A 113878-nucleotide genomic window follows, 5' to 3' on the forward strand; every position below is an offset into this window, starting at 1 on the left:
GAAGTGAGCGCCTCCCATGAGTACGACTTCCTTGATCCCCTTAGTAATATCGGGTGCCTGAATCAACGCCAGGGCCAGGTTGGTCTGTGGCCCGAGCATGGCAATGGTCACGCTGCCAGGCTTGGCCGCCCGCAATGTATCGATCAAGTAGTTAACCGCATTTTCAGGCTCAAGCCCTTTCGCAGGCTCATGCACAGGTACACCTGTCACACCTTCCTGACCGTGAATGTTCTCGGCGTAGATAGGAGAGCGTACCAACGGCTTGGGCGCCCCGGCATAGACCGGAACGTCTTCACGCCCTGCCCACTCCCGCGCCAGCCGAGCATTGCGCGAGGTCTTGTCCAACCGCACATTACCCGCCACGGTGGTAATCGCCCGCACATTCAATTGCTCTGGCGAAGCCAGCGCCATCAGTAGCGCGACAACATCATCCGCACCGGGGTCCGTGTCGATAATCAAATCAATTTTGTCTGCAGCCTGAACACTTGAAATCGTGATAGCGGACAAAAGCAGGACACTCCTGATCAATGGTTTAAAAAACCGGTTAAAACGCAACATAAACAACTCCCTGTATTTTTATCTAAAAGGTTACACCCGAGACCAGGGCAATGTTGCAGTAGGGGCGACACTCCCCGGTACGAACAATCACTCTTGCTTGTTGGCACAGCTCTTTGAAGGCGCTGTGGGTGAGCAAGAGCCTCGAACCCAACTCATCGTTACTGGCATGTTGTTCAATGCATGTCAGTGCCGGGCAAGGCGCTAGCAGCAGTTCATGGGCCAGCACATGGCTTTGCACCTGCATCTCGCTGAGCAACGCACGCAAAGTACTGGCGACATCAGGAACGCCTTGGGTCAGAGCCAGATCAATCAGTTCAACCCCCTTGGGCACTGGCAAACCAGCATCCGCGATCACCACTATGTCGCCATGCCCCAACGAAGCGACAAGCCGCGACAGGGCGATATTAAGCAAAGGTGTTTTTTTCATGACTTGGCAAAACCCTGGACATCACGCAACAGTGGAATGGAAGGCTGGGCACCTGCACGGGTGACCGACAGCGCCGCCGCAACCTGGGCAAAGCGGATTGCATCGTCTTCATCCATGCCAGCCGCCAGCCCGGCCGAGAAGCCTCCCACAAAGGTGTCTCCCGCCGCAGTGGCATCCACAGCTTCAACCTTGGGCGCAGCAAAGTGCGCAACACGCTGCGCGCTGACAAACAGAGCGCCCAGCGCGCCCAGTGTCACAATCACCTTGCCCGCCCCGAACCCGACGAGCCGACGAGCCGCCAGCTCTGCCGACTCAAGCGAGTCAACCGTCACCCCGCTGAGTGCCCACGCCTCGCTCTCATTCGGAATCAAATAATCAATGGTGGCGTACCAGTGCCCTGGCAGCGGGCCACTCACAGGCGCGGGGTTGAGAATCACAACTTTACCCAGCTCACGCCCGCGAGCGAGCACACAACCTACAGTTTCCATCGGCACTTCAAGCTGGCAAACAAGCACTTGCGCGCCTTGCAAAACCTGATCAAAGGTCTTGATGTCCTGCGGTTCAAGGCAGCCATTGGCACCCGCAACGACCACGATGGTGTTCTGGCTCTTGGCATCGACCGTAATCAGCGCCACACCACTTGCACTACCGGACACGGTACGCACCGCCTGACAATCGATCTGATCAGCCAGCAGCCCTTCGCGCAGTTGCGTGCCATAAGCGTCACTGCCGACACACCCGAGCATGGCTACCCGGGCGCCCAGGCGCGATGCCGCTACTGCCTGATTGGCCCCCTTGCCTCCGTGCACCGTGGCAAAGGACTGCCCAAACACGGTTTCTCCCGGATGCGGCAGTCTCTCGGTTCGCGTGACCAGGTCCATGTTCAGACTGCCAATCACCACTACATTTGCTTGCATCTATCGACACTCATCCATTGATTTTTTGGGGGTACTTAAGCGGCGTCTCAACATAAGCTCTGGTGGATTCGCGCAGCACAATCCCAGGGCTGACGATTTTCTGCTCGACAGCCCGCTCGGGCGATGCAATACGGCGCAACAATAACTGTGCGGCCATTTCGCCCAATTGCAGAATCGACTGCCCGACAGTGGTCAGCGATGGATAGACATAACGGCTCATCTGCACATCATCAAAACCGATAACCGACAATTGCTCCGGCACCCGGATATTGCGCTCGGCAGCGGCCCGCAATACGCCGATGCCCATCATGTCGTTGCAGGCAAAAATGGCCGAGGGCGGGTTGCTCTCCAGCAGACCGACAGCGGCCTGATAGCCACCAACACTGCTGAAATCACTTTCGACCATCCAGTGCTCAGGGGCCGAAATACCCGCCTCTGCCAAGGCCCGCAGATACCCGGCAGTACGCTGCTGCGCAACACGGGTAATAGCCGGCCCACCAATACAGGCGATGGCACGATGGCCCAGGTCGAGCAAATGACGCGTGGCCAGATAAGCGCCCAACTCGTGATCGATTCGCACCAAATCAGCATCAACACCTTCAAGGCTGCGGTCGACGATCACCATCGGCGTTCGAACCCCGACCAGCCCGCTCGCCATCCCCAGGTCGCCCCCTGCGGAAGCAACAACCAGCCCGTCGACCCGTTTTTCCAGCAGCACTCGCAGGTAGTTGCGCTGCTTGTCAGGATCGTCGTCGCAGTTGCACAGGATCACGCAGTAATTGTTGCGTTCGCAGTAGTCCTCGATGCCTCGGGCCAACTCGGCAAAGTATGGGTTCAGACTATTGGCCACCAACAGACCGATAGTCGCTGTCGTTTTTGCTTTAAGGGAGCGCGCTACAGCGCTGGGTACATACTGGAGATGCGCAATGGCTTCCTCAACTTTCAAGCGGACCGGCTCGCTGACGGGACGGGTTTTGTTCAAAACATGAGAAACCGTCGTATACGAAATGCCTGCCATTGCCGCGACATCTTTAATAGTTGCCATCGCTTAATTCCGTCGCTGTGCACGTTGACTGCGGTAAGTGTCCAATACCACTGCTATCACAATGACAGCACCGGTAATAATACGCTTGGTAGGCTCGGTTGCGCCGATTTGAGCCAACCCGGCAGCCAATACCGAAATAATCAGCACCCCGAAAAAGGTACTGATCACCGAACCGCGCCCACCCATCAGACTCGTGCCGCCAATCACCACGGCTGCAATAACCTGCAACTCAAGACCCGAACCGGCATTAGGGTCCGCAGCTTCCAGACGAGATATCTGGAACAACGCAGCCACCCCGGCCAGCAAGCCCATCATGCTGAAAACCAAAACCTTGTAGGGCTTTGGATTAATACCGGCCAAGCGTACGGCTTCCTCGTTGGTACCAATCCCGATCAGATAACGGCCAAACACCGTGCGTGTCAGTACGGCCTGAGCCACCACAATAATCAGCAATGCGATGATAAAAGAAGGTGAAATACCGAAGGCAATCGGGTTCGAAAGCCAGGCGAAAGCGTCGCCGATATAGGCCGTACGCGAACCGGTCATTTGGTAGGCCGCACCCCGGGCCATTTCCAGAACACCCAGCGACACAATAAACGAGGGGATTTTCCAGGCCACCGTGATCGAGCCTGTAATTGTCCCGGCGAGAGCTGCACAGCCCATGCCCAACAGCGCTGCGGGCAAAACGCTCCAACCCCATCCCAGGATCGCCACGCTGACCGCAGATGCCGCCAGGGCCAGCACCGAGCCAACCGACAGATCGATACCACCGATAATCAGTACAAAGGTCATGCCGACAGACAGCACCATTAAATCCGGGATCTGATTGGCTAGGGTGCTTAACGTGTCATAAGAGAAAAAATGGTCACTCAGGCTGGAGAACAGGACAATCATGGCCAGCAAAGCGCCCGCCAACCCCAGATAGGTGCCCATTCCGTAATAGTTGTGTGCATTTTTTCGCGGCACGAGGGTGGCTTTCATGAGGCTTCCTTTGGCGCGGCTTCTGCGAGCAACGCATCTCGTTTTTGATAACCGGCAAAAGCGGCTGCCAGTAATTGTTCCTGGCTCCAGCTGTCACGTTCAAAGGTATCGATCAGACGCCCCGCAGACAGCACGCCGATCCGGTCACAGATCAACATCAACTCGCGAAGATCACTCGACACCACAACCAGCGCCTTGCCCTGGCGCGTCAACTCGCCCAGCAGCCGGTAAATATCGAACTTGGCGCCAATGTCGATACCGCGAGTGGGTTCATCGAACAGCAGGACCGTACAGTCGCGCTCCAGCCAGCGACCGATCACCACCTTCTGCTGGTTGCCGCCGGAGAGTTGCGATACCACTTGCTCGGGGCCGGTGCTGCGGATGCCCATTGCGTCTATTTGGCGCTGAGCCAGTGCGGCTTCCTGCTGGCCATTGACCACACCCGTTCGGGAGATCCGGTGCATATTGCCCAGGCCGATATTGGCACTGATCGACTGGGTCAACAGTAACCCCTCGCCCTTGCGGTCCTCGGTAATCAGGGCGATACCCTGCCTCACCGCATCTGCGGGCGAACGGATACTGACCACCTGCACCGGAGAGCCCACTGCAACCGTGCCGCTATCGGCTAAGTCAGCGCCATAAATCAACCGCAAAAGCTCAGTGCGCCCTGCCCCAATCAACCCTGAAATGCCAAATATTTCGCCCTTTCTGACCTCAAAAGAGACATCTTGCACCTTGTCCGAACGACTGATCGCACAGACCTTGAGCGCAGTATCCCCTAAGGTGCGCTCGCCCAAATCCAGCTGATCACCCAACTCACGCCCGACCATCAGATTGACCAACTGCTCGCTGCTGTAATCGGCAATGGGCTCGACACACACCAGGCAACCGTCACGCAGCACGGCAATCCGCTGCGCCACCCGGGCCAGCTCTTCAAGGCGATGAGAGATATAAACAATCGCCACGCCCCGTGCCTGCAACCGCTCGATTTGCACAAAGAGCATTTCGACTTCACGTGCGGTGAGCATCGCCGTGGGCTCATCAAGGATCAGCACATGGCAGTCGCCAATCAGGTTGCGAGCGATCTCGACCATTTGCTGATGACCAATACCCAGTTCCCCGACCAGGGTGTCGGGGTCTATCGCCTCCAGCCCAACCTGGGCCATGGCCTCAATGGCTGCTTTGCGCAATTGCTTACGGCTGATCCAACCCATGCGGCTGGGCAGATTATCCAGAAACAGGTTTTCAGCCACCGTCAGCGTGGGCAACAGGTTCAGTTCCTGCATGACCATGCGCACACCCTGCATCTCGGCTTGTGAGCGACTGCCGGGGGTGTAGGCCTGACCATTGAACTGCATATGGCCAAGAGTCGGAACTTCCAGGCCACCAATGATCTTCGACAGAGTGCTTTTACCCGCGCCATTCTCGCCGGTCAGAGCCAGCACTTCGCCGCGATACAGCGACAGATCAATGCCTGCCAGTACCGGCTGCTGAGTATAAGTTTTACCAATCCCGCTGACCGTGAGGACCACGCTGGCATCAGGAGCAGACATAACATTTCTCCGGGCACCCGCCCAACCGGGCAGGTGCCTGCGACAGCGAATTCGATTACTTGTTGATGACCAGTTCGACAGGGGTATCGATGACGCCATCCTTGAGGTTCTCGACCGGCTCTTTCTTGACCAGCTTGAGCGCGGTTTCAATACCAAAAACTGCCTGCTGGGCTGCTGCCTGATCAGCCGTGGCCAATACTCGGCCATCCTTGAGCATCGGCTTGATCGCATCGATATTGTCGTAGCCTACAACCTGCACCTTACCGACCTTGCCAGCAGCACGAATGGCCGACACCGCACCCAGTGCCATGCTGTCATTGCCCGCCAGGATGGCCTTGAGGTTCGGGTACTCGCTGAGCATGCCCGCCGCGACCTTGTTGCCGCCGTCAATTTCCCAATTGCCCGACTGCACCGGCACAATTTTCATCCCGGCTGCGGTCATCGCATCCTTGAAACCTGCAGTGCGCATCTGGGCATTGGTGGTAGTCGATACGCCCTCGATGATCCCCACTTCGTCGCCCGCCTGCAGCTTGGTCGCCAGGTACTCCCCGACTTCACGAGCGCCCAGCCGGTTGTTGGGCCCTACAAACGGCACTTCGATGCCTTTGCTTTTCAGCACTTCGGGATCCAGCTGGTTGTCGATATTGACTACCACGATGCCACGGTCCTTGGCTTTTTTGATGGCCGAAACCAGAGCTTTTGAGTCCGCGGGAGCAATCACCAGTGCATCGACCTTGGCGATGATCATCTGATTGATGATGTCGATCTGGCCTGCAGTATCGGTTTCATTTTTGATCCCGTTGGAGACCAGGTCGAAACTGGCCGAATGCGCTTTCTGATAGTCCTCACCGCCCTTCTGCATGGTGACAAAGAACTCGTTTGCCAACGATTTCATCACCAGGCCAACTTTGGGTTTTTGAGGCGTATCCGCATAAGCAACAGGGAGGGTAAGGGATGCCGCAGCCAGCATGGCGACAGCAAGGAGGCGTCCAGCAAATGGCAGCTTCATGGAAGTAACTCCGATCTTATGATTATTGTGAGCAACGTCCCGCTCGCGCTCCGCCTGACTGCCAAAAGCCGTGTCACTGGCAATAGGTCATGGGTGAGAACCTGCAGATGCAGGTTCAAAAAAAGCGGCGCAAACGTTTGCTTGAACCTTACTATGGAAAGCTGGTTGTTATTTGTCAACGTGAAAAAAACCTGCCCCTCACCGACCAGCAGTCGACTCTCCGAACACAAAATCGACTTTTGTTCGGAAAACCGTCTTATTTAATTACAAAATAAATTACCAACAAATTAAATGCTTATAAATCAATTAGTTAGCATCAAAACACAACACTCCTCGCTCTGGCACAAATAATGCCTTTCTAACACCGCTCGTGGCCTAAGGATGGCGCGCGCCGTGCTCGGTGTGTACATCGGCACACTCACTAATAAGAGAAAAAACAATGAAAAATGCTGTGTTGAAAACGATTGTTCCGGGCGCACTGGCCCTTCTGCTGGCACTGCCGACTGTTCAGGCACAAGAAGCTGTCGCCAAACCTAATGTCATCATTCTGGCTACAGGCGGCACCATTGCCGGTGCGGGCGCAAGCTCTGCAAACAGCGCCACTTACACCGCAGCCAAAGTCGGCATCGACAAGCTGATCGCCGGTGTTCCCGAGCTGAGCCAACTGGCAAACGTACGTGGCGAACAAGTGATGCAAATTGCATCCGAGAGCATCACTAACGAAAACTTGCTGCAATTGGGCCGCCGCGTCGCCGAACTGGCTGACAGCAAGGATGTCGACGGTATCGTTATCACCCACGGCACCGACACTCTGGAAGAGACCGCTTACTTCCTGACGCTGGTCGAAAAAACCGACAAACCGATTGTTGTTGTTGGCTCCATGCGCCCAGGCACCGCGATGTCGGCTGACGGCATGCTCAACCTGTACAACGCTGTTGCCGTTGCCGGCAGCAAAGAAGCTCGCGGCAAAGGCGTGCTGGTCACCATGAACGACGAGATCCAGTCCGGCCGTGATGTCAGCAAAATGATCAACATCAAGACCGAAGCATTCAAAAGCCCATGGGGCCCACTGGGCATGGTCGTTGAAGGCAAATCCTACTGGTTCCGCTTGCCGGCCAAGCGTCACACCATGGATTCCGAATTCGACATTAAAGACATCAAGAGCCTGCCAAACGTAGGCATCGCCTACTCCTATGGCAACGTCGACGACACCGCCTACAAAGCGTTGGCACAATCCGGCGCCAAAGCCATCATCCACGCTGGCACAGGCAACGGTTCAGTAGCTTCGAGTGTGGTTCCAACCTTACAAGCCCTGCGTAAGGATGGCGTGCAAATCATTCGCTCTTCCCACGTAAACAACGGCGGTTTCGTACTGCGTAACGCAGAGCAGCCTGACGACAAAAACGATTGGGTTGTAGCCCACGACCTGAACCCTCAGAAAGCTCGCATCCTGGCCATGGTCGCACTGACCAAAACCCAAGACAGCAAAGAGCTGCAGCGGATGTTCTGGGAGTACTAAGTCGCACGCTTAAGCGCTAGCGATTTGAACGTGAAAAGGCCGCCTCCCCTGTGGGAGGCGGCCTTTTTTTGGCGCTGATTAACAGTCGAAGATGCTCGCCAATACACCAAACAGTTGCCAAATCTGGCACAGTTAAATACTGTATGCGCATACAGCACACCAAGGATCGCATCATGGCTAAAAAAGCGGCTAAAGAGCCGACCCCTCCGAGCCCCTACGAAATTTTCGGCACGCGCATACAAAAAATCATCAGTTCGCCAAAAGCTCAAAAAGACAAAATGGCGGTACTTGAGCGACTCGAAGGCGACAACCCTGAGTTCTGGGAGCGCCTGCTGGAAGAAATTTCCGAAAACGACAACGTCACCGTTGCCCATCGCGATGATGGCGGGGTCAATATTTTCTGGACCGTGCTTGAGGAAGATTGAGTAAATGAAGGTTCGTTTACTGGCACTGGTCAGTCTCTTCACCGTTCTAAGCGTTCAGGCCGAAGCCCCGCAGACCTTCAGCGCAGCCAAGAAAGTCGCCTGGAAACTCTACGCACCACAGTCCACCGAGTTTTATTGCGGTTGCAAATACACCGGCAACCGCGTCGACCTCAAAGCCTGTGGTTACATCCCGCGCAAGAATGCCAACCGGGCAGCGCGCATAGAATGGGAACACATCGTTCCGGCCTGGCAGATCGGCCATCAGCGCCAATGCTGGCAAAGTGGTGGGCGAAAAAACTGCACACGTAACGATCCCGTGTACAAGGTCGCAGAAGCTGACCTGCACAACCTGGTGCCCAGCATTGGTGAGGTAAATGGGGACAGAAACAACTTCAGTTTTGGCTGGCTACCCGAGCAAAAGGGCCAATATGGCTCGTGCCTGACACAGGTCGATTTCAAGGCTAAAAAGGTCATGCCCCGACCTTCCATCCGCGGCATGATCGCGCGCACCTACTTCTACATGAGCAAGCAATACAATTTACGTCTATCAAAACAGGACCAACAGCTGTACGAGGCCTGGAACAAAACCTACCCCGTCCAGGCCTGGGAACGTCAACGCAACCAGGCGGTCGCGTGCGTGATGGGCCGTGGCAACGAGTTCGTTGGCCCGGTCAACCTCAAAGCCTGCGGCTGACGACATCGCGTCTTTCTCGCCCTGTCACCCGCCGGGGCCCCGCCACAGCTCAGGGGGCCTGCCGAGGTCGATGCCTTAATTCGACAGATTGAGAACCGGCCACCATCCTGCCCGCAACACGACCAAAGACTGTACCCAAAGAGGTGCAAAAACAGCATGAAAAGCTGGAAAATGCCCAAAGTGCTGTTTTAACCTTACGACTTGGCTCCCAACAAGCGACACCAGCGCCCGATATCTCCTACAGGACATCGGGCCACTTGCGTGTATGCAGGGCTGCGTTTCTCCTGACTTGTGACGATACTCTTGAAACTCATCATTATTGCTGTCTACGTTTTGTCCATCGCATATGTCCACCTGCGGGGCAAAGTACGCCATAAGCTGGGGCGCCAGCTGAGCGATCACTCGACCTTCCTGGCACCGATCAATTGTTTTCTGTACCTGTTCTCCAAAGTCCCCAGCCAGCCTTACTTCAAGCCTGCGGACTTTCCCGAACTGCAGCCCTTGCAGGACCATTGGCAGGAAATCCGCGAAGAAGCGCGAAGCCTGATGCAGGCGGGTGAAATCAAACGTTCTGAACAACCGAATGATGTTGGGTTCAATTCGTTCTTCAAGAGCGGCTGGAAGCGCTTTTATCTGAAGTGGTATGGCGACAATCACCCGTCAGCGGTCGAACTGTGCCCGCGAACCATCGAGCTGCTCAACAGCATCGGCACGATCAAGGCCGCCATGTTTGCCGAGTTGCCGCCCGGTTCGAAGCTGGTGCGCCATCGCGATCCTTATGCGGGCTCGCTGCGCTTTCATTTGGGCCTGGACACGCCAAATGATCCGGGCTGCCATATCAACGTCGACGGGCAGAGCTACGCGTGGCGTGACGGCGAAGCCGTGATGTTTGATGAAACTTTTATCCATTACGCCGAAAACGCCACGGACAAAAACCGCATCATCCTGTTCTGCGATGTAGAACGGCCGATGCAATATCGCTGGGCCAGCGCCTTCAACCGGTGGTTCAGCCGCACGGTCATGGCCTCTGCCAGTTCACCAAACGATGACAACGACAAAACCGGGGGCTTGAACCGCGCATTTACCCGGTTGTACAAGATTCGCCTGCGCGGCAAAGAACTGAAAAAGCGCAACCGCACCCGTTATTACCTGGAAAAGTGGTTAGTGTTCGGCGCGTTGCTGGGCGTGTTTTTATTGATTTAGACCTGTAGCCGCTGTCGAGGCACGAGGCTGCGATGGGCTGCGCAGCGGCCCCGAAAATTTGAAGGACCTACGGCCCGTATCTCAGCCTCGTGCCTCGACAGCGGCTACAGGAATCAGCGCACCACCAGTGGCGGCAAGGTTCCGAGCAATGAAACCGCAGCCACGGCCGCCAGCCCGAAGAGCCACTCAAGTTCCACGCTGCTGCGCAAAATGGCCAAGTGCCCCGCGCGACTCATCAGCAGATTGAACAGCGCCAGCAATAGCATCACGCCCACCAGCGTCACTTTGATCAACAGGATCAGTGCGAAGCCTTCAAACAATGGCGTAGGCCAGAGTGCCCCGGTCAACACTCGTGTATTGATCAGCCCGGTAAGAATGATCCCGGCAACCAACACAAACCCCAGATTGCTGAAGCGCTGCAAAACCGCGCTCACGGCTTGCCCGGCAGGACGTACAAGGATCAGCAACAACCCCATCAGGCCTCCGACCCAGGTCCCGACACACACCAAATGCACCAGTTGGTTGAGCATCAGCAGTTGCCCGCGCCAGCCATCCAGCATCGCGCCGTGCCCCACCGGCGCCAAAGTGGCCAGCAATAGAAAGCTCAGCGTCCACACGAGGTAAAAACGGCCCGGGCGATACAAGGCAATCAGTAGCAACACGCAAAACAGCAGATGAAAGGCCCATACCTGACCGAAAAAAGTGCTGCCCAGCACCAGCCACAGCGTGGCGGGCTCCAGTGTTTCGGGCCAGCTACCGGCCATGGAATGGGTGGTCAACAATAACCAGGCCACACCGCTGAGCAGTCCCAGCCATGCCAGGCCGCGTTTGACCTTGCGCAGTTGCCGATCAATGTCGATGGCTGGGTAGGCGCCGAGCAGCAAGGGCCTGAATGCACAGGCCCCGAACATCAGCAGCAGCACGCAAAAGTGTACAAACCGGCAGATGACCATTGCGCTGACAATCAACTCAGTTGCTCACCGTAAAACTGTAATCGCCGGTGCTCTTGTGGGTATCAACAGACACTGCGTTCCACTTCACGTTATAGGTGCCCGCTGGCAACGGCTGGGCTGGAGTTACAATCAGGATTTTCTTGTTTGCGGGCTCGGTCTTGATGCTGCTCACTGCAACCGGTGCCTGGTCATGCGTAAGGACGACCTTGGTGAACGCCTGTTCTACGCCCTCGGTAAAAACCAGACGCAGTTCTTTGACATTACTGACGGTGCTGTCAGCGGCAGGTGTCGACTGTTCCAGATGGGCATGGGCAAATGCCGCGCTGGCACCGGCCATCAGTGTCAGCAACGCAGCGGTATTGAGGATTTTTTTCAAGAAAGCAGCAGACATTGCAAAGTACCTGGAGAGTGAAATACGCGGTCATAATACTAGGGTCTGTTGACGTTTGGTTGTGGCCGCGCCTGGCAAAATTTGACCCAGCGACGCGGTTCACAACGAAACGTCAGACCCTGGCCTAAACTGACTTTAAGGCACGCAGTAACCCCGAAACCAGACACTACGCCTCCCCCGCAAGGATCTCAGCATGCCCATTCGTCTCAGCCTTATTTGTCATGCCCGCACTGAAGCCCAGCGTCTGGGACGCTTTGCGCTGGATGAACCGGCTGAGCCCAAGGGGTTGCTGCTGGCGGCTGAAATGAGTGTGGCCCTGAAAAAACCAGTACGCATCCTCTGCGCCCCCGAAACCCGAGCCTTGCAAACCGCCCAGGCACTGGGCGGCGAAATTGAAATCGTGCCCGCGCTGGGGGATTACGATATAGGCGACTGGCAGGGCCTGCGTCTGTCAGACCTGCAACAGAGCATGCCCCAAGCACTGACGAGCTGGATCAACAACCCATACTCAGCGCCCCATGGCGGCGAATCCGTGCAAGACCTCTGCCTGCGGGTCAGCGCCTGGCTCGACGAATTTCGTGAAGAGGGCCATTTTGCCGTGGTGACTCATCCCTTTGTCATCCGCGCCGCCATTTTGCATGCGCTGGCAGCCAGCACCGCCTCCTTCAACCTGATCGACGTGGAACCGCTGTCGGTGGTTGACCTGCGCTTCAATGAACGTTGGCGGTTGCGGGTTTAGATTACTCTTCCAGCGTTAGCCCCCCGGGCGGCAGGGGCAACGCCGTTTTGTAGCGCACCTGTTTGAGCGCGAAGCTGGAGCGGATATTGGCCACGCCGGGCACCTTGGTCAAAAAGTCCATCATGAAGCGCTCCAGCGCCTGAATACTGGGCACCAAAACCCGGATCAGATAATCCGGGTCGCCGGCCATCAAATAGCACTCCATGACTTCATGGCGATCGGAAATCGCCGCTTCAAAATGCTGCAGAGCTTCTTCGACCTGTTTCTCCAGGCTGACATGGATAAACACATTGACGTGCAGGCCCAGCATATCGGCATCAAGCAGGGTCACCTGCTCACGGATCAGGCCACGTTCTTCCATCGCCTTGACCCGGTTGAAACACGGCGTCGGCGACAGGTTTACCGAACGCGCAAGGTCCGCATTAGTGATGCGTGCATTCTGCTGAAGACTGTTGAGAATCCCGATATCCGTTCGATCTAGCTTGCGCATGAGATAAAAACACCTGTTTTTTATGTTTATAAAGAATTCTTATCCTTAAATGCTTCAAAGCACAACCAACTACAGAGAAATATTCTTCACCGTCAGGAATATGATTGTTGTAGGACAAGATCTGAATCTCTTATCAGACAGATCTTCGACGTAAAACCTAGCTCCCGCGCCTAATAAACACGACAAGATCGAGCGTAGAGAAAGCCATGAATGAATATGCACCGCTGCGCCTGCACGTTCCCGAACCGTCTGGCCGCCCAGGCTGCAAGACCGACTTCAGTTACCTTCGCCTGACCGACGCCGGTCTGGTGCGCAAACCCCCTATCGACGTAGAGCCTGCCGACACGGCCGACCTGGCCAAAGGCCTGATCCGCGTGCTCGATGATCAGGGCCAGGCCCTTGGCCCCTGGGCCGAAGGCGTATCGACCGAGGTGTTGCGTGCTGGCATGCGCGCCATGCTCAAGACCCGTATTTTCGACACGCGCATGGTGGTCGCCCAGCGCCAGAAAAAAATGTCGTTCTACATGCAAAGCCTTGGCGAAGAAGCCATCGGCAGCGCCCAGGCCCTGGCCTTGAACATCGACGACATGTGCTTTCCGACCTATCGCCAGCAAAGCATTCTGATGGCCCGCGATGTGCCTCTGGTCGATCTGATCTGCCAATTGCTGTCCAACGAACGCGACCCGCTCAAGGGCCGGCAATTGCCGATCATGTATTCGGTACGTGACTACGGTTTTTTCAGTATTTCCGGCAACCTCGCAACCCAATTCGTACAGGCAGTCGGCTGGGGCATGGCCTCAGCGATCAAGGGCGACACTAAAATCGCCTCGGCCTGGATCGGTGACGGCGCCACCGCCGAGTCCGACTTCCACACCGCCCTCACCTTCGCTCACGTCTATCGCGCCCCGGTGATCCTCAACGTGGTCAACAACCAATGGGCGATTTCAACGTTCCAGGCCATTGCTGGCGGCGAATCCACCACCTTCGCCGGGCGCGGCGTAGGCTGCGGCATCGCTTCACTGCGAGTTGACGGTAACGATTTTATCGCGGTGTACGCCGCCTCCGCCTGGGCCGCCGAACGCGCCCGTCGCAACCTGGGACCGACCCTGATCGAGTGGGTCACCTATCGCGCAGGCCCGCACTCCACTTCGGACGATCCATCCAAGTACCGTCCTGCAGATGACTGGAGCCACTTCCCGCTGGGCGATCCGATTATTCGCCTCAAACAGCACCTGATTGCCACCGGCAACTGGTCAGAAGAAGAACACGTTGCCGTCAGCGCCGAACTCGAAGCCGAAATCATTGGCGCGCAAAAGGAAGCCGAGCGTTTCGGCACCCTGGCCGGCGGGCAAATACCCAGCGCCGCGACGATGTTTGAGGACGTGTACAAGGAAATGCCCGAGCATTTGCGTCGGCAACGTCAGGAATTGGGGTTATAACCAGATGAACGACAACAATAAAATTCAGATGGAGAACGCCGTGAGTACCAGCACCATGACGATGATCCAGGCCCTGCGCTCGGCCATGGATGTCATGCTTGAGCGCGACGATAACGTAGTGGTGTTTGGCCAGGACGTGGGCTACTTCGGCGGCGTATTTCGCTGCACCGAAGGCCTGCAGGCCAAGTACGGCAGCTCGCGGGTGTTCGACGCGCCGATCTCGGAAAGCGGCATCGTTGGCGCTGCCGTGGGCATGGGCGCTTATGGCCTGCGCCCGGTCGCCGAAATCCAGTTTGCCGACTACTTCTACCCGGCTTCCGACCAGATCGTGTCTGAAGCTGCGCGCCTGCGCTATCGTTCGGCCGGTGAGTTTATCGCCCCGATGACCATCCGCATGCCTTGCGGCGGCGGGATCTACGGCGGCCAGACGCACAGCCAGAGCCCGGAGGCCATGTTCACCCAGGTCTGCGGCCTGCGCACCGTGATGCCATCCAACCCCTACGACGCCAAAGGCCTGCTGATTGCCGCCATCGAAAACGATGACCCGGTGATCTTCCTCGAGCCAAAACGCCTGTACAACGGCCCGTTCGACGGCCACCACGACCGCCCGGTTACCCCGTGGTCGAAACACCCGGCCAGCGCCGTACCCGACGGTTATTACACCGTACCGCTGGACTGCGCCGCCATCGTGCGCCCCGGCACTGAAGTCACCATCCTGACCTACGGCACCACGGTGTATGTCGCGCAAGTTGCCGCCGAAGAAACCGGTATCGACGCCGAAGTCATCGACCTGCGCAGCCTGTGGCCGCTGGATCTGGATGCCATCGTCACCTCTGTCAAGAAGACCCGCCGTTGCGTTGTCGTGCACGAAGCCACCCGCACCTGCGGTTTTGGCGCCGAGCTGATCGCACTGGTTCAAGAGCACTGCTTCCACTACCTGGAAGCGCCAATCGAGCGCGTAACCGGCTGGGATACACCGTATCCGCATGCTCAGGAGTGGGCCTACTTCCCTGGCCCGGCGCGAGTGGGTGCAGCTTTACAACGGGTTATGGAGGTCTGAATGGGTACGCACGTTATCAAGATGCCGGACATTGGCGAAGGCATTGCTCAAGTTGAACTGGTGGAATGGTTTGTCAAAGTCGGCGACATGGTCAGTGAAGACCAGGTAGTGGCCGATGTGATGACCGACAAGGCTACCGTAGACATTCCCTCCCCCGTCGCTGGCAGAGTCCTGGCCCTGGGCGGCCAGCCCGGCGAAGTGATGGCAGTGGGCAGCGAGCTGATCCGCATCGAAGTCGAAGGCGCGGGCAACCTGCGTGAAAGCGCCCAGCCTGCCGCTGCACCAGCACCGGTGGCCGCCGCCCCTAACATTGCGCCACAGGCCCGCGTCGAAGTCGCCGTAGTTGCGTCGCCCGCGATTAAAGCCGCAGCGGTGCTACGGGCTGCGCCTGTCGCCCGCGAAGCCAATGAACGCCCACTGGCCTCCCCGGCCGTGCGTAAGCGCGCTTGGGATGCCGGGATCGAGCTACGCTTTGTAGTCGGTAGCGGCCCTGCTGGCCGTGTGCTGCATGACGACCTGGATGCTTACCTGGCACAAGACACCAGCACCAGCGTCGCGCCTGCCAGCGGTTACGCCAAACGCAATGATGAACAGCAAATCCCGGTAATCGGCCTGCGCCGCAAAATCGCCCAGCGCATGCAGGACGCCAAACGCCGCGCGGCGCACTTCAGTTATGTCGAAGAAGTAGACGTCACCGCACTCGAAGAACTGCGTGCCCAGCTCAATCAGAAGTGGGGCGAAAGCCGCGGCAAGCTGACCTTGTTGCCGTTTCTGGTACGGGCGATGGTCGTAGCCTTGCGCGATTTCCCGCAGATCAACGTACGCTACGACGACGAAGCCCAGATCATCACTCGCTTTGGCGCGGCGCATATTGGCGTTGCGGCACAAAGCGACGCAGGCCTGATGGTGCCGGTGGTTCGCCATGCCGAAACCCTGAACCTGTGGGGCGCCGCCGATGAAATTGCCCGGCTGGCCAATGCCGTACGCACCGGCAAAGCCACCCGCGAAGAACTCTCCGGTTCGACCATTACCCTGACCAGCCTTGGCGCGTTGGGCGGCATTGTCAGCACGCCGGTGGTCAACCTGCCCGAGGTGGCGATCATTGGCGTGAACCGTATCGTCGAACGACCAGTAGTGGTCAAAGGCCAGATCGTGATCCGCAAAATGATGAACCTCTCCAGCTCCTTCGATCATCGCGTGGTCGATGGCATGGACGCGGCACAATTTATCCAGGCCATGCGTGGCTTGCTCGAACAACCTGCCACCCTGTTTCTGGAGTGAACATGCAGCCAACACAACACACCACGCTGCTGATTATCGGTGGCGGCCCTGGCGGCTATGTCGCGGCGATCCGCGCTGGCCAGCTGGGTATCCCGACGGTCCTGATCGAAGGCCAGTCGCTGGGCGGCACCTGCCTGAACATCGGCTGCATCCCGTCCAAGGCACTGATTCACGTTGCCGAGCAGTTTCATACCACCCAGCGCTACAGCACCAACAGTTCGCCACTGGGGATCAAGACCCAGGCGCCGACTCTCGATATCGGCCAGAGCGTGCAATGGAAAAACGGCATCGTTGACCGCCTGACGACCGGCGTTGGCGCGCTGCTGAAAAAGAACGGGGTCAAGGTCATTCATGGCTGGGCCAGGATCCTAGATGGCAAGGCGGTTGAAGTCGACGGGCAACGCATCGAATGCGAACACCTGCTGCTGGCCACCGGCTCACAAACCATTGATCTGCCGATCTTGCCGATTGGCGGAGCAATTATTTCGTCTACCGAAGCCCTGCAGCCAACAGCCATTCCCAAGCGCCTGACCGTGGTCGGCGCCGGGTATATCGGTCTGGAACTGGGTATTGCCTACCGCAAGCTCGGTGCCGAAGTCACAGTGGTAGAAGCCCGTGATCGAATCCTGCCGACTTACGACAAGGATCTGACGCTGCCGGTGGCCGAGTCCCTCAAGGCGCTGGGCATTACCCTGTATCTGGAACACAGCGTCGAAGGATTCCAGGCCAGCACCAAAACCCTGTCCATGCGCGACCGCATGGGCCAGAGCCAGACATTGGAAACCGACCAGGTGCTGGTTGCTGTCGGGCGCCGTCCGCGCACTCAAGGCTACAACCTTGAATCCCTGGCGCTGGCCATGAATGGCCCGGCAATTCGCGTGGACAACCGTTGCCACACCAGCATGCGCAACGTGTGGGCGATTGGCGACCTGACCGGCGAGCCGATGCTGGCTCATCGGGCCATGGCCCAGGGCGAGATGGTCGCCGAAATCATTGCCGGAAAGCAGCGCGAGTTCAGCCCTACGGCCATTGCTGCGGTGTGCTTTACCGACCCGGAGATCGTCGTGGTCGGCAAAACTCCGGCTGAGGCTGAAGCGGCGGGCCTGGACTGTATCAGTGCCAGCTTTCCGTTCTCCGCCAATGGCCGGGCCATGACCCTGGAATCCAAAACCGGGTTTGTGCGGGTTGTGGCACGCCGTGATAACCACCTGATTGTTGGCTGGCAAGCCGTGGGCGCGGGGGTTTCCGAGTTGTCGACAGCCTTTGGCCAGTCAATGGAAATGGGCGCTTGCCTGGAAGACATCGCTGGCACCATTCACGCTCACCCGACCTTGGGTGAAGCTGTGCAAGAAGCCGCGCTGCGTGCTTTGGGGCATGCGTTGCATCTGTAACTAAATAGGTAAGAACCCCCGTAGCAGCTGCCGAAGGAACGAGGCTGCGTTCGGCGGCGCAGCCGTCGTAAAACCTGAAGTCGCGGCCTATCAGTAAAATCGCGGACTCAGGTTTTACGATTGCTTCGCAATCGAACGCAGCCTCGTTCCTTCGGCAGCTGCTACGGGGGGTTCTTATAAGGTGGCGATCCAACGCTGGGCGTAATGGCCCAAGACCAGTAGAATCGCGCTCTTTTTTCCAGGGCGCTCGCCATGACCTCTCTCAAAACCCCACATGAAGCCGAGTCCCGAACCAGCGAGCTGGTCTTCGGTCTTGAAGACCGTCCCAAGCCGTGGATCGGCTTTCTCGCAGCGCTGCAACATCTGTTGGCCATCATCGTACCCATCGTCACCCCCGGCCTGTTGATCTGCCAGGCGCTGGGCGTCTCCAGCCGCGATACCAACCTGATCGTCTCCATGTCGCTGGTCATCTCCGGCATCGCCACCTTCGTCCAGTGCAAGCGCTTCGGGCCTTTCGGCGCCGGGTTGCTGATCGTGCAAGGCACCAGCTTCAACTTTGTCGGCCCGCTGATTGCGGGTGGCGCGCTGATGGTCAAGCAAGGCACGCCGGTCGAAGGCGTGATGGCTGCGATCTTTGGGGTAGTGATTGCCGGTTCGTTTGTGGAAATGGGCATCTCGCGGGTTTTACCCTTTGTAAAACGCATGATCACCCCGCTGGTCACCGGCATCGTGGTGCTGATGATTGGCCTGACGCTGATCAAAGTCGGCCTGATCAGCATGGGCGGCGGCTTCACTGCGATGGGTAACGGTACGTTTGCCAATGGCGAAAACCTGCTGCTGTCGGGTGTGGTACTGGCGATCATCGTCATCCTGAACCGCATCCCGCTGGTATGGATGCGCAGTTGCGCCATCGTTATCGCACTGGCCGTGGGCTATGCACTGGCTGGCTACCTGGGTCGCCTGGACTTCACCGGCATGCATGAAGCCGAACTGTTCCAGGTGCCGATGCCTTTGCACTTCGGTCTAGGCTTCTCCTGGGCGCTGTTTATTCCAATGCTGGTGATTTACCTCGTCACCTCGCTGGAAGCCATTGGCGACGTGACCGCCACCAGCAAGGTATCGCGCCAACCGGTCGAAGGCCCGGTCTGGATGCAGCGCATCAAGGGCGGCGTGCTGGTCAACGGCGCCAACTCGTTTCTGGCGGGTATTTTCAATACCTTCCCCAGCTCGATCTTCGCCCAGAACAATGGCGTGATTCAGCTCACCGGCATTGCCAGCCGCCACATTGGCGTATGGATTGCCGGCATGCTGATTCTGCTGGGCCTGTTCCCAAGCGTGGCCGGTGCCATTCAGGCCGTGCCAGAGCCGGTGCTTGGCGGTGCAGCAATGGTGATGTTCGGCGCCGTAGCCGCCTCGGGGATCAACATTCTGGCCAGCATCAACCTGGACCGCCGCGCTCTGCTGATCATTGCCGTCTCCCTGGCACTGGGCCTGGGTGTGTCGCAGGTGCCTGAGTTCCTTGCGCATATGCCTGCAGCTCTGCGCAACGTGCTGGAGTCGGGCGTGGCCACTGGCGGTATCTGCGCCTTGCTGCTGAACTGGTTCCTGCCAGAAGCAGAGAAAAACCCCGCGCTGTAAACGACTACGCACAACAGGATCGCCTTGGGCGATCCTGCTTGGCTTTAGAGCTTCGTCTTACAGATAATGACCAGTTAGCGCCTCAATTCTTTCCCTATTTCTCCGTTTGTCTTACTCTTTTCAACACCATTAATGCTTGGCTTTGGCGACGTGAATGAGTACATACGGTGAGCGGCTGAAACACGAGCGTCTACGCCTGAAACTGACACAGGCACAACTGGCCGTTGCGGGTGGCGTTGGGCGCCATGCGCAAAGCGGCTATGAGCGCGACATCACCCTGCCCCGCGCCGATTACCTGTCGGCCATCACGCAGTCAGGCATTGATGTGCTGTTTATCATCACCGGCCGCCACTCCCTGAATATCAACACCCCTGCGTTCTTACCTGGAGATCGTTGTGACCGAACCCGGAACCAATCATCAAAAAGCCCTTGATCGATTTCTCGCTGATCACCCTGAGCTGGTCGAAGAACTTGATACGTTAAATCCATTGGCTGCCCGCGCGGTGGGCCAGTCGATGAAGGAGTATCGCCAGGAGCGCTTGAACGAAGCCTTTGAAGCCGAGGCCGAACGCCTGGGATTTTTTGCTTGGGAACTGACGCTTAAGTTGACCAGCGCCAGCGCGCAGGAATTTGAGGCCCAACGCCTTGAGGTCCACCGCGAGGTGGCGCAAATGGCCGGTATGGACTGGGCTGAATACTGCGAATTGCATGGTCTTGAAGGCGCAGCCTGACTGAGCACTTGTAGATACTCTGTTCCAGAGCCTGCTCGCGAATGATCTCTGTAGCCGCTGCCGAAGGCGGCGATAAGGTCCGCAGGACCTTCGATTCGGGTCAAAGGGATCGCTACACAACCCATCGCAGCCTGCGGCAGCGGCTACGAAGAAACGGTTCTACCCGGATACCAGATATTCGAACACACCTTCTCCAGCAACGCCTTGTTGTGGCTGAACACAATCAACCCCAACTCTCGGTGCTTGGCTTCTTCCAGCAACACTTGCCAGACCTGCGCCTGAATATGTGCATCCAGTTGCGCCGTCACTTCATCGGCAATCAGGTAACGGGTGCGTGGGTCCAATGCTCTGAGCAAGGCGATACGTGCCAGCTCCCCGCCCGACAATTCGTCCGGACGGCGTGCCAACCAGCCAGGGTTTACCGCCAGACGCTTCAGCCAATCGGCATCCGGCGACCAGGCATCGCGCAGGCTTTCACCCGTGGTGCGGTAAGGGTTGAACGTTTGCTCGGGATGCTGCGGTACTAGTTGGACCGGGCAATAGCCCTTTTTCGACAGTGGTTTGCCGCCCACACGGACACTGCCCGAGGTTGCCGACTGCCATTGCGCCAGCACTCGGCCGAGGGTAGTTTTGCCGTAGCCGCTAGGTGCAGAGATGCCTTGACGCTCCCCCGGTCTGACCTCGAATGACACCGCATCCCAAAGCCGGTGGCCATCCTGAACAATACTTAATTGCTGGACCTCAAGCATATTCCGGCACCCTGCGCGCAAAGAACTGCTGCTCGGGCAACGCCGCCCACAGCGACTGCAGCCAAGGGCTGCCGCCGTTTTCGCGCAACTCTTGCGCACTCAGGGTTTCGTGCAATTGGCCCTGATGCAACACCGCGATCCTATCGGCAAAGCGCGCCGCCAGCGCCAGATCATGGGTGACCCACAAAATCCCGCGCCCCTGCAGGCAAAAGCTCTTGAGGTGAGTCAGCAACTGACAGGCATGGTCGTCATCCAGCCACGAGGTGATCTCGTCAGCCAGGATATAGCGCGCATGGGTCAGGGCCGCACTACTGGCCAGAACGCGCTTGGCCATCCCGCCCGAGAGTGTGCGCGGAAATTCATTGATCAATTCCGGCTGCAAGCGGTAGCGGCGAAGTTGCTCAGCCACATCGTCCAGCCCCAGCTTGACCCCGCTCAATTGGGCTGCCCGCATCAATTGCGGTCCGAGCTTGATCAGCGGGTTCAGGGCGCTGACACCCTGGGGCACGTAACACACGGTTTTACCGCGCTGATCGACCTTGCTGGCATCCCCCAGTACCTGCCCGTCGAGCATAATGTCACCCCGGCAGCGCATGTTTTCAGGCAACAAGCCCAAGGTGCTTTGCAGCAGCAGGCTTTTACCTTCACCGCTGGAGCCCACCAGCGCCACCAGTTCGCCGGGGTGAACCTCAAGGCAAATATTGCTCAGCAGAGGATGCCAGGTCTTGTGCCCCAGCCAATGGTAGTGAGCAACGTCGATCGCAAACTGGTCGAATTTCAGCATCAGGTAATCCTTATCCAGAGCTGCTGCAATGCCCGTGCAAATTGGTCAAAAACCAGTACCAGGCCCACCAGGATCAAACCCGGGAAAAATGCCAGCCACCAGGCGCCGCTGCTCAAATACCTTAGCGCATCGGCCAGCAACAGGCCCAATGACGGGTCATGTGGCGCCAGGCCAAAACCCAGAAAACTCAACGCCGCCGAATGCAAGACCGCGTGGGGGAACATCAACAAGGTGCCGATGATCCACTGCGGCAACAGCAACGGCAACAAGTGATGGCGCCAGCGATAAAAGCTGCTGTTGCCCAGACGGTGCGAGAGCATCACGAAGTCAGTCTCGCGTATCCGCAGGATCTCGCCACGCAGGATCAAAGCCAGTCGCGGCCAATGGGTCAGCGCTACTGCCAGGATCACCCCCTGTTTGCCGCCGCCCAGGGTGAAACAAATCAATACCAGCAACAACAAATGCGGTAGCGCCAACATGCTGTCGATCAGCCCGCGAATCAGGTAGTCGAGGGTTTTGTTCACTGTGCACAAACTGGCGGCCAGCATCGCCAAAAAGCCGCTGCTGAAGGCGGCGGTCAGGCCGATCTGCAGGCTGGTGGTCATCCCCTGAAAACACCGCAACCACAGGTCACGGCCGAGGCTGTCAGTACCAAACCAGTACTCGGCCGATGGCGGCAGGCGCCGGGCCAGCAAGTCCATGGAAACATCGATATTGATGATCGAAATGCCGTAGACGATCAATCCCAGCAACATCAGCAGCGAAAGACAAAGCCTGAGCAAGGCGCGATTCGGGTCGTAAGTCATATCTGGCGCGCCGCCCCACGGTTGAGGCGCAATACCAGCGCGTTGGCGATGCTGTTGCCGGTAAACACCAGCACGGCACAAAACATCACAATCCCCATCAGCAACGGAATATCACCGCGCAAACCGGCATCAATTGTGGCCTGCCCGAGGCCCGGATAGGCGAAGACTTTTTCGGCCAGTAACGAGCCGCCAATCAACTCCCCCACCGAGGCAAATTGCAGGCACAGGGCGGGGGTCACCGCGTGACGCAGAATGTGGAAATTGATCAGTGGCCAACCTTTATCGCCCTGGGCATGGGCATAGCGAATAAATTCGCTGTTCATGACCTCAGCGACCCGCGAGCGGGTATGCAGGGCGATATTGCCCACGCCCAACACCCCAAGTGCCAGCATGGGCAAAATCAAATGCCTGAGCCTGTCACCCCAGGTTGCGGTTTCAGCATTGCTGCCGGGGGTCCAGGCGCAGCAGATCGGCGCCCAATTCAGGGTCACGGCAAACAGTGACAGCAACAGCAAGCCAATCCAGAAGGTTGGCATCGACGCGAGCACATAGGACAAGGTTGAGATCAGCCGGTCCGGCCAGCGATTCAAGTAACGCCCCGCTGTCAGGCCCATCGCCAGGCCAACGATGCCGGAAAACAGCCACGCCGAAAACAGCAGCGCAAAAGAGGTAGCAAAGCGCTCGCCAATCACTTGCGAGACCGGTGCGTTATAAAGCATCGAGTAACCGAAATCGCCTTGCAGCATTTGCCCGAACCAGCGCAAAAAACGTTCCCACAATGGCAGGTCGAGCCCCCAGCGCGCAGCAATCAACGGATATTGCTCGGGGGGCACGTGCAGCAAGTCGTTGCCGATATAGGCACGAATCGGGTCCACCGGCGAAAAACTCAGCAAGGCAAAGGTGCCCGCTGCCGTTACCAGCAGCAGGCCCAGTAAACGCACAACAAACAACGAGAGACCGCGTATCACTTGCAGGTCCACTTCCAGCCGTCAACGCTATTGAGCAACGACCAGGAACCGTGAATTTCCGGGGCGCCCTTGCCCAGGTCGATGCATTCATCTGTCAGGTAGGTGTGCTGTACGTTGAGCAACCAGGCCCAGGCTGCATCGCCTTTTACGCCCACGCCGGTTTTGCCGTCCCACTCCACTTTCTGCCAAAACGGCACAGCCTGCTGCCAGGTCGGCGCATCCAGCGCTTGCTGCAGATGCTGGTCAACCAATGGATTTTTGTAATAGCCGGGGTTGTAGTACTCAACGCCTGCCGCCTTGCTGCTGTAGTGATGGTAAAGCTCCATCGGGTCAAGGCTGCCCCAGCCAAACAGGGTCGGGTTGGCGTGCATGTTGCGTTCAACGGTTTCCCAGCTGCCGGATTTCAAGTCCACGTCAATGCCGACAGGTTTGAGCATCGAACGCACGGCCTGGGCCAGATCACGACGCGTGGCATCACCACTGGCGTACCACAGGGTGACTTTGGCTGGCAGGCCGTTTTTCTCGCGGATACCGCTGGCGGTTTCTACCCAACCGGCCTCATCCAGAATCTGTTTGGCCCGGGCGATATCGCCATCCTTGAAGGCCGCATCCGGGTTATCCCACGGCAAGCCCTGGACGCCGGTATACGCCGGGATAGCGTGACCTTCGAGAATCTGGTCGGCAAGCAACTGACGATTGATGGCGTAGTTGATGGCTTTGCGGATGGCGACATCGGCCGTCACATCATTACCTATGGGATAGCCCTGAGCGTCTTTCTTGCCTGAAGCGATGGTTGGCATCACGATGCCACGGTTTTCCACGCTAGGACGAACCCACAACTTCATGCCCGCCGCCGGCGTTACGGCCAGCGAAGGCGCAATACGCACAATGCCCAACTGCTTGCTTTGCGCGGCAGCAAATGCACTGTCCTCATCGAGGAAGACAAACACCAACTTGTTGAAATCGTTTTTCTGCCCCGCGTAGTACGGGTTGGCCTCAACAATCAACTGCTGGCCCGGCTGATAACTGACCAGTCGATAAGGCCCTGCGCCAATCGGTTTTTGCGCGTAGGTTTTGGCGTCGTATTTATCCGCAGAGACGATACCCAGCGAGCCGAGCACATTGACGAAGGTGCTTTGCGGGGCCTTTAGCTCAATACGCACAGTAAGCGGATCAACCGCTTCGGCCTTGAGAAAGTTGCCCATGTCGACCTTGCCACCGCTGGCCGCCGCATTGTTGTAGGTGTACGCCACATCCTTGGCCGTTAACGGCAAGCCATCGGAAAACTTCAAGTCGGGTTTGAGCTTCAGAGTCCAGGTCTTGCCGTCGTCACTGGTCTTATAGTCGCTGAGCAGAAAGCTGCTCCAGGACAAATCTTCATTCTGTTTGAGCAATGGGCTGTGCAACAGCAGGTAACTGCCATGACTCCAACCCAACATCGGGTCAAAACCTTCAGTGGGCTCATCGCCAATGGCCAGTTGCAGGGTGCGGTCCTGCGATGAATAAGCAGGCGCTGCCAGTACACTGAGCAAAGCAGCCGCCACCAGGGTGTTGCGCATCCATGCAGGCTTTGACATCCATCCTCCTGATAATAAATAGCCTCGCCCAAACCGGGTAGCAAGCGGCTATACGCACGTGATCGCGCCCATCAGTAATAGCAGTCTGATTTTAAATAGCCAGTTATCCATCTGATTTTTTAGGCTTTTTCCCATCTCTCTGCATAACCTTGTAACAATTGCTGCAAGTCAGGTTCGATGATTGTGGCTGTGCTATACCAATGGGTAAGTTTTTTCAGTCACGGCAAACAGACTCAACTGACAGAGGTTCGCATGTTCAAAGGATTAGCCAGTCACCTCAAAGACAAGAACGTCCATTCATTCACCGCCTTGCCGTCCAACAATATTGAACTGTTCGACTGCTATACCGGATTGATCCTGGGCCATCTGTACCGCAACTTCCCTTTGCCGATCACCCTCACTGCCGAGCATTTTATCGACTACAAAACCCTTGGCGACAGCAACCGCGAAGCCTTGGAGAAAGAAGAAAACCTGTTTCTGGCCACCGTCAAATGGCTGGCCGACATCGGCTATATCCACTTCGACGGCATGTCAGGCGTTGCGTTCTACGAAGTAGTACTGACCAACAGCGGGCTACTGATTTTGCGCGCCTACCCTGAAGGCACAGATACCGCCCCCACCCTCGGCGAAAAGCTGGCTCAGTGCATCAAGGACGAAAACACAGCGGACCTCAGAGCACTGGTGACCCAGGCCCTGAGTTTGGGAGTGCGGATGATCAGTCCGATGAGTCGCTCGGGGATTTAAGCCAAATTTAACAAACCGCTTGGCCACTCCTCAAAAAGTGGCCAACGATTTGTAAAATTCCTACTCAATGCTATGCAATTCAAACACTCAATCAGCAAAATCACGCCCCCGTTAATCCTAACTTGATTTCGGGAACCCCCTCAGCCAGTTTCGAATATTTGTAATCCCTGACGTACCACCAGCACTCCACCTTCTTTGCCCATTCAGAAATCATTTTTCCTGAAGCTCCACTGTGCAGAGCGGCATTAACTTCCTTAGATGTTTGTGCAATTTGAACAGCAAATTTTGCAGAGATACCTTGTTGTTGCCAAACCATATCAAGATCGAATGCGTCACCAGTCTTATGCGAAATCAAGGACAAAGTATAGATAGTAACGTTACCCTGAAAAGCCGGAAATAATGGCCGAATGATTTTTTGCGCGGATTTGAAAATAATAACTCTTGCTATCATCCGCTTAAACTCAGCAGCGTCTGGAACCTTTGAGAGGCCCTTGCTTTCGCGCTGATCGACAACAGACATAAATGCATCGAAGTTTTTCTGTCCACCCAAACTGGCCAAGTGGGCACTTTGTTCCCACGCGTTAATAAATTTGGCCAAGTCCGTTTTGGTAATTTTTCGTGACGGGGGAATAGTAGATTGTAATTTTTTAATACGCGCAGGCGTCTTTCCTACACGCTCAAGCATAACCTTATAACTACCGTTCGAACGTTCGTAATACCAGCGACCTATACCATCAGGGCAATATGTACGTTCAGCAAGCATTTCCAACTGAGTATGAAACACATGATTTGCAGACAAGTCGGAAGCCTTTACCGCATTTTGACTATTTGCATACTTTGAAATATTGGATATAAGTTCACTTTCATTATCCGACGAACGCAGAATGATCAATTTTGCAGGAATACGTACCTTCGACAAATCCGTGCCGGGGAATTTTTTTTTCGTAAAATATAAAGAAGCTGTCGTTTGCCCGCCGTTTACAACTTGGATACCTTTCAGCCAAAGGATGCCGGGAGAACCATCGGCTGTTCGGCCCATTCCTATGTCATCGGCAACCAAAACCACTCCATTATTATAAGCCATAAACCGCTCAGGCTCATTTCGCAAGCTATCTCGTATTCCTTTGTTTATTTTCCCCGTTGCGCTTAAAAAAGAACGCACGTTTGCTTCCAACACCCTAGCCCCATACTTATCATATATCGATCTAAGAGCCTCGCCGGGTATTACTGTAAGCGCGTAATCATATTCATTATCTTCACCAGGCACCCAAACACATGGCAACGATGTTCCAGAAAGATCTTCAAAATTGACAAGAACCTCATCTCTGGGCCTGTTAGCTTGAAGATGATTGTAGATCCGCTGGATATCCATTACTTCCAGCTGAATAGTTTTCCCCTTATAGACTATAGGCTTAAAGTCGCTTTTACTCACCAATCTTCTATCAGTAACTACGTATATCCTGATTTTATCCAAACCAGAAAAATAATTTTTGATACTTATGACAAGAGGATAGGCTTCATTGGTTTCATCCATATCTTTCTCAAGTATTCCGCTCACACACTGCTCTAAGAATCTTACACATTGAGCAGCCGCCGCACCAACTTCAGCTTGTGAGATATTTTCTATCTCATCAACTCCCTTGTATAAACTTACGAACAAATCTAACTGATCGGGAGCCTCCCCATCATCTGCATCTGAAAATGAATATCCACTAACTTTTAGTTTTGAATTTTTACCCCCCCCATCGTCGTAGTAACAAGACTGAGGTTCAAAAGTCATGCCAATATCCGACATATGCTGCATGACCTTTTCGGAAAACACCAACTCTGGGTATGGATATATCTCCCCCGGAGAGTCAAAGGTCATCTCGGCTTCACGAATATCTGCCTGCAGCCCCTTCAAATACTCAATAAGCTCCATTTCAAAACACCCCTAATTCATTCAACATACTATCTAGGGTCAATTTCTCTGATTCTATAAGTACCAGATCAATCTCGTATTTAGCACCCAAAACACCCAGAGGCACACTAAATGGAGTCAGTCGCGGAAAACCATCATCAACCCTATAAATAATCAATTCCGAACAAGAGAAGCCCCTTGTATACAGGGAGTCATGAGCGTCTAAGTAACCCACATGCAACAAACACAGCTCAAGGCATCTCAAGGCCTCCGGATCAGCAGTTAGTCGATCACGTACAACTTTTATATGCTGAGGTAGGCTTGTGCCAGTCTGATCCAGTTGAAGCCTTACGCCAGCAAGAAATAGTGGGTAACGCTGAGAGTCATCCAGTTGTTCCAATGAATCGATTCTTGCCGGAAAGCCCTCCCCTGCCAACGTTGTTTTCACTTCTACCGAACCGCTCCCCAACTCGAAATCATGAAGCCCATCCATAGGTCCCTTCCACGAATCTAGAACGGTAAAAATCGGCAGCCCTTGAACAATCAGAGCTGTCAAAAGCTCAAGCTCTCCTCTAAGACCTATCTCTTCTTCAGGGCTAAGGCCTTCAGCCCCCCTGCGCATAAAATTTTGCCAAGCTCTAATCCGCCCCAAATATTTTTGGAACAGAACATCTTCCTTTGAGCGCATGCTCACTTGGAGTGTACTTATAATGTCAGCAACCATTTTGCTGAAAAGCTCCAAACTGCCCGAGGGCTGACGCACCAAGGCTAGCCAGCGATAACCTGCACCCGCCTCGCCCAAGTCCGCTCTCTCAACTCTGAAACCATATCCTTGAGGTAACAGATTCTGAGCAGGAAGCTTTAATGCTGCAAAACCAATCATTAAAGCCTCCTCATTACTAGGAGAACGACGAGCTGCACGCAGGCGACATCCATCGGATTCAGCCAGAGCAATACTGCGCCATCCATCCTTGCTACTCCCTCCACCCAAGGGACGCCATATAGAAAGAATTTCAGACTCAGTCACAAGCGCCATACTGTTGCTCCCAGTTCTGCCAATGAACATTGTTAACCATATACTCAACCTTAGTGCTCAAGTTACTTCCGGGGAAGCTGATAGCAAAGGCGACAACTACTGATGACTCATCAGGGAACTTTTCTTCTGACAAACGAGGATCTAACAAAGAAATAATAAAAAGCCCGCGCTCAGGATGCGCTTTTACCCCCGGGGCACCAAAGCCCCGAACATTACGAATCGCACTACCACTAGGAACTTCAGGTATAGCCCTTTCAGCCGAGCTTTTTCCACCGCCTACATACCTAGCAATCGTCAATTCGAGCGCAGCGCTCCATGCGGCCTCATCCAAGTCCAGCGCTTCATCACGAGGAGAAAGTAATCGTCCAATAGCATACCGATCAGCCAACTTACTACCAGTTCGCTTCATCAAGCGAACTTCCTTTCCTCCCACCTGCCGGCTTTCAGGCCCCTTGCCGGAGACTACAGCAACTGTCCAATCGGTTAATTGGCCGTCTCGACTCATCTCGTCAATGAATCTTGCCAGTAGTTTACTATTTACCTTCAGAGATTCAGGATGTGTTTCGTACTCCTGAAGGAATGTCACAATATTATCTGAATTTACACCACTCCAATACGCACCATCATTCCACTTATCATCCCTGCCATTACGAGACTGGGACGGAATGTCCGAAGCCCCCCCCATTTTCTTAGTAAATCTTTCGAAAGCGGCAAAATTAGAGTTCAGCATTTCTGGCTCTCTAAAAAAAGCCACAGTCTCAGAAATTTGCCCACTAAAAGAGAGGTATAGCGGCTTAGCAGAGCGCATTTTCAGCCGAGAAGTGACCATGAGCACCGAGTGCGATTTTACTTTCAATCCATAATCAATAGGCTTCCCGCCACTATTGACCATATAGTCAAATTCCTCCCGGAGTTCCTCAGAAGCATCGGCAATATGCCCAAACCACTCAACAAGATCAGTAGTGGTATATAACCGGCATAGATCTAAATAGCCAGGACGATAACCAAACCAACGTCCCATCTGCATCAAAGTGTCGTACATCTTTGAAGCGCGCAAGAAATAACTCACGGTCAAACCTTCAAGAGTCAAACCTCTCGCGAGTTTGTCTCCACCAATTGCAATAACTTTTATCCCGCCTGGACTATCTGCATAATCGAGCGCATCTTTCGCAGTCCCATTAATCATACGAACATCAATAGAATCCAAAACACCCAACAGCTCACCACTAACTTCAACCCAATTAACTAATGCAACTTGCTCTTCTACTTGATCATTCACAGCGAAACTGGTTGGCACAAAATCACTCAACCATAACGAACGCAACTCACTCAATATACCATCCGTATCAATATTGCGCGCAAAACGCTCTTTTATAGCACCCACATAACTTGAAACTTGCTGATGCACTGCCTTTTGAACTCTATTAAAGCGCGTCACATGTATCAGCATTGAGCAGTGTTCATTTCTTTGACCACGAAGATTACGAACAGCACAAGACAAAATAAAAGAATTAATTGCTTCGGCAAGAGAAGCAGGCACACCATAAGGACTGACTTCTTCAGGCTGAAAGTTACTCCTATGACCCAACGGCATCCATCCTTGCCGTTCATCGTCTTCGTTACACTGATCGCCCACAATGCGAGTTAGTGGCAACCCGCCCTCTCGGCCATTTTCCGTACTCAATCCGAACACCCTAGCTGGGCCTACATAAGAGGATGGCGCCGAAAGATTAGATATGAAAGCGGACGGAAATAGGTCAGGGCCCTCCTCAGCTGTCTCACCTTTTTCATGAATAAATATATTAGCAAAAGGAGTTGCCGTATAACCCACATACGCACTACGCGTAAAAGTATGTAGTATTTTCCGCACCAACTCATTAATAGCAGTGGGTTCATGCTGAAGATCTGGCTTACCATCTTCCCCTACTATTTTTTCACCTGTATCTACAGACGCGTGATCAGCCTCATCATCAATAACTAATAGGGGAAGATGATTAATGAGTTTTCTTCCACTTTCTGTATCCTGACTATTTGCCACATGATCCCGCAACCACTTCAACAACCGAGTGAGTACGGACTTGTTTTTTTTGACCACAAATAACCATGGACGCTCTTCAGGGGAAACCCCCAAACTTCGCGCAAAAGCTGCATTGAAATCCCCATTATTACTTCGATTAGTTGCATAATGCGGCCGAATCCCTAAAGAGCTATCAATATTACCTACACCAATTAACTTCGTAGCACCAACAACAGGGCCAGTTTCAAAACCGAGAAATCCCTCATCCAGTCGCATTTGCGTTTGTGAACGAAGATTATTATGCAAACCAGCTAAAACAATTATTATCTTATAACCAGCATCTGCTGCCTTGCAAATCAACCCCGTATAATTTCCTGTTTTACCAGACTGTACATGGCCGACGACCAAGCCGCGCCTGTCCCATGGGCCGTCTCGCTTCGGATCTTCCAGATTACCTAAGATCAGGTCAGTGGACTTATCAAGTCCATCGACGGCTGCCCATGCTAGCTTACCCTCTTGCCACTCACGATAACGTTGCCAATAGCGCCATTCAACTTTTCGGTCAGGAGTCAACCAAGGAACGTGGCCAGCATTGTCCACAAGCGTAGCATCCTCACCGACCCAAACACTGAAACGCCTGATAAGTTCATCTGTAACGGCAGCACGGTCAAGCTCTATCCCCCAAGCAGGGCTCATAACCAGTACACGATTAATCGTCTCGTTAATCGCGAAGGGAGTTACTTCGGCCTCGCTCATATCTGTTGCGAGTAACTCTTGTACCGTTTTTATTACTTTTCTGGTGTTATTGCTATAACCAATCATCATCTGCATCCTGCTGTAATTTTGGCTTAAAGCTGATCTGGCAATATCGCGACCAGCTCTGGATAGTTGTGAAAAGGCTCCGTTCGCATCAGTTGTTCACGTGCACGATTAGGCGAGTACCCCTTACACTGCACCAGACTTCTATACATGTCATTTAAAATGGCGGCAAGCTCTGAAGATGCCTCTCCGGAAAAACCAACACGAGGTGTTTCTTTATCTTCTGCCGTATCAATCCATATTCGCTGAATCGGCACTGTCTCTTCAATAATACGCAGCATGGCCTTGATCTGAGGTAACAGTGCACCTGCGTCATCGAGAACAGCACGGGTGGCAGGATGCTCGCGATCAATTCGATAACGTGTACCGCCACTGAATTTTTCAGCCACCCAAGCCTCGTGTACTGGTGTTCCTTTAGTGACACCAACAGTCCGCCCTCTCCGCGCAAATGCTCGGCAGGCACGAGATCTAGTATCTTCAGCCAAACGTATTAACCATGAACGTATAGCGATAGGCGGCTTGGCGGTTGACTTGCGAATATCAATTTTCCAATCTGCATCTGCAGTATTAGGAATATCAAGACGAATTCGAGCCAAACGATGAGCTTCATCTTTAGTCCATCCCCGTCCTGCTCCCAAACCAAGCCAGCTTCCAGCTACCAGAAGGCGCTCATTACGATAAATATAGAACCCCTGTTGTGATGTCCACCCCTCTGGACCTGCAGCATTGAAATGCTCTTTTTCACTCAGCCTGTCGCCATGCGGAAGTACATGACATTGAGCTGTCACCGTTCTCATAACCGGACAGACTACAGAAGGAGGACTCCATGCTTTAGATACATGGCCTGTTAAAAATGGATCCCAAGGCTTGACAGCCTGATCATTAAATACAATCCGCAACCGTCTTGACGAAATAAAACGGTGGAAAATCATTCCCAAATGCAGGCTAACTTGGCCAGCGAGTTCTAGGAAATCCTTTATCTGAAATCCGCTTGTTACGACCCGATCCAAGACCTCCCATAGAACCAGAGTTCCGCCCCCAGCATCGATTAAAGGCTTCATAAAACCTTCAGATCCAAGGTGCATTCCCTCAAGCAAATACCAACCATCGTCATTGCTCGCCGCAAGTACATCCAGATCCCAGCGAAGAGACTCAAATTTCCCCTCTTGAATCGTACCTACCGTCAAGCGCCTGCATTGCGAAAACGATGCTGTTTTGAGACCCAAGCCAAAGCGCCCCAAATCGTCAGGCTCCCGATCCTCGAGCGGATTTTTCTCTCCTAATCGCATTGCAGCATCAAGCTGGACAGATGACATTCCTCGTCCATTGTCAAGCACGTATATCCTGCTATTTTCAGCAGCCCAATCAAATCGAACATGAATAGTATCGGCGCCCGCCCCGATACTATTATCAATAATGTCTGCCAATGCGGTGGCTGTATTGTAGCCAAGCCCTCTAAGTGCTTCGATCATTGCACCCGCGCGTGGCGGTGCATGTCTAGAGTTAACCGGCTTCATTAGGATCGTCACCCTCTTGATGCTCGTATGGATTAATAAAAGACCACTCACCCTGCTTCACAACACCAGCAACTACAGATGCAATTTTTGCGGCAAGCAGGGGAGGAACAGCATTACCAACTTGATGAAACTGTTGTGTTCTGTTGCCCTCAAAGAAATAATTATCTGGGAAGGTTTGCAGTCGTGCGGCTTCGCGAACAGTCAGGCTTCGGCACTGCTGAGGGTCATAGTGAATAAAATAATGACCATCTTTGGAAATATGACTGGTTACTGTAGTTGACGGAGCATTTTTTAGCTGAACTCTAAAACGATCACTAAACTTCCCGGATTCCCAATTTTTATGATCGGGCGCCAAACCAGGTAAATCAAACTCAAGATGCCCCTTGGGTGAACGTTTATGGGCAACTGCAAATACAGAAGCATATGCATATCTTCTCAGATCAGAAGGCATATGCCCACGCGTCTCATGATTTAACCAAACATCCAAATTTCTATCTTGATACCACTCGTCCAACTCTGCCAGATGTACTTTTCCATCTCCTTTCACTCTTGGATAACGCAAACTCCCCGTATCAAGAGAGCAGCCCACTATCCCAGAACGCGCTATATTTAGCTCAGCCCTTAGCAATGGGTCCTTTCCAGTTGACTCCAACGCGGACCGTAAGAAATCAAGCTGGTTGATTACTTCCAAATACCACGACTCAGGAGAGTCTTTCTCCCGAGACAACCTGCTGCGAAGGCGAGGCAAAGAACTTAGCACATCAGCAACTGTAATATCTGAAGTATCATTATCCAGTTTTGGGAAGCTAGGAACTTCTCCGGCTTCATCAACAGCTATACCAAGCAATATCACTCGATGGCGCGACTGCGGGACACCGTTTTTTTCAGATCGAATTATATAATTACTTGATGTCACTGCCCCAAGCTCATCACCTGGCCCATATGACTCGTCACTAGCCAAAGAACATATACGGTACTTTCTGCCTGAACTTTCAACACCAAGTGCCGCATCTGGATCAGCCAAATCTTGCAGAATCTCCGGAAATATCTCCTTACCCCCAACTTTTGAAGAAAGAATTCCCTTCACGTTTTCCATAACAAAAATAGCAGGCTTATACCGCTGAATAATGCGCAAATACTCTCGATAGAGAAAGTGCCTGTGATCTTCCTCTGCACGATATTCAAGATTCCCGCGATTACGCGCCCTTCCAACAAGAGAGTAGGCTTGACAAGGTGGCCCACCAATCAGGACCCACGGGCGGGTCCTGTCAAGTCGCTCGCTCAGGATCTCATCAAGCTCGGTATTCCCCTCTACAGATCCGAGAGTAATACAGCGAGCTTCATTACCGGACTCTAGCCATTCAAGCTCACTTCGTGACGACCATGCTTGGCTTGATCGCCCATTGCAATAATCATAATAATCATCCAATGCACTTGGATTTTTCAGCTTCAACAATCGGAAAAATGCACGCAAACGCAAAGTTTTTCGAGCTACAGGGTCTTTTTCGGCAGACACTATGATGTCAAAACCACGACCGCCATCGAACGATGAAAAACCTTCCCCAAGACCGCCAGGGCCTGCAAAAAGGTCCACTATCTGTATAGGTTTCACGCTCTTCATAACGCCTTAGTTCTGTGTTTTTTGGCCGTAATCGCAGGAGAAAATATGGATATCGTCTGCAAAGAAATACGCTCCTGCATGATGTCTAGTATAGGAGGCAAAAATACAAAGCCTGAAATCATGGTACGTAAACTACTACATGCTCAAAAATTTCGGTATTGACTGCATGTGGAAAATCTACCGGAAAAACCCGGTATGGTACTGAAAAAGTACAAAACCTGCATATTGGTTCACGCCTGTTTCTGGCACTGACATGATCAATGCAAGTACCCAACCACTCCGTCCGCTCAACCAGAATTCTGGTCAAAAAATAGTCAAACACAAACACAAACCAAAAACCAGAGATTAAAATCGCCAGATGCTGACAAACGAAGGTTGGTGAGTATTCGAGATCAGGGAGTGCTGGCTCAAAGGAAGCGCCTTCGATCTTCAATGGCCATTTTGCACTATCAAACTACCCTATGATAAAAACTCCTGCCTCCTTAGTAAATCGGCCACATGGATTTTTCCCGAAAAATATCTTGCTTGCAAATGGTTATATTCCGACCCAAATCACTTCGGATAAACCTGCTGCGACTAAGAGTTCAGGAACCCCCGAGCGAGGAGTTACTGCAAAAGCACGGTCGCGCTCTAGGTAGTCGTCCAGACAACCATTCAGCAATGAAAGCATCACCAAATGGTTCATGCCCAACGCATTAGCGGCAACATGTGTTTTTTGTCCGATATTCTCAGCGAAGTACGCAAGAATTTTCTTGGCATCACTCGAAAGAAGATCTAATCCAGATGCCACACCTACCGGACTATTTGGACTTGGGACATTACCATCAGCTTTCTCATCCGATAGATTCTCACCTGCTTTACCAAAAGCATTTTTAGGTAAAAAATCGACTAACCCCTGCTTTATCGAGAAAGCACCCAACTTATCACGATCCAACCAAAACTTTAGCTTGACCCCAGTCATGTAATTTATAACCGGCTCTGTCAATACAAACTCTTCAGCCAACTTAGCCAAGCTCGATTTCGGATTAAAAAAAACAAACTCCAGCATTTTCTTTTCTTGCATTTGAAGTTTGACAAAGCGACTTTCAAAGTAAGCCAGTCTTGCTCCCGGCATATCCAGCGCCGACTCACAATCACTCAAGCTAGACGAAGGCATGCACTCATCAATAGCGCCTGAACTCAAAGCTGGCTTTTCAACCTCTTCAGACTTAGCATCTTCAAGATGAATATCCCACTCATATGAATCAGTTTCTATTGGAGAATTTGCGCTCATAGACATTTGTAAAAGAACAGCGGACCTAACACACTCATCATCATGCTTAAGTACAACTTCTGGTTGCTCATCCCATGTAAACATATTATATTCGGGACCAACCGATTCCTCCAAAGTCACTTCAGGAAAATCAAACCCAGCATTAACAGCACAACCAATTTCACCCGACTCAACTACCATCTCCCTTTTATTATTCGCATACTTAAGCATACTGACACGACCTAGCAACACCACCAAATCACTATCATCACCCTTACCCTCTTCTATCTCACGAACTAAACGCAAACCCGCCTCATCAATTAACCCCAACCCGATTAGGTCTCGTAATTGATCTAACAATTCATCACCATAGGCATCCGACCCAACAATTTCTGTAGAGCAAAACAACACGAAACAATACAATTGTTGTTTTATATATTGATGAGAAGAATGACCACAAAGAAACTCACAAAGCAAAGCCGCAGCTACATCCGTTTTTCCTGCACGGAATAGGCAACACAAGCCTTCTAAAAGCGCATCGAGCCTAACATCTGGCAACATGGCTCTTATTTTATCCTCAAAAGCAGAAAACCCCTGAAACTCAGCCACATTCCACAAACGCTGAACGAGTTTTTCCCAAGACATGATTTTTCCGTCATTTGTACACATTTTGCAGATGATAGCCTTTTGAAAGCATTCTCTCTATTTTCATTCTTCCACCACCCGCCTCCCACCCACTCGCCACCCCAACTGAATCCCTGCCGCGGCAACCAAAATCGCCACAACACCCACCCATTGCAGCAACCCCAGCCGATGGCCAAAGGCAAACCAGTCGACAAAAATTGCAGCTATGGGGTAGATAAAGCTCAGTGCTCCGATCAGTGCCGTGGGCAGTTTCTGGATTGCTCCGTAGAGAAGTACGTACATCAAACCGGTATGGACTACACCAAGAGTCAGTAAAGAACTCCAGGCCTGTGTGCCAGCTGGTAGCTCGCTGAAATTGGCCATTGGAGCCAGCAGCAGTACTCCGGTGCTGACCTGGATCAGCGCGATCAGGTGCGGCGGCACTCCGCGCAGACGTTTGATGATCAGTACGGCCACGGCATACATCAACGCTGCGCTCAATGCCAAGGCAATCCCCAGCAAGTACTGATTGCCGCTCTCCCCTTGCCCCTGATGAGCGCTGACGATGGCCAGCATTCCGACGAAGGACACCGCCAGCCAGGCCAGTTTTTGCAGGGTGATTTTTTCGCCGAGAAACAACGCCGCCAAACCAAGCAGAATAAACGGTTGGACGTTGTACACGGCGGTGCCGATGGCAATGGAGGCGCGTGAGTAGGAAGCAAACAACAGCACCCAGTTGGCGACGATGGCCACTGCGCTCAGCACGATCAATCCAAAGGTATGGCGATTCAACAAACCGGGGCGCAGAAACCCCATCAGTCCACAGATCACCAGCAACGTGGCTGCACCAAATACACAGCGCCAAAACACTACATCCAGCACCGCTTGCCCGGAGAGCAGAACCAGCCAGCCAATTGTCCCGGAGATCAACATGGCGGCGACCATTTCCAGCGAACCGCGTTGCATTGTCTTGTCCATAACTGCCCCCTTTAAAGTAGGAAACAGTATGGCAATCCCGACACAGGCAGCTCCATAATCCAAAAAAGGCGAGTCGGTATATTTGCCTTTAGTGTTGAGGCATTCTGCCGATTTTGCCTAAGGAGCAAGAAATGAACGACGAGATTGATCAGCTTTTGATTAGTGCCTTGATGGAAGATTCACGTAGCTCCCTGAAGACCCTCGCTGGCATCAGCGGGTTGTCCTCGCCCAGCGTCGCCGAGCGGATACGCAAGCTGGAAGAGCGCAAAGTGATCACTGGTTATACCGTGGATATTGATCCCAAGGCATTCGGTTATCAGCTCCAGGCGATCATCCGGATTCGGCCGCTACCCGGCCAGTTGCAGGAGGTAGAACGCCAGATCCAGAACACCCCGCAGTTCACCGAATGCGACAAGGTCACGGGGGAAGACTGCTTTATCGCCCGCTTGCATGTCCGTTCAATCGAGCAATTGGACAGCCTGCTCGATGACCTGAATGCATACGCCGAAACCAATACGGCGATTATCAAGAAGAGCCCGGTAAAGCGCCGCTTGCCGCCCATGGCATAAGTTCACGCCCAGGCATGGGCCTCAACCACCCGCCTCACTTTTGCCAGGCCTTCACGCAGTGAAGCCATGCCCACCGATCCCAGCGCCAGCCTGATGGCATGGGGTACATGGGCTGATGTCGCAAACGGCTGAGCGGTGGAGACCGATACTTGTTCGCGCAGTAATGCCGCCGCGACCTGATCCGCTCTGGCGTCCTCCGATAAAGGCAGCCAGACAAAGTAGGACGAAGGGTGGCGAACAGTGTGCATCCCGGCCAATAGTTCGTCAGCGATAAGCTGCCGTGCTTGTGCGTCTTTGCGCTTCTGTGCTTCCAGGCGGCTTACAGTGCCATCGTCGAGCCAAGCGCTGGTGATCGCTGTCATCACGCCAGGTGCATTCCAGGCGGTGACCCGGATGATTCGTTCCAGAACCCCGACTTTTTCCGCAGGCGCGACGATAAAACCTACGCGCAAGCCTGCTGCGACACTTTTGGAAAATCCAGAAACGTAGACCGTCCTTTCCGGCGCCAATTCGGCCAAAGGTATCGGAGGGTTTTCGACCAAAAACGCATAGGCCGCGTCTTCGATAATATGCAGGTCATGCTTGCGAGCGATCGCGACCAACTGCTCTCGCTGCTCAAGGCTCATCACCCAACCCAACGGGTTATGCAAAGTCGGCATGCAATACACCGCACGCACCGAGCGGCTGCGACAGAGCTTGGCGAGGGCCTCCAGATCCGGGCCGCTTTCTGTGGTTGGAATCGGCAGGATTTCAAGATGCAATGCGAGCGCCAGAGCCTTGAAGCCTGGGTAGGTCAAGGCATCGACCGCGATCACATCGCCGGGCTGTAACAGTGCCATCAACGCCACGGTCAATCCGTGCTGCGCGCCATTGACGATTAATACCTGTTCGCCAGGTACATTCAGCCCGCACGCGCTCAAGTGCCGCGCCACCGATGCCCGCTCGTGCAAGCGGCCGCCATGGGGCTGGTAGCGTAACAACGACTCCAGGTCGCCAGACAACGCCAATTGCCGCAAGGCGGTGCGCAGCATGTCGGCCTGGCCAGGCAAGGAGGGATAGTTGTAGTTGAGGTCGAGCATCCCGGCTGTCACGTCGGGCTGGTCGATACCATGACCGGGAGGCAACGAGGTCTCCCTGACAAAGGTGCCACGCCCGGTTTCTCCGCTGACCAGTCCCATGGCCTCAAGTTCTGCATAAACCCGGCTTGCCGTGACCAGTGCCAACCCTTCGCTGGCGGCAAGCTGGCGGTGAGTGGGCAAGCGCGTGCCCGGAGGCAATTGCCCTGAGCGGATATCAACTGCAAATGCGTCAACCAGCGACTTGTAGCGGGATCGAGACATCGGGCTTTGTATCCATGACAATATTTTGATTGTCATTAATCATCAGCCATAGGATGTGCTGCATGCAATCCCCCGATCAGCCTTGAGTGTGAGACTCGATGGAACGTACCTCAAACCTGCAAAACCCCACCTCTGAAAAGAACCTGAGTGGCTGGATCAACGGGTTCATCGGCGTGGTTATTTTCAGCGCTTCACTGCCCGCGACCAAGGTGGCGGTGCTGGAGTTTGATCCGGTGTTTCTGACCCTGGCACGCGCCAGTATTGCTGGTGTGCTTGCGTTAGCCTTGCTTGGGCTGTTCAAGGCCAGACGGCCGCAGCGCATCCATTTGCTACCCCTGCTGATCGTGGCCTCTGGCGTGGTAATCGGTTTCCCCCTGCTGACAGCGCTAGCCCTGCAACATGTGACATCGGCACATACCATTGTGTTTCTGGGCCTGTTACCACTTTCCACAGCAGCTTTCGCTGTAATGCGCGGAGGGGAACGACCCAGGCCAGCATTCTGGTTGTTTTCAGTCCTGGGCAGCGCTTTTGTGGTGGGCTACGCCTTCTCCCAGGGACTTACGGCTGCCCCCGAAGGTGACATCCTGATGCTGCTGGCAGTGCTGATATGTGGCCTTGGTTATGCCGAAGGAGCCAAGCTGTCCCGCACGCTGGGCGGTTGGCAGGTGATTTCCTGGGCACTGGTGCTCTCGCTACCGCTGATGGCACCACTGGCATGGCTGTGGGCCCCCACTTCATTCACAGGCATCAGCCCTCCTGCCTGGTTTGGCTTGGCCTACATATCAGTCTTCAGCATGTTGATTGGTTTTGTATTTTGGTATCGAGGGCTGGCCCAAGGCGGGATTGCTGCAGTTGGCCAGCTTCAACTTCTGCAACCTTTTTTTGGATTGGCGCTGGCAGCCACAGTGCTGCATGAAACGGTAAGCATGGGCATGTTTGGCGTTACTGCGGTGGTGATTATGTGTGTGATTGCGGCCAGGAAGTTTGCCCGCTAACGGTTTATACGCGCAGCCGCTGAATTGGCTCTTTTGATTCTGTCGCCGCGCGACTTTTTATCATAGGCCTCCTGAGCGTGCATGACACTCCCCGCCGCGTGAATCCAATCACTGGCAGTACAACCAGCGAGACCGAAACTAAACACAAGCACCATTACTGAAAAAACATGCGTCACAACATCACACCTTAGTTCACACATATCAAACGTAACGACGCTCAATTTTAGATTAAAAATTAAGCTTTCAATATAACCACTCTGCCCATTAAATGCCTCACCCTACCTTACTCACAATACCTCCCCACCTTAAAACACCTTACTCAAACTTACTTTCAACTTTTGAGCACCCCAAACAAACGACCCAACGAGACGGATAGGAAATTTCCTACAAGCAGACTTGACTCATAGCGTACCTCTATGATCTTCTTGTACAGGAAAATATCAAAGGTACATAAGATGCAGGGCGACCGTGAAACTTCAACAGCATTAACTACGGTCAAATGCACCTATGATCATGAGAAGCTTTTACTGCGTAACTCTCCCCTGCAAACTACCCTCACCAGCAATGAAGGCCATTTGCTATTAGCCCTGATCGAGGGCGTGACTGACAAAGAAGATTTAATCCGACGCGTCTGGGGAGATCGTGGTCTGATCGTATCGGACAGCAGTTACTACAAGGCGCTTCACACCCTCAGGCATTATCTCTCGGAAGTTGGACTCGACAGATCCGTGTTAAAAACATTGCCCCGACGCGGCGTTGTTTTGTTATTAACAATAGAAAAAACACCCAGTGAAAATAACGCCGATACGCATGGGCATGAACCTCCATACGAACTGCCCGATAACACGGCGACCGAGAGTTGCCCAAACGTCAGCGAAACATCGCCTTCAGCCCCAATAACAGCAGCGCTTGAAAATGACAACACGGTCACAACGCCAGCAACCATGGAACATCCCCCAACTGCCTCACCGCCCCCACCCAGAACCATTAGAAAACACTTTGTCAGAAAACATCTTTTTTACCTGGCACTGTTCTTAGGCATTGCCCTGCCCGCCTATTATGCTTTCATGCTTTTTAGTAAACCTGTCCAACTCGAACGGTGGCGGCTTTTATCGGACACCGGACAATCGAAGCTGTTTGTCGAACTGGGGGATAAAACCGCCCTTGGCGATATCGTTTCCGGCATGGCTATATTTGGTCCCTCTGCAGGCACGTCCGGGACTAACTATTATGTTAAAAAAACCTTGTCTGAACTTTTAGTCAGCTGCGAAAAGCCGGAAAGTAAAGGAGAGGCGTTATGTACAAATTACCTCATCATCGAACAAAAAAAATAACCCTATGGCTGAGCCTGGCCTCTATCATGGTGTTTGGCACGCTGATCGCCCTGCAGGCTTACACCTACCATGAGGACACGCCTCAGGCGCAGTGCTACGCCTCTATCGATTTTGTCTACTCGTCAGATAATGGCCTGCGCTGGACCGGCAAAGGTGATATGTCCATCAATATGGATGCAGGTGAAATATACCTTTACTTCAACCTGAAAAACCCGGAACAGCAATCATTTTTATACAATCGCAGGCTCCAGGTTAACTTTGAGAAACTGGACACCTCCCGCTTCTTGTTTAAAACCCTGAGCGCAACCGTTTTTGAAAGCGACAACAGCAGCAAGCATGCACTTTTTATGCGCCGCGGACTGGAAGGTGGGCTAATAACTTTTTCACGATTCTCTGATGTCGAGTATTACTACAACATCAACAATATTCTGACGGGTGTTTGCCACGTTCCAACCTGAGTGCTGTTGTGCACGGGTACCCATATGCCCCTACCCACTTGGTCTCCCGTTTAAATTCGCGCCGAACAAACAATGAGAAACCACTGACATCACCAGAGTCATAGAGCGAAATATCCTCGGTTCTTGCCTTGGCCAGAACCCGCAGCAAGCGCCTGATCACTTCAGTGACTTTGAAAAACTCCATATTTGAGGAGGTGACAAACGTCACCACATTGGTCAGTGCCAGGCTGTACTGCGCAAACACCACCAGCGGTGGGTAGGTCCCGCACCGGCAAATATGAGCGGCTATCTGGCGGACCACATTATCCCGATCACTGACGTTCAGCAGGCGGCCTTTGCGGGTCAGCACATCGAGAAACCGCAAGGCATTACGAAAGTCGACATTTCTGAATTCCGCTGTTCCCTGAACAGCCTGGGCAGCTTTAAAAGCGAAGTCTCTACCCACGATGGGTACTGCGTTCAGTGAAACCATGCTTCAACATCCGGGGCAAATTCCAGTTCAATAGTCACATAGCCTTGCCCCCTCAACCTGCCAGCAACCTTATATAGGTTTCCTCATTCTTACTTTTCCTTACCCCACCTGAAAGCCACGGCCTGCGGGTGTTGCTCGTGGCCTTGAGAGGCTAATATTGGCTCATGCGTTCGCTGTACTCCAGGCGCGAACTCTTGCCTTGAGCGTATTTTATCCGGCTGAATTTCGCAGGAATTTCCATGAATCGCGCAATACGTTATTCCTCGAAAAAAGTCATTTTGATTGCTCTTGCCATCGGCCTCTTGCCCATAATGCTGGGGACTCTTCTGGTCTACCTGAAGACGAGTTCTGACCTGTCGCGCACATCAGACAATGCCGCTCACGAGGCATCCAGACAGATAACAGTCATGTTGAATGAGGCAGAGGCGGCAGCCAATGAACTGATCAACATCGCAGGAGTGCCCTGCTCTGAAGTTGCCAAGGAGTTACGGGAAGCCGTCGCCACCTACCGCTTCTTGCGTGCAACAAACCTGGCCATGGACAATCAGGTTTATTGCAGCTCTTTATATGGCACAGATGTAAACCTGACCGTGAACCCACAAAACTACTTGCGTGGCCGTTTACGCCTGGTTGACCAAGCCAGCCCCGGGCCCAAGACATCAGTGCTTATATTGAGGGTTCAACATGGCACTAAAAGCGTTCTGGTGGGCATCGATGGCAGGCATATTCAAGATGCCTTGCACCTGATCAATAAACACAGCAATTTGTCACTTCAAGTCGGTAACACCTGGATGACTCAGTATGGGATAACCCATACACCGCCCTATAAAGACTTTCCAACAGCCCCCAAAACCTTACTCTCCAATGAATACGGTTTCACCGTCTATGCGGCCTACCCGGCAGGCACATTGGCAAAGCATACGTTCGATACCTATTCGGTACTTCTCGGGCTGTTGTTGGCATTGGGCATATTTACCGGGCTACTGACCTACTGGATGCTTGGCCGCGTACTGGCACCGAGCATGGAACTTCAGCGCGCTTTGTCGGCTGATGAGTTCATTCCCTTTTTACAGCCAGTTATTTCTTCAACCTCCGGCAAATGGGTGGGCTGCGAAGTTTTGATCAGATGGAACCACCCCCATGAAGGAATCATTGCGCCTAACAGTTTTATTCCGCTGGCCGAACGTTCCAACTTGATTATTGCCATGACCCGACGCCTGATGCACAAGACTGCACAGCAACTGGCACCTTATGCGTCAAGGCTGGAACAGCCCTTTCATGTGGGATTTAATGTCTCGGCCAAGCATTTTGAAAATTTTGATTTGGTCGATGACTGCATTTTATTTTTGCGGGCATTCAAACCTGGCGCGATCATCATGGTGTTGGAAATGACCGAGCGAGAGCTTATAAAACCAACGCCCACCGCGCTGCAGCTGATTGAAAGGCTCCACGACCTTGGTGTAAAAATTGCCCTTGATGATTTTGGCACCGGCCATTCCAGCCTGAGCTACTTGCAGCGTTTCAAGGTCGACTTCATCAAGATAGATCAGAGTTTTATTTCAATGATCGGGGCCGATGCCCTGTCGGTGCACATCCTTGACTCCATACTGGACCTGGCCCTCAAACTGGATTTGCAGGTTCTGGCCGAGGGTATTGAGACCGAAGAACAGCGCGACTATCTGGGTGCGTGCGGCGTGGACTTTATGCAGGGCTACTTCTACGCCAAGCCCATGCCCATCGACGATTTTTTAAGCACCCTACTGGATAAGACCAGCCTCTCGAAAAAAACAGCCTGGGTAGACAACCCCGGTTCGACGGCAACATGCCCGGCGTCCGCACAGCCCTGATCAAGCTTGCCTGGCAAGGGACAAGTCGGTGCTGACTATGCCGATGACACTTTTGGAGCGAATCGATTTAGCTGCCGCCTCGATAATCACGACTTACTGATGACAGGTCGAGGTTCAGCATGACAAGCGCGTCTACAGAGCAAGTCAGCCCGAAAACGCTGAGAAAGGTAATTGTCGCCGCCGCCATCGGTAATTTTGTCGAATGGTTCGACTTCGCCGTCTATGGCTTTCTGGCCACGACCATTGCCCAGCAATTTTTCCCCAGCGGCGATTCCGGTGCCGCTTTACTCAAGACCTTCGCGGTGTTTGCCGTGGCCTTCGCGTTTCGGCCTTTGGGCGGGATTTTCTTCGGCATGCTGGGCGACAGAATCGGGCGCAAACGCACCCTGGCGATGACCATTTTGCTGATGGCCGGGGCCACAACCTTGATCGGTGTGCTGCCTACGTATGCGGCTATAGGGGTCGTGGCACCAATTCTTCTGACCCTGATCCGTTGCGCCCAGGGCTTTTCCGCAGGCGGTGAATACGCAGGGGCCTGTGCCTACCTGATGGAGCACGCGCCCAACGATAAAAGGGCCTGGTATGGCAGCTTTCTGCCAGTGTCGACATTTTCCGCTTTTGCAGCCGCCGCTGTGGTGGCCTACGCCCTTGAGGCGTCATTATCGGCCGAGGCCATGGGCAGTTGGGGTTGGCGCCTGCCGTTCCTGATTGCAGCGCCGTTGGGGCTGGTGGGGCTTTACCTGCGCTGGAAACTGGATGAAACCCCGGCGTTCCAGGCAGTGAAGGAGGAACATGCCGTTGCCCACTCCCCACTCAAGGAAACCTTGCGCAACCATGGCGCGGCAATTTGCTGCCTGGGGGCCTTTGTGTCACTGACAGCGCTGTCGTTTTATATGTTTACCACCTACTTCGCGACCTATCTGCAAGTCGCAGGCGGTCTGAGTCGCGCTACCGCCTTGCTGGTGTCACTGATTGCCCTGATCTTCGCCGCCGCAATATGCCCGCTGGCAGGGTTGTTCTCGGATCGCGTCGGGCGGCGGGCGACAGTGGTGACGGCATGCGCCCTGCTGATTGTCGCGGTGTATCCGTCGTTCCTGATGGCAAGTTCCGGTGGGTTCGCGGCGTCCATCGTCGGGGTCATGTTGCTGGCGATTGGCGCGGTGTTGTGCGGCGTGGTAACCGCAGCCCTACTCTCGGAAACCTTTCCTACTCGCACCCGTTACACCGCCTCAGCCATCACCTACAACATGGCCTACACCCTGTTCGGCGGCACCGCACCGTTGGTAGCAACATGGTTGATCAGCACCACCGGCAGCAACCTGTCGCCGGCGTTCTATCTGATTGCAGTTGCACTGCTCGCCCTGGCTGGTGGCCTGGCGTTGCCCGAGACGTCACGGATATCCCTGCATGATGTTGCGCCCCAGGGCAAAGGGGCAAGAGTGGCTGCGGCGCTCTGAAGGGCTGAGTAGCCGTTAACCGTGCTTCTGTGAGAGCCAGCCTGCGCGCGATGTGCTTGAGACGTTCGCGAGCAGGCTCGCTCCCACAGTGGGGGCTACACCGAACGTGGGTGAACAGCATTACGGGCTGACCCGATACTGCCTACAGACCTTCGCCCTTTAACACGGCTAACACCACGTTCACTTGCAAGCCGCCAATCTTGCGATTGCTCAGGGTTAACGACCCCCCGTGCTCCAGCACAATTGCCCTGGCTGCCGACAACCCCAGCCCTACTCCGCCGGTGTTTTTATTGCGCGATCCTTCCAGTCGATAGAAGGGTACAAACACCTGCTCCTGGCTTTCCACAGGAATCCCAGGGCCTCGATCGAGTATGACAACCGTCACCTGCTCATCGTCCCCACTCAGTTCTATAGCTGGCTCGCATGCGTATTTGATGGCGTTGTCCAGCAGGTTGGTGACAACGCGTTTCAGACCCAGCGGGCGACCGAAGTAAACAAGGTGCGCAGGGCCGCTGAAGGCAATATCGATCGCCTGATCACGATAGTCATCGATCAGGGTTTGTAGAAGCTCTGCCAGATCAAATTGCGTGGCCTGCTCCAGCCGGGCGTCGTCGCGAAAAAACTCCAGACTGGAGTTAATCATTGCCTGCATCTCATCCACATCGCGAAACAGTCGCTGCTGCTGATCAGGATCGTCGATAAATTCACCGCGCAAGCGCATGCGCGTCAGCGGCGTGCGCAGGTCGTGGGAAATGGCCGCGAGCATCTGGGTACGGTCTTTGATGAAGTGCTGCAACTGTGCCTGCATCGCGTTGAAGGCAAGAATTGCCTGGCGGATTTCCTTGGGGCCAATCGGCTCGATGGGCGGCGCCCGAAAGTCGACACCGAAGCGTCGGGCCCCTTCGGCAAATTGTTGCAAAGGTCTGGCCAGGTGGCGGGTGGCGATCAGCGCTACCAGTGCGGTGGACAGCAGCACCAACAGAATCAGGATCAGGTTGCGCTGCCATTGGCCCAACCCCCAACTGCGCGACGGGATGCTGAACATCAGCCAGGAACCATCGGTCAGTTGCACCAGCAGGCTGTAGTGACCATTTTTCTCTGGCCAGTCGCTGGGCTGATAGGCTTCGAGTCGCCGCACGGGGCTATTGAACAGACGCTGCGTAAGCGGGCTGAGCGTTCGCTGCACCGCGTCAGGAACCTGCGGTAAGTCCAGGCCTTCGCGGCTGGCATGCCAACTGATATTCGAAGTGCGGTCGGTGACGGCTGCAGCCAGACGTTCACGCTGCGAGGCCTCTGAAGCTTCTATCAGCTTGGTGGTCAGGGAAATCTTTTCCAGCAAACCGGTCTCATCCAGCGGAGGATAGGCCCAGACGCCTGCCAGTTGGGTAAAGAGCGCGTTGAACCCCAGTGCCGTGAGCATCGCGAAAATCGTGGTCAAGGCAATCCAGCGGGCTATGGTGTCGCGCGAACGCAGGCGCCAACCTGAAATCCAGCGCCTCACTGCCGGGTCACACTGGGGGTAAACAAGTAACCGACGTTACGCACGGTGCGAATCATCTCAACCCCTTTGCTGTCGAACTCCAGCTTGCGCCGCAAGCGGCTGACCTGAACGTCGATGCTGCGGTCGAACGCTTCATGACCCGAACCCCGCGCCAGATCGAGCAAGAGTTCGCGGGTAAGAATGCGCTGCGGGTGTTCAACAAATACCAGCAACAAATCGAACTCCCCGGCCGACAGCGGGATCATCACTTGATCCGGCGAACGCAGTTCCCGTCGGGTAAGGTCCAACTGCCAGTCGGCAAACTTCATCAGCGGCCGCGGCACCTGCCCGGTCGAAGGCTGACTCTGCCCGGCCCGGCGCAGCACCGCACGTACCCGCGCCAAGAGTTCGCGGGCGTCGAAAGGCTTGCTCAGGTAATCGTCGGCACCCATTTCCAGCCCCACCACCCGATCACTCAGCTCGCCCATGGCCGTCAGCATGATGACCGGCGTGGGGTACTGCTGGCGCAGGCGCTGACACAACATCAGTCCGTTCTCTCCAGGCAGCATCAGGTCAAGAATGATCAGGTCCGGCGGCTGAAGGGCCATCGCCGCCCACAGTGAAGTGCCATCGGTCGCCACCTCCACCGAATACCCGTGTTGCACAAAAAATTTCTTCAGTAGCGCAAGGACCTCAAGGTCATCGTCCACGATCAAAAGACTGCTCACCGGCGCATATCACTTAAGCTCTGTAAGGACACGTATCTAAAACTATTCGGCGCGCTGCGTCATATATTTCAACTCGGCAATAAAGTGTCGGCACGGCAAAAAAGCAGACATATCCGGGCAAACCGCGAGTGCGAGGATCAACCTCCTTTCCTGCCAAGAATGTTTTAGCCCATGCCTCCTGACAACTCGCCCATGATCCTGGAGCAGCGCCTGGTAAAACGTGCCAACGCCGCCCTGCACTGTCGAGAAACCAGCCTGCAGCTGTCGAGTGACCGCGCAGAACTGGTACTCAGCCGCTATATCGAGCATTACAGCCAGGAAGGCGTGCAATGGGTCGAGCGTACCCACCGGGTGCCGGTGAGCGCGCTCTTGAAGTGGATGATTACCCGTGGCGAACCACAGACCCTTACCCAGGACAGCGACCTATAACGCGCTGGTGCCAACCACCACAACCCGCTTAGCATGACCCTCCTATTTCCAGCCTGAGGTACGGTCATGCCCTCTATCAAAGCCAATGCAGCATTGATCATCATCGATATGCAAAAAGGGATGTCCGACCCGAAACTTGGCCGTAGAAACAACCCGGATGCCGAGCTGAACATACAACGCTTGCTGGATTCCTGGAGGCAGGCGCAACGCCCGGTTGTCCATATCCGGCATATTTCCAGGACTGCGGGCTCAGTGTTCTCGCCCGGACAAACAGGCTGCGAGTTCCAGGATGCACTTGCCCCGCTTGCTCTTGAGCACGTCGTCGAAAAAAACGTACCCGATGCATTCGCCAACTCCGGCCTGGAGCGGTGGCTGCGCACACGCTCCATTCAACAATTGGTCATCGCCGGAGTCGTTACCAACAACTCCGTGGAGTCCACTGTGCGCGCAGCAGGTTGCCTGGGTTTTGACACGATCGTGGCTGCCAGCGCCTGTTATACATTTGATCAGAAAGACCTGACGGGGCGGCTTTGGCCAGCCGAGGATGTACATGCGCTGTCGCTTGCCAATATGGCGATGGACTATGCCAGTGTCATGGATGTGAACCGGATACTTGCAGAGCTGGGCTGACTCACATGAGTGTGGCCAAGGCCTCTGCTCCGGGAACGCTTGCTCGGGTGCAAGTCCGAACAAGCCTTCGGGATGCCGCCGAACCTGCGCTCGGCGGCACCTGGGTCAGGACACTGCGTCCAGTGCGGCTTTTTGCGCCTTGGCTGCAGAGCGGCCACGCACCCAGTTGAAACAAATAGCGAGAATCAAGGCGAAGCCGACGTAGCCCAGCAGCGGATAGACAGTGCCTACCAACTTGCTGAAACCGCCCAGGCTCAAGCCCAGCCCCACGCATACAGTCACTGCACTGATGAGCTTGAAGCGACTCGTTTCAGGCTTGGAGAAGCGCGCGCTGAAAGCAAAGAACATTCCCACCGCAGTGCTGTAGACCATGCATACCAGCGCCACCGACATCACCACCGAAAGGATCGGCGAGATGCGCCCTGCCAGTGCCAGGGACGGCATTTCGATGCCCTGCAACTGGTTGATGTTGGCAAACAGGCCAATATTCAGCAGCAGGATCAGCGCGCCCAGACCCAGACCACCAAGCACGCCGCCCAGAGCCGCGGCCTTGGGTTGCTTGGTCATGCCACCGATCACCGCCAGCATCGGGAAGCCCACGGCGATATTGAACGATGCGTACAGCAAGGCGCCGACAAACCAGTTACCGGTGACCGTTTCGTTGTTTTCCCGTGCAACTGCGTCGAGGGTTTCGATCGGGGCGTTGTAGCTGAAGATCGAGTAGGTGGTGATGATCAGCACCATCGCCAGCAGAAATGGCATTACCGCGCTGATCAGATCGATGATGCGCTTGACGTTCATGCACAGGGTGGCGATTACCAGTACGGACATCAGTACACCGCCAAACAACGGAGGCAGGTCGTACTGTTGGGCAAAGATCGAGCCGCTACCGGCCAACATCACCACACCCACGCCGTACAGGAAGAAAGACAGCACTACGTCAACGACCAACCCGAGACGAGCACCGAACAGGATGTATAGAACTTCCTTGTGCGAGCTTGCTTGCATCTTCGAGCTCATTCGAGCGATCTGCATACCGAGGAAAGCAAACATCAGCCCACTCACCAGAGTGCCTATAATGCCTATAAGCCCATAGCCGGTGAAAAACTGTAGCACCTCCTGCCCGGAGGCAAAGCCGCCACCAATCACCACGGACATGTACGCAAGCGCAATCTGGATCGACTGTTTATTCATTACACTATTTCTCATTCTTGGACTTATTAGGTGCACGCAAACAGAGGGACCACTGACACCCCCTCACTTTCGCGGAGCGACTGTCTCCAGGGCAGTCCAACCAACTGCTGTGGTTTGCTGAACTGTGCGGGTAGGCAGACGCCGCAGGCAGTATAGGAAGTGTTGCGCAGGTATTTTCACCATATACAGATCTTTATCTGGCGAAAACATGGGGCAAAAAACATTAATTCATCACAAATATCTTGAACATTGCGATATTGACCGCAAAAACCTCTGAAATATTATGAAACAAGTGTGTTTTTACAAATCAATGACTTAACTGAAATCGATAACAGCAACTGACGTGCTAACACATAATGTCCACCTCACCCAGCGGTCGTGACAGAAGAAGATGAAGCGCTGATCCACACTACCCGCCAACGCCTCGCGGCAGCGCAACGGGTAAAAGTGGCGCTGACACGGCCAAGCAAGAATTCAAGAATTTACAAGCTGAGAAGAAAACATGAATCGTCGTAAAAAAATAACCCAGTTGCTGAAGGCTCACGCCAAAAAGGCCAGCGCCAAATTGGCACCGAAAAACAAGGACAAATACATTAGCAAAGCTGACCGCTTGAAGCTGGCGGCGGAGTCCAGCCAGGATTTGGCTGCGTCCCCTGAGAGCTGATCCGCGGGCCTGAAGTGCTATCGGTATTTACAACGCCGCGCCCGTGCCGAGCGCCCCATCAGTTTGAATTGAAAGAGCACCGGGTGACGCCGATAAGCGGGCTCACCCGATGTAAAAGTACGTCGATGGTTTAACCCATTTCGTTGATGCAGACCACTTTGGGCTGGGTCATGTCCTCATAGGCAAACCGAACACCTTCTCGGCCCAGGCTTCCGTATTTGAAGCCACCAAAAGGCATGGCATCGAAACGATAATCTGAAGAGTCATTGATCATCACACCGCCGGCTTCAATTTGGCGGGCCAATTTCAATGCTTTGGACAAATCGCGTGTGAAGAGGCCTGCATGCAAGCTGTACTCCGGGGCATTGGCCAAAGCAACGGCATCTTCAAGCTGATCAAACGGCTCCAGAATGACCACCGGCGCGAAGACTTCCTGCTGCCAAATCCTGCTGTCATGGCTTACACGCTCTAGAACAGTTGGGGCATAGCTGCCCGCTTGACGATGGTGGCCGCACAGTAGAACTGCGCCCTCACCCAATGCTTCATTCACCAGTTGTTCTGTGCGACGAGCCGCCTGCTCCGTAATCATCGGCCCCACATCGGTTGCTCGCTGATCGGGATCGCCAAGTACCAATGCACGCGCTTTGCTGACAAACCGTTCCCGGAAAACTTCGTAGATTGAACGGTGCACAAGGATGCGCTGCGTTCCGATGCAGTTCTGCCCTGCGGCCCAGAAGGCGCCAGATACACAGGACTCAACGGTCGGCTCAAGATCACAGTCGTCGAGCACAATGACGGGTGCGTTCCCTCCCAGATCCATGGCCAGCTTTTTCAAGCCTGCAGTACGGGCAATGGACTCTCCAGTTGCAAAGCCACCGGTGAAGGAAATCATCCGCACTTCGCGCAGTTGTACCAATGCTTTACCCAGGTCAACGCCGCCGGTGGCCGGGGTTACCACAGAAGGCGGTAGACCCGCGTCTACCAGGCACTCAACCAACTTGAGTGCAGACAAGGGTGCGAGCTCTGAGGGTTTCAGGATCACGGCATTACCACCCGCGATGGCCGGGCCCAATTTATGGGCAACCAGGTTCAGGGGATCGTTGTAGGGAGTGATCGCAACGATCAGCCCCAGCGGCTCACGGGTAAACCAACCTTGGCGCGATTCGGAGCCTTCATATGCCTCAAATGGAATGACCTCACCGGCGTTACGGCGAGCCTCTTCCGCTGACAGCTTCAGCGTGTTGACACAGCGCTTCACTTCCTTTTCTGCTTGGCGCAGCGTCTTTCCCGACTCTGCAACGATAAGTTTGGCAAATGCTTGCGCGGCAAGCTCTACACGCCTGGACGCGTCCTCCAGGATGCGTGCACGGAGGTGACGCGGCATCGCCGCACTCTCACGCACACCGATTCGAGCGCGCTCCAGCAAGCCAGGTACCGCAGTTGCATCGAGGCAAGGCACGCTTCCCACCAAGCGACCATCGAATGGGCTGAACACATCAATCTGTTTGGCATCAACAAGCTGGATACTGGCCATGCTGGATATGGTCATGACTACTCTCCCCTTACTTACTGTAGGTGCCATGGATGGCGATGATGTCTGACAGCAATGCAAAGGCAGTCTCGATACGACCCGCTCCAGGCCCAGATACGGTGACGGCTCCCAGCAGTGCGGTATTGAACGACACCGCGTTAATGGCACCGCAAATCCCTGCGAGCGGATGGGTATTGGGCAGCAGTCGAGCCTCCACACTCGCTCGAACCGAACCATCAATTTCGCGATGTGCAGAACCGATCAGCTTCCAGCTTGCACCGTTGGCAGTTGCCTGAGCGATGTCTTCCGGGGTGATGCGGCTAATCCCGGAGCAAGCCACATCGCTGACACTCAATCGTGCATTGAGCAGTTCGTTGGCAAGGATCACCACCTTGAGGCGGACGTCAAACCCCTCCACATCGGCCGTTGGGTCAGCCTCGGCATAGCCAAGCTGTTGAGCCTGGGCGACAGCTGCGTTAAACGTCAGGCCGTCCTTCATGCGAGTCAGCACGTAATTGGAAGTCCCGTTCAGAATGCCTTCAAAACCTTGAATCTGTGCACCTGCCAGAGCTTGTCTTGCCAAGCGAATCACAGGTGTTCCGCTCATCACCGAACCCTCGTACTCGAAGGCAACACCATTGCGACGGGCCAGTTCCTTTAGCTCGGCACCGTGCAGTGCAATTGGCCCTTTATTGGTGGTCACAACATGAATGCCGCTTTCCAGAGCCCAACGACAGAACGTCGTCGCGGGCTCACCATCGACAGGGTTGGTGAAGGTGGCTTCAGCAATCATGTCGGCACCAGAATGCTTGATGATGGTTTCGTTGAACGCCTCGGCACTGCCCCCTGGCAACTGAGCGAGTGCCCCCTTCTCGCTGGGTAGAGCGACCAACTGCATGGCATCCAGCCCTTCTTTAGCAACGATGGAGCCAAGAAAAAGATCAGTAACACCGACGATTGTTATTCCAAAGCCCAGAGTTGCTTTCCACTCGGCGTTACGATCGGCGATTAGTTGCGCCAGGCCACGATTGACGCCACCAAAACCCACCAGGGCAATCTTGTATTCAGTCATGAAAGCAGTCCTCTTAGACGTTGTTTGACAGGAACATCGTAAGAGTCGGGCTCGGGCAGTTGAATATGGCAGAGTGCTGTATTTACTGGCCGTTTTGCTCGTACACAACCCTGCTCAACACGCAGAGTCCAGGTGAATAGGTGGGTTGTGGTGTGGAGAGCGCGAGGTGAATAAGAGAAGTGCACTGGACCACGAAAAATCGGGCGGCTGAAACTTCTTTGCTCAAAACACTGCCGAAAGGACAAAGGATGTGACGGTGTTTTCTACCCCGGGCATCGCAGCTATTTCCTTCCAAACAAGATGGACCCGCTCGGGAGATGCTGCATTCACGCGAAGCATCAAATCAAACTCACCACTCAAGACTTCGCACTGCACCACCTCGGGTAGCGAGCGCAGCGCAGCAAGCACTTCTTCTCCACGCATGCGGTCGTAGCGGTAAACAAAAATCACTGCACTGATCAGCGATGAAGGCCGTCTGGAATCACCGAGAAGTACTGTATACCCCTGGATGGCGCCATCGCGCTCAAGACGTTCAATGCGTTGGCGCACAGCGTTACGCGACAAATTGACCTTGGCCCCCAGCTCCACATGGGCTATTCGAGCATTGGCCGTGAGCTCGGCAAGTATGCGCTCATCCAATGGATCCAGAATGCGCTTCATACGTACCTCTGCTGCGCATACAACAGGGCCTGACGAAGGCCGTCCAGATCCCTTTTGGCCAAACCAGGGGGTTGGGTGCAAACGTCGGGAGCCGTTGGCACCGCACCCTGCCAGACACCCAGTTCGGCCAATAGCGCCGCAGACTTGCGCGGTGCAATTTGCCCAAAGGTCACCATAGGAGCCCCAAGGCTGCGTCGATGAATTCGGCCAGCCAGCACGCCTACAGCGGTATGAGGATCGACTGCAGCCCCGGTCTCACGGAATAATTTGACCACCTCCTCGCGAACCTGTTCTTCGTTGACTGCATAAGAGTCGAACAGGACTCTGGCCCGGAGCCATTGCTGGTTGCCGATACTTAACTCGCCGCAGTCCTCAAAGTGCTCCATAAGCGCCTTCGTTGAGCTGCCGTCATGTTCATAAAGCTCCCAAATGAAACGTTCCAGGTTAGAGAACAGGGAGAAATCCATCGCCGGAGATAACGTACGGTTGCTGACTTGAGTCGTGTAGCGATTGCGATGAAAAAACTGGTGAAGTGCATCGTTACTGTTGGTGGAGATAATGACCTGATTGATCGGCAATCCCATTTTCTGAGCAATGTAGCCGGCATAGATCTCGGCAGAGCTGGCCGCTGGAATACTGAAGCCGACGGGACGTGTCCCCCCGCCCAGTTGCAAGACCGCGTGAAAATAGAAAACGATCTGCGCGAGCACTCCGACCCAGTTAGTGGAGTTGAAGCAGATCGGAATTACCCCGTCCAAAGGCCAGTCACGCATAAGCCGAGAGACCAACGTCTGACAGTCATCGAAATTACCGTCTACGGGATAAAGCTGAACCCGCTCACGGTCTGCTGCTTGTAGAACAGAGAGTTGCTCAGGCGATACTCCATTGCACGGATACAGTATGGCCATGCGCGTGCGCGGGCAGTTGGCAAACGCCTCTAGCGCGGCCAACCCGGTATCACCGTTGGTCGCGCCGATGATCAGCGCCTCGCCTGCGACCTCACCCAGGAAATGCTCCACCAGGCGCGACTGCAATTGCGCAGCGAAGTCCTTGGAAGAATGGGTCGGGCCATGAAACAGCTGAAGTATCCACTCGTTGTGGCCAACCTGCTCAAGCGGGGTAATGGCGCGGTGGTTGAAGTTCCGATAGCTGTCGCTCAGCAAGCTACGCAGAGTGCTTTCGTCCATGGAAGATCCAACAAACGGCGACACCACGCGCCAGACAAGCTCATCGAATGGCAACCACGACCAGCTGGCAATCTGCTTCTCGGTGAAGACCGGCATACTGGCCGGGACATACAAACCGCCATCTGGCGCAAGCCCCGACAGCACCACACTTCGAAAGTCCGCCCTCACGTCACCGCCGCGTGTGCTTACGTAATGCATGATGACTCCAGATCAGAATTACAAAAGACGGTGGGATTGAGCCACCAGCCAAGTAGAAAAAATCGCGGCATGCGGTGATAGAACCTCGGCCTGCTCGCGCACTAGATAAAAAGACTCGCTGGCCTCGATGCGGTGATTGAATGGAGCAATCAGGTGCCCACTCTTGAGCAAATCCTCCACGACCGAAGACCGCGCCAAGGCAACGCCCTGACCCAGTTCTGCCATACGAATTGTGGAAACAAGGGTGTCAAACTGAAGACCACGGGAGTAATCGACATCGTCTGCTCCAACCCGCTTCAACCAGTACCCCCAACCTTCCTCGTACCCCAACACATGGAGCAAGGAATGGTTCATCAAATCGCGAGGCTCGCGTATCGGTGAACGGGCCATCAGCTCGGGTGAGCAAACAGGCTGGAGGATGTCCCAGGTTAATCGTTGAGAGTGCAAACCCGACCACTCACCGCTGCCCCAGCGAATCTCAAGGTCATCCTCTCCGTCAGGCTCCTTCACCCAGAGGTTGCTGATATAGCGAATGTCTATCTGAGGATAGTCCCGACAAAAATCCGCGAGCCTCGGGGCCAACCAATAGTGAAGAAAGGAAAGGCTGCCTCGCACCTTCACATGCCTTTGCTTGTGCTGACCAAAAATCTCGTTGGTACCCACTGCCAGACGACTGATTGCGTCTTGTACCACCGGCAGGTAAGACTGCCCTTCCTCGGTCATGCCAAGCCCTCGTGGCAAGCGCTTGAACAGCGCGACACCGAGATGCCCCTCCAACTGACGAATCTGCTGGCTTACTGCACCTTGAGTCAGGTGCAATTCCTCCGCTGCATGGGTGAAGTTCAGATACCGCGCCGACACCTCGAATGCCCTTAGCCAGTTCAAGGGCGGTAGTGATTTTTGACTCATCGGCGCAACCTCTTGGGGACTTATCTTTGCTCAATCATGGCCTGAGCCATTCACGCCGCACCAGCGCAATGATTTGCAGCTGCTGCTAATGCCAACCGCTCCTCACGCTTCTTGCGAGTAATCCAGTAAACGAAGTAGCACCACGCGATAAACGGCAGACCAAAGTAAAGCGCTACTCGCTGCTCAGGATCAAAAGCAATGCCGACGCAAGCCATCAAGCAACACAACAGAGCACCAAGAGGTACCCAAGGGTAGCCGCGCACGCGGAAATGCAGATCTTCGACTCGCCCGCCATTGGCGACGTATTGGCGTCGGAAGGCGATTTGGCTGGCGGCGATGCTCATCCAGACGATCACCACCGCGAGACCCGAAATCGACACCAGTGCCAAATACACCGTATCAGGGGCAAGTACACTGCTGAGCAGAGATGCCATGGCGCCCACCATGCTCAGGATAATGGCGTTGACCGGCGTGCCCCGCTTCGAAAGCTTGACGTAGCGTTTAGGCATGTGACCTTGATCACTCAACGTCCAAAGCATGCGCGAAGCGGCATAGAGCCCCGAGTTAGCGGCGGAAATCAAAGCCGTGAGGATCACAAAGTTCATAATGTCTGCTGAATACGGGATGCCAATCAGCTCGAACACCATCACGAACGGACTTTCTATCACTCCCGCCTGCTCGCGGGGCAACAAGGTCGCAAGTACGAAAATCGTACCCACGAAGAACAGCGCTAAACGCACTACCGTCGTGCGAATCGCCTTGGGCACACTTGTCTGTGGGTCCTGCGTTTCACCTGCTGCAATCCCGATAAGTTCTGTCCCGGAAAACGCGAAGGAGACGGCCAGAAGTGTCATTGCAATCGGCAGAAAGCCTGTCGGAAATAGCCCTTCACGGGTAAAGTTCGAAAGCCCGGCACCCTGTAAATGCTGGACTTGGAAGAGCCCGCAAATAGCCCCACCACCAATGACTATGAATGTAATGACGGTCAGCACTTTAATGAGCGAAAGCCAGAATTCGGTCTCTGCAAACAACCGAACAGAAACAACATTACTTAAAAAAACCGCAATGGCAAAAACCGCACTCCAGATCCAGACTGGCGTGTCCGGGAACCACCGAACCATCAGGATACCCGCAGCCGTAAATTCAGAGCCAATCGCGACTGCCCACGTGAGCCAATACAGCCAGGCCACCGTATAGCCTGTTCCAGGGCCGAGGTATCGGGTTGCATAGCTGCTAAAAGAGCCGGTCTCTGGCATCTGTACCGCCAACTCACCAAGACAGACCATTACCAGATACACCATCACCGCACCGATGATGTAGGCAATCACTGCGCCGAGCGGTCCGGCCTGATTAACGGTGTAGCCGGAGGTAAGGAATAATCCCGTACCGATTACGCCACCCAACGCCAACATGACAATGTGCCGGGTTTGCATTTCTTTCTTGAAGTTCAAGCTTGGATCGGACTGATCACTATGTGTCTGGATGGTCATTGCTATGTTCTCATGAAATGTTCGGACAACAATTTCTTGCAGCCGACTATTAGGCAGCACAATGAAGTTGCCGCGAATTGTTATTGTTTTCACTATTCATGAACAACTACCCGGCACTAAAGCCGGGAGTCTTATTGCCTTTGGATTCCCACTTCAGCAAAACGCTGAACACTTCCAGCTTGCAGGTTTGCACGCCCTTGTTTATCGCGAACCCATGCAAAAGCTTGTTTAAGATCCGCCAACAGATCGGCCGTATCTTCAATACCTACGGAGACCCTGACCAAGCCTTCGGAAATCCCGAGCGCCTCGCGTTCCTCCAAGGTGTTTTCTACATGACTGGTTGTCCGTGCCGGCCCATAAATGGTTTCAACCGCTCCCAAGTTACCCGCCCGATGTGCGTACTTGAGCTGCGGTAACAGGCAAGTCACTGTGTCCATGCCCCCTACCAACACAAAACTGACTATTGCGCCAAACCCGCGCATCTGCGAGCGAGCAATCGCGTGACCTGGATGTTGAGGTAGTCCCGGATAATTAACAGATTCCACTAACGGCTCGGAGCACAGGTATTCGGCCAGTGCTTGCGCGCTCACCTGTTGCTGGCGAAGACGCAACGCCAGAGTCTTGATCCCCCGAATAACGAGATAAGCCGAGAATGGATCCAGTGAGGCCCCGTTGATTTCGCGGTAATGGCGAACCTGGGACATAAGATCCTCGTTGCCGCAGACCACACCGGCGAGCACATCGCCATGCCCGGACAAAAATTTTGTAGCACTGTGCACGACCACATCGACCCCGAGAGCAAGGGGGTTCTGATTCAAAGGTGTTGCGAACGTATTGTCTGCGATAACCAGAGCGCCAACCTGCTTCGCCGCCGCCACAAGACGTCGAATATCCAGAACCTTCAGTGTTGGGTTCGTGGGTGTTTCCAGGTAGAGGACATTGCAGCCTTTATGGATTTGCTGCTCGATTGCTTCTGCGTTGAGGGTATCGCACAGCGTGACCTCAACTCCCATGCGGGGAAGGAACTCTTCAAAAATCTTGTTTGTGCCACCGTAGCTGTCACGGGTAGAAACCACGCGCTGACCACAGGAAAGGAAGGTCTGCAGCACACCACTGATTGCAGCCATCCCGGTACTGAAAGCGACAGCGGACTCTGCACCTTCCAGTTCGCAGAGTTTGTCCTCCAGAACAGAAACCGTAGGGTTGCTCATACGGCTATAGATAAAGCCAGGCTGTTTACCCAGCGCTACGTCATACCACTCATCGATGTCATGGTAACCGTAGGCGGCACTGACCACGATGGGGGTCTGGGTTGCGTTGTAAGGATGCTGAACCTGCTCCCCTCCCCACACCACTCGCGTCCCCAAACCAGCGCCCTGGTTCAAGCCGGGATTTAATTTGTCATCCATAAGTCTGTCTCGCATCGATGGAACACACATGTTCCGATTGGGCTTGCGATGACTATATGGAAGGGTTGAGCGTGTGAAAAATCATGTTATCCGGGGCTAAGGGGGGCTTTTTTTAATGGATGCATACCAACAGCCTGAATTGCCCCGGGCACCGTAGCCCCTGATGCCTCAGGGGCGGTGCCCTTTACGACTGGTTAAATTATTCGAGGTGGTAACTCAACCAAATATGGTGCGTTCCATCGGTATCAATTGTGATCCCTCCTGTCCCTGATATCCCTTTCAAACCATCCGTACCACTGCCGCCAACTATGCAGAAAAACTCATCTGAACGATCAACCCCGGTAGTAGAGGCGCAATGAATGAAATTAAAGGAACCCTCAACCCCATTCACCGTACCCTTGAAGCTCTCCATCGCGATGTAACTACCCTTTCTTGACGCTTGGTCGAACGCCGCAGTAAAGGCCGTTGAAGAAACTCCATCGATAGCTCCTGTATAGGACTTTTCCATAGTGCTGATCGACACGGGTAAGCCGGTTGTAATTTCGAGCGTGGGAGTCAGGGCAATTGGTTTGAAATTCCTGGTGGCAAAAGTGGCTCGCGCTTCCATTCGGATCAGTCCTGTTCCATATGAGTTGGGCGGTCATTCTACCCTTCCCCGGCGTCCTGCCGAACGAACACTAACCAAAAATAGTTCTGCGCAAGCACAACGGATTCGAGGTCGAAAAAACTCCGGCAGACCAGCGAAATCAAAACTTGATTCGGGGCAATTGTTAGCTTTTTTATCGATATTTCCTGAACTTTTCATAACCTTTATATCTAAACGGTCGTAACCATTTTTATCCACGTCATGGAGACATTCGCGAATGCTTACTGCAAAACTGCTGCGTCACACCTGTGCTCTAGCGCTGTTCAGCGCACCAATGGCAGTGATGGCCGCCCCAAGCACCGACCCCCTCTTCACCATCGGCCTACTGGGTTCCTACAGCGATTTCAAGTTTGAAGGCGGTCGCGAGTCTGACAAGGAACACATGGGCCAGGGCGGTGTGTTCGCCAACTTTGGTAACAAAATGACCGCCGAATCCGGTTTCATCTACCAGATTGGTGGTGAAGCCAAATACAGCAAGAAGAATGACAACAAGCTCAAGGAAGCCCAAGCCGACCTCGACCTTGGCTGGCGCACTGCGCTGGATGCCCGCAACTTTGTCGACGTGATAGTCGGTGGCGGTTATGGCTGGACCCGTTTCGAGCCTGAGATCAACGATCTGGACACAAAACTGACCCTTAAATCGCCATTTGCCAAGGCAGCACTGGGCTACAACCACCAGTTCGACACCTCTACCCTTCGCGTAGAGGTGGGTGCCCGTCACACTATCGATGGACGCGCACGCCTGAAGGTCGACGGCTTCGGCAGCGATAGCGTCGACATGAAAGACCGTACCAACCCTTACGCAGAAGTTTCGCTACTGATGAACCAAAAGGGTGCCATGCCGATCAATGCGGGGGTGTACTACACCCGTTCGGAGTACAAGATCGACGAGGATTCGCCGGTTGCCGACAACACCAAACTCAAGCGTGACGAGTTCGGCGTGAAAGTCGGCCTGGCGTTCTGACCCCATCTGGCAGGCCCCGTTAGCTGAAGGGGCCTGCACCGGCCGCACCGCCGCGGCTCCCCTACTTCATTAAATCAGTAGTGATACAGGTCTGGCTGCTGCCCGCGCAGAGCCAGCTTTTGTCACCATGACTTCCTTCGCCTACTCGCACACCCTTCAAGCTTGTTTCCCTACAGGCCGCTAAATTCAAGCACGCAGATTCAATATGAATTCACTCAATGCGAAAGCATTTCACCCGTCCGTCCATTCAAAGACGGCACAACGTCTTCTCCATACAAAAACCTAACTTACCTGCTACAACAATAGTTTCACATATACCTGCCAACACAAAAAAATATAGAAGATTATCCAAATATCGCATAAATAAAAATCTGTAAACCTTTAACAGCGATCTACACTTGGTGTTCACCCTACCTTCAGCCAAGCCTGCCATCCCTGTACCAAAAACCCAGAACTATAGAGCACCCTACCGGAGAAACATCAACATGGACGTTTATGGCGAACTTATATTCAATCAAAATCAGCACAATGAACTTGAGCGACTGAACCATATAACCACTGCATTTGACTCTATTACAAAAGAACATATCACCCAGCTCAACCTTCCTTTAAATTCAAGATGCCTTGATATCGGTTCGGGCACAGGAAGCATCGCGTCATGGCTCTCAGTCCACTCCCAGCAAAGAAATTTCGAGGTAATGGCACTAGACCGTGACGGACAATTTTTACCAAAGCAAGCTTCCGCCCATAACAATTTTACGGTTCTGAAATCGGACATATCCAAGGCCCACTCACTGGGTGAGTTTGATTTAATTCATGCTCGCCTCGTCCTGATCCATCTTCGCGACCGATCAGAAGTATTAGAAAAACTTGTGTCATGGTTAAAACCTGGCGGATGGATCATCCTATCTGAATTTATTGATACCAGCACGACGAAACCACGCCCTTCAGCCTATAGCAAAACCATGAAAACCATGTGGGAGGTTCTATACAAAACCATTGGCACAGACTGTAACTGGGGCAACAGCCTACCGGACAACTTCAACGCACTTGGTCTAAAGAAACTGGGCAATTCATTACATTACCCACCCCTGAGTAGCGGATCACCCATTTCAGCCTTTTGGTGCCTGACTTGGATGCAGATGAAACATCACTTACTCACCACAGGCGGTCTACATATTGATACTTATACGCAAGCTATACACAACCTCAATGCAGGAAAGGTCGCGGATTTATCTCCAGGATTAATCACATGCTGGGGACAGCGATAAATACTGGCTACTCAGACAGACCGAATAAATAATCGCGAGTACAGGCGCCTTATCCGCGCCAGGATGCTTCTGAAGGAGCTGGCGGCGCAGCGCTATGGATCTGGGGCGCGGACGAACATAGCCTTCACAAACGACACAGGTGTCAAAAGTATCAAAAGCTCGAGCCCTTCGGGTATGGTGTCTGCGCCCGATAATTGGATCCGGGCTCTATTCCATGGAGTAACACCGTGAAGTTGTTTAGTAAAGTCATCGCTTCTGCAGTATGTGGTTTGGTTCTTGCTGGCTGCACCGGTACCGCGATGAAGACTCATCAGTACGATAGCAACCAGTACACCGTCGTTGGCCACAGTGAAGCAAGCGCTACGGGCCTGATGCTTCTCGGCCTGATTCCGATTGGTCAGAACAACCGTTTTGTTCGCGCGCAGAATTCTGCAATCCAGGCAAAAGGTGGCGATGCGCTGATCAATACTCAAGTGCAGGAAAAGTGGTTCTGGGCCTGGGTTCTTAACGGCTACACCACCACCGTCTCTGGCGATGTGATCAAGCTGAAAACCGCTAATTAAGCTGCGCTCGGTTTGAGGAAGCCCGGCTCGCCGGGCTTTTCTGTTTCTGGTGGCAGGGGATTGCCCTTGAAGCTGCCATCTTGGAACTTCGGGTGGTCAGGCGTATTTCAGCACATTTCAAGACTTGTTCGGAAATCCCCTCAACCGCGTTTTCATAGCATGCCCCAGTATTTTGATGCTGGGACAGTATGTAAAAATCTGGGCGACAAGACTTTTCTCTCTTACGAGAAATAACCGATAGAAAACAAGACCTTTCTTGGTTTAACTGCTGATAAAAAACTATAGCATGATGTGGTTTTTACCAAATCCAATAAATGAGCAATTACCACAACCCAATGACCAGTTTAACCCTAACCCCCCAACACTTCCGGTGCAATTATACAATTTTATGAGCTTCTCAAAAAATATCAACAAGTACCTAGCCGTTTGTATACTCGGCACTCTCTTACTATTTCAAAAGTCTGCGCTCGCTGACTGCGGCTGGATGCTTCCTGGGACACAATACTATACGGATATCGACCGCCCTATAAACATACAATTCGGTACAATCTACGTGCCGCGAGACCTTGCCGACGGTAAAGATATAACAAGTGAAATCAAAGCCTCTTTTGAAGATGGACCCTACCATCTTTTTTGCTTCGGCAATGGATCTGTGAAGATGAATGGAGACAATCCACTCGTACCGGGTTCAGCATACACTTACCAGACAAACATCCCTGGAGTAGGCATTAAATATCGTGTCAATGATATTTATCCACCAGCTTGGTTTACACAAACAGAAGAATATCCACGTCTACCACTGAGAATTAGATCAGGCTGGCTTGATAGACGAGTAACAGAATTGCCTTATATCTATGCGACATTAGTAAAAACCGGCCCAATTGCCGTAGGGGCACATACAATATCCTCTACAAAAATCTCAGCGTTTGCCGATCAGGGAAAAACCTCATGGCGGATGTTCACAGGAACGGTTTCAGGAACCATTATTCGCTCAGAATGCACATTGCCGACGGCCTCCAAGACGATCACTGTCCTTATGGGCGCAGCTAGACGAACCGACTTTAGCGGAAAAAACAGTGTATTAGACGCCCGGGATATTCAGATCCCTCTGACGGATTGCATGGGTGACTCTTCGGTAAAAAATCGTCAACTTACCAAGATTCATTTACGTCTCGACGGAGTAAAAGGGTCCACGAGTCTCGACGCCACGCGAGGCATTCTCGGGTTAACAACCGACTCAGTCGCCAGCGGCCTAGGCGTTCAAGTACTAAAATCCGATAACACTGCCTTCCCTCTGAACGTCGCCAAAGAAGTCATAACGTTAGTACCAGGTGCTACAACAATTAAACTTAAAGCACGCTATATCCAGACCAGTTCAGACCCACAAGGACCTCAACCTGGAACGGCGAATGCAGCTGCCAATTTTACGCTTACTTATCAGTAGTAACCTCTGCCGAAGCTACCAGCCCATATATGTATGGTAGGGCTGGATGTTCGCGCATCCGGCTTCGGACGCTCCTTTTACCTTGTGGCAGAAATTTCTTTGACGTATGCCTCGCAGATCTGCGAAATCAGTCGTTGATCACCAATTTTGAGCATGCACAGGGGCAGCTGGGCTCTATGGGCGCCATAAACCACGCCGCCGGCGCGGGTGGATAGAAAGGCGCAAGAACGGCAAAGTGTGGGTTAGCTATTACTACAGGGATGCCACTGGCAAGAAGATCCCACCGGGAAGCGACTTGAACAAGGCCCGCTTGAAGCGGCCCGAACTGGAGGCGAAGGAAAAACCGGGAGACCGCCAAGCCCTCGAAATAGGCAAAGTTTCGGAACTCATGCCTATTCTTCTGTTTTCAGTCCCAAACCCCAGAAACGACAAAGCCCCGACGAGTCGAGGCTTTATCTTTAAATTTGGCGGGAAACCAGGGATTCGAACCCTGGGAACGCTATTAACGTTCGCCGGTTTTCAAGACCGGTGCATTCAACCACTCTGCCAATTTCCCGTACTTCAAACTCAACAACCGCTAGCGTGCAAGTAAAAAGTACCAGAGATAAGACCCCCGTACCTGATACAATCGGCGGCTTCAGACTTTCGCCTTAAACCATCCAGCCACACTGCCTACCGTTGTTGCGGGCGCCATAATACCTGAATGAAACACGTTGTCAAACTCTCTTGATCGCTTGTTTCAGAGCCTCTGCTATGATCTTTGCTACTTAACATTTCCAACCACAGGAGTATCGCCATGCGCGAACAGGATTACGCCGTTAATAACAGCGTGCAGGCCGAGCAGCTAGAAGTTAGCCGCGTCCTGCGCAACACGTACGGTTTGCTGGCCCTTACCCTCGCTTTCAGCGGTGTGATGGCTTATGTCTCGCAGCAGATGCGGGTCGGTTACCCTAATATTTTTGTTGTACTGATCGGTTTTTACGGTCTGTTTTTCTTGACCAACAAGCTTCGTGATTCGGCATGGGGCCTGGTGTCCGCTTTTGCCCTGACCGGTTTCATGGGTTTCTTGCTGGGCCCGATTCTGAATCGTTTCCTGGGCATGCAGGGCGGCGCCGAGGTGGTTAGTTCGGCATTTGCAATGACGGCCCTGGTGTTTGGCGGCCTGTCTGCCTATGTGCTGATCACTCGCAAGGACATGAGCTTCCTGGGCGGTTTTATCACTGCCGGTTTCTTTGTTCTGCTGGGCGCGACACTGGCGAGCTTCTTCTTCCAGATCAGCGGCCTGCAACTGGCGATCAGCGCTGGCTTCGTACTGTTCTCTTCGGTCTGCATTCTGTTCCAGACCAGCGCCATCATTCATGGCGGTGAGCGCAACTACATCATGGCCACCATCAGCCTGTATGTGTCGATCTACAACCTGTTTATCAGCCTGCTGCAAATTTTCGGCATCATGAGCCGCGACGACTGATCGACATCCGCTACGCAAAAGCCCGCTTCGGCGGGCTTTTTGTTGTCTGCTGCAAGCATCTTGAGGCATCTGGCTTTATCATTGCCGCAGATTTGCTGACAGAGCCCACCATGAAATTTGCCATTGCCCTTTATTCTGCGGCCCATGCGCCCTCTTCCCGCCGAGCCCTACGCTTTGCCGAGGCAGCGCTGGCTAGCGGCCATGAAATTGTTCGGTTGTTCTTCTATCAAGATGGCGTGCACAGCGCTTCGAGCAATATTGTGACGCCGCAAGACGAGCAGGATATCGCGCAACAATGGGCGACGTTCGTCAGCCAGCATCAGCTCGATGGTGTGGTCTGCATTGCCGCCGCCTTGCGCCGTGGCGTGCTGAATGAAGACGAAGCCGCACGCTACCAACGGCCCGGGGTCAACCTGAAAGCTCCGTGGGAGTTGTCGGGACTTGGGCAATTACACGATGCCATTCAAACGGCTGATCGACTGATCTGCTTCGGAGGGCCTTGATATGTCCAAGTCGCTGTTGATTATCAGCCGACAGGCGCCCTGGTCTGGCCCCGGCGCGAAGGAAGCACTGGATATTGTGCTGGCAGGCGGTGCGTTTGATCTGCCGATTGGCCTGCTGTTTTTGGATGACGGTATTTTTCAGCTGCTGGCGAATCAAAATGCCGCCGCCATTGAGCAGAAGAACCTCTCGGCCAACCTGCAAGCCCTGACCATGTTCGGCGTAGACGATTTGTATGCCTGCAACCACAGTTTGAGCGAACGCGGCATCACTCCCGCAGGGCTTGCGGTAGCTGATGTGCAGTCGCTGTCGACTGAAGAAGTCCGCGCACTTATTGACCGTTACGACCAAGTGATCACTCTCTGATGTCGACCCTACACGTTCTGAGCCACTCACCCTTTTCCGACACCCGTCTGGGTAGCTGCCTGCGCTTGCTGGGTAGCGACGATGCCTTACTGCTTAGCGGTGACGCGGTATATGCCGTACTGCCTCAAGGCAGCGCTCTGACGCCCCTTCAGGAGAAAACCGTGTTTATCCTTGAAGAGGACTTGCTGGCGCGCAACCTTGATTGCCCGCAATGGGCAACATGTGTGGATTACCCGGCCTTCGTCGAACTGTCGATTCGTTATGACAAGGTCAACAGCTGGCTATGAATACGCTCACACTCAATGGTAAAAATATCGAGTTGGACAAAGACGGCTACTTGCTCGATCTCAACGATTGGTCTGCCGAGGTTGCTCAGGCATTGGCCGCGCAAGCAGGGCTTGAGTTAAGCCCTGAGCACTGGGAAATCCTCGAGCTGCTGCGCAGCTTCTATCAGGAGTTTGAGCTGTCGCCTGCCACGCGCCCGCTAATCAAGTACACCGCGCTTAAACTGGGGCCTGACAAAGGCAACAGCCTGCACCTCAACCGACTGTTTAATGGCACCCCAGCCAAACTCGCCGCTAAGCTGGCGGGCCTGCCCAAGCCGACCAATTGCCTATGAACACTCCCGCTGCGCTGACTCTCGAAACTCCAGCCGAACACCCTTTTGCGCAATTTGTGCGCATCCTGGGCAAAGGCAAACGTGGTGCCCGCAATCTGACCCGCGAAGAAGCTCGCGAGGCAATGGGTATGTTGCTCGACGAAAAAGCAGAAGACACGCAATTGGGCGCCTTCCTGATGTTGCTGCGGCACAAGGAAGAAAGCCCCGAGGAAATGGCCGGTTTCACTGAGGCAGTGAGGGAGCGTCTGATGGCGCCCGCGATCAGTGTCGACATTGACTGGCCGACTTACGCAGGTAAAAAACGGCACCTGCCCTGGTATCTGTTGGCCGCCAAGTGCCTGGCGCAAAATGGCGTGCGTATTTTTATGCATGGCGGTGGCGCCCATACCGCGGGCCGACTGTACAGCGAGCAACTTCTCGACGAGCTGGCCATTCCACTGTGCCGCAACTGGCAAAGCGTTAGCGAGGCTCTGGATACAGGCAACCTGGCATTTATGCCACTGCAGGACTGGGCGCCGCAATTGCAGCGCATGATTGATCTGCGTAACACCTTGGGCCTGCGTTCGCCGATTCACTCACTGGCACGCATTCTTAACCCGTTGAGTGCCCGCTGCGGCCTGCAAAGCATCTTCCACCCTGGGTATCAAAGCGTGCATCGTGAGGCTAGCGGGTTGCTGGGGGACACCAGCATTGTGGTCAAAGGCGATGGCGGCGAAGTTGAAATCAATCCCGACACCCTGAGCCATCTTTACGGCACTACGGCGGGAGTCAGTTGGGACGAAGAGTGGCCGGCATTGTCTGCGCAACGTCACGTAAAACCGGCGTCGCTGGAGCCCGAGCACCTTAAGGCGCTATGGCGTGGCGAAGTTGAAGACAGCTACCCGCAACTGGCCCTGCTCTCGACTATGGCCCTGGCATTACGCGGGCTGGGTACACCGCGGGAGCAAGCCTTTGAGCTGGCACAGCGCTATTGGGATAACCGTGACAAATCGATTTAAGCGCATTGCACCCGCCCACTTACGAGAAACCCCATGCTTATTCCTTACGACCAGCTTGAACCTGACACCCTCACCCGTCTGATCGAAGACTTCGTAAGTCGCGATGGCACTGACAACGGCGATGACACCCCCCAGGAGACCCGTGTGCTGCGGGTTCGGCATGCACTGAGCAAAGGCCAGGCGGTCATTTTCTTTGACCTCGAAAGCCAGCAATGCCAGCTCATGCCCAAGCACGCAGTGCCAAAAGAGTTCTTTGATTAACCCTTGGCAAGGGGACCAATGACCAGGCGCCCTGCCCGCTGGCTTTTTATCCGCTCATAAATCTCTGATCGATGAACACTGACATGCTTGGGGGCCTCGACCCCCAAACGAATGCTGTTGCTGTTCACAGCAATGATGCACACGTAAATGTCTTGCCCGATTGAAATACGCTCACCGGCAGCACAACTCAGTATCTGCATGACTCTTATCCTGAAGGGTGGGTAGCCACAAAGACTGCACGGCATAAAATCACCCTTCAATCCCTACAAGAGAATTCAGCGCAGGCCTACTACTGCATCGGTTAACTCCTACAGCGCAGTCGCCGAATCGTGTCTTTTACGGCGTTGAAAAGCGCGGCCCCAGCAAGATAATGGTCGCGCCAATCACACACAGCCCAACCCCTATCCAGTCAGAGCTCAACGGTCGTACACGCTCCACGACCGCCAGCCAGGCAATGGACGTCACAATATAAATCCCGCCATAAGCGGCATAGGCGCGCCCGGCATAGGTCGCCTCGATTTTTGTCAACAGCAGGGCAAACAGCACCAGGCTCAACAGCGCGGGCAATGCCCACCATGCGCTCTTGCCTTGGCGCAACCACATCCAAAAGCCATAGCAACCGGCAATTTCAAACAGAGCTGCCAAAAAAAACCAAACGTAATTAAGCATGCGTGATGCCTCCGGATATGCAGCGCGCCACCCTACCTGCGGGCTGGCTGGCGATCAAGACAGAACTGTTTTTGAGCCCAAGGTAGAAAAAGTTGAATTATTCACCTGGCAGTCGAGTCGGATTTTGTAAGCACTGCCCATCCTTGTTCCTAAAGCGGCGCCCCGTAGAACTTCAACGTTGACGGAACACATCAAGAAGGAAATGCCCATGACCACGATTCTTCTGATCATCCTGATTTTGCTGCTAGTTGGCGGGCTCCCTGTGTTCCCGCACTCAAAGAGCTGGGGGTATGGACCCTCGGGCATCATCGGGACCGTGCTGGTTGTACTGTTGATATTGCTTTTACTCGGCAAAATTTGACGCCCGTAACACAATAAAAAAGAGGCCCTAAGGCCTCTTTTTTATTCACATGGCTGATTACTTCGGATCAGCCACACCTGCGGTGTTATCCAGCAGGCTTTTGGTCGCGGTTTGCAGGAAGGATTCGAGCTTCTGTTTAAGCACGGCTTCGTCCGGCGAATCGGTCACCACTTTGGCTTCAGCATTGGCACCCAACTTGTACTGCCAAATCTTGGGCGGCATATCCTTGGGCTGAACCAGCAACTGGTCGTCACTGATGATCGCCACTGTCTGGTCATTGCCAGACGGCTTGATCACACCGCTGCCCTTGTCGCCTTCAGGCAGAGTGAGCAGGTCACGACCCCAGCATTGCTGACGGAACTCGCCACCCAAACGGCCCATGATGGTTGGCACGATGTCGACCTGAGTCCCCACAATGTCAGTACGGGCCCCAAATTTTTCCTGAATGCCAGGACCGATCAGCAGCAATGGCACGTTAAAACGCCCAAGGTCCATCTCGGATATCTGCTGTTCGTTGCCGAAGCCGTGGTCACCGACCACCACAAACAGGGTTTCCTTGAAATATGGCTCTTTGCGCGCTTTTTCGAAGAACTGGCCCAACGCCCAGTCCGAGTAACGCATCGCGGTCAAATGCTCGTTGAGCGAACCACGATCCGTCACCGGCTCAACCGGCAACGGCGTAGGCAAGGCATACGGCGTGTGGTTGGACAGGGTTTGCAGCAACGCATAGAAAGGCTCTTTGCCTTCACGCTTTTTCAGCTCTTCCAGGCCACGATTGAACATGTCCTGATCGGACACGCCCCAAGTAGGATCAGAGAACACCGGGTCAACGAAATCGTTACGACCAACAAAAGTGGTCATCCCCTGGTTGCTGAAGAAACCTGACTGGTTGTCCCAGGCAAAATCGCCGTTGTAGACATACACGTCATCGAACTTGCGTGCGCTAAGCAGCTCTGGCAGGCCAGACAGCTTGTGGCTGCCTTCCGGGGTCTGCATCAGGTATTCAAAGCCCGGCAGGTTCGGGAAGCAGGCCATGGTGGCAAACATGCCCTGGTGGGTATGGGTGCCGTTGGAGAAGAAGCGCTCAAACAGCAAGCCTTCCTTGGACAGGTTGTCGAAGTACGGCGTGATATTGCCCGGACGACCTAGCGCGCCCACCGAGTGACCGGCGAAGCTTTCCATCAGGATCACGACAACGTTCTTGATCGGCAGGGTTTTTTCCGCAGGCGGCGTGGTATCACGACGTACAGCAGCAGTGTCCGGATCGACCAGCTTGTCGTTCGCGGTCAGCAACATATCGCGCACGGTTTGTTGAGCTACCGGCTGTTCCAGCGTGGCCTTCCAGGTATTGGCGCGGTCATCACCGAAGCGGCTTTTGGCTGCTGCAATCAGGGACAGAGAGCCGTTCAGACCCAATTGGTTAGCGAAGTTGGAGTCTGTTGTGTAGGCATCACCCCAGCGCAGCGGAGGACCTTGGCGCAAAGTACCGCGAGCAGCCACCACACACACCAACAGCAGCACCACAAACACCGCAACGCGGCCATACCAAGGCGCTACGGCACGGGATCCGCCTGCAGTAGCCACGGTCGAGCTGGAGCGAGTTACGCGGTCAGCGCCTCGGAAGGCAAAGTACAAAATGACGGTGCCAACAGCCCAGGCCAGCAGGTAACGCACGACCGGGAAGCCATACCAGAGCATGCTCATCACGGTTTTCGGGTCTTCCTTCACGTACTGGAAAACCAGACCGTTAAGGCGTTGATGGAATTCACGATAGAAGTCCATCTCCATCAGGCCCAGAAACAGCGCCAGGCTGCTGGCAGCAGTCAGCCAGAAGCGCAGCACGCCGCGCGCAGCCATTGCCTTGACGCTGAGCAGCGCCAGCAGCAGAGGAATGCTGAAGTAGACAACAATACGAATGTCAAAACGCAAGCCGTTGGCGAACGCTTCAAGGAAAGTAGAGGCCGGGGTATCGAGGATCATTTCCCGGTTATAAACCAGCAATGCCACCCGCAGCAGGGTGAACATCACCATCATGATCAAGGCACAGAGCAGCGTAAACGCCAGATGCGATTTGACAGTCGGTTGCAACATACGCGTGGCCGCGTGTTGTTGTCTTGGGGCGTCCGGGTTTGCCATGTCGTTTTAGGACCCATTGGTTCAAGTTGAAGTGGCTTTATCACCGGTGGCTTGCCACGGGTGCATCGCTCTCTATTACGCAAAATTTGGCCGTCGACTGACTGCTAAATACCAAGCCAGAGCCGTTTAACGAGTCGATCGAGCAGAAAAATGCGCGCGAATTGTCTTAAAGATACCGTGAAAATTTCGTGCAGAGCACATTTTGAAACATAAAAAAGGGCCATCAGGCCCTTTGTTACTATTACAGAAGCTTAATCGTTGCTTGGCGTGTTGGCTGCCAGCTGACAACTGGCCAACTTAAATGCGCACATTGCCCCGCGGCCCGGCGATGGCCCAAATGACCAGCCCCAGTACCGGCAGGAAGAGGATCAACAACACCCAGAGGATTTTCGCCCCGGTCCCGGCACCGCTTTTGAGCACATTGATGATGGCCCAGATATCCAGAGCCAGAATGATCAGACCAATCAGACCATTAAAGGTTGAACCCATGATGACGCTCCTGAGTGAGTACTTGTGCACATAGGATAGTCACCCGTGGCCGGGGTTCAGTTTTTTATTGCACTGGCCCGGCGTCAGACGTGCACTGCCACTTTCAAGGCTTCCAGCGAAGGTGCCGCAGCAATACCGGCTTCTGCGCACAGCTCGAGTACGCGCGGCACGTCATTGCCGTAAACCAGCACCACCTGGATTTCATCATCCAGCGGCTGGCTGAGGTTCAGCAACACATAGCCACCATTTTGCGGGTTCATGCTGCCCATCTGGATCTGAATCCGGTTCAGTGCCGTCAGCGGCTCCGTCTTGGCCAGCTGTTTGGGCTTGATATTGAACGCTACGCCCGGGCCAAACGAGTCGACGATCTGGGCAAACAGATCCATGTAGGTGTCTGCCTGAAACAAGACTGTATCCGGCAGGCTGCCCACAACCACCCACTCACCCAATGGGATGGGGAAGCTGTCGTCGTAGTTGATGTCCGGGTTGGCAGCCAGAAACCCAGCCTGGTCGGCGTACGCTTGAGCCGCCTCATCAGCAATCGCGGCGATTTCATCGTCGCCCATGCACCCAGAGCTGATTTTGCTGATGAGTTCAACGAGAGTGGTTTTCATGGGCGAGGCCTGTCACAAGGAAAATTAAGGGCGCGAAGGATATAACAATTGCGCCCTTCAAGGGCAATCAGCCCAGCAGCTTCTCGAGTTGAGCTACCGCCTCGGTAGCTCCCATGGTCTTGGCCGCATCCAGTGCCGTAATGCCGTTGGCGTCCTTGGCTTTTGGATCGGCACCCTTGCTGACCAGGTAATCAATGATCGGCGTGCGGTTGAACATCGCGGCCATCATCAACGCAGTCCGGCCATCAAACGAAGCGCCTTCTACTTGCGCGCCGCCCTCGACCAAAGTTTTGACCATCTCCAGATCGCCCTTGAAAGCTGCACCGGCAATCGGACTTTGGCCGTTGTCGTTGCGGATTTCAGGATCGGCATTGTGCTCCAGCAAAACCTTAACGGCCTCTACGTGCCCGTGATAGCTGGCCAGCATCAACAGGGTATCGCCCTTGTGATTGCGCAAATTGGCGGGTAAGCCCTTGCTCAGCAAGGCTGCCAGCATCGCGGCATCGCCGTCGCGCGCCTTATTGAACACCTGCTCGGCAAAGTCGGCGGCCTCTTCTGGGGTCATCTGCCGGTTTTGGTCTGCTGGCTTGTCGTCTGACATGTAAGGCTCCACGTTCGTTACAAAAAAACCTAGTTTCCTGAGACGGAGCAAATGTGTCATCCCTTTTTTACTCAAGATGCTCATAGAGACAATTAATCAACGGTCAAAGATTGATAAGCACATGGCAAAATGCAGGATGCACGATGCCCATTCATGCAGAATGCACGACTCATCGATTTACGCAAAAATATAAGTAATTGATTTTAAACGATTTTTTAAAAAATCAATGATGGCACAATCACTGCACCTTCTACTCCATACAAGCCCTTCAAGAGCTATGGAGCTGAACACATGAGCATGATCCAGGAAAAATTCGCATCGTTGTTCTCCAACCACACCGTGACCGTCAAGCCACGCCCAGATGGCGGCGTGTTGCTGACCCTGTGTGACAGTGATGGCAAGCAGACCCAGCGCACACTTTCTTACGCGCAACTGCACACCGCAGAGCAATTGACTTGGGCCATCAGCGCTATTCGCCGCGACCTGGCGGGCTCAGCCAGTGAGCTGCCGACCATTTCGCTGCTGCAAAGCCAGCATCGCTTCGCCCTGCCGACTTATCACAGCCGCTAAACCGTGAATGCCACATACAAAAAAGCCAGCATTCGCTGGCTTTTTTACTGTGTGCAGCAGTCGCACCCCTGGAATGATCCAGGCAAACCGGATCACTCCCTGCAACAACATGAGCAGCGTGATTAATCTTCGAGGCGCGGGAAACGATTGGCGATGTCTTCGCCAGTAAAGTCCGCGACCCAGCCTTCAGGGTTTTTGAACAGCCGGATGGCAACAAAATGCGGATGCTCGCCCATATCGAACCAGTGCCGCGTGCCTGCTGGCACTGAGATCAGGTCGTTCTTTTCGCACAAAACTGCATAAATATAATCTTCAATGTGCAGCGTAAACAGCCCACGTCCGGCGACGAAAAAACGCACCTCATCTTCGGCATGACGATGCTCATCGAGGAATTTGGCGCGCAGTTCGGCTTTTTGCGGGTGATCGCTATTAAGGCTGATCACGTCAACGGCGACATAGCCACCCTCGCTCATCAGCCGGTCAATCTGGGGGCGATAGGCGTTGATCACTTGTTCCTGACTGGCACCCGGCTGAATTGGCGCGCCCGCCTGCCAACGGTCAAAGCGCACACCCTGCTCGGCCAGCGTGGAGGCGATGTCTTCAAGGTGGGTCAGCACCTTGTTCGGTAGCTCGGGGCTCGATACGTGATAAACGGACAGGCTGCTCATGGGGCGTGGTTCCTCGGCTTCGGCGCGCACTCGGCTTTTACAGACCGCTCAGGCATACCGGTCAAATCAAGTGATGGGCTTCTTCACAACGAAGTCAGCGTTAACGATTGAGTACTGCGCGGGTTTTCAGTTCGCCTTCAAACAGGAGTTCGAAGGCTTCAATGATATCCAGGCTCAGGTGTTCACGGATAAGGCTCCTGGCCTGTCCTCTTGCAGTCGAGTGCCAATGATAACGGCTGCGGCCAACGCTGCGAGGCTTGCCATACTAAAGGTGATAGCGGGGCCCAGCGTGTTCCAGCTGTAGCCGGAGTACAGCGCCCCCACAGCTCCGCCGATACCGGCCAACGTGGCATACAGGGCCTGGCCCTGCCCTTGTTGGCCGGGGCCGAAACTGCGCTGCACAAAGGTCATGGCCGATGCATGAAAACTGCCGAAGGTTGCGGCGTGCAGCAGCTGCGCCAACAACAGCACCCACAAGTGCTCGGCAAAAGAGCCCAACAGCAGCCAGCGCAAGGCGGCCAGCATAAAGCTGAACATCAACACCCGCCGCACCGAGAACTTCAGCAGGATGCGGCGCATGGCCAAAAACATCAGCACTTCGGCAACCACCCCCAAGGCCCAGAGCAAGCCAATCACGCCACGGCTGTAACCCAGGTCTTCAAGGTGCAAGGTCAGAAAGGTGTAATACGGTCCGTGGCTCATTTGCATCAACGCGACACAGGCATAAAACGCCAGCACGCCCGGACTGCACAGCTGCTTTAAAAAACCACCCGCGATGAGCTTTCGTCCCTGACTTGAAGGCTGCGCGTTCGGCACCCAGAGGCTGCACAACACAATCCCGGCCATGATTACGATCAACGCTACCGGGTAGATATCCAGGCTCAGCCACTCGAACAGGCGCCCTAAAATCACCACGGTAAGAATGAAGCCGATAGAGCCCCACAGGCGAATCTGACTGTAGCGTTCAGGCTGCTCACGCAAGTGGGCGAAGGTGATGACTTCAAATTGCGGCAACACGGCATGCCAGAAGAACGCGTGCAACGCCATCACCAGCGCCAGCCAGACGTAACTCTGGCTAACAAAAATCAGCGCAAAACTGAGCAAGGTACACAGCGCACCCAAACGCACGATCAACAGACGCTGGCCGGTGTAGTCGCCCAGCCAGCCCCACAGGTTGGGGGCCACGCAACGCATCAGCATCGGGATGGCAACCAGCTCGCCTATGCGTGCGCTGGAGAAGCCAAGGTGATGGAAGTACAGCGCCAGAAACGGCGCTGTAGCGCCGAGCAAAGCGAAATAGAAAAGATAGAACCCTGACAGGCGCCAGTAAGGAAGTGTCGCCACGGCCGTCAGACCGTAGCGCTCAACAGCCCTTGCATTACAACTGGCCCAGCACTGGTGTGCTCACTCGCACATCAGCGTTCTGACCACGATGACGCAGCAGATGGTCCATCAACACGATGGCCATCATCGCTTCGGCAATCGGCGTGGCACGAATGCCAACGCACGGGTCATGGCGGCCCTTGGTGATCACATCCACCGGATTGCCATGAACATCGATCGAACGACCCGGCGTGGTGATGCTCGACGTTGGCTTGAGGGCCAAATGCGCAACGATCGGCTGACCAGACGAAATGCCGCCCAAAATGCCGCCTGCGTTGTTGCTAAGGAAGCCTTCAGGGGTCATCTCGTCGCGGTGCTCGGTGCCGCGCTGGGCAACGCTGGCAAAACCGGCGCCAATTTCGATGCCCTTGACCGCGTTGATGCTCATCAGCGCATGGGCCAGCTCGGCATCCAGACGATCGAAAATCGGCTCGCCCAAACCTGGAATCACGCCTTCGGCGACTACGGTGATCTTGGCACCGACCGAGTCCTGGTCACGGCGCAGTTGATCCATGTAGGCCTCAAGCTCGGGCACTTTGTCCGGATCGGGGCTGAAAAAGGCGTTTTCTTCGACTGAATCCCAGGTCTTGAACGGAATTTCAATCGGGCCCAACTGGCTCATGTAGCCACGAATCACGATGCCCTGGGTTGCCAGATACTTCTTGGCAATTGCACCTGCGGCTACCCGCATGGCCGTTTCGCGGGCCGAGCTGCGACCGCCACCACGGTAATCGCGCTCACCGTATTTGTGGTGGTAGGTGTAATCGGCGTGGGATGGGCGGAACAGGTCCTTGATCGCCGAATAGTCCTTGGACTTCTGATCGGTGTTGCGGATCAGCAGGCCGATGGCGCAACCGGTGGTGCGACCTTCAAAAACCCCGGAAAGGATTTCGACTTCGTCGGGTTCCTGACGCTGAGTCGTGTGACGACTGGTGCCGGGTTTGCGTCGATCCAGATCACGCTGCAAGTCTTCAAGAGACAGCTCAAGCCCGGGCGGGCAGCCATCAACAATGGCGACCAACGCCGGACCATGGCTTTCGCCAGCGGTGGTGACAGTGAACAGCTTGCCGTAGGTATTGCCGGACATGCAGGGCGCTCCGCGAAAATCAGCCGATTGAATTCAGCCCGGAATCTGTTTTTTTGTTGCAGCCACAACAAAGCATGAACAGATCCCAGATAACTAAGTGCGCCAGTATACGCAGGCTACCTCTGTAGTTCATCCTCGAACCTTACTCATCCGGGTTTGTCCAACCGGCACATTAGACAATGATGGCGCTATGATGCTTCGAATACTCTTTTTAGCACTGACCCTGTTCGGCACCCAGGCCCTGGCGGCCCCTCCTTCTAATGTCTTGCTGCGACCCATTGAGCTGGATACCGGCTCTGGCACGCTGTATGGCTCGTTGGTGCTACCCAAGAGCGACAAACCCGTGCCTGTAGTGCTGATCATTGCCGGCTCCGGCCCTACTGACCGCGATGGCAACAACCCTATTGGCGGGCGTAACGACAGCCTGAAAAAACTGGCATGGCGCCTGGCACAGAGCAATATCGCCAGTGTGCGCTTCGACAAGCGCGGCATTGCCCAAAGCCAGCCTGCCGGGCCCGACGAGCGTCAGTTGAACTTCGATCAATATGTCTCCGACGCCGTCGCTTGGGGCAACAAGCTCAAGAGCGACCCGCGCTTTGGCAAGGTGTTTGTGCTCGGGCACAGTGAAGGCGCACTGATCGCCAGCCTGGCAGCACCTAAAATTGGCGCCGCCGGGGTGGTCTCCATTGCGGGCACGGGACGTCCGGTCGGCGTGTTGTTGCGCGAACAACTGCAACGCAATCACCTGCCACCTGCCCTGCTCAAGCGCAGCTTTGAGCTGATCAGCACTCTGGAGGCCGGCCAAACCGACGACAACGTACCCACTGACCTGCAACTGGTGTTTCGCCCCTCCGTGCAGCCGTACATGGTCAGCCTGCTGCGCTACAACCCGGCTACCGCCTTTGCTGCATTAAAAATGCCGGCGCTGATCATTCAGGGCACTCACGACATTCAGGTTGAGGTCAAGGATGCGCGCCTGCTCAAGGCAGCCAAGCCCGATGCCGTGCTGACCCTGATCAATGGCATGAACCACGTGATGCGCATCGTGCCCATGGACATGAAACGCCAGGTGCAGTCGTACAACGATCCCAATCAGCGGCTGGCTGGTGAGTTGGGCGACCGAACTGTGCGCTTTATCACGAAAGTGAACGCGGGCCAGCCCTACAGTACTGCGCATAACGGCCGATAAACCTGTGTCGGCCGCCTTTGCTTAGCTGACATTTCGGGCTAGCACAGGATTGAGCCGCTATGAGCGACACCCCATCACAACCCGCCGGGCCTGAGACAGCCGCAACGCCCGAAGCACCGCCGCTGCCTTGGGCTGACGTGCAACCTGAGCATTTCAGGATGCTGCGTCTCGCCCCCTTGCAGACCGACCGCAGCACGGGAGCGCGGCCCTTGCGCTTCGTGCAGTTCGGCTCTGCCGAGCGCCACAGCAAGGAGCTCAGCCTGCTGCGCCTGACTCTCTCGCTGCCTGGCCAGCGGGTACGCAGTGAACAAAACCATCTTGACGTGTGGGTCGACCACACCACCCGCCGCGTGCGTATCAGCCCTGAACGCGGTTTGCAGGTAGAACCGCTGAACCGCGGAATTGGCCGTTTTCTGCTGGCCCAGGCCGTACTGTGGGCGCAGAAGAGATGGTCGCAGTACCGCATTGCCGGAACCGACCTGCCCAGCAGGGACGCGTTGAACGAAGACAGCCGCCTGCGTCGCGATCATTTCTTGCGTGTGCATGGGTTTGATGTGGTGTATGCCGACGCCCAGTATCTGAAAGCACGGATCGAAGACGTGCTGGTAGGCAAACTGCTGGATAGCTGGAACGTCGAAAAGCTGCAGATTCTGGACATTCTGGAGGCTGCGCACATGCTCCAGCAGGCCGAACAGAACCTGCTGGAACAAGATGTAAAACTGCGCGAAAAAGATGAAAAACTCAGCCGATACCAGCGCGAAGAGACTGGCCTGAGATTTACCATCACCTGCCTGGTGGCCTTTACGGTCTTCCAGGCAGGCTTGTTGATCTGGATTGCGACCCACCGCTGATACTGAAGCCCTGAAGCCCTGTAGCCGCTGACGAGTAGAACGAGGCTGCGTCCGGCTGCGCAGCAGTCGCAAACCCTGAGTACCGGATTCAACTGGCGCACCATAACGCCTGATTTCACGATCGCTACCTCGCCGGAGCTCGACAGCGGCTACGATCAAACCCGCGAAGCAAACAACGCTTGATGCTCACGGCACTGCTCGGCAGTCAGCATAAACACGCCATGACCGCCGCGCTCGAAATCAAGCCAGGCAAAATCAACCTCCGGGTACAGCGACTCGACGTGAACCTGACTGTTGCCCACTTCAACAATCAGCAGGCCCTTCTCGGTCAGATGATCAGCCGCCTCGGCCAGCATCCGGCGCACCAGGTTCAGACCATCATCGCCGCAGGCCAGGCCCAGTTCCGGCTCATGCTGGTACTCGGCAGGCATGTCGGCAAAATCTTCTGCATCGACATACGGCGGGTTGGACACGATCAAGTCAAAGCGCTGCCCCGGCAAGCCATCAAAGCCGTCGCCCTGAACCGTGTACACACGCTCATCGACACCATGGCGCTCAATGTTCTGATTGGCCACTTCAAGGGCTTCAAAGGACAAGTCCGCCAGCACCACTTCAGCGTTCGGGAACTCATAGGCGCACGCAATGCCGATACAACCCGAACCGGTGCACAGGTCGAGAATGCGCGCAGGCTCAGTGCCAAACCACGGTTCAAAGCGTTTTTCGATCAACTCACCAATCGGCGAACGCGGAATCAAGACACGCTCGTCAACAATAAACGACATGCCGCAGAACCAGGCCTCACCCAACAGGTAGGCAGTAGGTACACGCTCTTCAATCCGGCGTTTGAGCAAATGTTGCAGATTGACCAGCTCATCGTCTTCAAGACGGCAATCGAGATAACTGTCCGCGATTTCCCACGGCAGGTTCAATGCACCCAATACCAGTTGACGGGCTTCGTCCCAAGCGTTGTCGGTGCCATGACCAAAGAACAGATCTTCCCCATGAAAGTGGCTAACGGCCCAGCGAATATGGTCGCGCAGAGTGCGCAGGCGGGAAGTGATCAATGGTCTTACTCCTCAAAATCGATTGGCGATTCTAACAGCCAAACCTCTACGCGCCAAAGTTGTGCCGGACGGTTAGACGCAAGACCGTTTTAAAATGTAAGACCACCTGCAAAAAAATGGCAAAATCGCTCCACTTTGTACATTTTGCGGCTCTGGCGCTGCTCCTTGACATGGCTACAGGCCAACAACCACGCCGCTTACACGACAGGCCATTCACATAAACGCTCCGCCAGTGGAGAATGTCGCAAAAGCCCCATTCAAAGGAGCCCCCGAATGCCCGCTTTAAAGACGATGTTTCAACTCACAGGACGTGGTTATGCCGCGGCCAACCTGAGCAACGCCAGCCTGCTGATCATCGATGCGCAAAATGAATACCTGAACGGGCCACTGGCCTTGTCCGGTATGGATGCTGCCACCGCCAACATCGCCCTTTTGCTTGAGGCGGCCCGCAAGGCCAAGCGTCCGGTAATCCATATCCGTCACCTAGGCACCGTAGGCGGCATGTTCGACCCCCAGGGCGAGCGCGGTGCTTTCATCAAGGGCCTGGAGCCCCAGGGCGATGAGCTGATTATCGAAAAACGCATGCCCAACGCTTTCAACGACACAGGCCTGCAAAAGGCGCTGGAGAACCTGGGTTCCCTGGATGTGATCGTCTGCGGCTTCATGAGCCACTCCAGCGTCAGCACCACCGTGCGAGCAGCCAAAGACTACGGCTTGCGCTGCACCCTGGTTGAAGATGCGTGCGCCACCCGGGACCTGCCTACTCCAGATGGCATCATCAGTGCGGCGCAGGTTCAGAAAGCCGAAATGGCGATCATGAACGACAACTTCGCCACCCTGACGCTGACTCAAAACCTGATTTGATCTGAGCCCACTTCCGAGGGCGGTCCCCAACCGCCCATCTGCAACCATCTACCTGCACGCGCGCCCAATTTCACGACACTCAGGAACAACCTGCCCATGTCCCTGTCGAAGGGCCGATACCCTTTAAGGAAAGATCGGAATGAAGATCTCCGATGGTTTTGATGCTCGACGCTTACGCCCAAAGGCACACAGCAACTGGCGTGCACGCCTGACTCTGACGTTTGCAGCCCTGCTGGCCCTGTTTGGCGCGCTGTTGGCGGCTGCGGGTGCTACCAGCCTGATTGGCCATCCAAACGCCCTGGGCGAGCTCAACGCCAGCCCCGCAGGCGCATCGTTGGTACTGGTGCTCGGCTTGCTGATCTGCTGGCTAGGAATCTGGATGTGGCGTCGCCGACGTCGCCTTATGCGCCAACCGCTCGGGCTGAGTATGGCTGCGCACTTGATGAAAAAGCACGACTGAAGCATATCCGCCGCCCGATCGTCGTCGACTTGGGTAAACTAGCCGCCCTTCGCGGAGGCTGACATGCAAGACGACGACTTTTCCCTGTTCAAAACCGAAATTCGCGGTGTTAAACCGATCAAGCATGATCGGGCCGACACCGGCAAACCCAAAGCTGACCGTGCGCAGTTGGCCAAATTGCGCCAGTCAGCCACCGTACGTACCAATGCGACCATCATCGACGGCCTGTCTGACCAGTTCGTGATTGATGTGGGCCCCGAAGATCAGCTGAGCTGGTCCCGTGACGGCGTACAAGAAAGCCAGATGCGCAAGCTCAAGCTCGGGCAGATCAGCTTCGAAGGCAGCCTTGACCTGCATGGCATGACGGTCGAAAAAGCCCGCGAAACCCTTTGGGAGTTTCTCGGCGAAGCCACCAAACTTGAAGTTCGCTGCGTACGCGTTACTCATGGCAAGGCCGTGCGCCTGGACGGCAAGCGCCCGATGATTAAAAGTCACGTCAATACCTGGCTGCGCCAGCATTCACAGGTACTGGGCTTTTGTTCCTGCCAGGCCAAACACGGCGGCGCCGGCGCCGTATATGTGATGCTCAAGCGCACCATGATGGAAGGTCGCGACGAGTAACAGCCTGTCATCAAGCTTGCAGCGTTGTGCCTGACTACCGGAATCAGGCAAAGCGCCTTCTGCGCGCACCCTCCCCTCGTTCAAGGCGCCCCGCCGACTTTCACATGTTCTTCACTCATTGGCCGTTAATCTGAAAACGATGCCCCCCTTGAGCCTGGCTCCAAATAGCCGTGCATCGATACAGTCTTCACCGGTGAGCAACAAGTCAGGACAAGGCCGTTCAGCGGTATAGCCCTATCCGAAAATGACTCTCGCGCCCAATACATCTCTTCATCGAAGCCCGGTGCGGGGACCTTTTCAGTTGGGCCAGGAAACCTGCCAGGCTCCAGCTACCGGCTTACGTGTACAGACCCATTACAATTAACAGGACATGCCGTCATGCCGTTACCCGTCACGCCGTCTTATGAGCACTGTTTACGTGAGTTATGTACCGTCTCAGAAGACACGGCACAACTGGCCGCCCGAATTGCTGTCGAGCTTCATCCGCAAGTGGTGTCCACCTCCCCCGCGGCGCTGCAGACGCAATTGTTCCACCATATGCACGCAATAGGCTCGCAGCAGTCGCGCTGCGTGTCGCGATTGGCCGGCTGGTTGAATACCTTGGCCAGGCAAGGCGGGTTATCGCACAAGCAAGCTGCAACATTTCTGAATGAAGCCGCTGCCTTGGCTGGCCCCTCGGGCGTCATTCCAGACTGAAGCCCCCCGCTAATAAAACAAAACTACGGCATTGTAGTGGTCAACTATAAGTCACTTGAATTGACCAAAACTTGCCTGCAACTTTTGCACACGGCCTTGCAAGGTAAAGCCATGCCTGTATTCGTGGTCGATAATGACTCCAGGGATGCGAGCAGCGACGAGCACAATCCAGGGTATGACTTACAAGATAAAATGACCGCATTGAATTACAAAATAGCGTGTCTACCCGCGCGAAAAGTATTCACGCACCTCGATCATATTCAGAGCGGTACGGCTTCAGCCATAGGGGGGTATTCTGACAACCACCGAAGAATCAAAATGCATAACCAAATCACCGGCTAACTGCAGCAGTTGAATCGCTCAACAGCTCAAAACATGATGCCCGCTCCTTTCAAAACGATGCTGACTGGCTCTACGAGCCCACCAAGCTTGCCCAACGTACGCAACCGTAACAGTCGACCATCGATCAGGCATAACCGCCAACTTTTTTCAGGAAGCCCGCTCAAAACTGCAGATCATGGTGCGCAGACAATACAACTGCAGGCACACCTAAGCTACCATGTGCCCCATGGCAGGCATGAACCCTGCGTTTATCGCCAATCAGCTAGGCTACAGCGTACAAATGTTGCTACCAACGTATGCTAAATGGCTAAATTCCAGCGCAGACTGGAGCGAGCTCGGGAAACTCGAAAACAGCGTGATTGGTATAAAATTGGTACGACCCGATGAGGTGCCACTCTGAAACCCGCATGGAATATAGTCCTGTGACACTGGAACAAAACTACACCGCGATCCTCGGTCAACTCGGCGAAGACGTTTCCCGTGAAGGCCTGCTGGATACGCCAAAGCGTGCAGCCAAAGCCATGCAATACCTTTGCCGTGGCTATGAGCAAACCCTGGAAGAAGTCACCAACGGTGCCTTGTTCAGCTCTGACAACAGCGAAATGGTGCTGGTGAAAGACATCGAGCTGTACTCGTTGTGCGAACACCACCTGTTGCCGTTTATCGGCAAGGCCCACGTCGCTTATATTCCGAGCGGCAAAGTGCTGGGCCTGTCGAAAGTGGCACGCATTGTCGACATGTACGCTCGTCGCCTGCAGATCCAGGAAAACCTGAGCCGCCAAATCGCCGACGCTGTGATGCAAGTCACCGGCGCCTTGGGCGTTGCAGTGGTGATTGAAGCCAAGCACATGTGCATGATGATGCGCGGTGTCGAGAAGCAAAACTCATCGATGATCACTTCGGTGATGTTGGGTGAGTTCCGCGAGAACGCGGCCACGCGCAGCGAGTTTCTCAGCCTGATCAAGTAACAGGCATACCGAAAAAGGCCGGCGTTTATCGCCGGTTTTTTTCGTCTGCGTGTTTTCAGGTAAGCTGCGCCTCTTCTTTCTTGCCCATGAGGCTTTTACTGTGTTTATCAAAGCGCTTCGCGTAGGCCTGGGTCAGCTCATCATCGCTGGCGATTTTATTACCCGCCCGAGCAAAAAACAGCGCCCGGCTGCCGCACAGGCGCAGGTTGATCAAGCTGCAAAGGGTCTGACCCTGTACCAGTTCCACGCCTGCCCGTTCTGTGTAAAAACCCGCCGCACGCTGCGCCGCCTGAATGTGCCGGTAGCTCTGCGTGATGCCAAGAACAACGAGCAGGACCGTCAGACCCTGCTGGAACAAGGCGGCAAGATCAAAGTACCGTGCCTGCGAATAGAAGAAGATGGCAAGACCACCTGGATGTATGAATCCAAGGTCATTATTGATTACCTGAACCAACGGTTTGCCAACGTTTAAGCTGCACTCTCAGTGAGAGCGAGCCCGCTCGCGAAAGCTTCTGACACCTTCGCGAGCGGGCTTTAGGGGATTTTAATCAAGCATCCCCACATGCCGCGGATGGCTGGCCACCCGAGCAAGCCAGGCCTGAATACCCGGATAGCTGCTCAGATCAAACCCGCCCTGATCAGCCACATGGGTGTAGGCATACAACGTCACGTCCGCAATCGAGTACTGCTCACCCACCAGATACGGTGTGCGGTTGAGCTGTTGCTCCATTACGTCCAGCGCCTTGTAACCGCGTTTCTGCAGCTTGCGGTATTCCGCCAGACGCTCCTCAGGCAGCCCCAGGTAGAACTGGATAAAACGTGCCACCGCGATATAAGGCTCATGGCTGTACTGCTCGAAAAACTGCCATTGCAGCACTTGCGTGCGCAAACGCGGCTCCGCGGGCAAAAACTCGCTACCGTCGGCCAGGTAGTTGAGAATCGCATTGGACTCCCACAGGCACGTACCGTCTTCCAGTTCCAGCACCGGCACCTTGCCGTTGGGATTTTTCGCCAGAAATTCCGGGGTTTCGGTTTCGCCCTTGAGAATATCCACCGCGAACCACTGATACTCAAGACCCAGCAAATGCAGCATCAGCTTGATCTTGTAGCAGTTGCCCGAGTTGTAATCGCCATAAACCTTGAGCATCGCGCCTCCTTTAGGCCGCCTGGGCAGCCTGTGCCTGACGAATCACGTTAGCCAGGCGCTTGAGACCTTCGTGCAGACGCGCAGGGTCGATGTGACTGAAGTTCAGGCGCAGGCTGCCAACGTTCTGGTCCGGGTTGGCGAAGAACGGTTCACCCGGCATAAATGCCACGTTCTGCTCCAGTGCAGGCTTGAGCAAGGTACGGGTATCAAACGGCTGCTTGAGGGTCAGCCAGAAGAACAGCCCGCCCTGCGGTACATGCCAATCAGCCAGATCCGCGAAGTGTTCTTCCAGCGCCAGCTGAAAACCGTCACGGCGCACGCGATAGAAATCACGCAGTTCGGCCAGATGGTTGCTCATTTTCTCGGTGCCGATCCACTGCAGAGCCTGCCATTGACCGATACGGTTGGTGTGCAGGTCTGCCGATTGCTTGAGGCGCAGCAGGTGCGGGAACAGGTCCGGGCTGGCAATCAGGAAGCCAACGCGCAGGCCTGGCAACAAGGTTTTGGACACGGTGCCGGTGTAGATCCAGCTGGCTTTTTTCAGGCGGCTGACAATCGGCGTGGCGCTGCCACCGTCGAAATTCAGTTCGCGGTAGGGTTCGTCTTCGATCAGGGTCACGCCGAACTCATCCAGCAAAGCCGCTACCGCGTCGCGCTTGGTTTCGCTGTAACGCACGGCAGACGGGTTCTGGAACGTCGGGATCAGGTAGATGAACGCCGGCTTGTGTTTTTCCAGCTGCACACGCAACGCGGCCAGATCCGGGCCATCGGCTTGCAGCGGGAAGCTCAGGCACTCGGCGCCGAACAATTGGAAGATTTGCAGCGCCGCCAGGTAGGTCGGCGCCTCGAGCATGATTTCAGTGCCCTTGTCGATATACAGCTTGGCAGCCAGATCCAGCGCCTGCTGCGAGCCACTCAGCACAATGACCTGGCTCGCATCGCAATCAACACCCAGTGCGCGGGCCTCTGCGGCCAGCACTTCACGCAATGCCGGTTCGCCTTCGCTCATACCGTATTGACCCATCGAGGCTGGCATATCGGTCCAGTCGACTTTGGGCAGCATGGCCTCGGCCGGTAGCCCGCCAGCGAAAGACATGACTTCCGGACGTTGGGCCGCAGCCAGAATTTCACGAATCAAAGAGCTTTTCAGGCGGGAAACACGTTCGGAGAAGGCCATACAGATCACCGGTAGCGGAAGTAATTGGAAATAAGTCAAACTGGTTGACCGAAACTACGCCGCGAAGCCTAGATACGTCAATATGCTTGACCTTAAAAATCCGACCACTCAGCGCGCCGCCATGGAAGCCTTCTTCTTTGGCTATCAAGCATTTACCGCCAAGGCGGACGAAATGCTGGCACGCCGTGGGCTAAGTCGGGTGCATCAGCGCATTGTTTTCTTTATCGCCCATCACCCCGGTGTAAGCGTCAAGGAACTGCTGACATTGCTGGGTGTGAGTAAACAGGCCCTCAACACGCCATTACGGCAGTTGATCGAAATGGACCTGGTGCGCAGCGTCGCGCCCGAGACCGACAAGCGCAAACGCCTGCTGGAGCTGACCGCTGACGGCGTGACCTTCGAGAAAAACCTGCGCCGCGAGCAGGTCAAATTACTCCAGCGAGTGTTCGCTCAGGCGGGTGACGAGGCGGTTAACGGCTGGTTGGCGATCAATCTTGCATTGGGCCAAAGCCGCCACGGCTAACCTGCGGGGTAGCCGACCCGGCACTTCGTCCACAATTTAGAAAACATTATTTGCTTTATTTGTATACAAAAGCATAATTCATCTCGCCTGCGTTCTTGACCTAAAAGTCAATAAACCTGTCACCCGCCTCACCCAGTGCCCTTAAAAACAATAAAAGCCTGAGGAAATTACCGTGGACAGCCAAAAGTCTGAAATACCCGTCGCTGAACTTTCACCTCCCTCCCCCCGTGGCTGGCTGGAGCGTCTGTTCAAACTGTCGCTGCATGGCACCACGGTCAAAACCGAGCTGATCGCCGGGCTGACTACCTTTATCACCATGGCCTACATCATCTTCGTCAACCCCAACATCATGGCTGATGCTGGCATTGATCACGGCGCCGCCTTTGTCGCGACCTGTATCGCCGCCGCCCTCGGCAGCCTGCTGATGGGGCTCTACGCCAACTGGCCGGTAGGGCTGGCGCCAGGCATGGGCCTGAATGCGTTTTTCACCTACACCGTGGTCGGCACTATGGGCTACAGCTGGGAGACGGCCTTGGGCGCGGTCTTTGTCTCCGGCGTGCTGTTTCTGATTCTGACCCTGTCGCGGGTACGCGAATGGTTGCTCAACAGCATTCCCGTCAGCCTGCGTTATGCAATGGGCGCGGGGGTGGGCTTGTTTCTGGGGATCATCGGCCTGAAAACCTCGGGCATCATCGTCGACAGCCCGGCAACCCTGATCAAGCTCGGTTCGTTGCGCGACCCTGCCCCGCTGCTGGCCGCCGTGTGCTTTTTGATGATCGCAATTCTCAGCTATCACCGGGTTTTCGGCGCGATCCTGATCAGCATCATCGCCGTCACTCTGGCCGGTTGGGGCCTGGACCTGGTGCACTACAACGGCATCATGTCAGCGCCGCCAAGCCTGGCGCCAACCTGGATGGCCATGGACCTCAAGGGTGTGTTCAATATCAGTATGATCAGCGTGGTACTGGCCTTCCTGTTTGTACACATGTTCGACACAGCAGGCACCCTGATGGGTGTGGCCCAGCGAGCAGGGCTGGTCAAGGCAGACGGCAAGATCGAGAATCTGTCACGGGCGCTCAAGGCTGACAGCGCCTCCAGCGTGTTCGGCGCGGTGGTCGGTGTACCGCCGGTCACCAGTTACGTCGAAAGCGCCGCGGGTGTCGCAGCAGGCGGGCGCACGGGGCTTACCGCCGTCACTGTGGGCGTGTTGTTTGTGGCCGCGATGTTCTTTGCCCCACTGGCTGGCATGATCCCCGCTTATGCCACGGCAGGCGCACTGATTTACGTCGCGATGCTGATGATGGGCGGCATGCAGCACATCAACTGGGACGAACCCACCGACTGCATCCCGGCGATTGTGACCGTGATCATGATGCCGCTGACCTTCTCGGTCGCCGACGGGATCGCTCTGGGTTTTATCAGCTATGTCGCACTCAAGGCGGGCACCGGCAAACACCGCGAAATATCCGTCAGTTTGTGGGTGCTCTGCGCTATTTTCATCGCCAAGTTTATTTACCTGTAAACCGGGCGGTATCAACCGGCTCCGCCAATGAAGCGGGGCCTTTGTTGCATGGGAGGAAGTGATGAGTCTGGAAACCTGGCTGCTGTTCAGCAGCGCGGCATTGGTGGTAATCCTGATTCCGGGGCCATTGTCGTTATTGATGATCAGCAACAGCTTGAACTACGGGTTGCGTCGCTCGTATCCGGCCTTTCTGGGCGGTGTGTTTGCCTCGATTTGCCTGCTCAGCGCCTCGGCCCTGGGTCTGGGCGCCTTGCTGCTGGCCTCGGAAAAACTCTTCAGCGCCCTGAAGATCGTCGGTGCGCTCTATCTGTTTTACCTTGCCTGGCAAAGCTGGAAACAGTCGCGCCAGCCGGCCACCGTCACCAACGTACCTGAAGCCGCACCAAAACCGCGCTTCAGCGCCCTGTTTGGGCGCGCGTTTGTACTGGGTGCGAGCAATCCGAAAGACATTCTGTTCTTTGCCGCCTTCCTGCCGCAATTTCTGAACCCCAACCTGCCCTTCCTCAACCAGTTGCTGGTGATGATCGCCACCTGGACCGTGCTCGACCTGCTGTGCAAGCTGGCTTATGGCCTGGGTGCACACGGTGCGGCGGGCTATCTGCGCAGCGGCAAGGGCCAGAGCTGGTTCAACCGCGTCAGTGCCGGGCTGTTTGGCGTGGCGGGCACGGCGTCGCTGTTGAGCCGCTGATACAGCACCGCATTTGTGGGAGCGGGCTTGCTCGCGATACGGGCGACGCAGTTTTTCTGGATGACCGCATCGACGCCATCGCGAGCAAGCCCGCTCCCACAGCTTATTTGTTTGCGGGCAAAAAAAAGCCCGCAGTGTGAGCGGGCAAAAAACCACATGCGCAGATCGAAAACTTTTAGCTCCCGCGATAAGTCGAGTAGCTGTACGGCGAAATCAACAGCGGTACATGGTAGTGATCCTGCTCGGCACTGATCCCGAAACGCAGCACCACCACATCCAGAAACGCAGGTGCAGGCAGCTGCACACCCCGCGCGCGGTAGTAATCACCGGCACTGAACTGCAACTGATAAACCCCGGAACGGTACGTATCACCTTCCAGCAGGGGCGTATCGCATCGGCCATCGTTGTTGGTCAGCGCCGTCGCCACCAATTCCAGCCCTGAACCTTCTACCCGATACAGCTCGACCTTGATCGAGCTGCCCGGGCAGCCGTGTGCGGCATCCAAAACGTGCGTAGTCAAACGTCCCATAGATTGTGCGACCTCCCGAGTCGGTGAAAAAAACTGTAGCTGCACCCCTTTAGCGCACCAAAAGGCTCAGCGAAGACATGATTAAGACATTTATCAAAAAAATTGTACACAATTAAAAAGCACAATCCAGCCTCCCCCTTGAACCACGCGGCCTACATGCCATTTCTTGGCAAAGCCACAGTGGCCATAGACCTAACCCCCATAAACTGACCAATCAGGCAAGTTTCTTGCAAGTACTATTTCAGCAGCAGACATGGTAGAAATAGGAAAAATCAGGGTTACAAATGGATTGCAAAGTTGTATACAATCAATCCATCACAGTGACGCCAGGTCTGGCCAATCGACTGTTAACACAAACAATAAGGAAGACTGTAGTGAGCGCTGACTACCCACGCGACCTGATTGGTTACGGTCCAAACCCTCCGCACCCGCATTGGCCGGACAACGCCCGCATCGCCCTGTCTTTTGTACTCAACTACGAAGAAGGCGGCGAGCGCAACATTCTCCACGGTGACAAGGAGTCAGAAGCCTTCCTTTCGGAAATGGTTTCGGCGCAGCCGCTGCAAGGCGAGCGCAACATGAGCATGGAATCCCTTTACGAGTACGGCAGCCGCGCAGGCGTTTGGCGAGTACTCAAGCTGTTTCGAGAATTCGATATCCCGCTCACCGTATTTGCCGTCGCCATGGCCGCCCAGCGCCACCCGGATGTGATCCGCGCCATGGTTGACGCCGGGCATGAGATTTGCAGCCACGGTTATCGCTGGATTGACTACCAGTACATGGATGAAGCCCTCGAGCGTGAGCATATGCTCGAAGCGATCCGCATCCTCACCGAAATCAGCGGCGAACGCCCGCTGGGCTGGTACACCGGCCGCACCGGCCCCAATACCCGGCGTTTGGTGATGGAAGAAGGCGGCTTTTTGTACGACTCGGACACCTATGACGACGACCTGCCCTACTGGGAACCGAACAACCCTACCGGCAAACCGCATCTGGTGATCCCGTACACCCTGGACACCAATGACATGCGCTTCACCCAGGTGCAGGGTTTCAACACCGGCGAGCAGTTTTTCCAGTACCTCAAGGATGCTTTCGATGTGCTGTACGCCGAAGGCGCAGAGTCGCCGAAGATGCTATCGATCGGCCTGCATTGCCGCCTCATTGGCCGCCCTGCGCGTCTCGCCGCCCTCAAGCGTTTTATTGAATACGCCAAGGGGCACGAGCACGTCTGGTTCACCCGCCGCGTGGACATCGCCCGCCACTGGCACGCCACCCATCCTTATGTTGCAGAGACTGCCAAATGAGCACCTTCAAGACCCTCAAGCCTTCAACCCTGAGTCGTGAAGCGTTCGTGGCGGCCTTTGCCGATATTTACGAACACTCGCCCTGGGTTGCTGCAAAAGCCTTCGACCTGGGCCTGGACAGCAGCGTCGACACCATCGAGGCCCTGCACCAGCGCATGAGTGACATTTTGTTGAGCGCCGATCACGCCAGCCAGCTGGCATTGATCAACGCTCACCCGGACCTGGCAGGCAAAGCAGCCGTCCAGGGCCAACTTACCGAAGCCAGTACCCATGAACAGGCTGGCGCCGGTATTCACCAATGCACGAGCGATGAGTTCCAACGCTTCACCGAGCTGAACGACGCCTACAAAGCCAAGTTCAAGTTTCCCTTCATCATGGCGGTAAAAGGCAGCGACCGGCACCAGATCCTCGCCGCGTTCGAGACACGTATCCACAACCCGGCAGACGTCGAGTTCAAATGCGCGTTGGCAGAAATCAACAAAATTGCCCTGTTCCGATTGCTCCAGCTCTAAGCCGAACCGGCACTTGCCGATGACGCATCTCCAGCCACTTAATTAAAGGCAGACAAGAAGAATGAAAGCTTACGCCGTACCTTTCGAGAAGTTCGTCAACCTGGCCGATGCCCGCCTGGGCACCAAAATCGTTTCGGTAACCGATGACTGGTTCGCTGACGCCAACCGCATGTTCCAGCCGACCCCGGCCGTATGGAAGGAGGGCGTTTTCGATGACAACGGCAAGTGGATGGACGGCTGGGAGTCCCGCCGCAAGCGCTTCGAAGGCTATGACAGTGCAGTCATCCGTCTTGGCGTTCCGGGCTCGATCAAGGGCGTGGACATCGACACTTCATTCTTCACCGGCAACTTCCCGCCGTCTGCCTCCCTTGAGGCCTGCTTCCTGGCCTCGGGCGAACCGGGCGAAGACACTAAATGGGTTGAAGTGCTGTCGGCTGTCGAGCTGCAAGGCAACAGCCACCACTACCACGAGATCAGCAATGACCAGGCGTTCAGCCACTTGCGCTTCAATATCTACCCGGATGGCGGCGTAGCACGTCTGCGCGTTTACGGCGTGCCGTTCCGCGACTGGTCGGCAGTGGGCGACAACGAACAGGTCGATCTGGCTTCAGCCCTCAACGGTGGCCGTGCCCTCGCCTGCTCCGATGAACACTTCGGCCGCATGAGCAACATCCTCAACCCGGGCCGTGGCATCAACATGGGCGACGGCTGGGAAACCGCGCGTCGTCGTACGCCAGGTAATGACTGGGTCATCGTGGCTCTGGGGCATGCTGGCCTGATCGAAGAAATCACCATCGACACCCTGCATTTCAAGGGCAACTACCCGGACAGCTGCTCGATCCAGGGCGCGTTCGTCAAGGGCGGTACTGACAACCAGATCGAAACCCAGTCGCTGTTCTGGCGTGAATTGCTGCCGAGCCAAAAAATGGAAATGCACGCTGAACACACCTACAGCGAGCAACTCAAAGACCTCGGTCCAATCACCCACATTCGCCTGAATCTGTTCCCGGACGGTGGTGTAAGCCGCCTGCGCGTATTGGGTAAAGTCGCCAAATAAGCGCTGACCCCGATCGCAGGCAAGCCTGCTCCCACAGGGAATTGCATCGCACATGTGGGAGCGGGCTTGCCCGCGATAGCGACAAAACTGACACCACAGAAACCCGAATAAGAAGACCACCATGCGCACATTGATGATTGAACCGCTGACCAAAGAAGCCTTCGCCCCTTTCGGTGATGTGATTGAAACCGATGGCAGCGACCACTTCATGATCAATAACGGTTCGACCATGCGCTTTCACCGTCTGGCCGAGGTCGAAACGGCTACGCCAGAAGACAAGGCGATCATCAGTATTTTCCGCGCAGACGCGCAGGATATGCCGTTTACCGTCCGCATGCTGGAGCGCCATCCGCTGGGCAGCCAGGCTTTTATACCGCTGCTCGGCAACCCCTTTCTGATCGTGGTCGCGCCACTTGGCGATGAACCTGTATCAGGTCTGGTCCGTGCCTTTGTCAGTAATGGCAGGCAGGGCATTAATTACCATCGCGGCGTTTGGCACCATCCGGTGCTGACGATCGAAAAGCGGGATGACTTCCTGGTGGTTGATCGCAGTGGCACAGGCAATAACTGCGATGAGCATTTCTTGAAAGAGGATGAGTTGTTGATCCTCGCCCCCCACCAATAAGAGAAGGTCCGTCTACTCACGCAGGGTAGCGGGCAGAGGTAAAGACTGTGGAAGCACATCTAATGGAATGGCTGAATCTGAGCGTGCGCTGGATTCATATGATTACCGGTGTGGCCTGGATCGGCGCATCGTTTTATTTCGTCTGGCTGGAGAACAACCTCAACCGAGCCAACCCCAAGGAAGGCCTGGCGGGCGACCTTTGGGCCATTCACGGCGGCGGTATTTACCACCTCGAAAAATACAAGCTGGCCCCACCCACCATGCCGGAAAATCTGCACTGGTTTAAGTGGGAAGCCTATTTCACCTGGATGTCAGGCATCGCCCTGCTCTGCCTGGTGTTCTACTTCAACCCCGCGCTGTACCTGATCGCTCCCGGCAGCAGCCTGAGCGGTCCCGAAGCAGTTGCCATCGGTATCGGTTCATTGATTGCCGGCTGGTTTGTTTACGACTTTCTATGCGACTCCGCCTTGGGCAAACGCCCGGCGTTGCTCGGTTTCGTCCTGTTTGTGTTGCTGGTTGCAGCAGCGTTCGGCCTGAGCAAGGTGTTCAGCGGGCGCGGTGCGTACCTGCATGTGGGCGCCATTATCGGCACCATCATGGTCGGTAACGTGTTCCGCACCATCATGCCCGCGCAACGCGCCCTGGTAGCTGCCATCAAGGAAGGCCGCAGCCCCGATCCGGCACTGCCGGCCAAAGGCCTGCTGCGTTCACGTCACAACAACTACTTCACCTTGCCGGTGCTGTTCATCATGATCAGCAACCACTTCCCGAGCACCTATGGCAGCCAATACAACTGGCTGATCCTGGCCGGGATTGCGGTGTTGGCGGTGTTGGTTCGTCACTACTTCAACACCCGCCACAATAGCCACAAATATGCCTGGACCTTGCCGGTCGCAGCACTGGGCATGATCTGCCTGGCTTACGTCACAGGCCCAAAACCGGTGTCGACTGCTCCTGAAACCGCCAAGGTCATCAAGTACCAACCGCTTCCGGAAACCGCCCTGGGCGGAGTCAGAGCCGCAGATGCTCCAGCCCCGGTAACCGCACCCGCTGCCCCGGCAGCGCCAGTGGCCAGTATCGACTTCGAGAAAGTCCATGTGGTGATCCAGGAACGCTGCACAGTCTGTCACTCAGCCACGCCCAGCAGTCCGCTGTTCAGCGCAGCGCCCGCTGGCGTGATGTTCGATACCGCGCAACAGATCAAGCTGATGGCCCCGCGCATTCAGGCCCAGGCCGTCGCCAGCCAGATCATGCCGCTGGGCAATATCACCCAAATGACGCAACAGGAACGCGACCTGATCGGTGCCTGGATCAACACCGGAGCCCAAACCAACTGACGCACAGGCTATGTGGTCGCAGCACTGCTGCGACCACAGGAACACACCACTACAATAAAAATGACCGAGGTGTTGCATGTCCGATTTAACCGAACCGCGCATACCCGCCATATCAGCCCCGCCCCCCTTGGCGCGGCTACCCTTGTTGCAATTGATTCTGGTCGGTTTGCAGCATGTACTGCTGATGTACGGCGGCGCCGTTGCCGTACCGTTGATCATCGGACAGGCCGCTGGTTTGAGTCGCGAAGAGATCGCCTTTCTGATCAACGCCGACCTGCTGGTCGCCGGGGTCGCCACTATCGTGCAGTCGATGGGTATCGGCCCCATGGGCATTCGCATGCCGGTGATGATGGGCGCCAGTTTTGCAGCCGTTGGCAGCATGGTGGCGATGGCCGGGATGCCGGGTATCGGTATGACCGGGATTTTCGGCGCGACTATTGCCGCAGGCTTTTTCGGGATGATCATTGCGCCGTTCATGTCCAAGGTGGTGCGTTTTTTTCCACCCTTGGTCACCGGCACCGTGATCACTTCGATTGGCCTGTCACTATTCCCCGTCGCGGTTAACTGGGCCGGTGGTGGCAGTGCTGCTGCACAGTTCGGTTCACCGGTGTACCTGGCTATCGCGGCATTGGTGCTGGGCACCATCTTGCTGATCAACCGTTTTATGCGCGGTTTCTGGGTCAATATCTCGGTGCTGATCGGTATGGCTTTGGGCTACGTGCTGTCCGGCGCCATTGGTATGGTTGACCTGTCCGGCATCGACAACGCGCCCTGGTTCCAGGTCGTTACGCCGCTGCACTTCGGCATGCCGGAGTTCCACTTGGCGCCGATCCTTTCCATGTGTCTGGTGGTAGTCATCATTTTTGTCGAATCCACCGGGATGTTCCTGGCGCTGGGCAAAATCACCGGCCAGGAAGTCACCCCACGCATGCTGCGTCGCGGCCTGTTGTGTGATGCCGGGGCGTCGTTCCTCGCCGGCTTTTTCAACACATTTACCCACTCCTCCTTCGCTCAAAACATTGGTCTGGTACAGATGACCGGCGTGCGTTGCCGCTCGGTGACGATCATGGCGGGCGTGTTTCTGATCACCCTGAGCCTGCTACCCAAGGCGGCGTACCTGGTGGCCTCGATTCCACCGGCGGTATTGGGCGGCGCAGCCATCGCCATGTTCGGCATGGTTGCTGCAACTGGGATCAAGATCCTGCAGGAAGCCGATATCGCCGACCGCCGCAATCAGTTGCTGGTGGCCGTCAGTATCGGCATGGGCCTGATCCCGGTGGTGCGCCCCGAGTTCTTCGCCCACCTGCCACTGTGGATGGGACCCATCACCCACAGCGGCATCGCCATGGCCGCCGTCAGCGCGGTGTGCCTGAACCTGATGTTCAATGTACTGGGTGGCGCCGGACGCACGGCCATGAGCGGGCATGTGCATCAGCATTGAAGCTGACTGAGCCCCTGCTCGCAATGCAAACGATGCGGTAAATCTGAACGACCGCATTGATGCCATCGCGAGCAAGCTCGCGCCCACAGATTCACCAGCTTCTGAAACAACACAATAATAAAAAGGGAGTTACCCATGAACTGCAAACACTGGGGCGTCACGCTCGCGGGTGGGATTTTGGCTGCCGGTCAGGCAATGGCCGGAGATCTGTTTTTGTGGCAAACCAACAGCCTGACTTACCTCTACGGCAAAAATTTCGCGATCAACCCTTCGATCCAGCAAACCGTCACTTTCGAACATGCCGACAAGTGGAAGTACGGCGACAACTTTCTGTTTGTCGATCGCATTTTCTACAACGGCAAGGATGACCCCAACAAAGGCCCACACACCTACTATGGTGAGTTCAGCCCGCGCCTGTCGTTCGGAAAAATCTTCGACCAAAAACTTGAGTACGGCCCGATCAAGGACGTCCTGCTGGCCATGACCTACGAGTACGGCGAAGGCGACAGCGAGGCGTACTTGATCGGCCCGGGGTTTGATCTGGCGGTGCCGGGATTTAACTACTTCACCCTGAACTTCTACCGTCGACATACCGAAGGCCCGCGCCCTGGAACAGGGGTCTGGCAGATCACTCCGTCGTTTTCCTACACGATCCCGATGGGACGCTCCAACCTGCTGATCGACGGTTACATGGACTGGGTGGTCGACAACGACCAGAACTCACGCGGCACTTACCACGCCAATCTGCACTTCAATCCGCAGATCAAATATGACCTGGGCAAAGCCCTGAATCTGGGTGAAAAACAGCTGTATGTCGGGATTGAATACAGTTATTGGAAGGACAAGTACGGCATCGACAGCAGCAGCCGTCTGGACACCAACCAGAACACCGCCAGCGCCCTGATCAAAGTCCACTTCTAAGTTAAATGTTTGTGCACCCACTGTTCATGCTCACCTTGAGCGTTAACAGAGCGCTTGAGTGCAGACGCCTGAGCCAGTATTCTCCGCGCCCGCTCAAGCGCCAGTACTGTTTTAAAGCTGACTTCAGAGCCAGCTTTATACCTTTAAATCAAAGGTTTACTGACTGTTTTAAAGCACGGATCAAGGCGCCATCACAGAGCGCCACGTTCTGACTACTGCACAACTTTTTACTTTTTTGGAGCTAACCGAATGAAGCGCACACTTACCAGCCTGATGCTTGCGGGGAGCATGTTGGGCGGTCCTGCGGCAGTCGCCGGCGACCTGTTGCAATGGCAAACCAACAGCCTGACTTACTTGTACGGCAAGGACTTTCAAGTCAATCCAAAGATTCAGCAGACCGTCACCTTCGAGCATGCTGACAGTTGGAAGTACGGTGATAACTTCTTCTTCCTCGACCGCATTTTTTACAACGGCAAAGAAGACGGCAACGTTGGCCCGAACACCTATTACGGTGAATTCACCCCACGGTTGTCGTTCGGCAAGATTTTCGATCAGAAGTTTGAGTTTGGCCCGATCAAAGACGTGTTGCTGGCCATGACCTACGAGTTTGGCGAAGGCGACACCGAGGCCTACCTGATCGGCCCGGGTTTCGACCTGAACGTGCCGGGCTTTGACTACTTCCAGTTGAACTTCTACCAGCGCTTCCCGGAAGGTAATCGTGCAGGCAAAGGCGTATGGCAGATTACCCCGGTGTGGGCCTACACCCTGCCCCTGGGCAACTCCGATGTGCTGATCGACGGCTACATGGACTGGGTGGTCGACAATGACCAGAACGCCCGTGGCACCTACCATGCCAACCTGCACTTCAATCCGCAGATCAAATACGACCTGGGCAAGGCCTTGAGCTGGGGCGCCAAACAGTTGTATGTCGGCGTGGAATACGACTACTGGAAAAACAAGTACGGCATCGAAGACAGCGGTTCATTCAAGACCAACCAGGACACCGCGAGCCTGTTGGTCAAGTACCACTTCTGATGCACCGGCCTCAGCCGCGTTATCGCGCCTGAGGCACTTGCAGCAAACCCCGCAGCATCAGGTCCAGGCTGTCCAGCGCAGCCGCCAGACGCTGTGGCGGGTTGTCAGCCTCGGCAATCCAGAACGACGCATCCATCAAACCACCCTGAATCAGACGCGCCAGCGCCTCGGGATCGGTGCGTTGAATCACCTGGGTGTCCATCAAGCCTTGCAGCATTGACGCCATCGACAAGCAGCACACCGATTGGGTGTTCTGTACGTATTGCGAGCCCAGTACCGAGGGCGCATCACGCAACAGAATGCGCTGCACTTCAATTTCCAGGGCCATTTCCAGATACAGCCGGCACTGATCCCGAAACCCTTGCCACTGGCTCTCGGCCTGCTCAAGAACCTGCGCCAACTGCGCGTCCAGTTCGGCATCGATCTGCTGGGCCACCGCCTGAAACAACCCCTTCTTGTCACCAAAGTGGTGATACAGCGCACCACGGGTCAAGCCCACCGAGGCCGTCAACTCGTCCATCGAAGTCTGGGCGTAACCCACCGAACCGAAGGCCAGCCGAGCAGCCTCAAGCAGCTTGCCACGGGTTTCTTCGATCATTTGCGACCGCGCTTTGGGCGCCATGCCTGCCACCTTTATTTTGAGATACACGACGTATGTTAATTGACATACGCCGCGTATGCGTATATTTCTACATACGCCGCGTATGTGGCCGCTGCCGCAGGCTACGATAAGGCCAGAAGGACCTTCAACAACGAGGTCGCTTCGCAACCCATCGCAGCCTGCGGCAGCGGCTACAGACTGCGGTCCACCTTTTGTTGCGGAGCTTGTATGGCTAACCCTTATCGCGAGATTTTCAGCGCCCCCGGCACCAAGGCTTTCAGCGGCGCGGGCCTGATCGCACGGATGCCAATTTCCATGGTCGGCATCGGCATCATCACCATGCTGGCACAATTGCACGGCTCGTACTGGCTGGCAGGCGCCGTGGCCGCAACCTTTGCCCTGGCCATGGCCCTGCTGGCGCCGCAAATCTCGCGCTGGGTCGACCGCTACGGCCAGAGCCGCGTACTACCGGGCGTCACCGTCATTGGCGTCAGCGCATTGCTGGGCTTGCTGCTGTGCAGCCACTTCGGCGCGCCAGACTGGACGCTGTTTGTTTTTGCCGCACTGTCGGGCTGCATTCCCAGCATGCCAGCGATGGTGCGGGCACGCTGGACCGAGCTGTATCGCGGCTCCCCTAAATTGCACACCGCGTTCTCGTTCGAGTCTGTGCTCGATGAAGTGAGTTTTATCATCGGCCCGCCAATTTCCGTGGGCCTCAGCGTGGCGCTGTTTCCGCAGGCCGGGCCGCTGGTGGCAGCCATCCTGCTGGCAATCGGCGTCACCGCTTTTGTGCTGCAACGCAAAACCGAACCACCGGTACACCCGCGCAGCAACGAGCACGGCGGCAGCGTCTTGCAGCAGGGTGCCGTGCTTATCTTGCTGATGGCCCTGCTGGGCCTGGGGACGATTGTGGGCACTGTGGATGTGGTTAGCGTCGCCTTTGCCCAGCACCAGGGCCAACCCGCCGCTGCAAGCATCGTGCTCTCGGTATATGCCCTGGGGTCATGCGTGGCCGGGTTGGTGTTCGGTACGCTCAAATTGAACATGCCGCTGCCCAAGCTGTTTGTGCTGGGCGCACTGGCCACCGCGATCACGATGGTGCCGCTGATGTGGGTCGACAGCATCACCACACTGGCCGTCGGAATGCTGTTTGCCGGGCTGTTTTTCGCCCCGACCCTGATTACCGCTATGGGGTTGGTGGAAAATATCGTCCCGCCCGCCAAACTGACCGAAGGCCTGACCTGGATGATTACCGGCCTGGGCATGGGGGTTGCCCTCGGCGCAGTGGTCGGCGGCTGGGTAATCGACGCTTACGGCGCCCAGACCGGGTTTACCGTGTCGCTGGCAGCCGGGGGCGGCATGTTGCTGTTCGCCGTGCTGGGTTATCGCCTGCTGCAAAACAGCACGTCGCCGCGCCCCCTGGCGGCATGACGGCTTAGCCTTTGACTGCGCGCCACACCTTGCTCACGCCTGTGACCACAGCCAACACCAGCGCCCCGGCGATGATGCCGCCCACGGCGTTGAGCAAGGTCGGCACAATGGCCGATACCACGCCCAGCCATTGCGCGCTGTTTTGCGCCACGCCTTCGACCCAGTGATGAAGCGCGGGCACGCCGTGGGTCAAGATCCCGCCGCCGACCATAAACATCGCGGCCGTGCCGATCACCGTCAGGCTTTTCATCATGTAAGGTGCGGCGCTCAACACGCCACGGCCAAAACTGCGCTGAAAACGCGGCCATGCCCCGTCACCGGTCTTGCGGCTCAGGTACAGGCCGCCATCATCGAGCTTGACGATGCCACCCACCACGCCATACACGCCGATTGTCATCACAATGGCGATCCCCGACAACACCACCACTTGCTGTATCAACGGCGACTCGGACACGATCCCCAAGGTGATGGCAATGATTTCGGCGGACAGAATGAAGTCCGTACGCACGGCGCCCTTGACCTTGTCCTTTTCAAAGGCCGCCAGATCGACGTCAGCCCCGGCCAGGGTGTCCTGCAACGCCTGGCGCTCGCTCTGAGCCTCGGCCTTGTTGTGCATAAAGGAATGGGCGAGCTTCTCAAAGCCCTCAAAGCACAAAAAAGCACCGCCCACCATCAACAGCGGCGTCACGGCCCACGGCACAAATGCGCTTATAGCCAGTGCTGCGGGCACCAGGATCAACTTGTTGCGAAACGAGCCCTTGGCCACGGCCCACACCACCGGCAACTCCCGGTCGGCGCGTACGCCAGACACCTGCTGGGCGTTGAGCGCAAGGTCATCGCCCAGCACCCCTGCGGTTTTTTTGGCGGCCACCTTAGTCATCAGTGCGACGTCATCGAGTACTGCGGCGATATCGTCGAGCAACATCAGCAAGCTACTGCCAGCCATAGAAAAACATCCTTTGAGTTTGAATGGACACAAGCATAGCGCGTGCCAGCCCGAAAGCTGCAATCTTGAGCCACTTGCAAGCCCGGTGCTACCATGCCCGACCGCCACAGTCGGCAAGGACATATCGGGTTTATGAGCAGTATCCGCGAGCGTAATAAAGAACTGATTTTGCGTGCCGCCAGCGAAGAGTTCGCTGACAAAGGTTTCGCCGCCAGCAAAACCAGCGATATCGCGGCCAAGGCAGGCGTGCCCAAGCCCAACGTCTACTACTACTTCAAGTCCAAGGAAAACCTCTATCGCGAGGTGCTCGAAAGCATTATCGACCCGATTCTGCGAGCTTCGACGCCGTTCAATGCCGATGGCGAACCGAACGAAGTACTGAGCAACTACATCCGCTCAAAAATCCTCATCTCCCGCGATCTGCCGTTTGCGTCCAAGGTGTTTGCCAGTGAAATCATGCACGGCGCCCCGCACCTGAGCGAAAAACAGGTCGAGCAGCTCAACGTCCAGGCCAAACACAATATCGACTGCATCCAGATCTGGATCGACCGTGGCCAGATAGCACCTATCGACCCGCATCACCTGATGTTCAGTATCTGGGCCGCGACCCAGACCTACGCCGACTTCGACTGGCAAATCTCCGCCATCACCGGCAAGGCCAAACTCGACGACAGCGACTACGAAGCGGCGACACAGACCATTATTCGGCTGGTGCTCAAGGGTTGTGAACCGGACCGGTAGACCGAGCAAGGGCCTTCGCGAGCAGGCTCGCTCCCACCCTACCCGCGGTAACGAGCTTGCTCGTGAAGGTATTTTCCCAGACACATCAAGCTAAAAAACTGCCCATCTGTGTTGCCCTTACAGGGCTAGCCTTTTCATGACTTATTTGTGAAAGGGCAAAGGAATGCCGTCTCTCGCTGCCTCACACCGCCTGCGCATAGGCCGTTATTCTGAGCAGAATCGAATTTATCTCCTGAGTACCAATACGCGCTGTAGAGAACCGATTTTCAATGACTTTGCTTTGGGCCGATTGGTTGTCGCGCAATTTCGCGCCACGCAAGACCAAGGTTTTGCTGACTCGCTGGCTTGGGTCGTAATGCCCGATCACTTTCATTGGTTGATCGAGTTGCGCCGTGGGACGCTGAGCGGGTTGATGCAAAGAACAAAGTCTTTGAGTACCAAAGCGGTGAACCTGTCGAGCGTTCGCAAGATAAGCCTTTGGCAGAATGGCTTTCATGATCGTGCATTAAGGCGAGAGGAGGATTTGGTGAAAATTGCTCGTTATGTTGTCGCAAACCCATTGCGAGCGGGGCTGGTTGAGAAGCTGGGCGATTATCCGCTGTGGGACGCTATCTGGGTTTGACTGGGTACTTCGCGAGCAGGCTCGCTCCCACAGTCAAGGGATCACTGTGGGAGCGAGCCTGCTCGCGAAGGCGGTCAATCATTTACCAAAAATCAGGCCACCACTCCCGCATCCGCCCGCAAGCCCAGAGCCTCTACCGCGCTGATCGCGCACTGTTCGTCGATATCCGAAGTATCGCCACTGATGCCAATCGCGCCGACCACTTGCCCCGACTCATCGCGAATCAACACGCCTCCCGGTGCAGGCACCACGTCGCTCTGACCCATGCCGTTCAGAGCGGCAAAAAACGCCGGGCGCTGCTGTGCATCCAGCGCCAGCAAACGCGACCCCTTGCCCAAGGCAATTGCGCCCCAGGCTTTACCAATCGCAATGCTGGGGCGCAACAGGCTGGCGCCGTCTTCGCGCTGCAACGCCAGCAAATGCCCGCCACTGTCGAGCACCGCCACCGTCAGCGGTGACGCGTGAATTCCGCGCCCCACGCCAAGGGCTTGAACGGTCAGTTCTAAAGCGACTTTCAAGGTTAAAGCACTCATGGTTGCCATCCTTATCTTGTTATGGAAAGCCTTTCGCACGCCTTTTAACGCGCCTTCTATGAGATTAATAGAACACAATAATAAATTCTTTTGTATACAATTTTTATCTTCATAAAATTCAATACCCGCACATAAAGCCTGAATACAGGGCACATCAGCGATCAGGCACTGAATCGATAAAAGCCATTGACCTGCACGCCGGAGGATGAATACACTCCCTCAACAGCCACTTGTATACAATTACAAAACGTAAGAGGCACAAAACAATGAGCAAAATGAGAGCAATCGAAGCCGCCGTTCTGGTGATGCGTCGCGAAGGTGTCGATACCGCGTTCGGCATCCCGGGCGCTGCCATCAACCCGCTGTACTCGGCCCTGCAAAAGGTCGGTGGCATCGATCACGTCCTCGCTCGCCACGTCGAAGGCGCCTCGCACATGGCCGAGGGTTACACCCGCACCAAGGCCGGCAATATCGGCGTGTGCATCGGCACCTCGGGGCCTGCGGGTACCGATATGGTCACCGGCCTATACAGTGCCTCGGCCGACTCGATCCCGATTCTGTGCATCACCGGCCAGGCGCCACGGGCGCGGATGCATAAAGAAGACTTCCAGGCTGTCGATATCACCACCATCGTCAAACCCGTCACCAAGTGGTCGACCACTGTGATGGAACCGGGCCAGGTGCCTTATGCCTTCCAGAAAGCCTTTTACGAAATGCGCTCCGGCCGCCCTGGCCCGGTACTGATCGACCTGCCGTTTGATGTGCAAATGGCTGAAATCGAATTCGACATCGACGCCTACGAACCGCTGCCACTGGCCAAGCCTGCAGCTACCCGGCTCCAGGCCGAAAAAGCCCTGGCCCTGCTCGATCAAGCCGAGCGCCCGCTGCTGGTCAGCGGTGGCGGCGTGATCAATGCCGACGCCAGTGACCTGCTGGTGGAATTCGCCGAATTGACCGGTATCCCGGTGATCCCGACTCTGATGGGCTGGGGCACCATCCCCGACGATCACCCGCTGATGGTGGGTATGGTCGGTCTGCAAACTTCGCATCGTTATGGCAACGCCACCCTGCTCAAGTCCGATGTGGTACTGGGCATCGGCAACCGCTGGGCCAACCGTCACACCGGCTCGGTCGACGTCTACACCGAAGGCCGCAAGTTCATTCACGTTGATATCGAACCCACCCAGATCGGCCGCGTGTTTAACCCGGATCTGGGCATCGTTTCCGACGCAGGTTCCGCACTCAAAGTGTTCCTTGAAGTGGCCCGCGAATGGAAAGCCGCTGGCAAACTGAAAAACCGCAGTGCCTGGCTGCAAGACTGCCAGCAGCGCAAAGCGACCCTGCACCGCAAGACCCACTTCGACAATGTGCCGGTCAAACCGCAGCGCGTGTACGAAGAAATGAACCAGGTGTTTGGCAAAGACACATGCTACGTAAGCACCATCGGTTTATCGCAGATTGCCGGTGCGCAATTCCTGCACGTGTACAAGCCTCGACACTGGATCAACTGCGGCCAGGCCGGACCTTTGGGCTGGACCATTCCGGCAGCGCTGGGCGTGGTCAAGGCTGACCCGAGTCGCAATGTAGTGGCGTTGTCCGGCGACTATGACTTCCAGTTCATGATCGAAGAACTGGCCGTCGGCGCACAGTTCAACCTGCCGTATATCCACGTCGTGGTTAACAACTCCTACTTGGGACTGATTCGTCAGGCGCAGCGTGGTTTTGAAATGGACTACTGCGTGCAGTTGGCGTTCGACAACCTCAACGCACCTGAACTCAATGGCTATGGCGTTGACCATGTCGCCGTCGTTCAAGGTTTGGGCTGCAAGGCCTTGCGTGTGTTTGAACCGAGTGAAATCCAGCCTGCCCTGCGCAAGGCCCAAGAGCTGATCAAGGAATTCCGTGTGCCCGTGATGGTAGAAATCATCCTGGAGCGCGTGACCAATATTTCGATGGGCACCGAAATCAACGCCGTCAATGAGTTTGAAGATCTGGCGTTGGTGGGTAACGATGCACCGACTGCCATTTCGATGCTGGATTAATTGACCGCCCCTTTCCTTCATGGAGAGGGGCCACCTATTTGCAGGAGTTCACCATGCCGCGTTTTGCCGCCAACCTGTCCATGCTGTTCACCGAACAGGATTTCCTTGTCCGTTTTCAAGCGGCTGCCAACGCTGGTTTCCATGGCGTTGAATATTTGTTCCCTTACGACTACAGCTCTGCCGAGATCAAGGCACAGCTCGACGCTAACAAGTTGACTCAAGTGCTGTTCAACCTGCCAGCGGGTGACTGGGCCAAGGGTGAGCGCGGAATTGCCTGCCACCCGGATCGGGTTGAAGAGTTCCGCGCCGGGGTCGATCTGGCCATTGCCTACGCGCAAGTGCTGGGCAACGACCAGATCAACTGCCTCGCCGGGATTCGCCCACAAGGCGCAGACGAGGCGCTGATCGAAAAAACCTTTGTCAGCAACCTCAAATACGCCGCCGACAAGCTGCAGGCGGTGGGTATCAAGCTGGTGATGGAGTCGATCAACACCCTCGACATTCCGGGCTTCTACCTGAACAACACCAAGCAGGCACTGGCGATCCAGGAAAAAGTCGGCAGCACCAACCTGTTCCTGCAGTACGACATCTACCACATGCAAATAATGGAGGGCGATCTGGCCCGCACTATGCAAACGCACCTGCCCCAGATCAACCATATCCAGTTGGCCGACAACCCCGGCCGTCACGAACCGGGCACTGGCGAAATCAACTACCGCTTCCTGTTCGAGCACCTGGACCGCATTGGTTATCAAGGTTGGGTCGGCTGCGAATACAAGCCGCTGACCAGCACCGAAGCTGGCCTTGTGTGGCTCAAAAGCCATAACGCGGTGTAACAGCAACACATAAAACCCTGTAGCAGCTCTGCGTCCGGCGGCGAAGCCGTCGCAAACCCGGTGATCGCCATTCAACTGATGCACCGCGTCAGCTGATTTTACGACGGCTTCGCCGCCGGACGCAGCCTCGTTCCTTCGGCAGCTGCTACGGGCAATCCAAACAGCTCCAATAAAAACAAGAGGATTTGTCATGGCTAAAATCGGATTTATCGGCACAGGCATCATGGGTTCGCCTATGGCCAGCAACCTGCAAAAGGCCGGGCACAGCCTGTTCCTGTCGACCCATCACGGCGCGGCACCGGCCGATCTGATCGCTGCAGGCGCGATTGCCCTGGCCAGCCCGCGGGAAGTTGCCCAGGAAGCCGAATTCATCATCGTCATGGTGCCCGATACCCCACAGGTCGAAGACGTGCTGTTTCGCGAAGACGGCATCGCCGCTGGCCTGAGCCCGAACAAGGTAGTGATCGACATGAGTTCGATCTCGCCGACCGCGACCAAGGCCTTCGCTGAAAAAATCAACGCCAAGGGCGCGCAATATCTGGATGCCCCAGTGTCCGGCGGTGAAGTCGGCGCCAAGGCTGGCACGCTGAGCATCATGGTCGGCGGCGACGAAAAAACCTTTGCCCGTGCCCTGCCCCTGCTTCAGAGCATGGGCAAAAACATCACCTTGGTCGGTGGCAATGGCGACGGTCAAACCGCCAAGGTGGCGAACCAGATTATCGTCGCCCTGAATATTCAGGCGGTAGCTGAAGCGCTGGTATTTGCCGCGAAAAACGGCGCCGATCCGGCCAAGGTTCGCGAAGCACTGATGGGTGGTTTTGCCTCGTCGAAGATCCTCGAAGTTCATGGCGAACGCATGATCAAGGGCACTTTCGACCCGGGCTTCCGTATCAGCCTGCACCAGAAAGACCTCAACCTGGCCCTGGCCGGTGCCCGTGAGCTGGGGATCAACCTGCCCAACACCGCCAATGCCCAGCAAGTGTTCAGCACCTGCGCAGCCATCGGTGGCAGCAACTGGGACCACTCGGCGCTGATCAAGGGCCTGGAACACATGGCCAATTTTTCGATTCGCGACAAATAAGCCCACCGGCCTCCTCTCTTTCGGGATACCGGGATACCTGTAGTCGCTGCCGAGGCACAAAGGCTGCGAGTTCTTGATCATGCAGGGAGCCAATCAAGAGCTCGCAGCCTTCGTGCCTCGGCAGCGACTACCAGGTAACAATCATGAGCTCACACCCCTGTCCCGACTGGGCGACTGCCCTGTGCGCCGGTTTCAGCCAGATATTCCTCCAGCGTCATCCGTTGTGCGGTGTGTTGTGCTTGCTGGCAATTCTGATCAGCGCCCCAACCCTGCTTGGTGGCGCGTTGCTGGGAGGGATTGCCGGGCTCCTGACCGCGCAACGCCGCGACTACCCCAAAGCCGAGCGCCAAGCAGGCCTCTACAGTTACAACGGGATCTTGCTGGGGTTACTGTTGAGCCACCATCTGGAATGGTCGGCCCTACAGCCCTTGCTGATCATTGCCAGTGCCGGATCTAGCACGATACTGGTTCACCAGTGGCTCAAACGCGCCAGCCACGGGCAAAGCCTGTTGGCCTATACCGCGCCATTCGTGGGTATCGGCTGGATGTTGCTGCACCTCAACAACACCCCGACCCCGTCCTTGAGCCCCGAACAGGCAGTCAACAGCCTGGCGCTGATACAGGCCCTGTTCAAAGGTGTTGCCCAGGTCATGCTGTTACAGCATCCGATTGCCGGGCTGCTGATTGTGATCGGCCTGTGGGCCAGCAGTTGGCGGGCTGCTCTGTGGGCCATTACGGGTTCGTTGGCCGGTCTGTTATTCGGCCTGTACCAGCAGGATACGGCGGCAGCACTGAGTGGGCTCACCGGCTACAACCCAGTGCTCGCGGCGCTGGCCCTAAGCCAGCAACGACGCCGAGCCTGGCTGCCACTGGTCGGCATCATCGTCACTTTGCTGCTCACACCCGGTTTTACCGCCCTGGGCCTGGCGCCATTAACCGCACCGTTTATTCTCGCTTGCTGGCTGGTACACGCCAGCGTGCGGATATTCAGCCCCGCCATACCGGATGCTGAAGAGCAATGCAGGTTGCGCATTGAGCGTTAATACTCGAACCTTCTGACATTTGGGCATCGAGCAACCTGCATGGATAACAATGATTGGCGCCAACGGCTTTACGTCATGGTCTTTCAGGCCGACACCGCCGCCGGGCGCCGTTTCGACACCGCACTACTGCTGATCATCCTGTGCAGCCTGGTGGTCGTGGTGCTCGACAGCATCAACAGCATTCACCGCGACTACGCCGATATGCTGGCGTATATCGAATGGGGCTTCACCTTTGTTTTTGCCATCGAGTACGGCCTGCGTCTGTATTGCTCGCCCAAACCGCTGCGCTACGCCTTCAGCTTTTATGGGTTGGTGGATTTGCTGGCCATCGTGCCGGGGATCCTGGCGATCTACTACAGCGACGCGCAGTACCTGCTGATTATCCGCATCATCCGTATGCTGCGCATTTTTCGCATCCTCAAGCTGCGACCCTACCTGAGCCAGGCCAACTACCTGCTCGCGGCCCTGCGGGGCAGCAAGCAAAAAATCATCGTGTTCCTGGTCAGTGTCTCGACTCTGGTCACGGTGTTCGGCAGCCTGATGTATGTGGTTGAAGGCCCGGAAAACGGCTTTACCAGCATTCCGGTAAGTATCTACTGGGCCATCGTCACCCTGACCACCGTCGGCTTTGGTGACATAGTGCCCAAAACTGTACTGGGGCAAGTTATCTCGGCCATGGTCATGATCACCGGCTACTCGATTATTGCCGTGCCTACGGGCATCTTCACCGCCGAACTGGCCAACGCCATGCGGGGTGAACAACTCAAGCACGACTGCCCGACCTGCAAGAAGAACACTCACGAACCAACGGCAGCTTTTTGTTCCCGTTGCGGCAATGCACTCTTTACGAAAAAGGCATAACCACAGTACTTTTTAATCTTTTAAGGACTATGCGCCAGCGGCTATAGTTGCTGGCAATTTGCCCCTACTGCTCCCTATAACAAGGAATGCTCAGTGAAAAAATTCTTTAGCGCCTCCATTCTTGCCGCTGGCCTGGCCCTTGGCAGTGTCGCTCATGCGGCCACCCCACCGCCGCTGCTGAACGTGTCCTACGACGTAATGCGTGACTTCTACAAAGACTACAACGCAGCATTCCAGAAACACTGGGCGCAAGAGCACAACGGCGAAAAGCTCAACGTACAAATGTCCTTCGGCGGCTCCAGCAAACAGGCGCGTTCGGTAATCGACGGCCTGCCAGCTGACGTGATCACCATGAACATGGCCACCGATATCAACGCCCTGGCCGACAACGGCCAGCTGGTTCCGGAAAACTGGGTGACCCGCCTGCCCGACAACAGCGCGCCTTTCACCTCGGCCACTGTGTTTATCGTGCGCAAAGGCAACCCCAAAGCCCTGAAAGACTGGCCAGACCTGCTCAAGGACGGCGTACAGGTGATTGTGCCCAACCCGAAAACCTCGGGTAACGGCCGCTACACCTTCCTTTCGGCCTGGGGCTATGTGCTGAAAAACGGCGGTGACGAAACCAAGGCCAAGGACTTTGTCGCCAAGCTGTTCAAGCAGGCTCCGGTACTCGACACCGGCGGCCGCGCAGCCACCACGACCTTTATGACCAACCAGATCGGCGACGTGCTGGTGACGTTCGAGAACGAAGCTGAAATGATCGCCCGCGAATTTGGCCGCGACCAGTTCGAAGTGATCTACCCAAGCGTATCGGCCGAAGCCGAGCCGCCCGTGACCGTGGTCGACAAAGTGGTAGACAAAAAAGGTACCCGCGCCACTGCCGAAGCCTATTTGAAGTACCTGTGGTCGCCTGAAGGCCAGGAAATTGCCGCCAAAAACTACCTGCGTCCACGGGACAAGGCAGTGCTGGCCAAGTACAACGACCGCTTCCCGAAAGTCGAATTCCTGTCGGTTGAAAAAACCTTCGGCGACTGGCGCGACGTGCAGAAAAAGTACTTCAACGACGGTGGCGTATTCGACCAGATTTATAACGGTCAATAACACCCGCCTCCTGTGGGAGCAACTGTCTTGCTCCCACAGGGATTTACTCGTAGCAGCTGCCGTAGGAACAAGGCTGCGTTCGGCTGCGTAGCAGTCGTAAAACCAAGCGACTCGTTGTTTCAGGTGTACCGTGCTTGCCGGGTTTACGACGACTTCGTCGCCGGACGTAGCCTCGTTCCTACAGCAACTGCTACGCAACACGTCAAGCTGTACATACACCCAGTAAAAACACTTGCCCTTGCGCCTATCTCTGCCCATGCTGTGCACCTTCTGCGCAGCATGAATGAGTTAAGCGATGCGGCTGTTTCTGTGTGAAAAACCCTCCCAGGCCAAAGATATTGCCGCCGTGCTCGGTGCCAGCCGACGCGGTGATGGCTGCTGGGTGGGCCCCAATGCCACCGTCACCTGGTGCATCGGCCACCTGCTCGAAACCGCCCCGCCCGATGCCTACGACGAGCGTTACAAGCGCTGGGTGCTGGCCGACCTGCCGATCATTCCCGAAAAATGGAAAATGCGCGTCAAACCCAAGACCGCCAGCCAGTTCAAGGCCGTCAAGCGCCTGCTCGGTGAAGCCAGCGAACTGGTGATCGCAACCGACGCCGACCGTGAAGGCGAGATGATCGCCCGCGAACTGGTCGAGCATTGCCGTTATCGCGGCCCCATCCAGCGCCTGTGGCTCTCGGCCCTGGACGACGCTTCCATCCGCAAAGCCTTGGGCGCCCTCAAGCCTGGCAGCGAAACCTTCAACCTCTATCATTCAGCGCTGGGGCGCTCGCGAGCCGACTGGTTGATCGGCATGAACATGAGCCGCCTGTTCACCCTGCTCGGGCGCCAGTCCGGCTATCAGGGCGTATTGCCAGTGGGCCGGGTGCAAACCCCGACCCTGCGTCTGGTGGTCGACCGTGATCGCAGCATCAGCGACTTTATTCCAGTGGCCTACTGGGCCATTGATGTACAACTCAAACATGACGCGCAGTTGTTCACCGCGCAATGGCGCGCCGACCCCGACACCTGCGACGACCAGGACCGCTGCCTCAATCAGGCCCATGCGCAGCAAGCCGCAGCGGCGATAAACAGCGCCAGCAGCGCCAGGGTTTGCAAGCTGCGCACCGAGCGCATGCGCGAAGTCGCACCGTTGCCGTTCGATCTGGGCACGCTGCAAGAAGTGTGTTCGAAAAAACTCGGCCTCGGCGCCCAGGAAACCCTCGACATCGCCCAGGCGCTGTACGAAACCTACAAAGTCGTCACCTACCCGCGCAGCGATTGCGGCTACCTGCCGCAAAGTCAGCACAGCGAAGCACCGTCGATTCTGGCGGCATTGCAGCAGGCCGACCCGGCACTGGGCCCCTTGGCCGGGTATCTGGACCCACAGCGCCGCTCACGAGCCTGGAACGACGCCAAAGTCAGCGCCCACCACGGCATCATTCCCACAGCAGCTGCGAAAAACCTGGAGCGCCTGAGCGGTAAACACCGCGCGGTGTATACCTTGATTCGCGCACGCTACCTGGCGCAGTTCCTGCCCAACCACGAGTACGACCGCACCCAGGCCGACTTCGACTGCGCAGGGCAAAACCTGCGCGCCGTGGGCAAGCAGATCGTCGAACCCGGCTGGAAGCGCGCCCTGCCCGAAGCCCTGGCCCCCGCCAAAGGTCGCGAGGCACCGGCACCTCAACCCTTGCCGATATTGCGCGAAGGTCTGGATTGCGCGATTGCGGCGGTTAACCTCAAGGACCTGTGGACCCAGCCGCCCAAGCCCTTCACCGAAGGCGACCTGATCAAGGCGATGAAAAACGTCGCCAAACTGGTGCAGGATCCGCTGCTTAAGCAAAAGCTCAAGGACACCACCGGCATCGGCACCGAAGCTACCCGCGCCGGGATCATCCAGGGCTTGCTGGATCGCGGCTACCTGATCAAAAACGGCAAGGCCTTGGCTGCCACGCCACCAGCCTTCAGCCTGATCGACGCAGTGCCCCGCGCCATCGCCGACCCCGGCACCACGGCTATCTGGGAACAGGCACTGGACATGGTGCAAAGCGGCGAAATGACCCTCGACATATTCGTCGCCAAACAGGCGGCATGGATGAGCAAACATATCGAGCGTTGCAGCGCCATGACCATGACCATCAGCGGCCCGGCCAGCCCGGCAGGCACGGCGCCTGCCTGGAAAAAGAAACGCAAGGCTGCAACGGGCAAGGCAAAACCAAAACGGGCGGTGAAAGCCAAAGGGGCATGAATGTTAAAGCGTGAGCTGCCCCGAAATACAGGTCACAGCCGCACCGCCCACCCAGATATCGTCGCCAATCTGCTCGATAGATACCCGCCCCGCGCGCCCCATGGCCGTGCCCTGACTGACTACATAGCGCGTCGGGGCCAGGCCGTCCGCAATCAGCCACTGCGCCAGCCCGGCATTCAGGCTGCCAGTGACCGGGTCTTCGGGCATGCCTTCACCGGCGCAAAATGCGCGCACTTCAAACTGTGCCTCATCACCATCGCGCTCGGCGTTCCAAGGCGCAACCACGCCAATGGACAGGCCCAGCAACTGTGCGTAATCAGGGTTCAAAGCCAGCACCTGCTCCCGGTCGCGTAGCATCAGCGCCACCCAGCCGGGGCCGTTGTCGACCCAACGCGCCAGCGCAACAGCCTGAGACTCGATACCCAGGCCACGGCAGAGGCGTTGCAGCAGTGCATCTTCGACGGCGCCAGCACGTAACAAAGGCGGCGCTGTAAATGCCAGTTGCCCAGCATTGCGGCGAATTCGGATCAAGCCCGCGCTGCACTCCTGAACGATCTCTTCACCCTTGGGCTTGCCCCCGGCTTCCAGCCAGGCATGGCAACTGCCCAGCGTCGGATGCCCGGCAAATGGCAGTTCTTTCAGGGTGGTGAAAATGCGCAGGCGGTAATCGGCTTCGGGGTTTTGCGGTTTCAGTACAAAGGTGGTTTCGCTGAGGTTGGTCCAGCGCGCAAAGTCGGCCATCTGCGCATCGGTCAAACCGTCGGCGTTCAAAACCACGGCCACCGGGTTGCCTTTAAGTGCAACTGTGCTGAAGACATCAATTTGCTTGAATTCAAATAGGCTCATGGCCGGCTCCTGATAACGATCAGAAGCACCCTACACAGTTTCGATATATCTGAAAATAAAACGGCGACCCTAAGGTCGCCGTTGAACGTTACTTGAACTGCCGACTCAACCCCGGCGGTACGCCGCTGATATCGGTGTCTTCCCACGGCCCGCTGGGGCTGACCGAGCGGCTCCAGCCGTTGTCCCAGCGATAGTAGGCGCGCTGACGGTAGAAGACGTTGGTCTGGTCATCCAGCACGTACACGCCCATGCGCGCATCCCAATGGCTCGGCCCGCCCGGCGGCGGCGCGAAAGTGGCCGAGGTCCGCGGTAACGGCTTCGGCGCCTTGGGGATGGGCATGTCAGGCAGGGGTTTGCCGGAGGGCTGGGGCGACGGCTGCGGCATCGGTGTGGATGGCGCGCTCGGTTCGTAAGGCTGATGAACCGCACAGGCGCTCAAGCCTAAAACCACACTGAGCAGGGTGATGCGTGCAAGTGGACTCATGAAAATGTCTCTATTGATAGTGATGAACCTGTCGCC

Annotated in this window: 117 protein-coding genes, 1 tRNA gene and 2 pseudogenes (1 of these 120 only partly in view); 66 read left to right on the forward strand and 54 right to left on the reverse strand. The window is 55.4% G+C overall.

What is annotated here, in order from left to right; all coding sequences use genetic code 11:
- The 7 genes in view from U5A05_RS15525 to U5A05_RS15555 are tightly spaced (at most 55 nt apart) and all read right to left on the reverse strand, a layout consistent with a single transcriptional unit that may run on beyond the window.
- Nucleotides 1-558, reverse strand: partial view of a nucleoside hydrolase gene (locus tag U5A05_RS15525; RefSeq protein ID WP_261738788.1) — the 5' portion only. The gene continues 471 nt to the left of window position 1, outside the view; 558 of the gene's 1029 nt are visible here — the first part of the coding sequence; it begins with the start codon at nt 556-558; its stop codon lies beyond the left edge, outside the window.
- 22 nt (nt 559-580) lie between these two features.
- Nucleotides 581-985 (reverse strand): D-ribose pyranase, encoded by a 405-nt coding sequence (gene rbsD, locus U5A05_RS15530; protein WP_261738789.1) that lies wholly within the window; start codon nt 983-985, stop codon nt 581-583.
- Nucleotides 982-1902: a ribokinase gene (gene rbsK / locus U5A05_RS15535; RefSeq protein ID WP_261738790.1), complete on the reverse strand. Its 921-nt coding sequence runs from the start codon at nt 1900-1902 to the stop codon at nt 982-984. The genes rbsD and rbsK overlap by 4 nt, the downstream gene beginning before the upstream one ends.
- A 10-nt stretch (nt 1903-1912) precedes the next feature.
- On the reverse strand, nt 1913-2947 hold the full coding sequence (locus tag U5A05_RS15540; protein WP_261738791.1) for a LacI family DNA-binding transcriptional regulator: 1035 nt from the start codon (nt 2945-2947) through the stop codon (nt 1913-1915).
- A gap of 3 nt (nt 2948-2950) precedes the next feature.
- Complete coding sequence (locus tag U5A05_RS15545; protein WP_261738792.1) at nt 2951-3928, reverse strand: ABC transporter permease; 978 nt, start codon at nt 3926-3928, stop codon at nt 2951-2953.
- Complete coding sequence (locus tag U5A05_RS15550; RefSeq protein ID WP_321833783.1) at nt 3925-5481, reverse strand: sugar ABC transporter ATP-binding protein; 1557 nt, start codon at nt 5479-5481, stop codon at nt 3925-3927. Before U5A05_RS15550 ends, U5A05_RS15545 begins: the two co-directional genes overlap by 4 nt.
- Nucleotides 5482-5536: 55 nt before the next feature.
- Entirely contained in the window at nt 5537-6490 is a 954-nt protein-coding gene (locus U5A05_RS15555) for a sugar ABC transporter substrate-binding protein (RefSeq protein ID WP_261738794.1), read from the reverse strand.
- A gap of 439 nt (nt 6491-6929) precedes the next feature.
- Between U5A05_RS15555 and U5A05_RS15560 the strand changes: the two genes are divergently transcribed.
- The 4 genes from U5A05_RS15560 to lpxO all read left to right on the forward strand — a co-directional run bounded on the left by U5A05_RS15560 (nt 6930) and on the right by lpxO (nt 10331).
- Nucleotides 6930-8009, forward strand: coding sequence for an asparaginase (locus U5A05_RS15560; protein WP_261738795.1), 1080 nt, complete (start codon nt 6930-6932; stop codon nt 8007-8009).
- A 173-nt stretch (nt 8010-8182) separates the two neighbouring features.
- Complete coding sequence (locus U5A05_RS15565) at nt 8183-8434, forward strand: DUF1654 domain-containing protein (protein ID WP_248098305.1); 252 nt, start codon at nt 8183-8185, stop codon at nt 8432-8434.
- Nucleotides 8435-8438: 4 nt separating this feature from the next.
- Nucleotides 8439-9128, forward strand: a complete 690-nt coding sequence (locus U5A05_RS15570) for an endonuclease I family protein (protein WP_261738796.1) — start codon at nt 8439-8441, stop codon at nt 9126-9128.
- Between the two features lie 303 nt (nt 9129-9431).
- Entirely contained in the window at nt 9432-10331 is a 900-nt protein-coding gene (gene lpxO / locus U5A05_RS15575) for a lipid A hydroxylase LpxO (protein ID WP_321833787.1), read from the forward strand.
- A 113-nt stretch (nt 10332-10444) separates the two neighbouring features.
- On the opposite strand, the gene copD is transcribed toward lpxO, so the two are convergent.
- Together copD and copC are read right to left on the reverse strand one after the other, a co-directional pair.
- Nucleotides 10445-11296 (reverse strand): copper homeostasis membrane protein CopD, encoded by an 852-nt coding sequence (gene copD / locus U5A05_RS15580; protein ID WP_321836524.1) that lies wholly within the window; start codon nt 11294-11296, stop codon nt 10445-10447.
- Between the two features lie 4 nt (nt 11297-11300).
- Nucleotides 11301-11675, reverse strand: coding sequence for a copper homeostasis periplasmic binding protein CopC (copC, locus tag U5A05_RS15585; RefSeq protein WP_321833788.1), 375 nt, complete (start codon nt 11673-11675; stop codon nt 11301-11303).
- A gap of 193 nt (nt 11676-11868) precedes the next feature.
- On the opposite strand from copC, the gene U5A05_RS15590 reads away from it, so the two are divergent.
- Nucleotides 11869-12414, forward strand: coding sequence for a histidine phosphatase family protein (locus tag U5A05_RS15590; RefSeq protein ID WP_261738799.1), 546 nt, complete (start codon nt 11869-11871; stop codon nt 12412-12414).
- Between the two features lies 1 nt (nt 12415).
- Here the strand turns inward: U5A05_RS15590 and bkdR are convergent, their stop codons facing one another.
- Nucleotides 12416-12904 (reverse strand): Bkd operon transcriptional regulator BkdR, encoded by a 489-nt coding sequence (gene bkdR / locus U5A05_RS15595; protein ID WP_016781430.1) that lies wholly within the window; start codon nt 12902-12904, stop codon nt 12416-12418.
- A gap of 206 nt (nt 12905-13110) precedes the next feature.
- Here bkdR and U5A05_RS15600 point away from each other — a divergent pair, with 206 nt between their 5' ends.
- The 7 genes from U5A05_RS15600 to U5A05_RS15630 all read left to right on the forward strand — a co-directional run bounded on the left by U5A05_RS15600 (nt 13111) and on the right by U5A05_RS15630 (nt 20444).
- The gene (locus U5A05_RS15600; RefSeq protein ID WP_261738800.1) at nt 13111-14343 is read left to right on the forward strand and encodes a 3-methyl-2-oxobutanoate dehydrogenase (2-methylpropanoyl-transferring) subunit alpha; all 1233 of its coding nucleotides are present in this window, start codon (nt 13111-13113) and stop codon (nt 14341-14343) included.
- A gap of 4 nt (nt 14344-14347) precedes the next feature.
- Entirely contained in the window at nt 14348-15403 is a 1056-nt protein-coding gene (locus U5A05_RS15605) for an alpha-ketoacid dehydrogenase subunit beta (RefSeq protein WP_019826497.1), read from the forward strand.
- On the forward strand, nt 15404-16684 hold the full coding sequence (locus tag U5A05_RS15610; protein ID WP_261738801.1) for a dihydrolipoamide acetyltransferase family protein: 1281 nt from the start codon (nt 15404-15406) through the stop codon (nt 16682-16684).
- Between the two features lie 2 nt (nt 16685-16686).
- Complete coding sequence (gene lpdA / locus U5A05_RS15615) at nt 16687-18075, forward strand: dihydrolipoyl dehydrogenase (protein ID WP_321833791.1); 1389 nt, start codon at nt 16687-16689, stop codon at nt 18073-18075.
- 252 nt (nt 18076-18327) lie between these two features.
- Nucleotides 18328-19713, forward strand: a complete 1386-nt coding sequence (locus tag U5A05_RS15620; protein WP_261738803.1) for a nucleobase:cation symporter-2 family protein — start codon at nt 18328-18330, stop codon at nt 19711-19713.
- A gap of 154 nt (nt 19714-19867) precedes the next feature.
- On the forward strand, nt 19868-20146 hold the full coding sequence (locus U5A05_RS15625; RefSeq protein WP_321833794.1) for a helix-turn-helix domain-containing protein: 279 nt from the start codon (nt 19868-19870) through the stop codon (nt 20144-20146).
- On the forward strand, nt 20109-20444 hold the full coding sequence (locus U5A05_RS15630; protein ID WP_321833795.1) for a DUF6388 family protein: 336 nt from the start codon (nt 20109-20111) through the stop codon (nt 20442-20444). The genes U5A05_RS15625 and U5A05_RS15630 overlap by 38 nt, the downstream gene beginning before the upstream one ends.
- A 143-nt stretch (nt 20445-20587) precedes the next feature.
- Here the strand turns inward: U5A05_RS15630 and U5A05_RS15635 are convergent, their stop codons facing one another.
- The 5 genes from U5A05_RS15635 to U5A05_RS15655 are packed head-to-tail and all read right to left on the reverse strand — an operon-like array spanning nt 20588 to nt 25328.
- Nucleotides 20588-21193 (reverse strand): ATP-binding cassette domain-containing protein, encoded by a 606-nt coding sequence (locus U5A05_RS15635; protein WP_261738806.1) that lies wholly within the window; start codon nt 21191-21193, stop codon nt 20588-20590.
- Nucleotides 21186-21977, reverse strand: a complete 792-nt coding sequence (locus tag U5A05_RS15640; protein ID WP_261738807.1) for an ATP-binding cassette domain-containing protein — start codon at nt 21975-21977, stop codon at nt 21186-21188. The genes U5A05_RS15635 and U5A05_RS15640 overlap by 8 nt, the downstream gene beginning before the upstream one ends.
- The gene (locus U5A05_RS15645; protein ID WP_321833796.1) at nt 21977-22783 is read right to left on the reverse strand and encodes an ABC transporter permease; all 807 of its coding nucleotides are present in this window, start codon (nt 22781-22783) and stop codon (nt 21977-21979) included. The genes U5A05_RS15640 and U5A05_RS15645 overlap by 1 nt, the downstream gene beginning before the upstream one ends.
- Complete coding sequence (locus U5A05_RS15650) at nt 22780-23751, reverse strand: ABC transporter permease (RefSeq protein ID WP_321833797.1); 972 nt, start codon at nt 23749-23751, stop codon at nt 22780-22782. The genes U5A05_RS15645 and U5A05_RS15650 overlap by 4 nt, the downstream gene beginning before the upstream one ends.
- Nucleotides 23748-25328 carry an ABC transporter substrate-binding protein gene (locus U5A05_RS15655; protein ID WP_321833799.1) on the reverse strand — a complete coding sequence of 527 codons (1581 nt, stop codon included), beginning with the start codon at nt 25326-25328 and terminating at the stop codon, nt 23748-23750. Before U5A05_RS15655 ends, U5A05_RS15650 begins: the two co-directional genes overlap by 4 nt.
- Before the next feature lie 252 nt (nt 25329-25580).
- Here U5A05_RS15655 and U5A05_RS15660 point away from each other — a divergent pair, with 252 nt between their 5' ends.
- Nucleotides 25581-26072, forward strand: a complete 492-nt coding sequence (locus U5A05_RS15660) for a hypothetical protein (RefSeq protein ID WP_321833801.1) — start codon at nt 25581-25583, stop codon at nt 26070-26072.
- 100 nt (nt 26073-26172) lie between these two features.
- On the opposite strand, the gene U5A05_RS15665 is transcribed toward U5A05_RS15660, so the two are convergent.
- From U5A05_RS15665 to U5A05_RS15685, 5 genes are read right to left on the reverse strand one after another with little or no spacing between them, the layout of a single operon-like run.
- Nucleotides 26173-27993: an AIPR family protein gene (locus tag U5A05_RS15665; RefSeq protein ID WP_321833802.1), complete on the reverse strand. Its 1821-nt coding sequence runs from the start codon at nt 27991-27993 to the stop codon at nt 26173-26175.
- Nucleotide 27994: 1 nt separating this feature from the next.
- Nucleotides 27995-29038, reverse strand: coding sequence for a PD-(D/E)XK motif protein (locus U5A05_RS15670; RefSeq protein ID WP_321833804.1), 1044 nt, complete (start codon nt 29036-29038; stop codon nt 27995-27997).
- On the reverse strand, nt 28992-31850 hold the full coding sequence (locus tag U5A05_RS15675) for a Z1 domain-containing protein (RefSeq protein ID WP_321833805.1): 2859 nt from the start codon (nt 31848-31850) through the stop codon (nt 28992-28994). Before U5A05_RS15675 ends, U5A05_RS15670 begins: the two co-directional genes overlap by 47 nt.
- A 23-nt stretch (nt 31851-31873) precedes the next feature.
- Nucleotides 31874-33316, reverse strand: coding sequence for an ATP-binding protein (locus U5A05_RS15680; protein ID WP_321833807.1), 1443 nt, complete (start codon nt 33314-33316; stop codon nt 31874-31876).
- Between the two features lie 31 nt (nt 33317-33347).
- Nucleotides 33348-34982, reverse strand: coding sequence for a DNA cytosine methyltransferase (locus U5A05_RS15685; protein WP_321833808.1), 1635 nt, complete (start codon nt 34980-34982; stop codon nt 33348-33350).
- Between the two features lie 45 nt (nt 34983-35027).
- On the opposite strand from U5A05_RS15685, the pseudogene U5A05_RS24280 reads away from it, so the two are divergent.
- Nucleotides 35028-35234, forward strand: a pseudogene (locus U5A05_RS24280) (hypothetical protein).
- A gap of 283 nt (nt 35235-35517) precedes the next feature.
- Here U5A05_RS24280 and U5A05_RS15690 read toward each other — a convergent pair.
- Together U5A05_RS15690 and U5A05_RS15695 are read right to left on the reverse strand one after the other, a co-directional pair.
- Nucleotides 35518-36879: a hypothetical protein gene (locus U5A05_RS15690; protein WP_321833810.1), complete on the reverse strand. Its 1362-nt coding sequence runs from the start codon at nt 36877-36879 to the stop codon at nt 35518-35520.
- Nucleotides 36880-36942: 63 nt separating this feature from the next.
- On the reverse strand, nt 36943-37836 hold the full coding sequence (locus U5A05_RS15695; protein ID WP_321833812.1) for a DMT family transporter: 894 nt from the start codon (nt 37834-37836) through the stop codon (nt 36943-36945).
- A gap of 131 nt (nt 37837-37967) precedes the next feature.
- Here U5A05_RS15695 and U5A05_RS15700 point away from each other — a divergent pair, with 131 nt between their 5' ends.
- On the forward strand, nt 37968-38405 hold the full coding sequence (locus U5A05_RS15700; RefSeq protein WP_321833814.1) for an Lrp/AsnC family transcriptional regulator: 438 nt from the start codon (nt 37968-37970) through the stop codon (nt 38403-38405).
- A 2-nt stretch (nt 38406-38407) separates the two neighbouring features.
- On the opposite strand, the gene U5A05_RS15705 is transcribed toward U5A05_RS15700, so the two are convergent.
- Nucleotides 38408-39745 (reverse strand): aminotransferase-like domain-containing protein, encoded by a 1338-nt coding sequence (locus tag U5A05_RS15705; protein WP_321833816.1) that lies wholly within the window; start codon nt 39743-39745, stop codon nt 38408-38410.
- 98 nt (nt 39746-39843) lie between these two features.
- On the opposite strand from U5A05_RS15705, the gene U5A05_RS15710 reads away from it, so the two are divergent.
- The 3 genes from U5A05_RS15710 (at nt 39844) to U5A05_RS15720 (ending at nt 42532) form a co-directional block, all read left to right on the forward strand.
- A complete protein-coding gene (locus U5A05_RS15710; RefSeq protein ID WP_261738816.1) occupies nt 39844-40740 on the forward strand; it encodes a DMT family transporter in 897 nt (298 codons plus the stop codon).
- 455 nt (nt 40741-41195) lie between these two features.
- Nucleotides 41196-42074: a winged helix-turn-helix domain-containing protein gene (locus U5A05_RS15715; protein WP_321833821.1), complete on the forward strand. Its 879-nt coding sequence runs from the start codon at nt 41196-41198 to the stop codon at nt 42072-42074.
- Nucleotides 42038-42532 (forward strand): hypothetical protein, encoded by a 495-nt coding sequence (locus U5A05_RS15720; protein ID WP_321833823.1) that lies wholly within the window; start codon nt 42038-42040, stop codon nt 42530-42532. The genes U5A05_RS15715 and U5A05_RS15720 overlap by 37 nt, the downstream gene beginning before the upstream one ends.
- Here the strand turns inward: U5A05_RS15720 and U5A05_RS15725 are convergent.
- Nucleotides 42492-43004 (reverse strand): hypothetical protein, encoded by a 513-nt coding sequence (locus U5A05_RS15725; protein WP_261738819.1) that lies wholly within the window; start codon nt 43002-43004, stop codon nt 42492-42494. The two genes, U5A05_RS15720 and U5A05_RS15725, sit on opposite strands and share 41 nt — an antisense overlap.
- Nucleotides 43005-43243: 239 nt before the next feature.
- On the opposite strand from U5A05_RS15725, the gene U5A05_RS15730 reads away from it, so the two are divergent.
- Together U5A05_RS15730 and U5A05_RS15735 are read left to right on the forward strand one after the other, a co-directional pair.
- Nucleotides 43244-44851 carry an EAL domain-containing protein gene (locus U5A05_RS15730; protein WP_321833826.1) on the forward strand — a complete coding sequence of 536 codons (1608 nt, stop codon included), beginning with the start codon at nt 43244-43246 and terminating at the stop codon, nt 44849-44851.
- 119 nt (nt 44852-44970) lie between these two features.
- Nucleotides 44971-46308 carry an MFS transporter gene (locus tag U5A05_RS15735; protein ID WP_321833827.1) on the forward strand — a complete coding sequence of 446 codons (1338 nt, stop codon included), beginning with the start codon at nt 44971-44973 and terminating at the stop codon, nt 46306-46308.
- A gap of 142 nt (nt 46309-46450) precedes the next feature.
- Here U5A05_RS15735 and U5A05_RS15740 read toward each other — a convergent pair whose 3' ends face one another.
- On the reverse strand, nt 46451-47728 hold the full coding sequence (locus U5A05_RS15740) for a HAMP domain-containing sensor histidine kinase (protein WP_261742458.1): 1278 nt from the start codon (nt 47726-47728) through the stop codon (nt 46451-46453).
- A gap of 77 nt (nt 47729-47805) precedes the next feature.
- Nucleotides 47806-48516, reverse strand: a complete 711-nt coding sequence (locus U5A05_RS15745; RefSeq protein WP_261738822.1) for a response regulator — start codon at nt 48514-48516, stop codon at nt 47806-47808.
- A 171-nt stretch (nt 48517-48687) separates the two neighbouring features.
- On the opposite strand from U5A05_RS15745, the gene U5A05_RS15750 reads away from it, so the two are divergent.
- On the forward strand, nt 48688-48945 hold the full coding sequence (locus tag U5A05_RS15750; RefSeq protein ID WP_261738823.1) for a hypothetical protein: 258 nt from the start codon (nt 48688-48690) through the stop codon (nt 48943-48945).
- Nucleotides 48946-49011: 66 nt separating this feature from the next.
- A complete protein-coding gene (locus U5A05_RS15755) occupies nt 49012-49575 on the forward strand; it encodes a cysteine hydrolase family protein (RefSeq protein WP_261738824.1) in 564 nt (187 codons plus the stop codon).
- A 105-nt stretch (nt 49576-49680) separates the two neighbouring features.
- Here U5A05_RS15755 and U5A05_RS15760 read toward each other — a convergent pair whose 3' ends face one another.
- Nucleotides 49681-50769: a YkvI family membrane protein gene (locus tag U5A05_RS15760; RefSeq protein WP_261738825.1), complete on the reverse strand. Its 1089-nt coding sequence runs from the start codon at nt 50767-50769 to the stop codon at nt 49681-49683.
- Nucleotides 50770-51271: 502 nt separating this feature from the next.
- Here U5A05_RS15760 and U5A05_RS15765 point away from each other — a divergent pair.
- Nucleotides 51272-51433 (forward strand): DUF2986 domain-containing protein, encoded by a 162-nt coding sequence (locus U5A05_RS15765; RefSeq protein ID WP_261738826.1) that lies wholly within the window; start codon nt 51272-51274, stop codon nt 51431-51433.
- Between the two features lie 130 nt (nt 51434-51563).
- Here U5A05_RS15765 and U5A05_RS15770 read toward each other — a convergent pair whose 3' ends face one another.
- The 8 genes from U5A05_RS15770 to U5A05_RS15805 all read right to left on the reverse strand — a co-directional run bounded on the left by U5A05_RS15770 (nt 51564) and on the right by U5A05_RS15805 (nt 60496).
- Entirely contained in the window at nt 51564-52982 is a 1419-nt protein-coding gene (locus U5A05_RS15770; RefSeq protein WP_321833829.1) for an aldehyde dehydrogenase family protein, read from the reverse strand.
- A 13-nt stretch (nt 52983-52995) separates the two neighbouring features.
- A complete protein-coding gene (locus tag U5A05_RS15775; protein ID WP_261738828.1) occupies nt 52996-54036 on the reverse strand; it encodes a homoserine dehydrogenase in 1041 nt (346 codons plus the stop codon).
- A gap of 222 nt (nt 54037-54258) precedes the next feature.
- Nucleotides 54259-54696 carry an Lrp/AsnC family transcriptional regulator gene (locus U5A05_RS15780; RefSeq protein WP_261738829.1) on the reverse strand — a complete coding sequence of 146 codons (438 nt, stop codon included), beginning with the start codon at nt 54694-54696 and terminating at the stop codon, nt 54259-54261.
- On the reverse strand, nt 54693-56081 hold the full coding sequence (gene thrC / locus U5A05_RS15785; RefSeq protein ID WP_261738830.1) for a threonine synthase: 1389 nt from the start codon (nt 56079-56081) through the stop codon (nt 54693-54695). The genes U5A05_RS15780 and thrC overlap by 4 nt, the downstream gene beginning before the upstream one ends.
- Before the next feature lie 18 nt (nt 56082-56099).
- The gene (locus U5A05_RS15790) at nt 56100-56990 is read right to left on the reverse strand and encodes a LysR substrate-binding domain-containing protein (protein ID WP_321833831.1); all 891 of its coding nucleotides are present in this window, start codon (nt 56988-56990) and stop codon (nt 56100-56102) included.
- 50 nt (nt 56991-57040) lie between these two features.
- Nucleotides 57041-58480 carry an amino acid permease gene (locus U5A05_RS15795; protein WP_321833832.1) on the reverse strand — a complete coding sequence of 480 codons (1440 nt, stop codon included), beginning with the start codon at nt 58478-58480 and terminating at the stop codon, nt 57041-57043.
- Nucleotides 58481-58611: 131 nt separating this feature from the next.
- Nucleotides 58612-59889: a cystathionine gamma-synthase family protein gene (locus U5A05_RS15800; RefSeq protein WP_321833833.1), complete on the reverse strand. Its 1278-nt coding sequence runs from the start codon at nt 59887-59889 to the stop codon at nt 58612-58614.
- 199 nt (nt 59890-60088) lie between these two features.
- Nucleotides 60089-60496 carry a DUF3224 domain-containing protein gene (locus U5A05_RS15805; RefSeq protein WP_321833834.1) on the reverse strand — a complete coding sequence of 136 codons (408 nt, stop codon included), beginning with the start codon at nt 60494-60496 and terminating at the stop codon, nt 60089-60091.
- Between the two features lie 256 nt (nt 60497-60752).
- Here U5A05_RS15805 and U5A05_RS15810 point away from each other — a divergent pair, with 256 nt between their 5' ends.
- The 4 genes from U5A05_RS15810 to U5A05_RS15825 all read left to right on the forward strand — a co-directional run bounded on the left by U5A05_RS15810 (nt 60753) and on the right by U5A05_RS15825 (nt 64777).
- Complete coding sequence (locus tag U5A05_RS15810; protein WP_321833835.1) at nt 60753-61499, forward strand: outer membrane beta-barrel protein; 747 nt, start codon at nt 60753-60755, stop codon at nt 61497-61499.
- A 485-nt stretch (nt 61500-61984) separates the two neighbouring features.
- Nucleotides 61985-62770: a class I SAM-dependent methyltransferase gene (locus U5A05_RS15815; protein WP_261738836.1), complete on the forward strand. Its 786-nt coding sequence runs from the start codon at nt 61985-61987 to the stop codon at nt 62768-62770.
- A gap of 227 nt (nt 62771-62997) precedes the next feature.
- Nucleotides 62998-63333, forward strand: a complete 336-nt coding sequence (locus U5A05_RS15820) for a hypothetical protein (protein ID WP_261738837.1) — start codon at nt 62998-63000, stop codon at nt 63331-63333.
- A 286-nt stretch (nt 63334-63619) separates the two neighbouring features.
- Complete coding sequence (locus tag U5A05_RS15825) at nt 63620-64777, forward strand: fimbrial protein (protein WP_321833839.1); 1158 nt, start codon at nt 63620-63622, stop codon at nt 64775-64777.
- Between the two features lie 465 nt (nt 64778-65242).
- Here U5A05_RS15825 and U5A05_RS15830 read toward each other — a convergent pair.
- Nucleotides 65243-65333: transfer RNA gene (locus tag U5A05_RS15830), tRNA-Ser, on the reverse strand.
- A 240-nt stretch (nt 65334-65573) separates the two neighbouring features.
- Between U5A05_RS15830 and U5A05_RS15835 the strand changes: the two genes are divergently transcribed.
- The 7 genes from U5A05_RS15835 to U5A05_RS15865 all read left to right on the forward strand — a co-directional run bounded on the left by U5A05_RS15835 (nt 65574) and on the right by U5A05_RS15865 (nt 68990).
- A complete protein-coding gene (locus U5A05_RS15835) occupies nt 65574-66245 on the forward strand; it encodes a Bax inhibitor-1/YccA family protein (RefSeq protein ID WP_261738839.1) in 672 nt (223 codons plus the stop codon).
- Nucleotides 66246-66355: 110 nt separating this feature from the next.
- The gene (tusD, locus tag U5A05_RS15840) at nt 66356-66748 is read left to right on the forward strand and encodes a sulfurtransferase complex subunit TusD (protein WP_261738840.1); all 393 of its coding nucleotides are present in this window, start codon (nt 66356-66358) and stop codon (nt 66746-66748) included.
- A gap of 1 nt (nt 66749) precedes the next feature.
- Nucleotides 66750-67112 (forward strand): sulfurtransferase complex subunit TusC, encoded by a 363-nt coding sequence (tusC, locus tag U5A05_RS15845; RefSeq protein WP_261738841.1) that lies wholly within the window; start codon nt 66750-66752, stop codon nt 67110-67112.
- A complete protein-coding gene (gene tusB, locus U5A05_RS15850; RefSeq protein ID WP_261738842.1) occupies nt 67112-67399 on the forward strand; it encodes a sulfurtransferase complex subunit TusB in 288 nt (95 codons plus the stop codon). Before tusC ends, tusB begins: the two co-directional genes overlap by 1 nt.
- The gene (locus tag U5A05_RS15855; protein ID WP_261738843.1) at nt 67396-67731 is read left to right on the forward strand and encodes a TusE/DsrC/DsvC family sulfur relay protein; all 336 of its coding nucleotides are present in this window, start codon (nt 67396-67398) and stop codon (nt 67729-67731) included. Before tusB ends, U5A05_RS15855 begins: the two co-directional genes overlap by 4 nt.
- A complete protein-coding gene (locus U5A05_RS15860; protein WP_261738844.1) occupies nt 67728-68729 on the forward strand; it encodes a glycosyl transferase family protein in 1002 nt (333 codons plus the stop codon). The genes U5A05_RS15855 and U5A05_RS15860 overlap by 4 nt, the downstream gene beginning before the upstream one ends.
- Before the next feature lie 33 nt (nt 68730-68762).
- Nucleotides 68763-68990: a YheU family protein gene (locus U5A05_RS15865; RefSeq protein WP_016781468.1), complete on the forward strand. Its 228-nt coding sequence runs from the start codon at nt 68763-68765 to the stop codon at nt 68988-68990.
- Here the strand turns inward: U5A05_RS15865 and csrA are convergent.
- Together csrA and U5A05_RS15875 are read right to left on the reverse strand one after the other, a co-directional pair.
- Nucleotides 68987-69190: a carbon storage regulator CsrA gene (gene csrA, locus U5A05_RS15870; protein WP_321833844.1), complete on the reverse strand. Its 204-nt coding sequence runs from the start codon at nt 69188-69190 to the stop codon at nt 68987-68989. The two genes, U5A05_RS15865 and csrA, sit on opposite strands and share 4 nt — an antisense overlap.
- Nucleotides 69191-69326: 136 nt before the next feature.
- Nucleotides 69327-69659 carry a YnfA family protein gene (locus U5A05_RS15875; RefSeq protein WP_261738846.1) on the reverse strand — a complete coding sequence of 111 codons (333 nt, stop codon included), beginning with the start codon at nt 69657-69659 and terminating at the stop codon, nt 69327-69329.
- Between the two features lie 202 nt (nt 69660-69861).
- On the opposite strand from U5A05_RS15875, the gene U5A05_RS15880 reads away from it, so the two are divergent.
- Entirely contained in the window at nt 69862-70020 is a 159-nt protein-coding gene (locus U5A05_RS15880) for a DUF3309 family protein (protein ID WP_261738847.1), read from the forward strand.
- A gap of 57 nt (nt 70021-70077) precedes the next feature.
- On the opposite strand, the gene U5A05_RS15885 is transcribed toward U5A05_RS15880, so the two are convergent.
- From U5A05_RS15885 to U5A05_RS15900, 4 genes are all read right to left on the reverse strand, one after another.
- Nucleotides 70078-72156, reverse strand: coding sequence for an LTA synthase family protein (locus tag U5A05_RS15885; protein WP_261738848.1), 2079 nt, complete (start codon nt 72154-72156; stop codon nt 70078-70080).
- 297 nt (nt 72157-72453) lie between these two features.
- Nucleotides 72454-72645, reverse strand: a complete 192-nt coding sequence (locus U5A05_RS15890; protein WP_261738849.1) for a PLD nuclease N-terminal domain-containing protein — start codon at nt 72643-72645, stop codon at nt 72454-72456.
- Between the two features lie 83 nt (nt 72646-72728).
- Entirely contained in the window at nt 72729-73259 is a 531-nt protein-coding gene (locus U5A05_RS15895; protein ID WP_261738850.1) for a hypothetical protein, read from the reverse strand.
- 67 nt (nt 73260-73326) lie between these two features.
- The gene (locus U5A05_RS15900) at nt 73327-73860 is read right to left on the reverse strand and encodes an ankyrin repeat domain-containing protein (RefSeq protein ID WP_261738851.1); all 534 of its coding nucleotides are present in this window, start codon (nt 73858-73860) and stop codon (nt 73327-73329) included.
- A gap of 291 nt (nt 73861-74151) precedes the next feature.
- Between U5A05_RS15900 and U5A05_RS15905 the strand changes: the two genes are divergently transcribed.
- Entirely contained in the window at nt 74152-74430 is a 279-nt protein-coding gene (locus tag U5A05_RS15905; protein WP_261738852.1) for a DUF3509 domain-containing protein, read from the forward strand.
- A 122-nt stretch (nt 74431-74552) separates the two neighbouring features.
- Here the strand turns inward: U5A05_RS15905 and U5A05_RS15910 are convergent, their stop codons facing one another.
- The 3 genes from U5A05_RS15910 to aroC all read right to left on the reverse strand — a co-directional run bounded on the left by U5A05_RS15910 (nt 74553) and on the right by aroC (nt 77568).
- Nucleotides 74553-75098 carry a 1,2-dihydroxy-3-keto-5-methylthiopentene dioxygenase gene (locus U5A05_RS15910; RefSeq protein ID WP_321833848.1) on the reverse strand — a complete coding sequence of 182 codons (546 nt, stop codon included), beginning with the start codon at nt 75096-75098 and terminating at the stop codon, nt 74553-74555.
- A 174-nt stretch (nt 75099-75272) separates the two neighbouring features.
- Nucleotides 75273-76442: an MFS transporter gene (locus tag U5A05_RS15915; RefSeq protein WP_321833850.1), complete on the reverse strand. Its 1170-nt coding sequence runs from the start codon at nt 76440-76442 to the stop codon at nt 75273-75275.
- A 34-nt stretch (nt 76443-76476) separates the two neighbouring features.
- Nucleotides 76477-77568 (reverse strand): chorismate synthase, encoded by a 1092-nt coding sequence (gene aroC, locus U5A05_RS15920; protein WP_261738855.1) that lies wholly within the window; start codon nt 77566-77568, stop codon nt 76477-76479.
- A gap of 190 nt (nt 77569-77758) precedes the next feature.
- Here aroC and U5A05_RS15925 point away from each other — a divergent pair, with 190 nt between their 5' ends.
- Nucleotides 77759-78757: an alpha/beta hydrolase gene (locus U5A05_RS15925; protein ID WP_261738856.1), complete on the forward strand. Its 999-nt coding sequence runs from the start codon at nt 77759-77761 to the stop codon at nt 78755-78757.
- A gap of 59 nt (nt 78758-78816) precedes the next feature.
- Nucleotides 78817-79608, forward strand: coding sequence for a hypothetical protein (locus tag U5A05_RS15930; RefSeq protein ID WP_321833854.1), 792 nt, complete (start codon nt 78817-78819; stop codon nt 79606-79608).
- Nucleotides 79609-79763: 155 nt separating this feature from the next.
- On the opposite strand, the gene prmB is transcribed toward U5A05_RS15930, so the two are convergent.
- Entirely contained in the window at nt 79764-80672 is a 909-nt protein-coding gene (gene prmB, locus U5A05_RS15935) for a 50S ribosomal protein L3 N(5)-glutamine methyltransferase (RefSeq protein ID WP_261738858.1), read from the reverse strand.
- Between the two features lie 273 nt (nt 80673-80945).
- Here prmB and U5A05_RS15940 point away from each other — a divergent pair, with 273 nt between their 5' ends.
- From U5A05_RS15940 to U5A05_RS15970, 7 genes and pseudogenes are all read left to right on the forward strand, one after another.
- The gene (locus tag U5A05_RS15940; protein ID WP_261738859.1) at nt 80946-81536 is read left to right on the forward strand and encodes a cysteine hydrolase family protein; all 591 of its coding nucleotides are present in this window, start codon (nt 80946-80948) and stop codon (nt 81534-81536) included.
- 139 nt (nt 81537-81675) lie between these two features.
- Complete coding sequence (locus U5A05_RS15945) at nt 81676-81996, forward strand: hypothetical protein (protein ID WP_261738860.1); 321 nt, start codon at nt 81676-81678, stop codon at nt 81994-81996.
- A gap of 63 nt (nt 81997-82059) precedes the next feature.
- Nucleotides 82060-82617: a Smr/MutS family protein gene (locus tag U5A05_RS15950; RefSeq protein WP_261738861.1), complete on the forward strand. Its 558-nt coding sequence runs from the start codon at nt 82060-82062 to the stop codon at nt 82615-82617.
- A gap of 378 nt (nt 82618-82995) precedes the next feature.
- Entirely contained in the window at nt 82996-83313 is a 318-nt protein-coding gene (locus U5A05_RS15955) for a hypothetical protein (RefSeq protein ID WP_321833856.1), read from the forward strand.
- A gap of 484 nt (nt 83314-83797) precedes the next feature.
- Nucleotides 83798-84055: pseudogene (locus U5A05_RS24375) on the forward strand (site-specific integrase); the annotation flags it as partial.
- Between the two features lie 22 nt (nt 84056-84077).
- Nucleotides 84078-84623: a GTP cyclohydrolase I FolE gene (folE, locus tag U5A05_RS15965; RefSeq protein ID WP_019826593.1), complete on the forward strand. Its 546-nt coding sequence runs from the start codon at nt 84078-84080 to the stop codon at nt 84621-84623.
- Nucleotides 84624-84723: 100 nt separating this feature from the next.
- Nucleotides 84724-85095 carry a glutathione S-transferase N-terminal domain-containing protein gene (locus U5A05_RS15970; RefSeq protein ID WP_321833859.1) on the forward strand — a complete coding sequence of 124 codons (372 nt, stop codon included), beginning with the start codon at nt 84724-84726 and terminating at the stop codon, nt 85093-85095.
- A 72-nt stretch (nt 85096-85167) separates the two neighbouring features.
- Here the strand turns inward: U5A05_RS15970 and U5A05_RS15975 are convergent, their stop codons facing one another.
- Nucleotides 85168-85770 carry a glutathione S-transferase family protein gene (locus tag U5A05_RS15975; protein ID WP_261738864.1) on the reverse strand — a complete coding sequence of 201 codons (603 nt, stop codon included), beginning with the start codon at nt 85768-85770 and terminating at the stop codon, nt 85168-85170.
- Nucleotides 85771-85780: 10 nt separating this feature from the next.
- Nucleotides 85781-86947 carry an aminotransferase-like domain-containing protein gene (locus U5A05_RS15980; RefSeq protein WP_261738865.1) on the reverse strand — a complete coding sequence of 389 codons (1167 nt, stop codon included), beginning with the start codon at nt 86945-86947 and terminating at the stop codon, nt 85781-85783.
- An 82-nt stretch (nt 86948-87029) separates the two neighbouring features.
- Here U5A05_RS15980 and U5A05_RS15985 point away from each other — a divergent pair, with 82 nt between their 5' ends.
- The 3 genes from U5A05_RS15985 to U5A05_RS15995 all read left to right on the forward strand — a co-directional run bounded on the left by U5A05_RS15985 (nt 87030) and on the right by U5A05_RS15995 (nt 89680).
- Nucleotides 87030-87470 (forward strand): MarR family winged helix-turn-helix transcriptional regulator, encoded by a 441-nt coding sequence (locus U5A05_RS15985; RefSeq protein ID WP_261738866.1) that lies wholly within the window; start codon nt 87030-87032, stop codon nt 87468-87470.
- A 172-nt stretch (nt 87471-87642) separates the two neighbouring features.
- On the forward strand, nt 87643-88992 hold the full coding sequence (locus tag U5A05_RS15990) for an NCS2 family permease (RefSeq protein ID WP_405046602.1): 1350 nt from the start codon (nt 87643-87645) through the stop codon (nt 88990-88992).
- Nucleotides 88993-89053: 61 nt separating this feature from the next.
- A complete protein-coding gene (locus U5A05_RS15995; RefSeq protein WP_261738867.1) occupies nt 89054-89680 on the forward strand; it encodes a LysE family translocator in 627 nt (208 codons plus the stop codon).
- Nucleotides 89681-89855: 175 nt separating this feature from the next.
- Here the strand turns inward: U5A05_RS15995 and uraH are convergent, their stop codons facing one another.
- A complete protein-coding gene (gene uraH, locus U5A05_RS16000; protein ID WP_261738868.1) occupies nt 89856-90209 on the reverse strand; it encodes a hydroxyisourate hydrolase in 354 nt (117 codons plus the stop codon).
- Between the two features lie 374 nt (nt 90210-90583).
- Between uraH and puuE the strand changes: the two genes are divergently transcribed.
- From puuE to U5A05_RS16040, 8 genes are all read left to right on the forward strand, one after another.
- Nucleotides 90584-91513, forward strand: coding sequence for an allantoinase PuuE (puuE, locus tag U5A05_RS16005; protein WP_261738869.1), 930 nt, complete (start codon nt 90584-90586; stop codon nt 91511-91513).
- Nucleotides 91510-92025 carry a 2-oxo-4-hydroxy-4-carboxy-5-ureidoimidazoline decarboxylase gene (gene uraD / locus U5A05_RS16010; RefSeq protein ID WP_321833863.1) on the forward strand — a complete coding sequence of 172 codons (516 nt, stop codon included), beginning with the start codon at nt 91510-91512 and terminating at the stop codon, nt 92023-92025. The genes puuE and uraD overlap by 4 nt, the downstream gene beginning before the upstream one ends.
- Before the next feature lie 61 nt (nt 92026-92086).
- Nucleotides 92087-93082, forward strand: coding sequence for an allantoicase (gene alc / locus U5A05_RS16015; RefSeq protein WP_261738871.1), 996 nt, complete (start codon nt 92087-92089; stop codon nt 93080-93082).
- Between the two features lie 121 nt (nt 93083-93203).
- Nucleotides 93204-93707 carry an ureidoglycolate lyase gene (locus U5A05_RS16020; RefSeq protein ID WP_261738872.1) on the forward strand — a complete coding sequence of 168 codons (504 nt, stop codon included), beginning with the start codon at nt 93204-93206 and terminating at the stop codon, nt 93705-93707.
- Between the two features lie 47 nt (nt 93708-93754).
- Nucleotides 93755-95044, forward strand: a complete 1290-nt coding sequence (locus U5A05_RS16025; protein WP_261738873.1) for a urate hydroxylase PuuD — start codon at nt 93755-93757, stop codon at nt 95042-95044.
- A 76-nt stretch (nt 95045-95120) separates the two neighbouring features.
- Nucleotides 95121-96485 carry a nucleobase:cation symporter-2 family protein gene (locus tag U5A05_RS16030; RefSeq protein WP_321833865.1) on the forward strand — a complete coding sequence of 455 codons (1365 nt, stop codon included), beginning with the start codon at nt 95121-95123 and terminating at the stop codon, nt 96483-96485.
- A gap of 135 nt (nt 96486-96620) precedes the next feature.
- On the forward strand, nt 96621-97406 hold the full coding sequence (locus U5A05_RS16035; RefSeq protein WP_321833868.1) for an outer membrane protein OmpK: 786 nt from the start codon (nt 96621-96623) through the stop codon (nt 97404-97406).
- Between the two features lie 249 nt (nt 97407-97655).
- Nucleotides 97656-98441 carry an outer membrane protein OmpK gene (locus tag U5A05_RS16040; RefSeq protein WP_261738876.1) on the forward strand — a complete coding sequence of 262 codons (786 nt, stop codon included), beginning with the start codon at nt 97656-97658 and terminating at the stop codon, nt 98439-98441.
- 19 nt (nt 98442-98460) lie between these two features.
- Here U5A05_RS16040 and U5A05_RS16045 read toward each other — a convergent pair whose 3' ends face one another.
- Nucleotides 98461-99063, reverse strand: a complete 603-nt coding sequence (locus U5A05_RS16045) for a TetR/AcrR family transcriptional regulator (RefSeq protein ID WP_261738877.1) — start codon at nt 99061-99063, stop codon at nt 98461-98463.
- 207 nt (nt 99064-99270) lie between these two features.
- Between U5A05_RS16045 and U5A05_RS16050 the strand changes: the two genes are divergently transcribed.
- A complete protein-coding gene (locus U5A05_RS16050) occupies nt 99271-100473 on the forward strand; it encodes an MFS transporter (RefSeq protein WP_321833869.1) in 1203 nt (400 codons plus the stop codon).
- 4 nt (nt 100474-100477) lie between these two features.
- Here the strand turns inward: U5A05_RS16050 and U5A05_RS16055 are convergent, their stop codons facing one another.
- Nucleotides 100478-101419 (reverse strand): DUF808 domain-containing protein, encoded by a 942-nt coding sequence (locus U5A05_RS16055; RefSeq protein WP_321833871.1) that lies wholly within the window; start codon nt 101417-101419, stop codon nt 100478-100480.
- Between the two features lie 132 nt (nt 101420-101551).
- On the opposite strand from U5A05_RS16055, the gene U5A05_RS16060 reads away from it, so the two are divergent.
- Together U5A05_RS16060 and U5A05_RS16065 are read left to right on the forward strand one after the other, a co-directional pair.
- Entirely contained in the window at nt 101552-102160 is a 609-nt protein-coding gene (locus U5A05_RS16060; RefSeq protein WP_261738922.1) for a TetR/AcrR family transcriptional regulator, read from the forward strand.
- 163 nt (nt 102161-102323) lie between these two features.
- Nucleotides 102324-102782: an REP-associated tyrosine transposase gene (locus tag U5A05_RS16065; protein WP_321833873.1), complete on the forward strand. Its 459-nt coding sequence runs from the start codon at nt 102324-102326 to the stop codon at nt 102780-102782.
- Between the two features lie 92 nt (nt 102783-102874).
- Here the strand turns inward: U5A05_RS16065 and U5A05_RS16070 are convergent, their stop codons facing one another.
- Nucleotides 102875-103315, reverse strand: a complete 441-nt coding sequence (locus U5A05_RS16070) for a GlcG/HbpS family heme-binding protein (protein ID WP_321833874.1) — start codon at nt 103313-103315, stop codon at nt 102875-102877.
- 266 nt (nt 103316-103581) lie between these two features.
- On the opposite strand from U5A05_RS16070, the gene gcl reads away from it, so the two are divergent.
- The 7 genes from gcl (at nt 103582) to U5A05_RS16105 (ending at nt 112512) form a co-directional block, all read left to right on the forward strand.
- Nucleotides 103582-105357: a glyoxylate carboligase gene (gene gcl, locus U5A05_RS16075; protein WP_321833876.1), complete on the forward strand. Its 1776-nt coding sequence runs from the start codon at nt 103582-103584 to the stop codon at nt 105355-105357.
- 53 nt (nt 105358-105410) lie between these two features.
- On the forward strand, nt 105411-106193 hold the full coding sequence (gene hyi / locus U5A05_RS16080; RefSeq protein ID WP_321833878.1) for a hydroxypyruvate isomerase: 783 nt from the start codon (nt 105411-105413) through the stop codon (nt 106191-106193).
- 190 nt (nt 106194-106383) lie between these two features.
- Entirely contained in the window at nt 106384-107274 is an 891-nt protein-coding gene (locus tag U5A05_RS16085) for a 2-hydroxy-3-oxopropionate reductase (protein WP_261738927.1), read from the forward strand.
- A 143-nt stretch (nt 107275-107417) separates the two neighbouring features.
- Nucleotides 107418-108317 carry an urea transporter gene (locus U5A05_RS16090; protein WP_321833881.1) on the forward strand — a complete coding sequence of 300 codons (900 nt, stop codon included), beginning with the start codon at nt 107418-107420 and terminating at the stop codon, nt 108315-108317.
- 39 nt (nt 108318-108356) lie between these two features.
- Entirely contained in the window at nt 108357-109178 is an 822-nt protein-coding gene (locus U5A05_RS16095) for an ion transporter (protein WP_261738929.1), read from the forward strand.
- A gap of 93 nt (nt 109179-109271) precedes the next feature.
- Nucleotides 109272-110279 carry a sulfate ABC transporter substrate-binding protein gene (locus U5A05_RS16100; protein WP_261738930.1) on the forward strand — a complete coding sequence of 336 codons (1008 nt, stop codon included), beginning with the start codon at nt 109272-109274 and terminating at the stop codon, nt 110277-110279.
- Nucleotides 110280-110574: 295 nt separating this feature from the next.
- Nucleotides 110575-112512, forward strand: coding sequence for a DNA topoisomerase III (locus U5A05_RS16105; RefSeq protein ID WP_321833883.1), 1938 nt, complete (start codon nt 110575-110577; stop codon nt 112510-112512).
- Between the two features lie 3 nt (nt 112513-112515).
- Here the strand turns inward: U5A05_RS16105 and U5A05_RS16110 are convergent, their stop codons facing one another.
- Both U5A05_RS16110 and U5A05_RS16115 read right to left on the reverse strand, forming a co-directional pair.
- Nucleotides 112516-113358: a PhzF family phenazine biosynthesis protein gene (locus U5A05_RS16110; protein WP_261738932.1), complete on the reverse strand. Its 843-nt coding sequence runs from the start codon at nt 113356-113358 to the stop codon at nt 112516-112518.
- Between the two features lie 88 nt (nt 113359-113446).
- Nucleotides 113447-113842: a hypothetical protein gene (locus U5A05_RS16115; RefSeq protein WP_261738933.1), complete on the reverse strand. Its 396-nt coding sequence runs from the start codon at nt 113840-113842 to the stop codon at nt 113447-113449.
- Nucleotides 113843-113878: the final 36 nt, after the last annotated feature.

The organism is Pseudomonas kulmbachensis, from assembly GCF_963681935.1.
Classification (GTDB): domain Bacteria; phylum Pseudomonadota; class Gammaproteobacteria; order Pseudomonadales; family Pseudomonadaceae; genus Aquipseudomonas; species Aquipseudomonas kulmbachensis.

Coding starts and splice junctions, on each gene's coding strand:
- uraH (WP_261738868.1), bottom strand. CDS start 90,209: ATGGGACGTTTGACTACGCACGTTTTGGATGCCGCACACGGCTGCCCG.
- U5A05_RS15740 (WP_261742458.1), bottom strand. CDS start 47,728: ATGCTCACGGCACTGGGGTTCAACGCGCTCTTTACCCAACTGGCAGGC.
- U5A05_RS15860 (WP_261738844.1), top strand. CDS start 67,728: ATGAACACTCCCGCTGCGCTGACTCTCGAAACTCCAGCCGAACACCCT.
- U5A05_RS15900 (WP_261738851.1), bottom strand. CDS start 73,860: ATGTCAGACGACAAGCCAGCAGACCAAAACCGGCAGATGACCCCAGAA.
- U5A05_RS15865 (WP_016781468.1), top strand. CDS start 68,763: ATGCTTATTCCTTACGACCAGCTTGAACCTGACACCCTCACCCGTCTG.
- U5A05_RS15955 (WP_321833856.1), top strand. CDS start 82,996: ATGCCGTTACCCGTCACGCCGTCTTATGAGCACTGTTTACGTGAGTTA.
- U5A05_RS15895 (WP_261738850.1), bottom strand. CDS start 73,259: ATGAAAACCACTCTCGTTGAACTCATCAGCAAAATCAGCTCTGGGTGC.
- U5A05_RS15760 (WP_261738825.1), bottom strand. CDS start 50,769: ATGAATAAACAGTCGATCCAGATTGCGCTTGCGTACATGTCCGTGGTG.
- U5A05_RS15800 (WP_321833833.1), bottom strand. CDS start 59,889: ATGGATGACAAATTAAATCCCGGCTTGAACCAGGGCGCTGGTTTGGGG.
- U5A05_RS16065 (WP_321833873.1), top strand. CDS start 102,324: ATGCCGTCTCTCGCTGCCTCACACCGCCTGCGCATAGGCCGTTATTCT.
- U5A05_RS15665 (WP_321833802.1), bottom strand. CDS start 27,993: ATGGAGCTTATTGAGTATTTGAAGGGGCTGCAGGCAGATATTCGTGAA.
- U5A05_RS15750 (WP_261738823.1), top strand. CDS start 48,688: ATGCCTCCTGACAACTCGCCCATGATCCTGGAGCAGCGCCTGGTAAAA.
- U5A05_RS15625 (WP_321833794.1), top strand. CDS start 19,868: ATGAGTACATACGGTGAGCGGCTGAAACACGAGCGTCTACGCCTGAAA.
- U5A05_RS15825 (WP_321833839.1), top strand. CDS start 63,620: ATGATGTGGTTTTTACCAAATCCAATAAATGAGCAATTACCACAACCC.
- U5A05_RS15705 (WP_321833816.1), bottom strand. CDS start 39,745: ATGTCTCGATCCCGCTACAAGTCGCTGGTTGACGCATTTGCAGTTGAT.
- U5A05_RS15675 (WP_321833805.1), bottom strand. CDS start 31,850: ATGATGATTGGTTATAGCAATAACACCAGAAAAGTAATAAAAACGGTA.
- U5A05_RS15855 (WP_261738843.1), top strand. CDS start 67,396: ATGAATACGCTCACACTCAATGGTAAAAATATCGAGTTGGACAAAGAC.
- U5A05_RS15950 (WP_261738861.1), top strand. CDS start 82,060: ATGCAAGACGACGACTTTTCCCTGTTCAAAACCGAAATTCGCGGTGTT.
- U5A05_RS16055 (WP_321833871.1), bottom strand. CDS start 101,419: ATGGCTGGCAGTAGCTTGCTGATGTTGCTCGACGATATCGCCGCAGTA.
- U5A05_RS15910 (WP_321833848.1), bottom strand. CDS start 75,098: ATGAGCAGCCTGTCCGTTTATCACGTATCGAGCCCCGAGCTACCGAAC.
- U5A05_RS15660 (WP_321833801.1), top strand. CDS start 25,581: ATGTTCAAAGGATTAGCCAGTCACCTCAAAGACAAGAACGTCCATTCA.
- U5A05_RS15570 (WP_261738796.1), top strand. CDS start 8,439: ATGAAGGTTCGTTTACTGGCACTGGTCAGTCTCTTCACCGTTCTAAGC.
- U5A05_RS15770 (WP_321833829.1), bottom strand. CDS start 52,982: ATGACCATATCCAGCATGGCCAGTATCCAGCTTGTTGATGCCAAACAG.
- U5A05_RS15680 (WP_321833807.1), bottom strand. CDS start 33,316: ATGATCGAAGCACTTAGAGGGCTTGGCTACAATACAGCCACCGCATTG.
- copC (WP_321833788.1), bottom strand. CDS start 11,675: ATGTCTGCTGCTTTCTTGAAAAAAATCCTCAATACCGCTGCGTTGCTG.
- U5A05_RS16115 (WP_261738933.1), bottom strand. CDS start 113,842: ATGAGTCCACTTGCACGCATCACCCTGCTCAGTGTGGTTTTAGGCTTG.
- U5A05_RS15815 (WP_261738836.1), top strand. CDS start 61,985: ATGGACGTTTATGGCGAACTTATATTCAATCAAAATCAGCACAATGAA.
- U5A05_RS15545 (WP_261738792.1), bottom strand. CDS start 3,928: ATGAAAGCCACCCTCGTGCCGCGAAAAAATGCACACAACTATTACGGA.
- U5A05_RS15730 (WP_321833826.1), top strand. CDS start 43,244: ATGAATCGCGCAATACGTTATTCCTCGAAAAAAGTCATTTTGATTGCT.
- U5A05_RS15655 (WP_321833799.1), bottom strand. CDS start 25,328: ATGTCAAAGCCTGCATGGATGCGCAACACCCTGGTGGCGGCTGCTTTG.
- U5A05_RS15670 (WP_321833804.1), bottom strand. CDS start 29,038: ATGTTCATTGGCAGAACTGGGAGCAACAGTATGGCGCTTGTGACTGAG.
- U5A05_RS15875 (WP_261738846.1), bottom strand. CDS start 69,659: ATGCTTAATTACGTTTGGTTTTTTTTGGCAGCTCTGTTTGAAATTGCC.
- U5A05_RS16035 (WP_321833868.1), top strand. CDS start 96,621: ATGAACTGCAAACACTGGGGCGTCACGCTCGCGGGTGGGATTTTGGCT.
- U5A05_RS15835 (WP_261738839.1), top strand. CDS start 65,574: ATGCGCGAACAGGATTACGCCGTTAATAACAGCGTGCAGGCCGAGCAG.
- U5A05_RS15890 (WP_261738849.1), bottom strand. CDS start 72,645: ATGGGTTCAACCTTTAATGGTCTGATTGGTCTGATCATTCTGGCTCTG.
- U5A05_RS15885 (WP_261738848.1), bottom strand. CDS start 72,156: ATGGCAAACCCGGACGCCCCAAGACAACAACACGCGGCCACGCGTATG.
- U5A05_RS16105 (WP_321833883.1), top strand. CDS start 110,575: ATGCGGCTGTTTCTGTGTGAAAAACCCTCCCAGGCCAAAGATATTGCC.
- U5A05_RS15640 (WP_261738807.1), bottom strand. CDS start 21,977: ATGCTGAAATTCGACCAGTTTGCGATCGACGTTGCTCACTACCATTGG.
- U5A05_RS15590 (WP_261738799.1), top strand. CDS start 11,869: ATGCCCATTCGTCTCAGCCTTATTTGTCATGCCCGCACTGAAGCCCAG.
- U5A05_RS15555 (WP_261738794.1), bottom strand. CDS start 6,490: ATGAAGCTGCCATTTGCTGGACGCCTCCTTGCTGTCGCCATGCTGGCT.
- U5A05_RS16090 (WP_321833881.1), top strand. CDS start 107,418: ATGAGCTCACACCCCTGTCCCGACTGGGCGACTGCCCTGTGCGCCGGT.
- U5A05_RS15610 (WP_261738801.1), top strand. CDS start 15,404: ATGGGTACGCACGTTATCAAGATGCCGGACATTGGCGAAGGCATTGCT.
- U5A05_RS15695 (WP_321833812.1), bottom strand. CDS start 37,836: ATGGACAAGACAATGCAACGCGGTTCGCTGGAAATGGTCGCCGCCATG.
- U5A05_RS15735 (WP_321833827.1), top strand. CDS start 44,971: ATGACAAGCGCGTCTACAGAGCAAGTCAGCCCGAAAACGCTGAGAAAG.
- U5A05_RS15710 (WP_261738816.1), top strand. CDS start 39,844: ATGGAACGTACCTCAAACCTGCAAAACCCCACCTCTGAAAAGAACCTG.
- U5A05_RS15995 (WP_261738867.1), top strand. CDS start 89,054: ATGAGTCTGGAAACCTGGCTGCTGTTCAGCAGCGCGGCATTGGTGGTA.
- U5A05_RS15940 (WP_261738859.1), top strand. CDS start 80,946: ATGCCCGCTTTAAAGACGATGTTTCAACTCACAGGACGTGGTTATGCC.
- lpdA (WP_321833791.1), top strand. CDS start 16,687: ATGCAGCCAACACAACACACCACGCTGCTGATTATCGGTGGCGGCCCT.
- U5A05_RS15985 (WP_261738866.1), top strand. CDS start 87,030: ATGCTTGACCTTAAAAATCCGACCACTCAGCGCGCCGCCATGGAAGCC.
- rbsK (WP_261738790.1), bottom strand. CDS start 1,902: ATGCAAGCAAATGTAGTGGTGATTGGCAGTCTGAACATGGACCTGGTC.
- U5A05_RS15620 (WP_261738803.1), top strand. CDS start 18,328: ATGACCTCTCTCAAAACCCCACATGAAGCCGAGTCCCGAACCAGCGAG.
- U5A05_RS15905 (WP_261738852.1), top strand. CDS start 74,152: ATGAGCATGATCCAGGAAAAATTCGCATCGTTGTTCTCCAACCACACC.
- rbsD (WP_261738789.1), bottom strand. CDS start 985: ATGAAAAAAACACCTTTGCTTAATATCGCCCTGTCGCGGCTTGTCGCT.
- thrC (WP_261738830.1), bottom strand. CDS start 56,081: ATGCATTACGTAAGCACACGCGGCGGTGACGTGAGGGCGGACTTTCGA.
- U5A05_RS15715 (WP_321833821.1), top strand. CDS start 41,196: ATGCAGGGCGACCGTGAAACTTCAACAGCATTAACTACGGTCAAATGC.
- U5A05_RS16020 (WP_261738872.1), top strand. CDS start 93,204: ATGCGCACATTGATGATTGAACCGCTGACCAAAGAAGCCTTCGCCCCT.
- U5A05_RS15690 (WP_321833810.1), bottom strand. CDS start 36,879: ATGTCTTGGGAAAAACTCGTTCAGCGTTTGTGGAATGTGGCTGAGTTT.
- U5A05_RS16045 (WP_261738877.1), bottom strand. CDS start 99,063: ATGGCGCCCAAAGCGCGGTCGCAAATGATCGAAGAAACCCGTGGCAAG.
- U5A05_RS15925 (WP_261738856.1), top strand. CDS start 77,759: ATGATGCTTCGAATACTCTTTTTAGCACTGACCCTGTTCGGCACCCAG.
- U5A05_RS15765 (WP_261738826.1), top strand. CDS start 51,272: ATGAATCGTCGTAAAAAAATAACCCAGTTGCTGAAGGCTCACGCCAAA.
- tusB (WP_261738842.1), top strand. CDS start 67,112: ATGTCGACCCTACACGTTCTGAGCCACTCACCCTTTTCCGACACCCGT.
- U5A05_RS15980 (WP_261738865.1), bottom strand. CDS start 86,947: ATGGCCTTCTCCGAACGTGTTTCCCGCCTGAAAAGCTCTTTGATTCGT.
- U5A05_RS16040 (WP_261738876.1), top strand. CDS start 97,656: ATGAAGCGCACACTTACCAGCCTGATGCTTGCGGGGAGCATGTTGGGC.
- U5A05_RS16050 (WP_321833869.1), top strand. CDS start 99,271: ATGGCTAACCCTTATCGCGAGATTTTCAGCGCCCCCGGCACCAAGGCT.
- uraD (WP_321833863.1), top strand. CDS start 91,510: ATGAGCACCTTCAAGACCCTCAAGCCTTCAACCCTGAGTCGTGAAGCG.
- U5A05_RS15700 (WP_321833814.1), top strand. CDS start 37,968: ATGAACGACGAGATTGATCAGCTTTTGATTAGTGCCTTGATGGAAGAT.
- hyi (WP_321833878.1), top strand. CDS start 105,411: ATGCCGCGTTTTGCCGCCAACCTGTCCATGCTGTTCACCGAACAGGAT.
- U5A05_RS15605 (WP_019826497.1), top strand. CDS start 14,348: ATGAACGACAACAATAAAATTCAGATGGAGAACGCCGTGAGTACCAGC.
- bkdR (WP_016781430.1), bottom strand. CDS start 12,904: ATGCGCAAGCTAGATCGAACGGATATCGGGATTCTCAACAGTCTTCAG.
- U5A05_RS15790 (WP_321833831.1), bottom strand. CDS start 56,990: ATGAGTCAAAAATCACTACCGCCCTTGAACTGGCTAAGGGCATTCGAG.
- csrA (WP_321833844.1), bottom strand. CDS start 69,190: ATGCAGATACTGAGTTGTGCTGCCGGTGAGCGTATTTCAATCGGGCAA.
- gcl (WP_321833876.1), top strand. CDS start 103,582: ATGAGCAAAATGAGAGCAATCGAAGCCGCCGTTCTGGTGATGCGTCGC.
- U5A05_RS15930 (WP_321833854.1), top strand. CDS start 78,817: ATGAGCGACACCCCATCACAACCCGCCGGGCCTGAGACAGCCGCAACG.
- alc (WP_261738871.1), top strand. CDS start 92,087: ATGAAAGCTTACGCCGTACCTTTCGAGAAGTTCGTCAACCTGGCCGAT.
- tusD (WP_261738840.1), top strand. CDS start 66,356: ATGAAATTTGCCATTGCCCTTTATTCTGCGGCCCATGCGCCCTCTTCC.
- U5A05_RS15975 (WP_261738864.1), bottom strand. CDS start 85,770: ATGCTCAAGGTTTATGGCGATTACAACTCGGGCAACTGCTACAAGATC.
- U5A05_RS15600 (WP_261738800.1), top strand. CDS start 13,111: ATGAATGAATATGCACCGCTGCGCCTGCACGTTCCCGAACCGTCTGGC.
- U5A05_RS15755 (WP_261738824.1), top strand. CDS start 49,012: ATGCCCTCTATCAAAGCCAATGCAGCATTGATCATCATCGATATGCAA.
- U5A05_RS15775 (WP_261738828.1), bottom strand. CDS start 54,036: ATGACTGAATACAAGATTGCCCTGGTGGGTTTTGGTGGCGTCAATCGT.
- aroC (WP_261738855.1), bottom strand. CDS start 77,568: ATGTCCGGCAATACCTACGGCAAGCTGTTCACTGTCACCACCGCTGGC.
- U5A05_RS16110 (WP_261738932.1), bottom strand. CDS start 113,358: ATGAGCCTATTTGAATTCAAGCAAATTGATGTCTTCAGCACAGTTGCA.
- U5A05_RS15945 (WP_261738860.1), top strand. CDS start 81,676: ATGAAGATCTCCGATGGTTTTGATGCTCGACGCTTACGCCCAAAGGCA.
- U5A05_RS15725 (WP_261738819.1), bottom strand. CDS start 43,004: ATGGTTTCACTGAACGCAGTACCCATCGTGGGTAGAGACTTCGCTTTT.
- U5A05_RS15805 (WP_321833834.1), bottom strand. CDS start 60,496: ATGGAAGCGCGAGCCACTTTTGCCACCAGGAATTTCAAACCAATTGCC.
- U5A05_RS15780 (WP_261738829.1), bottom strand. CDS start 54,696: ATGAAGCGCATTCTGGATCCATTGGATGAGCGCATACTTGCCGAGCTC.
- U5A05_RS16060 (WP_261738922.1), top strand. CDS start 101,552: ATGAGCAGTATCCGCGAGCGTAATAAAGAACTGATTTTGCGTGCCGCC.
- tusC (WP_261738841.1), top strand. CDS start 66,750: ATGTCCAAGTCGCTGTTGATTATCAGCCGACAGGCGCCCTGGTCTGGC.
- U5A05_RS15550 (WP_321833783.1), bottom strand. CDS start 5,481: ATGTCTGCTCCTGATGCCAGCGTGGTCCTCACGGTCAGCGGGATTGGT.
- U5A05_RS16095 (WP_261738929.1), top strand. CDS start 108,357: ATGGATAACAATGATTGGCGCCAACGGCTTTACGTCATGGTCTTTCAG.
- U5A05_RS15810 (WP_321833835.1), top strand. CDS start 60,753: ATGCTTACTGCAAAACTGCTGCGTCACACCTGTGCTCTAGCGCTGTTC.
- U5A05_RS15560 (WP_261738795.1), top strand. CDS start 6,930: ATGAAAAATGCTGTGTTGAAAACGATTGTTCCGGGCGCACTGGCCCTT.
- U5A05_RS15540 (WP_261738791.1), bottom strand. CDS start 2,947: ATGGCAACTATTAAAGATGTCGCGGCAATGGCAGGCATTTCGTATACG.
- U5A05_RS16030 (WP_321833865.1), top strand. CDS start 95,121: ATGTCCGATTTAACCGAACCGCGCATACCCGCCATATCAGCCCCGCCC.
- U5A05_RS15685 (WP_321833808.1), bottom strand. CDS start 34,982: ATGAAGAGCGTGAAACCTATACAGATAGTGGACCTTTTTGCAGGCCCT.
- U5A05_RS15565 (WP_248098305.1), top strand. CDS start 8,183: ATGGCTAAAAAAGCGGCTAAAGAGCCGACCCCTCCGAGCCCCTACGAA.
- U5A05_RS16070 (WP_321833874.1), bottom strand. CDS start 103,315: ATGAGTGCTTTAACCTTGAAAGTCGCTTTAGAACTGACCGTTCAAGCC.
- U5A05_RS16085 (WP_261738927.1), top strand. CDS start 106,384: ATGGCTAAAATCGGATTTATCGGCACAGGCATCATGGGTTCGCCTATG.
- U5A05_RS15645 (WP_321833796.1), bottom strand. CDS start 22,783: ATGACTTACGACCCGAATCGCGCCTTGCTCAGGCTTTGTCTTTCGCTG.
- U5A05_RS15635 (WP_261738806.1), bottom strand. CDS start 21,193: ATGCTTGAGGTCCAGCAATTAAGTATTGTTCAGGATGGCCACCGGCTT.
- U5A05_RS15880 (WP_261738847.1), top strand. CDS start 69,862: ATGCCCATGACCACGATTCTTCTGATCATCCTGATTTTGCTGCTAGTT.
- U5A05_RS15720 (WP_321833823.1), top strand. CDS start 42,038: ATGTACAAATTACCTCATCATCGAACAAAAAAAATAACCCTATGGCTG.
- U5A05_RS15795 (WP_321833832.1), bottom strand. CDS start 58,480: ATGACCATCCAGACACATAGTGATCAGTCCGATCCAAGCTTGAACTTC.